The sequence below is a fragment of the Streptomyces sp. NPDC005374 genome, from assembly GCF_042872225.1.
In the GTDB taxonomy this organism is placed as follows: Bacteria; Actinomycetota; Actinomycetes; order Streptomycetales; family Streptomycetaceae; genus Streptomyces.
Genome location: NZ_JBIAKA010000024.1, coordinates 65,919 through 149,038 on the forward strand (window position 1 = coordinate 65,919; position 83,120 = coordinate 149,038).

63 protein-coding genes and 1 pseudogene are annotated in these 83,120 nt (G+C 67.6%); 29 read left to right on the top strand and 35 right to left on the bottom strand.

The window, feature by feature from the left end; genetic code table 11:
• Positions 1–112 precede the first annotated feature (112 nt).
• Positions 113–718, bottom strand: coding sequence for a hypothetical protein (locus tag ACFYRX_RS41980; protein ID WP_389112057.1), 606 nt, complete (start codon positions 716–718; stop codon positions 113–115).
• Between the two features lie 275 nt (positions 719–993).
• Between ACFYRX_RS41980 and purB the strand changes: the two genes are divergently transcribed.
• From purB to ACFYRX_RS42000, 4 genes are all read left to right on the top strand, one after another.
• On the top strand, positions 994–2,280 hold the full coding sequence (gene purB, locus ACFYRX_RS41985; protein WP_389112059.1) for an adenylosuccinate lyase: 1,287 nt from the start codon (positions 994–996) through the stop codon (positions 2,278–2,280).
• Positions 2,264–2,665, top strand: a complete 402-nt coding sequence (locus tag ACFYRX_RS41990) for a GNAT family N-acetyltransferase (protein ID WP_389112061.1) — start codon at positions 2,264–2,266, stop codon at positions 2,663–2,665. Before purB ends, ACFYRX_RS41990 begins: the two co-directional genes overlap by 17 nt.
• On the top strand, positions 2,662–4,062 hold the full coding sequence (locus ACFYRX_RS41995; protein WP_389112063.1) for an amidase: 1,401 nt from the start codon (positions 2,662–2,664) through the stop codon (positions 4,060–4,062). The genes ACFYRX_RS41990 and ACFYRX_RS41995 overlap by 4 nt, the downstream gene beginning before the upstream one ends.
• A gap of 149 nt (positions 4,063–4,211) precedes the next feature.
• Entirely contained in the window at positions 4,212–6,332 is a 2,121-nt protein-coding gene (locus tag ACFYRX_RS42000; RefSeq protein ID WP_389112064.1) for an MMPL family transporter, read from the top strand.
• Positions 6,333–6,439: 107 nt separating this feature from the next.
• Here ACFYRX_RS42000 and ACFYRX_RS42005 read toward each other — a convergent pair whose 3' ends face one another.
• Genes ACFYRX_RS42005 through ACFYRX_RS42030 form a run of 6 tightly spaced genes read right to left on the bottom strand, consistent with a single transcriptional unit; the run spans position 6,440 to position 13,317 of the window.
• A complete protein-coding gene (locus ACFYRX_RS42005) occupies positions 6,440–6,778 on the bottom strand; it encodes a phosphopantetheine-binding protein (protein WP_389112066.1) in 339 nt (112 codons plus the stop codon).
• 6 nt (positions 6,779–6,784) lie between these two features.
• Positions 6,785–8,464 (bottom strand): (2,3-dihydroxybenzoyl)adenylate synthase, encoded by a 1,680-nt coding sequence (locus ACFYRX_RS42010; protein WP_389112068.1) that lies wholly within the window; start codon positions 8,462–8,464, stop codon positions 6,785–6,787.
• 44 nt (positions 8,465–8,508) lie between these two features.
• A complete protein-coding gene (locus ACFYRX_RS42015; RefSeq protein WP_389112070.1) occupies positions 8,509–9,831 on the bottom strand; it encodes a salicylate synthase in 1,323 nt (440 codons plus the stop codon).
• Between the two features lie 14 nt (positions 9,832–9,845).
• Positions 9,846–11,066, bottom strand: coding sequence for a 3-deoxy-7-phosphoheptulonate synthase (locus tag ACFYRX_RS42020; RefSeq protein ID WP_389112072.1), 1,221 nt, complete (start codon positions 11,064–11,066; stop codon positions 9,846–9,848).
• Positions 11,063–12,985 (bottom strand): hypothetical protein, encoded by a 1,923-nt coding sequence (locus tag ACFYRX_RS42025; RefSeq protein ID WP_389112073.1) that lies wholly within the window; start codon positions 12,983–12,985, stop codon positions 11,063–11,065. The genes ACFYRX_RS42020 and ACFYRX_RS42025 overlap by 4 nt, the downstream gene beginning before the upstream one ends.
• Positions 12,985–13,317, bottom strand: a complete 333-nt coding sequence (locus ACFYRX_RS42030; RefSeq protein WP_389112075.1) for a DUF362 domain-containing protein — start codon at positions 13,315–13,317, stop codon at positions 12,985–12,987. The genes ACFYRX_RS42025 and ACFYRX_RS42030 overlap by 1 nt, the downstream gene beginning before the upstream one ends.
• A 361-nt stretch (positions 13,318–13,678) precedes the next feature.
• Here ACFYRX_RS42030 and ACFYRX_RS42035 point away from each other — a divergent pair, with 361 nt between their 5' ends.
• Complete coding sequence (locus ACFYRX_RS42035; protein ID WP_389112077.1) at positions 13,679–14,719, top strand: ParB N-terminal domain-containing protein; 1,041 nt, start codon at positions 13,679–13,681, stop codon at positions 14,717–14,719.
• Between the two features lie 304 nt (positions 14,720–15,023).
• Positions 15,024–16,373: a cytochrome P450 gene (locus ACFYRX_RS42040; protein ID WP_389112078.1), complete on the top strand. Its 1,350-nt coding sequence runs from the start codon at positions 15,024–15,026 to the stop codon at positions 16,371–16,373.
• A 74-nt stretch (positions 16,374–16,447) separates the two neighbouring features.
• Here ACFYRX_RS42040 and ACFYRX_RS42045 read toward each other — a convergent pair whose 3' ends face one another.
• Complete coding sequence (locus ACFYRX_RS42045; protein ID WP_389112080.1) at positions 16,448–17,026, bottom strand: TetR/AcrR family transcriptional regulator; 579 nt, start codon at positions 17,024–17,026, stop codon at positions 16,448–16,450.
• 105 nt (positions 17,027–17,131) lie between these two features.
• On the opposite strand from ACFYRX_RS42045, the gene ACFYRX_RS42050 reads away from it, so the two are divergent.
• Both ACFYRX_RS42050 and ACFYRX_RS42055 read left to right on the top strand, forming a co-directional pair.
• Complete coding sequence (locus ACFYRX_RS42050) at positions 17,132–17,521, top strand: DUF2218 domain-containing protein (RefSeq protein WP_389112081.1); 390 nt, start codon at positions 17,132–17,134, stop codon at positions 17,519–17,521.
• A 185-nt stretch (positions 17,522–17,706) separates the two neighbouring features.
• Complete coding sequence (locus ACFYRX_RS42055; protein ID WP_389112082.1) at positions 17,707–18,189, top strand: DinB family protein; 483 nt, start codon at positions 17,707–17,709, stop codon at positions 18,187–18,189.
• Positions 18,190–18,311: 122 nt separating this feature from the next.
• Here the strand turns inward: ACFYRX_RS42055 and ACFYRX_RS42060 are convergent, their stop codons facing one another.
• The 3 genes from ACFYRX_RS42060 to ACFYRX_RS42070 all read right to left on the bottom strand — a co-directional run bounded on the left by ACFYRX_RS42060 (position 18,312) and on the right by ACFYRX_RS42070 (position 23,640).
• Entirely contained in the window at positions 18,312–20,117 is a 1,806-nt protein-coding gene (locus ACFYRX_RS42060; protein ID WP_389112083.1) for an ABC transporter ATP-binding protein, read from the bottom strand.
• Complete coding sequence (locus ACFYRX_RS42065; RefSeq protein WP_389112085.1) at positions 20,114–21,988, bottom strand: ABC transporter ATP-binding protein; 1,875 nt, start codon at positions 21,986–21,988, stop codon at positions 20,114–20,116. Before ACFYRX_RS42065 ends, ACFYRX_RS42060 begins: the two co-directional genes overlap by 4 nt.
• A 122-nt stretch (positions 21,989–22,110) precedes the next feature.
• Positions 22,111–23,640: a glutamine synthetase family protein gene (locus ACFYRX_RS42070; RefSeq protein WP_389112086.1), complete on the bottom strand. Its 1,530-nt coding sequence runs from the start codon at positions 23,638–23,640 to the stop codon at positions 22,111–22,113.
• A 267-nt stretch (positions 23,641–23,907) separates the two neighbouring features.
• Here ACFYRX_RS42070 and ACFYRX_RS42075 point away from each other — a divergent pair, with 267 nt between their 5' ends.
• Positions 23,908–24,933, top strand: a complete 1,026-nt coding sequence (locus ACFYRX_RS42075; RefSeq protein WP_389112088.1) for a ketoacyl-ACP synthase III family protein — start codon at positions 23,908–23,910, stop codon at positions 24,931–24,933.
• 27 nt (positions 24,934–24,960) lie between these two features.
• On the opposite strand, the gene ACFYRX_RS42080 is transcribed toward ACFYRX_RS42075, so the two are convergent.
• On the bottom strand, positions 24,961–25,578 hold the full coding sequence (locus tag ACFYRX_RS42080; protein ID WP_389112089.1) for a GNAT family N-acetyltransferase: 618 nt from the start codon (positions 25,576–25,578) through the stop codon (positions 24,961–24,963).
• A 348-nt stretch (positions 25,579–25,926) separates the two neighbouring features.
• On the opposite strand from ACFYRX_RS42080, the gene ACFYRX_RS42085 reads away from it, so the two are divergent.
• Entirely contained in the window at positions 25,927–28,581 is a 2,655-nt protein-coding gene (locus ACFYRX_RS42085) for a phosphoenolpyruvate synthase (protein WP_389112091.1), read from the top strand.
• 51 nt (positions 28,582–28,632) lie between these two features.
• Here the strand turns inward: ACFYRX_RS42085 and ACFYRX_RS42090 are convergent, their stop codons facing one another.
• Positions 28,633–29,373: a maleylpyruvate isomerase family mycothiol-dependent enzyme gene (locus tag ACFYRX_RS42090; protein WP_389112093.1), complete on the bottom strand. Its 741-nt coding sequence runs from the start codon at positions 29,371–29,373 to the stop codon at positions 28,633–28,635.
• Between the two features lie 95 nt (positions 29,374–29,468).
• Here ACFYRX_RS42090 and ACFYRX_RS42095 point away from each other — a divergent pair, with 95 nt between their 5' ends.
• The 5 genes from ACFYRX_RS42095 (at position 29,469) to ACFYRX_RS42115 (ending at position 36,079) form a co-directional block, all read left to right on the top strand.
• A complete protein-coding gene (locus tag ACFYRX_RS42095; RefSeq protein ID WP_389112094.1) occupies positions 29,469–30,203 on the top strand; it encodes a PIG-L deacetylase family protein in 735 nt (244 codons plus the stop codon).
• Positions 30,204–30,384: 181 nt separating this feature from the next.
• Complete coding sequence (gene asnB, locus ACFYRX_RS42100) at positions 30,385–32,253, top strand: asparagine synthase (glutamine-hydrolyzing) (protein WP_389112096.1); 1,869 nt, start codon at positions 30,385–30,387, stop codon at positions 32,251–32,253.
• Positions 32,254–32,338: 85 nt separating this feature from the next.
• The gene (locus tag ACFYRX_RS42105; RefSeq protein WP_389112098.1) at positions 32,339–32,866 is read left to right on the top strand and encodes a flavin reductase family protein; all 528 of its coding nucleotides are present in this window, start codon (positions 32,339–32,341) and stop codon (positions 32,864–32,866) included.
• 90 nt (positions 32,867–32,956) lie between these two features.
• On the top strand, positions 32,957–34,594 hold the full coding sequence (locus ACFYRX_RS42110; RefSeq protein WP_389112100.1) for a tryptophan 7-halogenase: 1,638 nt from the start codon (positions 32,957–32,959) through the stop codon (positions 34,592–34,594).
• Positions 34,595–34,693: 99 nt separating this feature from the next.
• A complete protein-coding gene (locus ACFYRX_RS42115; protein ID WP_389112101.1) occupies positions 34,694–36,079 on the top strand; it encodes a cation:proton antiporter in 1,386 nt (461 codons plus the stop codon).
• Between the two features lie 48 nt (positions 36,080–36,127).
• Here the strand turns inward: ACFYRX_RS42115 and ACFYRX_RS42120 are convergent, their stop codons facing one another.
• Positions 36,128–37,054 carry a cation diffusion facilitator family transporter gene (locus ACFYRX_RS42120; protein ID WP_389112164.1) on the bottom strand — a complete coding sequence of 309 codons (927 nt, stop codon included), beginning with the start codon at positions 37,052–37,054 and terminating at the stop codon, positions 36,128–36,130.
• Between the two features lie 498 nt (positions 37,055–37,552).
• Positions 37,553–38,338, bottom strand: a complete 786-nt coding sequence (locus ACFYRX_RS42125) for a DUF3050 domain-containing protein (protein WP_389112103.1) — start codon at positions 38,336–38,338, stop codon at positions 37,553–37,555.
• A 996-nt stretch (positions 38,339–39,334) separates the two neighbouring features.
• Here ACFYRX_RS42125 and ACFYRX_RS42130 point away from each other — a divergent pair.
• The 6 genes and pseudogenes from ACFYRX_RS42130 to ACFYRX_RS42155 all read left to right on the top strand — a co-directional run.
• The gene (locus ACFYRX_RS42130; protein WP_389112105.1) at positions 39,335–41,578 is read left to right on the top strand and encodes an MMPL family transporter; all 2,244 of its coding nucleotides are present in this window, start codon (positions 39,335–39,337) and stop codon (positions 41,576–41,578) included.
• Between the two features lie 617 nt (positions 41,579–42,195).
• Positions 42,196–43,323: an acyl-CoA dehydrogenase gene (locus ACFYRX_RS42135; protein ID WP_389112107.1), complete on the top strand. Its 1,128-nt coding sequence runs from the start codon at positions 42,196–42,198 to the stop codon at positions 43,321–43,323.
• A gap of 11 nt (positions 43,324–43,334) precedes the next feature.
• A complete protein-coding gene (locus ACFYRX_RS42140) occupies positions 43,335–44,381 on the top strand; it encodes an SDR family oxidoreductase (RefSeq protein WP_389112109.1) in 1,047 nt (348 codons plus the stop codon).
• Positions 44,378–45,619 (top strand): aspartate aminotransferase family protein, encoded by a 1,242-nt coding sequence (locus ACFYRX_RS42145; RefSeq protein WP_389112110.1) that lies wholly within the window; start codon positions 44,378–44,380, stop codon positions 45,617–45,619. Before ACFYRX_RS42140 ends, ACFYRX_RS42145 begins: the two co-directional genes overlap by 4 nt.
• Complete coding sequence (locus ACFYRX_RS42150; protein ID WP_389112112.1) at positions 45,616–46,071, top strand: type II toxin-antitoxin system RatA family toxin; 456 nt, start codon at positions 45,616–45,618, stop codon at positions 46,069–46,071. The genes ACFYRX_RS42145 and ACFYRX_RS42150 overlap by 4 nt, the downstream gene beginning before the upstream one ends.
• A 123-nt stretch (positions 46,072–46,194) precedes the next feature.
• Positions 46,195–46,353: pseudogene (locus ACFYRX_RS42155) on the top strand (AAA family ATPase); the annotation flags it as partial.
• Between the two features lie 254 nt (positions 46,354–46,607).
• Here the strand turns inward: ACFYRX_RS42155 and ACFYRX_RS42160 are convergent.
• Together ACFYRX_RS42160 and ACFYRX_RS42165 are read right to left on the bottom strand one after the other, a co-directional pair.
• Entirely contained in the window at positions 46,608–47,456 is an 849-nt protein-coding gene (locus tag ACFYRX_RS42160) for a hypothetical protein (RefSeq protein WP_389112167.1), read from the bottom strand.
• Positions 47,456–48,949: an AAA family ATPase gene (locus ACFYRX_RS42165; RefSeq protein WP_389112114.1), complete on the bottom strand. Its 1,494-nt coding sequence runs from the start codon at positions 48,947–48,949 to the stop codon at positions 47,456–47,458. Before ACFYRX_RS42165 ends, ACFYRX_RS42160 begins: the two co-directional genes overlap by 1 nt.
• 588 nt (positions 48,950–49,537) lie before the next feature.
• Here ACFYRX_RS42165 and ACFYRX_RS42170 point away from each other — a divergent pair.
• From ACFYRX_RS42170 to ACFYRX_RS42180, 3 genes are all read left to right on the top strand, one after another.
• Positions 49,538–54,226: an RHS repeat-associated core domain-containing protein gene (locus ACFYRX_RS42170; RefSeq protein ID WP_389112116.1), complete on the top strand. Its 4,689-nt coding sequence runs from the start codon at positions 49,538–49,540 to the stop codon at positions 54,224–54,226.
• The gene (locus ACFYRX_RS42175; protein WP_389112118.1) at positions 54,223–54,888 is read left to right on the top strand and encodes a histone-like nucleoid-structuring protein Lsr2; all 666 of its coding nucleotides are present in this window, start codon (positions 54,223–54,225) and stop codon (positions 54,886–54,888) included. The genes ACFYRX_RS42170 and ACFYRX_RS42175 overlap by 4 nt, the downstream gene beginning before the upstream one ends.
• A 191-nt stretch (positions 54,889–55,079) precedes the next feature.
• A complete protein-coding gene (locus tag ACFYRX_RS42180; RefSeq protein WP_389112120.1) occupies positions 55,080–55,241 on the top strand; it encodes a hypothetical protein in 162 nt (53 codons plus the stop codon).
• 212 nt (positions 55,242–55,453) lie between these two features.
• Here ACFYRX_RS42180 and ACFYRX_RS42185 read toward each other — a convergent pair whose 3' ends face one another.
• The 3 genes from ACFYRX_RS42185 to ACFYRX_RS42195 all read right to left on the bottom strand — a co-directional run bounded on the left by ACFYRX_RS42185 (position 55,454) and on the right by ACFYRX_RS42195 (position 62,351).
• A complete protein-coding gene (locus tag ACFYRX_RS42185; RefSeq protein ID WP_389112121.1) occupies positions 55,454–59,254 on the bottom strand; it encodes a CHAT domain-containing protein in 3,801 nt (1,266 codons plus the stop codon).
• Between the two features lie 28 nt (positions 59,255–59,282).
• Positions 59,283–61,265: a caspase family protein gene (locus tag ACFYRX_RS42190; RefSeq protein WP_389112123.1), complete on the bottom strand. Its 1,983-nt coding sequence runs from the start codon at positions 61,263–61,265 to the stop codon at positions 59,283–59,285.
• Positions 61,266–61,805: 540 nt separating this feature from the next.
• Positions 61,806–62,351, bottom strand: a complete 546-nt coding sequence (locus ACFYRX_RS42195; RefSeq protein ID WP_389112124.1) for an ATP-binding protein — start codon at positions 62,349–62,351, stop codon at positions 61,806–61,808.
• 248 nt (positions 62,352–62,599) lie between these two features.
• Between ACFYRX_RS42195 and ACFYRX_RS42200 the strand changes: the two genes are divergently transcribed.
• Both ACFYRX_RS42200 and ACFYRX_RS42205 read left to right on the top strand, forming a co-directional pair.
• Positions 62,600–62,791: a DUF397 domain-containing protein gene (locus ACFYRX_RS42200; protein ID WP_389112126.1), complete on the top strand. Its 192-nt coding sequence runs from the start codon at positions 62,600–62,602 to the stop codon at positions 62,789–62,791.
• Positions 62,792–62,880: 89 nt separating this feature from the next.
• The gene (locus ACFYRX_RS42205; protein WP_389112128.1) at positions 62,881–63,783 is read left to right on the top strand and encodes a helix-turn-helix domain-containing protein; all 903 of its coding nucleotides are present in this window, start codon (positions 62,881–62,883) and stop codon (positions 63,781–63,783) included.
• A gap of 29 nt (positions 63,784–63,812) precedes the next feature.
• Here ACFYRX_RS42205 and ACFYRX_RS42210 read toward each other — a convergent pair whose 3' ends face one another.
• The 4 genes from ACFYRX_RS42210 to ACFYRX_RS42225 form a co-directional block, all read right to left on the bottom strand.
• Complete coding sequence (locus tag ACFYRX_RS42210; protein WP_389112165.1) at positions 63,813–64,613, bottom strand: SAM-dependent methyltransferase; 801 nt, start codon at positions 64,611–64,613, stop codon at positions 63,813–63,815.
• A 158-nt stretch (positions 64,614–64,771) separates the two neighbouring features.
• The gene (locus tag ACFYRX_RS42215) at positions 64,772–65,332 is read right to left on the bottom strand and encodes a sigma factor-like helix-turn-helix DNA-binding protein (protein WP_389112130.1); all 561 of its coding nucleotides are present in this window, start codon (positions 65,330–65,332) and stop codon (positions 64,772–64,774) included.
• A 27-nt stretch (positions 65,333–65,359) separates the two neighbouring features.
• Positions 65,360–66,436, bottom strand: coding sequence for a helix-turn-helix domain-containing protein (locus ACFYRX_RS42220; protein WP_389112132.1), 1,077 nt, complete (start codon positions 66,434–66,436; stop codon positions 65,360–65,362).
• A 154-nt stretch (positions 66,437–66,590) separates the two neighbouring features.
• Positions 66,591–66,743 (bottom strand): hypothetical protein, encoded by a 153-nt coding sequence (locus tag ACFYRX_RS42225; RefSeq protein ID WP_389112133.1) that lies wholly within the window; start codon positions 66,741–66,743, stop codon positions 66,591–66,593.
• 514 nt (positions 66,744–67,257) lie between these two features.
• On the opposite strand from ACFYRX_RS42225, the gene ACFYRX_RS42230 reads away from it, so the two are divergent.
• Positions 67,258–67,509 carry a DUF6417 family protein gene (locus ACFYRX_RS42230; protein ID WP_389112135.1) on the top strand — a complete coding sequence of 84 codons (252 nt, stop codon included), beginning with the start codon at positions 67,258–67,260 and terminating at the stop codon, positions 67,507–67,509.
• A gap of 526 nt (positions 67,510–68,035) precedes the next feature.
• Here the strand turns inward: ACFYRX_RS42230 and ACFYRX_RS42235 are convergent.
• The 8 genes from ACFYRX_RS42235 to ACFYRX_RS42270 form a co-directional block, all read right to left on the bottom strand.
• Positions 68,036–70,858: a DUF4365 domain-containing protein gene (locus ACFYRX_RS42235; RefSeq protein ID WP_389112137.1), complete on the bottom strand. Its 2,823-nt coding sequence runs from the start codon at positions 70,856–70,858 to the stop codon at positions 68,036–68,038.
• Between the two features lie 161 nt (positions 70,859–71,019).
• The gene (locus ACFYRX_RS42240; protein ID WP_389112139.1) at positions 71,020–71,724 is read right to left on the bottom strand and encodes a hypothetical protein; all 705 of its coding nucleotides are present in this window, start codon (positions 71,722–71,724) and stop codon (positions 71,020–71,022) included.
• Positions 71,717–72,280, bottom strand: a complete 564-nt coding sequence (locus tag ACFYRX_RS42245; protein ID WP_389112141.1) for an RNA polymerase sigma factor — start codon at positions 72,278–72,280, stop codon at positions 71,717–71,719. Before ACFYRX_RS42245 ends, ACFYRX_RS42240 begins: the two co-directional genes overlap by 8 nt.
• On the bottom strand, positions 72,273–72,497 hold the full coding sequence (locus ACFYRX_RS42250) for a hypothetical protein (RefSeq protein ID WP_389112143.1): 225 nt from the start codon (positions 72,495–72,497) through the stop codon (positions 72,273–72,275). The genes ACFYRX_RS42245 and ACFYRX_RS42250 overlap by 8 nt, the downstream gene beginning before the upstream one ends.
• Before the next feature lie 557 nt (positions 72,498–73,054).
• Positions 73,055–73,255 carry a hypothetical protein gene (locus ACFYRX_RS42255; protein ID WP_389112144.1) on the bottom strand — a complete coding sequence of 67 codons (201 nt, stop codon included), beginning with the start codon at positions 73,253–73,255 and terminating at the stop codon, positions 73,055–73,057.
• Entirely contained in the window at positions 73,255–73,455 is a 201-nt protein-coding gene (locus ACFYRX_RS42260; RefSeq protein ID WP_389112145.1) for a hypothetical protein, read from the bottom strand. Before ACFYRX_RS42260 ends, ACFYRX_RS42255 begins: the two co-directional genes overlap by 1 nt.
• 83 nt (positions 73,456–73,538) lie before the next feature.
• Positions 73,539–73,712, bottom strand: coding sequence for a hypothetical protein (locus ACFYRX_RS42265; protein ID WP_389112147.1), 174 nt, complete (start codon positions 73,710–73,712; stop codon positions 73,539–73,541).
• A 151-nt stretch (positions 73,713–73,863) separates the two neighbouring features.
• On the bottom strand, positions 73,864–77,889 hold the full coding sequence (locus ACFYRX_RS42270) for a CHAT domain-containing protein (protein ID WP_389112148.1): 4,026 nt from the start codon (positions 77,887–77,889) through the stop codon (positions 73,864–73,866).
• Positions 77,890–77,968: 79 nt separating this feature from the next.
• Between ACFYRX_RS42270 and ACFYRX_RS42275 the strand changes: the two genes are divergently transcribed.
• Complete coding sequence (locus ACFYRX_RS42275; RefSeq protein ID WP_389112150.1) at positions 77,969–78,376, top strand: hypothetical protein; 408 nt, start codon at positions 77,969–77,971, stop codon at positions 78,374–78,376.
• Positions 78,373–79,311, top strand: coding sequence for a hypothetical protein (locus ACFYRX_RS42280; RefSeq protein WP_389112152.1), 939 nt, complete (start codon positions 78,373–78,375; stop codon positions 79,309–79,311). Before ACFYRX_RS42275 ends, ACFYRX_RS42280 begins: the two co-directional genes overlap by 4 nt.
• Before the next feature lie 43 nt (positions 79,312–79,354).
• Here the strand turns inward: ACFYRX_RS42280 and ACFYRX_RS42285 are convergent, their stop codons facing one another.
• From ACFYRX_RS42285 to ACFYRX_RS42295, 3 genes are all read right to left on the bottom strand, one after another.
• Positions 79,355–79,639: a hypothetical protein gene (locus ACFYRX_RS42285; RefSeq protein WP_389112154.1), complete on the bottom strand. Its 285-nt coding sequence runs from the start codon at positions 79,637–79,639 to the stop codon at positions 79,355–79,357.
• Between the two features lie 124 nt (positions 79,640–79,763).
• Positions 79,764–82,211, bottom strand: a complete 2,448-nt coding sequence (locus ACFYRX_RS42290; RefSeq protein ID WP_389112166.1) for a Helicase associated domain protein — start codon at positions 82,209–82,211, stop codon at positions 79,764–79,766.
• Between the two features lie 237 nt (positions 82,212–82,448).
• Positions 82,449–82,841: a hypothetical protein gene (locus tag ACFYRX_RS42295; protein WP_389112155.1), complete on the bottom strand. Its 393-nt coding sequence runs from the start codon at positions 82,839–82,841 to the stop codon at positions 82,449–82,451.
• Positions 82,842–83,120: the final 279 nt, after the last annotated feature.

Here is an 83,120-nt window from a genome sequence, read left to right on the forward strand (position 1 = left end):
GGTTGAGCATCTTGTTCCGCCCACTCTCGTTTGTTGGGCTCTCCGGGGCGGGGGGGGGGGGGGGGGGGGGGGGGGCCGGGGCGGGGGGGGGGCCCCCCCCCCCCCGCACCGGCTACCGGTGTGCGCTCTGTGGCGGAGTCGCGTACCAGGCGGCCACGGCCGCGTCGGTGGCGACGGTGCCGCGCGCAACGCCTATGAACGGCTCGTCGCCCTCGACCCCAGTGGCGAGAGCGAAGCGCTCCGCCGCCGCACCCACGACCGCGATCGAGTAGTCACCCGTGAGTGCCACCGCAGTGGTGTTCCCCAGTACCAGCAGGTTCTGCCCCGACTCCGTCGTGATCGGAATCCGCACCGTCACCTGTACGACGGTGACCTTCCCGCCAGGTGCCACGACGACGACCTTGGGGAGCCGGTCAGTGGCCAACTGGTTCTCCGGTGCCTTGTCCGGGATGGCGAGGGCGACCGAGAGCTGCTGACCGGCGGTCATGTGAAGCTGGGCCCCGCGCAGCGAGCCGGGATGGGGGAGCGTACCGAAGAGCATCACGGGATTCTGCCCGTCGAGGATCAACGGGCCCTGCCAGGGGCGGACGGCGGCCGACGTGATCTCGACCGGCGTGTGGGCAGCAGCGGGCACCGTACAGGCGATCAGCGAGGCCGCTGCTACTGCGGCGGCGGTAAACAACCTGTTAGGCGTACGGTTCTTCGTTGTTCCTGTCAAGGAAATCTCCTCCGTCGGCGGCTTCCGCGGCGCGCAATGTCGGCGGCAGTGGAAATGCGGGCATCAGAGTAACCGGGAGCCGAGACGCCATTCGAAAGGTTCAACTGCGGAGACCGCGCAGTCAAACGCTCCGCGGAAATTCCACTGGACAGGGATGATTGTCTTCTGCTGTTCCGCCACGGAAGACTTCACGTCAGAGAGGCCGCCGTGGCGGCGAACGGCCCACGATCACCGCTATTGCACTGACGGTGAACGCCGCCCAGGGAGGAACCGACATGATTCCCCGTTACACACGCCCAGAGATGGCGGAGTTGTGGACGGACCAGGCTCGCTATGAGACCTGGGTGCGCGTGGAGGTCCTCGCGTCGCAGGCGCAGGCGTCACTCGGCGTCGTGCCGGACAGCGCCCTCAAGGACATCATGGCCGCTCCGGTGCCGGACGCGGCGCGTGTCGCGGAGCACGAGCGCCAGCGGGACCACGAAGTACTCTCCTTCCTCGCCGCCTACTGCGAGAGCATGCCCGAGAAGTCCGCGGGCTGGGTGCACCTGGGGATGACGAGTTACGACCTTGTGGACACCGCCGCCGGCCACACGCTGGCGCGCAGTTGTGATCTCCTGATGGGAGCAGTGGCCCGGCTGCGGGACGTTGTTGCGGACCGGGCGGTCGAGCATTGGGGGACCATCTGTATCGGCCGCACCCACGGTGTGCACGCTGAGCCGACGACCTTCGGCCACAAACTCGCCGGATTCGCGTTCGCCGTCGACCGTTCACTCGAGCGGTTGCGCGCGGCCCGGGACGCCGTCGCGGTGGGAACGATCTCCGGCTCAGTGGGCACCTATGCCCTGATCGACCCGTCCGTGGAAGCGTATGTGTGCCGAGAACTGGGCCTCGGCGTGGAGCCTGCGCCCACCCAGGTGGTGGCCCGCGACCGGCATGCGCAACTCGTCCAGGCGGTGGCGACGCTCGGCGCCTGCGTCGAGCAGATCGCCCTGGAACTGCGCCTGCTGCAACGGACCGAGGTCCGCGAGGTCGAGGAGGGCCGCTCCGCGGCCTACCAGGGATCGAGCGCCATGCCGCACAAGCGCAACCCCACCACGAGCGAGCGCCTGTGCGGGCTTGCCCGGCTGCTGCGCGGCTATGCGGGCGCGGCTCTCGAAGACGTGGCGCTGTGGCACGAACGGGACCTCGCCCACCAGTCCGTCGAGCGAGTCGTGCTGCCCGACTGCCTGTCCGTCGCCCACTACCAAGTCACTGAGGCAGCCGAGCTCGTGACATCCCTGCAGGTGTTCCCGGAGCGCATGCGGACTGCCCTTGACCGGACCAGCGGCCTGACACTCAGCTCTGCGGTGCTCGCCGACCTCCTGCAGGCCGGCGTGGAGCGTGAGACTGCCTATCGCGCGGTGCAGCGCGCCGCCGACCGCGTCCTGGCCAGCGGCGGAGATCTCGCGGTGGAGCTCGCCGAGGAGGGGATGTCGGTCGGCACCGTCGGGCCGGAGAGGTTCCTGGTTCATCACGACGTCACCCTCAAGCGATTGGAGGCCCTGCGTGAACGGAAAGATTGAGCGGGTCGACGGAGCCGGTCTGGACATCGACGAAGTCCTGTCCGTCTACCGCTCCTCCGGCCTCGGCGCGCGCCGGCCGATCGGGGACCGGGAGCGGTTCGCGGCGATGCTGCGCAACGCGAACCTCGTCGTGGTCTGCCGTGTCGACGGAGAACTGGCCGGGATCGCCCGTTGCGTCTCGGACTTCTCCTACACGACCTACCTGTCGGACATCGCGGTCTCCGACCGGTGCCAGCGGTCCGGCATCGGACGTGCCCTGATCGACGCCGTCCGGCAGGAGGCTCCCACCGCCAAGATCGTGCTCCTCTCGGCGCCCGCCGCGACGGACTACTACCCGCACATCGGGTTCACCCGTCACGACTCGGCATGGGTCCTCAATCCATGACAGGGGTACCGGGCATCAGGGAAGTGCGCGCCGCGCTACGACACGGCGAACTGTCGGCCACCGACCACGTCCGCGCCGCACTGACCGGTATCGCCGAACGTGACCGGGAGTTAGGCGCGTTCGTCGCGGTCGCCGGCGAACGGGCATTGGCGGAGGCCGAGGCGGCGGACCGGATGATCCGCGCCCTCGGCCCCCAGGCGTGGGAACAGAAGCCGCTGCTCGGCATCACCGTCTCGGTGAAAGACCTCATCCAGACCGCGGATCTGCCGACCACGCGCGGTTCGCTGCTGCCGAACCTACGGGCGTCGGTGGACGCTCCCGCGGTTGGCCGGCTGCGCACGGCCGGTGCGATCGTCATCGGCAAGACGACCACCTCCGAATACGGCTGGTGCGCCAGTACGGTGAGCCGGGTGGCGGCCGCCACCCGTAACCCATGGAGCGCCGGGCGGTCCGCCGGCGGCTCCAGCGGAGGAGCCGCGGTCTCGGTCGCCGGAGGTATGTGCGCGGCGGCGCTCGGCACCGACGGCGCGGGCTCCATCCGGATACCAGCGGCCTTCTGCGGCGTGGTCGGCTTCAAACCCTCGCACGGCCGTGTCCCCTACGTACCGGCCTGCGCCGACCGGCTGGCCCACCTCGGTCCCCTCACCAGGAGTGTGGCGGACGCCCGTGAACTGACCGCTCTGATGGGCGGAGCCCATCCGGACGACCCCGACTCAGGCTTCACCGCCGAGCATTCATACCCAGGCCGGCTGCGGATCGGGTGGATGGAGTTCCCCGGCACCTCGCCGGAGGTTCGCCGGATCACCGAGGACGCTCTGCCCGTTCTCGCCGCTCTGGGCCACCGGGTCGAGCCCATTGAGGTTCCGTTCCCGGACCCTCAGGCAGCCCTGATCGACATCATCGCGGCCGCTGAAGCCGCCGGGACGGCACCCGAGGACGAGTCGCACTGCGATGAGGGGCGGCTGGCGGTCGTGCGCCACGGACGCACCGTCAGCGGCGCGGCGGTCGCGCGGGCCGAGGAGGTGCGCATGGCGCTGCGCATCAGGCTGCACGCGGTGATGCGGCGCTACGACCTCCTCGTGATGGCCACAGTTCCCATCGAACCCTACGCCGTCGACGCGATCGGACCTGACTGGGCCACCGATCCGGCCGACCTGCTCTGGTTGGCCTGGACGCCGGCCACCTACCCCTTCAACCTCACTGGTCAGCCCGCGATCTCATTCCCGGCGGGGACCACTGCCGACGGCTTGCCGGTGGGGCTCCAACTCGTCGGACCCGTCGGCGGCGACGAACTGGTGCTGTCGGTCGCGGCCGCCGCCGAAGCTGCCCTCGGGACGATGCCCGACCCGTTTTCCGGCTCTGCCCGTGAGCCGGTCCTCCCGGTTGCGACCGGCTGATCACAACCAGGCGATGAGTTGGCACCAGCGACTGTCTGATCGTGCGTTCCTGCCCGGGGCCGGGGAATTGAGCCCCACCGTTGCGCTACACAACTATTGGAGCCGTTATGTTGGCCGACTGGGGCCGTCTACTCGTTCGGTTCCGCTGGGTGACGATCGCCGTGGGTGTCATGGTCATCGTGATCGGCGGAGCCTGGGGCGGGGGCGTGTTCACGGCGCTCAAGTCAGGGGGCTTCGAGGACCCGCACAGCGAGTCGTCCCAGGCGTCGGTACGGATCGCCGCCGAGCTCGGCGCGCGGGACGTGGATGTCGTGGTGCTGTACTCCAGCCGCACTGCCGTCGTGGACGACCCCACCTTTGCGAACGCCGTCAACAAGAGAGTCGCGGCCCTGCGGCAACGCCCCGAGATAGCGAACGTGGTCACGTACACCGAGACGAGGTCGCCGTCCCTGATATCGAGGGACCGGCACACCACCGATGTCGCGATCACCCTGACCGGCCAGGACCAGGACCGCAAAGCTCAGCAGTACAAGAACATCGAGTCCGCGCTGTCGGCGGCCGGCCTCACCCAGCAGGTCGGCGGAATCGTGCCGCTCCAAGTGGTCACCGACGACATGGCCAAGAGCGACATCACGCACGGCGAAATGATCGCCTTTCCGGCACTCCTGGTACTGCTGATCGTCATCTTCGGCGGCGTCGTCGCGGCCGGTATGCCGCTGCTTGTCGGCATCCTGGCCATCCTCGGCGCATTGACCGCGACTCGGGTGATCGCCGAGTTCACCCAGGTGTCCACCTTCGCGGCGAACACCATCACCCTGCTCGGCCTCGGCCTGGCCATCGACTACTCGCTGCTTGTCGTCAGCCGCTACCGCAAGGAACTGCTGGAACACGAACCCGCCGAAGCCATCGCCCGCACCATGGCCGGCGCCGGGCGTACCGTCCTGGTGTCCGGGCTCACCGTTGTGCTCGCGCTGTCCAGCCTGTTGATCTTCCCGCTGGTGTTCCTGCGCTCGATCGGACTCGGGGGCATGTCGGCCGTATTCGTGGCCATGGTCAGCGCGCTGACCGTACTGCCCGCCCTGCTCGCGATCCTGGGCCGGCGCATCAACGCCTGGCGTATTCCGCTGCCCGGCCGCCGACGACCGCGGACCGAGCAGACCAGCGAAAGTGGAGGTGCCTGGGCGGCACTGGCGCACACCGTCATGCGTCGGCCGGTGACCTACACCGCTGCAGTCCTTGTGGTGCTCGCAGTGTTCGCCGCTCCCTTCCTGCAGGTGCACTTCGCGGGCAGCGACGAGCGGGTGCTGCCGAAGAGTACCGAGGCGCGGATCGTCTCGGAGAAGATCGCGGCCGACTTCCCCGGCGGCTCCGACGCACCTCTCGACGTCTTCGTCGGGAATGTCTCGGCCGTCCAGGTCAGAGACATCGCCGGCCGGATTGAGGCCGTCCCCGGCATCAGGCAGGTCGCGGTCACCGCGGAGAAGGGCGACTCGGCGATGCTCACCGTCGGCTACGACGGGCCGCGCACCGGCGACACAGCCTACGACGCCGTCCGCGGTATCAGGGCACTGCCGGAACCGGCCGGTGTGCAGGTGTTGGTCGGCGGCCGACCCGCCATGGACGTGGACCGGCTGGCCACGGTGCGGCACGGCCTGCCGTGGATGTTCGCGATCATGGCCGCAGCCACCTTCGTGCTGCTGTTCCTCGCCTTCGGTTCGCTGCTGCTGCCCCTTCTGGCGGTGGTGATGAACCTGGTCTCGATCGGCGCCTCGTTCGGCGTCATCATCTGGATTTTCCAGCAGGGCCATCTGTCCGGCCCGCTGAACTTCACCCCGACCGGCTTCCTCGAACCCACCATCCCGGTCCTCATCCTCGCCACCCTGTACGGCCTGGCCACCGACTACGAACTCTTTCTCGTCTCGGCTGTGCGCGAGGAGTGGCTGGCCGTCGGCGACGCGAATGCCGCGATCGCGGGCGGACTGCAGCGCACCGGCCGGATCATCACGGCTGCGGCGCTGCTGCTGGGCATCGTCGACGCCGGGTTCTCCACCAGCGGCATCGTCTTCACCAAGATGATCGGGGTAGGCATGATCATCGCGCTCATCGTGGACGCCACGCTCGTCCGAGTGGTGCTGATGCCCGCCGTCCTGCGCCTCGTCGGCGCCGCCGCATGGTGGGCGCCCGGCCCGCTTGCTACGCTGCGCAGCCGGATCGGCATCCGAGAGTCCACCGGGCCGGACCTACGGGTAGAGCAGTCCGATCTGGTGTGACCCCTGATACCGACAGTGGTCGGCCCCTTCCCCCCGGGGGGACCGGCCACTGTCCCATGCCGTCCCGGTCAGTCCGGCAGCATCGCGGCTCGGCGGGGCGGGAGCACTCATGCGGGCCGTGTCGGCGGTGTTTCCTCGACGCGGAGCGTACTCACTGCCGGTCGGAGTGCCGACACACGTTCCTCGCTCGCGGCGGCCCGGCGTGAGGACTCCAGGTGCCGCTGCCAGGCGGCCAGGGTCGGTTCGGTGATCAGTACCCGGGAGGAGACCCGGATGCCCTTGCGTCGCCAGCTGTTCACCAGGCGCATGATCCCCAGGGAGTCCAGCCCGAGCAAGAGCAGGTCCGCGTCGTCGGAGACTGACGAGGGCTCGACCTGCAGGAGCGCGGCCACGGCTTCCCGTAGTTCGTCCAGGGTCTGCCGGGAAGCTTCGGAGTCGTTCGTCATGCCGCATCAGTCCTTCGGGTCGCGATCGGTCCTCGGGGCGTCCGCTTCACGGAGAGCCGTGGCCTGTTTGGCCAACAGCGCCTTGTCGACCTTGCCGATACCGGTGAGCGGCAGGTCGGCGGTGAATTCCAGGACGTCGGGAAGCTTGTAGTCGGCGAGTCCGCGCTCGTGCAGTGCCTTCCGGAGCTCCCGCAGGGACGGAGGCCTGCCCGTCGGGCGGACGACGGCACAGACCAGCTCGCCCAGATACGGATCGGGCACGCCTATGACGGCGACCCGGTCCACGCCTGGATGAGTCAGTAGATGCTCTTCGACCTCGGCGGCCGACACCTTGCCGCCGCCTTTGATGATCACGTCCTTGATGCGGCCCTCGATCACCAGCTGCCCGTCCTCGGTCAGCCGCGCGACGTCGCCGGTGCGGTAGAAACCGCCGTCGGTGAAGGCCCGGGCGTTGTGTTCGGAGGCGCGGTAGTAGCCGCGCAGGGTGTAAGGGCCGCGGGTGAGAAGTTCGCCCTGCTGCCCGGGCGCGACCTCGGTACCGGACTCGTCGACGATGCGGATCTCGTCCATGGGTGAGGCAGGACGTCCCTGCGTCTTTGTGACGGTCTCCGCGCTGTCGGAATCCCGGGTGACACTGAGCAGGCCCTCAGCCATCCCGAAGACCTGTTGCAAGCGGCAGCCGAACGCCGGGCCGATACGTTCTGCCACCTCTTGCGGCAGCGGGGCCCCGCCGATCTGGATCGTCCTCAGGCTCGTACCGTCGAACGGGAAGTCCTCGACGGCGTCCAGCCACAGCTGAGCCAGGGACGGTACGAGGGAGGTGAACGTCACCCGCTCGGCGTGGATGAGTTCGAAGCACTCGTCGGGGTCCGGGCCGTCGACTAACACGACCGTCCCGCCGGCGTTGAGCGTCCCCAGCACACCGGGACAGCCCCAGGCGAAGTTGAACTCAACGGGAAGCACCGCAAGGTAGACGTCATCGCCGGTCACGCCGTTGATGCGCGCGGTGGCGCGAAACTGGTAGGCGTAGTCGTCATGCGTTCTCGGAATGAGCTTCGGCAGTGCGGTGGTTCCTCCGGACAGGAGGAAGAACGCGACGTCGGAAGGGTCCGGTAAGCGCTGCGGCACGGGCGCGGGGTCGGCGTCTACTGCGTCGAGGGCGGTAAAGCCAGCGACTGCCCCGCCGTCAGGACCCGGATCGGGCGCGGAGCCGTCCAGGACAAAGACGTGCCGCAACGTCGGCGAGGAGTCCATGACCTTGGCTGCCAGAGCGGTGTAGTCGAAGCCCTGATGCCGGCCCGGTACGACGTATCCGACCGCGCCGGAGATGGAACACAGGTGGCCGATCTCAAGTGACCGATGGGCCAGCAGGGAGAAGACGGGCTTCGCGTCGATGCGGAACAGCGCGAAGCAGACCACGACGAACTCGGGGGTGTTCGGCAGTTGCACGACCACGCGGTCGCCGGCACGGATCCCGCGCGCCAGGAATCCCGCGGCCATCCGGTCCACCCGGTGGTCCAGGTCGTGATAACTGAGCCTGAGGGAGCCGTGGACCAGTGCGCAGCGGCTGCCGAACCGTCGGCACCACTGCCGGAGCAGGTCCGGAAGACTCTCGCCGCGCCAGAAGCCCGCGGCTCGGTAGCGGGTGGCGAACTCCTCCGGCCAAGGCGTGCATCCTTCGAGCACTGGACAAACCTCTTTCGATCAGCGAGGACGGCGGCTGGGGACCGTCAGGCGGAGACCAGGAACCGGGCGACGCTGTCGAGCTTCTCGCAGGTCTCCTCGAACTCCCGGACGGGGCGGGACTGGCTGACGATCCCGGCACCCGCCTGCAGCCAGGCCGTGCCCGCGTGCCGGTAGACCGCGCGCAGGATCAGGGCCGCGTCCAGGAAGCCGTCCTGGTCCACGGTGAGCACCGCACCGCTGTACAGGCCTCGCGCCCGGGATTCGTGGTTGCGGATGGTGGCGTACGCGGCGTCCTTGGGGACGCCCGATGCGGTCACGGCGGGAAAGACGGCGCCGAACGCGTCCCAGGCGCTGTGCCCCTCGGCCAGCTTGCCGGCGATCCTGGAGGCCAGGTGCTGGACGGTGCCGCGCTCGCGGACCGCCATGAACTCCTCCACGGCCATTGAGCCCGGCCGGCAGACTGCCTCGAGTTCGTCGAGGGCGATCCGGACCGAGATGGCGTGTTCGAAGACCTCTTTGGGGTCGGCCAGGAGCTCGCTGCGCAACCGCCGGTTCAGCTCCGGATCTGAGGTGACGGCACGTGTGCCGGCCAGGGGCTGGCTCACCACGCGGCCGTCGCGGCTCACGCTGACGACGATCTCCGGGCTGAAGCCGGCCGCCTCGATCCCGTCGAGACGCAGCAGGAACGAGCGCGCCGGATTGTTGCCCCGTCGCCCGGCCACGTAGGTCCCGACCAAGTCGACGTCATGGCCGAGGGGCAGGACCCGGGACAGGATCACCTTCTGCAGCTTGTGGTCGTGGATCTCCTCGATGGCCAGTGCCACGGCCTGTTGATACTCCTCCGCGCCGGTCTGTCGGACATTCACCGGGTTCGGCCTCCCGGGAGCCGGCGAGGGCCCCGCCAGCGCCGCCACGGTCCTCTCCAGGGCCTTAGGGTCCGTGCAGCGGACCCGTGCCACGCCGTTCTTCAGGCGGACCTCGGTTTCCGGCACGACCAGGTGCAGCAGCCGCTGGTCGCCGACGGTGGTGCGGTCCCCACCCTTGGCGTAGGCCAGTTCGAACGCGGCCCAGCCGTAGGCGCGCCAGTCCGCTACCGCGAGCTCGGCCAGCAGGCTCTGGATCTGGCGCAGGGGTGCTCCGTCCCACGGCAGCAGAGTTTCCCCTTCCGGCCCGCGGATCCGGGCGCCGGAGCGGTCGAGGCAGACCTCGGCCAGCACGCCGCCAGCGAAGGACCACTCACCGTTCCGCTCGTAGAGCACGTAGTCCTCGTGGAGTCCGGACGAGGCGAGCTGTGCGACCGCGGCTAGCGGGTCGGTGGCAAGCGGGACGTCATGTTCGAGGTAAAGCGTGGTGGTTGCTGAAGTCATCACAGGGCTCCGATTCACTGGTGGTGGTTCGTCTCGGTGGCGAAATGGTCGACGACCGCCAGTGCCTGGGCGGGGTTCAGCCGTGGGTCGCACGGTGGTCTCGGCCCGCTGCCCGGAGCAGAGGAAAGGTCTTCGTGGCACTCGGCCACGACATCGGGCGTGACCTCGAGGTGCAGGCCTCCGGGGTGGCATCCGGCTGCGGTGAGGGTCCGGACGAATGCGGAGATCTCAGCGCGGACATCCGGGAGCAGGCGCAGCTTCCGGTCTCCCGACTTGCGGGTGTTGCCGTGCATCGGATCGCACTGCCACAGCAGTGGAGACCCGGTACCGGCGACGGCGCGCGACAGGGCGGTCAGCCGGTCCGCCGCCACGGCGGCCCCCATCCGGGCGATGAGGTTCAGGCGGCCCTGCTCCTGTTCGGGATTGAGGAGCCTGACGAGGTCGACGGCTTCTTGAGTGGTCACCGACGGGCCCAGCTTGACCCCGATCGGGTTGGCAACGGAGGCGGCCCACCGCACATGCCAGTCGGCAGGTCCGCGGGTGCGCTCCCCGACCCAGACAAGGTGGCCGCTGGCGGCGTACCGGAGGAAACCGCCTCGCGTGAACGGCTCTTCGTAGTCGCGTAGCAGGGCCTCGTGCGAGACGAAGACCGGACGGCGACCCGGACCCGCCTGGGCCTGCAACTGCCGCAACGTGTCCTGGGAGCGGTCGTAGGCCGTCAACAGACGCCATGGATCCGCACGTCGGGCGAGGGGGGTCGGCTGGGTACCGTTGACGGCGTCGCCGCGGTACACCGGAAGCACTATGCCGTCGGGCAGGGCTTCGGTAGCTTCGCTGCGCGGTTTGGCGTGCTGGCCGGCCATCCGCGCGACGAGGACGGTCTCGCGTCCGGTGCGGTCGGCCAGCCAGTCCGCCATCTGCTCGTAGAGGGACAGTCGCGCGGCGATGTTGTCGGTATCGGCCATGGCGAACGTCTCGGCGCACTCGCCGACGTGCAGCAGGAAGGCACTGCCGCTCTCCACCCGCGCGAGTGCCCTGCGCAGGGCTCGGATCTCGTCCGGGACGACCAGCGCGGGGAGGTCGGCCAGTTCTGCCCGGATGCATGCCAGATCCGGGTGGTTGGCCCACGGCGGTTGCTGTGCCGCGGGAAGGCGGCTCAACCCCTGCTGCTGCTCGGGCCTGTGCAGCCCTGGGAGCGGGGTGCCGGCGCCGAGCGCGGGCCGACGCACGGTCACCGCTCCTCCGTCTGGTTCCGGTCTCCCGGCATCGGAGCGCCTCCGGTGGTCGTCACCCAGTGCCAGGCGGGATCGAAAGAGGTCACGTCGGCGTTGGCCCCGCGGGCTGCTAGTTCTGCCACCAGGGTCGTCGCCCGCGAGATGAACCCGGACACGCGGTGCGCGGCCAGAAGTTCCTGCTCGTCAAAGGGACGGCCCTCGCAGCGCAGCAGCCGCACATCGACAAACCCGTTGAACGTCCGGTCCAGTACGGTCACCGCCTGAGGACTGCGGATGCTGAAACGCACCCGGGAGGCGATGTGCCCGTGGTGGTGCTGATCCGAGAAGTAGGCGATGTCTGGCATCGTGGGCGGTACGAAGTAGTCGCGGCCGTCCACCTCGTGACCTGGCGGGAGGCCGCCGGGAAGGAAGTGCCAGGAGTTGTACTGCATCCGCGCGGACATGGACCAGGCCACATCGGCCAGCCGGGCGGTCGACCCGCCGAAGTAGCGGATCGCCGCGGGATCGGGCACGACGCAGCAGAAGAACTCCGGCAGATCCCATGACACGATGCGCTGCCAGTCCTGCTCTCGGAGGGCTTTGATCAGCCGGGGGAGTGAGCGCATGCCGCGACTCATGGCGAAGTCCGCTCCGAACACCTCGACGGCTGCGGCCACCGTCGTGTGGATGAGCGATTCCTGGCCTGTGCCGTAGCCGCCGTGCGGCGCGATCAGCCAGTCCGGCGAGTCGGCCAGGCTCTCCCCGAGAGCAGCGAGAGTGCTGCCGGCCACCGGCAGCGAGTCCCGCAACCGGGAGCAGAGTTCTTGGTCGAGAGTCCGGCAGGGCTGCGCCGGGGGTCCTGCGACCCGCTCGATCTTGTGCATCAGCGGCCCGTGAATCTCACGGTAGAGCTGGACACCCGGTCCGAGAGCTGTGCGCCGGGAACGGAGCGCCCCGGCGAGGTCGTTGAGGTGCTCGATGCGCTTGGAGGAGGCCGGTGGGATGCGCTCGGCGGTCTGCGTGCTCTCGTAGTTGCGGCGTGCGCGCTCGAGCAGGTCAGCGATGTGGTCCACGCTCAGCTGGGTCCCGTTGCTCTCCTCGATCCGTCCGAATCCGGCCGAACGAACCAGGAGTATGAGGCACACGACGAGTTCGGCGTCGTTGTCGGACCACAGCTCAAGCGGCAGGCCCTGCAGGCCGGTGAGGGCACAGTCCGGATGCCCAGGCCACAGAGTCTTGCCGGGAAGGTTGTTGCGCTCTCGGAAGTTGGTGTAGCGGCGGTCACCCTGGTAGAGAACGACCGGCGCGGTCCGCAGCGTCGCCTGCTTCAGCACCTCCAACAGCTCGTCGCGGTTGTCGACGGTCTCCAGCCAGCGTCGGCAGTCGGCGACCGCGGTCCGGCGCCGTACCGTCGCACTGTCCAGTTCAGCCTGGTAGTCGGCCACTGCCTTGGCAGGCCAGGGCACCCGTATGATGCCGCCGACGAGGTCCGACGTGTCTGCGAGTGGCGGCTGCGACGGCAAGCGGATGACGATCCGCCCACTGGTCGTCAGCCCGATCGCGCCGTGGAATCCCGGCGTGTCGTCGACCTCGTGAACCGCGGGTCGCTCGTCGGAGTGGCCCTCGCGCCAGGACAGGCCGCACAACACCTTGAGCGCGCATTCCTCGGGCATGCTCAGGGCCCGGAGCTGGATGTCGGACGGCACGTGGCCGCCAAGTGTGAGCAGGGACTGCACCAGCGTGACCAGATCGGGTGCGTGCTCCGCCTGCTCCCACGCACGCTTGAGGAGGCCGGGGAATCCGGCGTCGGGCTCCCTGGCCCGGTCCGGGCCCGTGGCCGAGCCGGCCGGGCTGCCAAGGCGGCTCGGCCGGCGGCTCTGCCGGGCCCTCGCGATGGCCTCGCGCCGGGAGGGCCGGCGGGGCTGGGCCGGCCGGTCCATCACCGGCCTCCGGCCGTCAGGTTCACGAGGCTCCACAGGTCGTGGCCGGTCGGCTCCCAGTCGTCGTCGACGTAGATGCAGTCCATTGGGCAGACGACCACGCACGCCGGGCAGCCCGAGCACAGCTCCGGAATGATGACGACGTCGAGTCCGCGGTCGAAGATCGCGTCGAATTCCGGCGGACAGTGCCTCAGACACGTATCGCAGGTGATGCATTCCGACGCCTCGATACGGCGTGGAGATTTCTTCCATAGCTCGTTGCGGGCCCGCTCGGCGATGCGGTCGGGTCGCCTGGTGCCGATCGGCGCCGACGCACCGTCAATCGTCTCCATTGCGTTCTCCTGGTGATCGTTTAGATGGCTTTCGGACCAGGCTTCTTGCGCATTGCGAGTCGGCTGATGTCTGTTCGTGGAGACCTAAAGATGGTCAATGAAATCAATTTGATGATGGCGGGTCTGGCCATCGTTCTGGAATATTTCATTCCAGGTCAAGTCGAGTCGCGATGGGAAGTCTGTGAGTTGGCAGTGCTCCGCTCCGCGCCGTCCTGACAAGGAAAACACCAGCTCAACAGGGCTTTGCGAGCATTTGAACTTGCATGCAGACACAGTCGTTGACGAGGGCTGACCGCGTTTCCTAGGGTCATAGCCGCGTTCCAACGTCCTGAAATTATTCGGACACGGAGGGGTTGGGAACATGCTGGATCTAGTCCGAAAATCTGACGAGGACTACGGCGGAATCGTTACTCGGCACGAGGAAGCGTCGGCGTCTGATCTGTCGATAGAAAACTATCCGATCCGCATCGTCGAAATCAAACAATTGGTTCTGTTTGGTTCGCCGAGATCGGCCGGAGAAGACCCGGCGCATACTCGCGCTCTCGCCGAGATAATCGACCTTCCGCCGATCATCGTGCACGAGTCGACCATGCAAGTAATCGATGGGATGCATCGCGTTCGCGCGGCTCTGCTCAACGGTCGGGCTGCCATCGCGGCACGCGTGATCGACTGCGATTCGGCCACTGCGTTTGTGCTCGCGGTCAGGGCAAACATCACGCACGGCCTGCCGCTGTCACCGCCGGATCGAAGGGCGGCGGCCGACTGCATCATCACCTCGCACCCGAACTGGTCGGACCGCGCCGTCGCGGCCGCCACCGGGCTGTCGGACAAGACCGTGTCGACGATCCGGGCCAGTTCAACCTCGGACCTTCCGCAGTCGGACGACCGTGTGGGACGGGACGGCCGGGTCCGGCCGCTGAACAGCGCGGCCCGGCGTCGGCAGGCGGCCGAGTTGATCGCTGAGCGTCCGGAAGCGGGACTGCGGGAGATCGCCCGCGCGACCGGCCTGTCGCCCGCCACCGTACGGGACGTGCGGATGAGGACCGGCCGGGGTGAGGACCCGGTTCCCGCCAAGTACCGGGAGACGTCATCGGTGCACCTCGACCCCGAGCCCTGTCCGACGCCGCAGGAAACGCTTCCTGTCCGTCGGCCGGCACCGGGACCCGCCACGGTGGACGGTAAGGCGCTGCTGGCCAAGCTCGTGAGCGATCCCTCGCTGCGGTTCAGCGAGAGCGGCCGGGTGACGCTGCGTTGGTTACACCACCACGCGGTGGATCCAGAAAGCTGTCGCGGCGTGGGGAGCACCATTCCGAACCACTGGTCGCTGCCCATCGCCGAGCTGGCGCGCAGCTGCGCAATGGCGTGGCTCATGCTCGCCGAAGAGCTGGACGAGCGGCGCTGAGACCCAAGGCGGTCTCGGGCGACGCCGGTCGCGCCGGGGTCGGGCCCGCACCGCGACTGCTTCAGTGCCCGGTGACCACCGGTTTACCGGTCAGTGGTCACCGGGCACCGACCGTCGGTGCCCGCGGGCGCCAGTGGTACCGGGTGGCGACTGCCCGAATCGACAGAGCTGCACAGCGCTCGTGGAGGTAATCACGGCGGCCATGACTCGGGCACAATGATTTGACAGCGACAGAGTGTTTCGAAACACTGGGCGAATTCGCAGCAGTGCGTCGTGGCCCCTGCGCGGCCCGGAAGGGATCCCCATGCCCGTCGTCCGCAAACAGGCTGGCCGGCCTGCGCGGCGCCAAGAGCCCTTACGGGGGCCGACCCTGGCCGCATCGCTGGCGCAGGCCTACGGCGGGAGGCGCGGCGAACCGGAAGAGACCCCGCTTGACGGGGCGACGGTGGCCATGGAACTGCTTTCGCCGCAGGGCAGGATCGATCCGTATCCGCTCTACGCGAAGGCCCACCAGCTGGGCCCCATCTCTTCGATCGGTGGCGGCTGGTTCATCGCGCCGGGCTATGCGGTGGTCAATCAGGTGCTGCGCAGCCTTGAATTCGGGGTCACCGGTGCGGAGATCAGCAAGGAGCGCCGTGACGAGCACGCCGCACTGACACTGCTGGCGCCGTCGATCCTGGAGACAAACCCGCCGGAGCACACCCGGATGCGGTCCCTGATCGGATCGGTGTTCACCCAGCGCCGGATCGCGACGCTGGAACCGACGATTGCGGCAGCGGTGGACTCGCTGCTCGACAAGCTGGCCGAGTCAGGCAGTGACGGTACGCCTGTCGACTTCATGGCGGACTTCGCCTTCCAACTGCCGGTCACTGTGATCTGCGAAATGCTGGGTGTGCCACGCTCTGACCGTCACCGGTTCCGCGCACTGGCCGCCGGCTTGACCACGGCGCTGGAGTTCATGCCCGACCCGTCCGGCTTGGAGCCGGCCGACGCGGCGGCGCGCGAACTGGCCCAGTATTTCACGGCGTTGACCGCCGAGCGCCGGGCGGCACGCCGTGACGACCTCGTGAGTGCGCTGGTGGCGGCCCGGGACACGGAGGACGGCCGGCTGTCCGAGGCCGAGCTCCTGGCAAATCTGGCCCTCCTTCTGGTAGCAGGATTCGAAACGACGACGGACCTGCTGGGAAATGGGCTCGGGGTCCTGTTCTCCCGTCCGGAGACCGTTCAATGGCTGCGGTCGGGTCGGGGCGATGTGGCGGCATTCATCGAGGAGGTGCTGCGCTGCGAGTCCCCGGTCCAGCTGACTTCCCGTGTGGCCCTGACCGACGGACTGGAACTGGCCGGCGTCCCGATCCCGAGGGGGTCACGGATCATCCTCATGCTGGGCGCGGCCAATCGCGACCCCGAGCGGTTCCAGGACCCGGACCGCTTCGATCCTGCGAGGACCACCATGAAACCGCTCAGCTTCGGCGTCGGCGCGCATGTCTGCCTGGGCAACGGCCTCGCCCGCCTTGAGGCAGCGGTCGCCTTTCCCCGCCTGCTGTCGCGCTTCCCGGGACTGGCCCCCGCTGCTTCACCGACGCGGCGCGACCGTCTCGTGCTGAGAGGGTACGAGACCTTCCCGGTACGCGTCGCCTCGACGTCACGGAAATAGAAGATGCTTCCCAACGTTCGGGCACCGCTGTGTGCGGTAGGTATGAGCGTGAGGTCCGAGTAGGAACAGCAGGTTCAGGAGGGCGGACGCAGACCCGCCAGGGTCACCTGGACGAGCCGACGGGTCGCCGCTTTCGAATCAAGGCTGCCGGCCGCTGACAGAGCATGCAGGCAGTAGCCGGCGAGTTCGTCCGCCGACACGTCCTTGCGCAGTGCGCCGCCGCGGGCCGCTTCGGCTATCAGATCGCGGATCAGGTCGCGGATCTGATGCTGTGCGTGGCCGACGTGCTCGTCACGGTGCAGGAGCCGAACGAGTTCTGGGTCGTGGTGCCCGCGGGTCTGGTAGGTGATCAGGGCAAAGGCGTTCAAGACCTCTTCCAGCCGGCGCCCAGCGTCGCTGATCTGATCACGGACCTCGAACAACTGGTGCAGGTGCTGGCCGATTTCGCGGGCGTGCCAGGCGTGCAGGATGCTGTCGACGTCCGGGAAGTACTTGTAGAGGGTCGCCCGTCCGATGCCGGTCTCCTCGGCGATCTGGGACATCGTCACCGAACGGAGGCCGCGATCGAAAACCAACGCCGCGGTCGTGGCCAGTACAGCATCCCGAACGTCGCGCCGGTGCGCCTCGATCGTCTCATTCCACAATTTGGGCACAGCTCAACGATACACCACGCTATCTTTTAATACACTGACGCTTGACCATATACATGGTGTCTCGATAAAGTGTCGGTGCAGGTGAAGGCCCCCGGAAGGAGCACGATGCCGAGCATCGAGGCCCATATCGACACCGCACGTGCCGGTCGCTACCTCGTCCAGCTGTGTCGACACGCGGCGGCGATGAGCGAGGCGGAGGGCCACCGGTCCGGGCGGCACGGTGACGCCACGGCTCACGGCCCCGACGGCGGGGGCGACGGCCATGTTCAGGTTCGGTCTGAGTGGTCGGACACCCGCGGTGTCATCGAGTTCGCACCGCACGGCCGCTGTGCCGTCGACGCCACCGGGACAGGGCTGGACGTGCGGATCGACGCCACCGACGAGGGCAGGCTGGTCAGGATCCGGCAGATCATCACCGAGGACCTCGACAGATTCGGCCGTCGGGACGGCCTGGTGGTGAACTGGAGCCGCATCGAGGGTGCGGGGACTGCGTAGCCGGGCTGGACGCGTCTTTCGAAGTCTCTTTCCGTCCTGACAAAGGCCCGTTTCTCGCCGCCTACGCACCGGCAACGCCCCATGACTCATTGCGAACGCCGGACAAGGCGGGCGACTATATGGGGCCCAGGAGAAAGTCGGTCGCAAGGCATCGTTATTCGATGCCTTCGGGAGGAGACAGTGAAATGAGTGAACGCGGTACGGAGTTGATGAGCAAAGCGCTCGCACAACTCGACGAGGCTCGCGGGCTTCTCGCCGAAGCACATGACTCAGATCTCCACCGGCCGTATGTCGACAGGGAAGGCGATCACTCCGCCAACTCGGTGGGCAACGCCGCACTGCATTTTGTCGAGGGATATCAGAAGATCGGCCGGCTCCTGAAAGGGGCGGGTTACGTGTCGGCTTCGCTGACCGGAGAAACTGTGCAGGGCAACGGTCACCGCCACGACCACGACCATGAGGCCGAGATCACGGACGTGCTCAAGGGCCTGGACGCGGCCAAGGTCAGGCTGACACTGCTGGCGGACCTGACCGACGCACAGCTCGACAGCATCCCTCCGATGAAGAACCAGTGGGCGGACGGCGAACGGACCCTCCTCACGGTGCTCGACGTCATCATCGCCCACCAGGCAGGCCACTTGGCGAGCCTGGGGGACGCTCTGGGCTGACGCCTGGCCCGCACACGGCAAGTGGCCGCCCTCACGCGAATCTCGCGGAGGGCGGCCACTTGCCGTGTCGTGCCGTTTCTTGGTCGCGCGCGGGCGGTGTGCGGTCAACGACAGCGCGTCGGCTACCGGTAGGCGCGCGCTTGGAGTGAGTAGAGCTCCGCGTAGAGACCGTCCTTGGCCATCAGTTCCTTGTGGCGTCCTTGCTCCAGGACCTGGCCGTTGCTCAGGACGACGATGAAGTCCGCCATCCGTACCGTCGAGAAACGGTGCGAGATCAGCAGGGTGATGCCGTGCCGGCCGGCGATCCGCTGCTGGGAGTCTGCGATCCGCTCGAACAGGGCGTGCTCGGTCTGCGGGTCCAGCGCCGATGTGGGCTCGTCGTACACCGCGAGCAGGGGACTGCGGCGCATCATCGCGCGGGCCAGTGCGAGCTTCTGCCACTCGCCGCCGGACAGGTCGGTTCCCCCCTCCCACATCGAGCCGAGCTGCGTGAACACGCCGGACGCCAGCCCGTCGACGAAGTCGGCGTTCGCCTCGCCGAGGGCCGTGCGGACCGCGTTCTCGTCACCGAGGGACTTCAGGTCGCCGACGCCGACGGATTCCTGGACCGGGAACTCGAACCGCATGAAGTCCTGAAAGCCCGCGGTGATGCGCTGCCGGTACTCCTCGTAGTCCACGGATGCCAGGTCGGTGTCGTCCAGGAGCACGGTTCCCTCGGTCGGCTCGTACATGCGGCTGAGGAGCTTGACGAGGGTGGTCTTGCCCGCGCCGTTCTCTCCCACGATCGCAACGACCGACCCGGCCGGCAGCATCAGGTCGACGTTCCGCAGCGTTGGCGACTCCTTGCCGGGATAGCAGAAGCTGACCCCCCGCAGCTCGATGCCCCGTTCCAGGGCCGCCGGGACAGGCTGCTTCACTCGGTTCGCCGAGGGATCGGCCATCTGCTCGGCCAGCCAGTAGTAGTCGTCCGAGACGACTGTGGCCCGCTTCAGCAGGCCGATGACCTCCGTCACGCGGACCGCCGCTGCGACCACCGCGGCGGTGATCGACAGCGTCAACGCGACATCACCGGGGCTGATGCGCCCCTGGGCTGCGGCCCGGATCGCCACCACGGCGGCTGCTATGTAGGTCAGGGCGAAGATCAGCCAGCCTGCGAGGCCCACCCAGTACGCCCGGAACGAGGCGGGTTCCGTGGTGCGTTCGACGTCCGAGGACAGATCACGGTGCCGTCCGATCAGTTCGTCCTGGAGGCCGAACGTCCTGATCTCCTTGCCGGAAGCGACGCTGGAGGCGACGGCGGACAGGTGGCCGAGCAGCCTGCGGCCGGGTGCCGCCTGCTGGTCGGCTCTGATGCGCATCTCCTCCGCGCGCTGAGTGAGGGCGGCCGCCGGCACCGCCACCACCGGCAGGGCCGCGAGCAGGAGGTTGACCCGTGCCAGCACGCCTGCGCTGACCAGCAGCTGTACGACGATGAGCGGCAGCACCAGGGCATTCGCCATGCCCATCAACAGGTTGCTGAAATTCCGCTTCAGCATCTGGAGCCGCTCCCAGAAGTCCGCCCGTTCGAGGTGCGCCAGACCCGGAGCACCTGAGGCGGCGACCAGGATCCGGCGCTGCATCACCATGATGGAACGCTGCCGGATGCGGGCGGTAAGCCAGTTCTGTGCCGCCGGCGTGCAGACGACAAGCAGCAGCGCGGCCGAGCAGACGACCGCGCCCACGACCGCAGGTGTGGTCCGGTGCTCGTAGAGACCGTCGACCAACGGACGCAGGCCAAGGGCGAACATCAGCGGACCGAGCGACCCGGCCAGCCCGACGAGCACGAAGCCCAGAAACAGGGCGGGGCCTGTCTCCCAGCCGATGCCCAGCATCAAAGCGCCGGTCCGCAGCCAGCGGCGCGCTCCGCTTGCACCCGGGACCCTCATCATGCCGACACCTCGCCGAACCGTGCCGCCTGCAGCTGGAACATCTCCGCGTAAGCGCTGCCCTGGGCGACCAGCTCGTCATGGGTACCCTGCTCCGCGACACGGCCGTCGGACAGCACGATGATCGACGATGCCTGACGCACGGTGGAGAACCGGTGCGAGATCACGATGGTGGTCAGCCCTTTGGTGAGGGTCAGGAACTGTTTGTAGAGTTCGGCTTCTGCCCGGGCGTCCAGGTTGGCGGCCGGTTCGTCCAGGATCAGGAACCGGGCACCGTGGCGCACCGAGAACAGCGCTCTGGCCAGGGCGACTCGCTGCCATTCGCCGCCCGACAGGTCCGAACCGTCCTTGTGTTGCGATGACAGGACCGTGTCCCAGCCCTTGGCGAGCTGTTCGATCCGGTCGGCGATTCCGGCCTCCGCGGCCGCGCTGCGGATGCCGTCCAGGTCGTCCTGGGCGGCTGGGTGTCCGAGGCCGATGTTGTCGCGGGCCGAGAGCTCGAAGCGCAGGTAGTCCTGGAAGACCGCGGCTACCGACCGCTGCCAGGACACCGGGTCGATGTCCGGCAGGGGAGTGCCGTCGACCCTGATCCGGCCCGCAGTGGGCTCGTACAACCGGCACAGGAGCTTCACCAGGGTCGTCTTGCCTGCGCCGTTCGCGCCGACGATGGCCAGCGACTGTCCGGCGGGGATGGTCAGGTCGAGTCGTTCCAGGACCTTGGGGGAGTCGTCGGAGTAGCGGAAATCGACGTTCTCGAACCGGATCCGGCTGCGCGGCGCCCCCTGCGGAGAAGCGGCGGCGAGCTGCCCGCGTTCGACGGTCGCCTGGGCCACGGGGTCGGCCGCCGCGGCCTGGTCAAGGACGCTCACGGCGGCCTCGAACCTGGCGAACGTCTCCAGGGCGAGGGCCGACTGAGTACGGGCCAGCGAGGTCGCCCCCACCATCGATGCGGTCATGATGATGGCCTGCGCGTAGGCGCTGGCCCAGCCGATGCCCACCGAGCTGTCCAGCGCGCGGCCGGTGAGCCATCCCAGGCCGCCGAGAGTGACCGCCGCGAGCGTCAGCGTCGCCAACAACGATCGCGTCTGCCGCCGTTTGAACAGAAATTTCGCGGACTGCAGCCAACTGTCGGCGAACCGGTCACGCAGGAAGCCTGAGAGGCCGAAGACCCGGACTTCCTTGGCCCCCGCCGGGGTCGCCGCCAGATCGTAGAAGTAGTCCTGGCGCCGGGCGAGTTGGTTGGTTCCGAGGTGGTGCGCAGTCTCCCGCTTGGCCACCTTCTGGATCTCGTACTCCGCCCACAGCGACGCTCCCAGCAGCACAACCGCCATCATCGGGTTGAAGGTGGCGAGCAGGACACAGCCACCGATTTGTCCGACCCGCGCGGTGAACAGCGCGCAGACGCCGCCCACCGCCCTCCCCGGCTTCAGCCACGCACGGAACGTCTCTCCGCCGACCGCAACCAGACTCGCCACGTCGCGCCGTTCGAGGTGTGCGATGCCAACCGGTCGCATGACCGCGGCCATCAGCCTGCGCTGCTGCGCCAGATCCACCCGGTTGCCCAGTGCGGTGGTGACCGTGGTCTGCAGACCGCCGATGACGAACTGGAACGCGAGGAGAAGGCCGGCCACCACCGTCCATACCAGGGCCGAATGCGTGGCGGCCGAATCCGGCCCGCCGCGCGCAGCCGCGGGGATTTTGCCGACGACGATACCGATGACCGCGACATTACCCAGCGGGATGATCGAACCGGCCAAGGCAGTGCAGCCGGTCATGACCGTCAATAGAGGGCCCGTGTCGTAGGCCTGGCGGCAATAACTCGCATAGAGGCGAAAAATTCGTGATCTCCTGGGCGCCACAGTGGCCGAGTCCATTCCATCACGCTATGGCGATATGCGGAGTCGGGTCAACCCGCCGATGCTAATGGAGACTTGGTCCAATAATTGCGCGAAGGAGCGATACAGGCCCAAGTCGGACAGCTGCCGGCCGCAGGTGTTTAGAACACGCCGAAGTATTCCCGCTGCTCCCACTCCGTGACTTCTTCGCCGGAGACACCTTCCACCGCACACCAATCCTCGAACCGGGAGAGTTCGCTCTCCTTCAGTTTTGCCAGGCAGGAGGCGAGCGGTCGGCCCAGCAGGGACTCCGCGTGGCTGCTGTCGCGGAAGGCCTGGAGTGACTCGCGCAGCGACCCGGGGAGCTGAGCGTGCTGGAGGGCCGCGACATGAGCGGCGTCCTCGCCCGGTGCCCCCGGGACAAGAGCGTCACCCGCGAGCCCGTGCAGTCCCGCCGACAACTGCGCAGCCATGGTGAAGTACGGATTGGCGCAGGGCTCGCCGACACGGTTCTCCATGTGCAGCGACGCGCCCTCGCCGAGCACCCGTACCATCACACTGCGATCCTCCGGACTCCAGTTCGCCGACCTCGGCGACAGCGTGAACCGCGGGGACATGCGCCGGTAGCCGTTGACGGTGGGGACCGAGAGCATGCACAGGCTGCGGGCGCGGTCCAGCAGCCCTTCGAGATACCCCTTCCCCTCGGGCGACAGGCTCTGCGGGGCGTCAGCGCCGGCGAAGATGTTCTCGCCGGTCCGGGTGTTCATCACCGACTGGTGCAGGTGCCAACCGCTGGGGTCGAATCCGTCGATCCCCGGGAGCGTCATGAACGAGGCGTGGTAGCTGCGGCGCGCGCAGTACTGCTTGACGACGGTCCGGAACAACAGCATGGCGTCGGCCGCGTCCATGGCGAGCATGGGGGCGAAGGTCGTCTCCATCTGCCCCGGGCCCGACTCGTGCTCCATCGAGCGCAGCGGCATTCCCAGCGATTGGAGCAGCATGGCCAGCGGGTCCACGATGCCTGCGGCCGAGTCGTAGAAGGAGTCGAGGTTGAACTGGTAGCCGGAGTTGATGGCCTCCACCACTGGAGCGTCGCCCTGGAGGCCGAAGCCGTTCCCCTGGTTCCCGGCAGGCCCGCCGAGGCGGCGGGTGAGGTACCACTCGACCTCCAGACCGACGACCGGGGCCAGCTCCTGGGCCGCATACCGCTGGACGATCCGGCGCAGCGTGCGTCGTGCGGAGAGCGGGTGTGGGGTGCCGTCGCGCAGGTACTCGTCTCCGATCACCCAAGCGGTCACCGGCTCGATGTGCGGCAGCACTTGAAAGGTCAGCGGATCGGGAATCAGTACGAAGTCACCCGCGCCTGCGATCTCTGGGACACCTACCTGCGGGTCGTCGCTGAGGAAGTCCACTGCCACCGCATGCCCGGTGTCGAAGAGGAACGGTCCCGGACTGAAGTCCATGCCGTTGCGCAGCACGCTGCGGAACACCTGCGCGGGAACCGTCTTCGACCGGGCCAGCCCGTGGATGTCACAGAAGACGACCCGGACGAACTCGATCCCGTCCAGCCCGGCGTCGATCTGCTCGGCCGCCGCCTTCTTCTGGTCGTCCCAGGAGCCGAATTCTTCGACGAATCCCGGGCGCCCCACGCTGCTGTGTGCAAAGCAGTTCGACCACCGCCGAGTCGACATGGCCACTACTCCTCCGGCTGTTCGATCGGGTACTGGTACACGGGCTCCAGGGGCCGGTGCCCGGCGATGGTCTCACGGTTCAACCACGGAGCACTCGCAGTCGAACATGGGACTGACGAAGCGTCAGTCGCACTCAGGTCCTGCGATGAGCGCCTGGACACAGCGCTCGCCGCGAGGAACAGTCGACGCGGATCCCGCACCGCGGAATCCACGAGTGCGTACGGCAATTGAGCGCGCGAACGATCGCAGGCGGGGGTTGAGGCGCACATGAAGGTCGATGGCATCCATGTCAGCGGAATAGGGACGGCCAGGACGGACATCGTGTCCACCGCGGAGGCGGTCGACAGGGGATGGTGGGACGCTCGGGAATGCGAGGAGAGCGGCCTGGTGTCGATCTCGGTGGCCGGCGCAACTACCGCCCCGGATCTCGCCGTCGAGGCGGCGAGGTCGGCGCTGCTGCACTCTGGACACGTGGCAGAGGAGATCAGCGCCGTCTTCCATACCGATGTGCACCCTCAGGGCCCCGACGGCTGGTCGGCGCCCCATTACATCAACCGGCACACGGTCAACCAGCCCGTCACCTCTCTCGAGGTGCGCAACGGTTGTGTCGGATTCTTCTCGGCACTGCACCTTGCCGTGTGTTTCCTGGACGCTGTTCCGGACCGGTCCGCAGTGCTGATCACCGCGGGGGACAACTTCGGAACGCCTGCCGTCGACCGCTGGCGGGCTTCGAAGCAGTACGTGCTCGCCGACGGCGGAGGCGCCGTGGTGGTGTCCAAACGCCAGGGCTTTGCACGCATCCTGGCGGTGGGCGCGGTGTCCGATCCCGAACTGGAGTTGAAGCACCGCTCGGGAGAGCAGATGTTTCCGCCCGGCCTCACCGTCGGCGCATCCCTGGACTTCCGGTCGCGTATGGCCCACTTCCAGCGGCAGACCGCGCTCGGCGCGGTGCCGCCGCTGGGGGACTTCGGTTCCCTCCTCATCGACGCTGCTGAGCAGACCCTCAAGGACGCCGGTATCACCGTGGACGAAGTCGCGCGCGTGGTCCACGACGGCTTCACCCTGGACGGGATCCGCGACATGCTGCTGGACCCGCTGGGAATCGACCTGGACCGCGGCATCTGGGAGTTCACGCGCCGGGTCGGCCACGCCGGTCCGCTGGACATGATCCGCGGAGTGGAGCACGTGTGGCGCGAGGGTGGTGTCGCGGTGGGGGACAAGGTCCTGCTGGTCGGCTGCGCGCCCGGCATGGAGGCGGCCTGCGTGGTGCTGGAGATCACCGCGACGCCATGAAGGACGCCCTGCAGGTGATGACGGGGGTCAGCCGGTCTGCGCCCCGGCGGGACGCACTTTGGCGTGGTCGAGCAGAGCCTGCTTCACACCGGCCCACTCCTGGCGCAGCACGCTGTAGAAGATCGCGTCACGACGGCGGCCACCGGGCATGTAGTTGTAGCTGCGCAGCACGCCTTCCTCGACGGCACCGATGTTCGACAATGCACGCCGGGCCTGGACGTTGAGCACATCAGTCTTGAACTCGACCCGCTCGGCCTGCAGTTCTTCGAATGCGTGCCGCAGCAGGACGAACTTGGCCCAGCGGTTCAACCCCCGGCCCTGGAACGCGGTGCCGAGCCAGGAACCGCCGATCTCCAGACGCCGCTCGTTTTCTGCGTAATTGCTGAAGCACATGCTGCCGGCCGCGGCGCCACTGGTTTTGTCGGTAACGCAGAAGACCGTTCGGCGGCCTGCCTGCTGCTCGCGCATCATCCCGTCGAACCAGGCGTGGAAGTCGCTATCCGTCTCGATGTTCGTCACGAAGTAACGCCAGATTCGTGGCTCCAGCGCGATTGCATGCAATTGGGCACGGTCCTGCTCTCGCAACGGCCGCAGCAGAACGTGCTCGCATTCCAGTGGCACCGAGGCACGTTCGACCCAGGTCATGGCAGGCTCCTTCAATGCAGTGAATGCTCGGCCAGAGACTACCGGCCGCTTCGCGTCCGATGCAGGGCCCCGCCCGGAACCGGCGCTCACGCCCGAACGCCCACCCACGTCGGTTCAACAGCGGAGAAACCGCAGTCGAACAGTGGCACGGCAGCGCCGGCCGCACGTGGAACCGAGGTGCACAACACTGCGTGACAGGGCATCAGCCGCCGGGGGACATTGGATTCGTCGCTTTGTGCCCGGCGGCACTGCTCGTCCCGTATCGGATTTTTGTGCGGGCTCGGGCCCTGTCGCACTCTTGACGGGATCTGCTCGGTGGCGTCGACGTACATGGAGGATCGATAAAGAATGGTCGGCTATACGATCGCGCTGTCCGAAGTGGACAGAAATTCCGGTCTCCTGGTAGGGGGGAAAGGCGCCAATCTGGGCGAGCTGCACCGGGCCGGTGTCCCGGTACCGGACGGTTTCTGCCTCACCACCGGGGCATTCCGCAGATTCATCGACGCGTCACCCGAAATGGAGAGGTTGTACCTCCGGCTGGAAAAAATCGATGTGGACGACCGGACCGCCGTGAGCGAACTGAGCCGCGAGGTATGCACGCATCTCGGCGAGCTGCCGGTCCCCGACGACGTGCGCTCGGAACTGCTCCACGCATGGCGGCGTTCGGGAACCGACCACGCGTACGCCGTACGGTCCTCGGCCACGGCGGAAGATCTCGCGGGCGCGTCCTTCGCCGGGCAGCACGACACCTTCCTGAACGTAGGCGACGAGACCCACATGCTGGACGCAGTCCGACGGTGCTGGATCTCGCTCTTCGCCGAGCGGGCGATCGTGTACCGCGTGCGGCACGGATTCGATCACCGGCATGTAGACCTGGCGGTCGTCGTGCAGCGCCTGGTCGAACCGGATGTCTCCGGGGTGATGTTCAGCGCCGACCCGATCAGCGGACACCGCGGCGTGGTCGTGGTCAACGCCAGCTACGGACTCGGCGAGGCCATCGTGTCGGGGTTGGTCAACCCCGACCTGTACCGAATCAGCACGGACGGGACTCTCGACCGCACGATCGCGGACAAGGCACTGGCCATCGTGTCGGAGCCGTCCGGCGGCGTCGTGCGGCAGCCGGTTCCCGAGGAACGTCGGCGTGCACAGGCTTTGCCGGACCCGCAGATCATGGAACTGGCAGACCTCGGACGCCGGTTGGAGCGGCACTTCGGCAGCCCGCAGGACATCGAGTGGGCCTGGGACGGCAGTCGCTTCCACGTGTTGCAGTCCCGACCGGTCACCACGCTGTACCCATTGACGGAGCCGCCCGACGACGGGCGCCTGCACGTCTACTTCTCGCTGGGCCACCAGCAGATGATGACGGACGCGATGAAGCCGCTCGCGCTCTCCGTGATCCGCACCTACTTCCCCTTCGGTACCCGCGGCCCCGACGGCCGCACCCGGGCCATGGCCAGTGCGGGCAACCGGCTCTTCATCGACTACACCGACCTGCTGCACACCAGGCTGGGCCGGATGCTGTACGCCCATCCGGCCGGAACCATGGACAGGCGGATGGCCGGCGCCTTCCTGGAGGTGGCACGGCGTCCGGAGTTCAGCACTGGCCACGGCTTCCGGCTCGGCAGCTTCGTGCGGACCAACGTCAACGTTCTGCGCACCCTCGGCAACGTCGCGGCCGACCTGGGCTGGCGAGACTGGAAGACGGCCGAGGCCAAGCGGCAGGCGTTCATCACACGCGAAACCCAGGCCACCCGCGACGCGTTCGACACCGAGGACGGCGCAAACCGGATCGCCCGTATCCAGCAGGACATGAAGAAGTCGATACGGGTGTACTACGAGCTGACCACGACACAGTTCTCCGCCGCTCTGGCTAGAACGCTTATCGAACGCCAGAGCCGCGTGTGGCTCAACGACACGTCGGAACTGGCCTCGCTGGACAAGTCCATGCCGGGCAACGTCACGACACGCATGAGCGTGGAGATCGGCGACCTCGCCGACCTCGTCCGCGAGCAACCCGAACTGCAGCAACTGCTGCAGGCCCCGCCCGAACCCTTCGTCATGCAGTCGCTGGACGCGGTGCCGGGCGGACCCGCGTTCCGGACCGCCTTCGAGGGATTCCTGCAGCGCTACGGGATGCGGTGCCCGGGTGAACTCGACATCACCCGGGAGCGATGGCACAGCCGCCCGGCGCAGCTGTTCGCCGGAATCCTCGCCAATGCCAACACCGGCCGGGCAGGAGAGCACCGGGAGCGTTTCCTGGCAGGCGAGCGCGAAGCGAAGGCGGCCGCAGGGCGCATCCTCACCGCCATCCGATCGACCCCGGCAGGCCGGCCGAAGGCGGCCGTCATGTCCCGGCTGATCCACGTCTACCGCGCCATGATGGGCATGCGAGAGCACCAGAAGTTCCTCACGGTGCACCTCTACGACACCTATCGCCGTGTCCTTCGCGAGGAGGCTGCCGCGCTGGTGAGCGCGGGAACACTGTCGGCGGTGGAGGACGTCGACTACCTGGAACTGCACGAACTGCGGCGGCTCGTGGACGGCGAGCGACTGCCGGGCCTCGATACGTTGATCGCCGAGCGCAAGGGTGAGTACACAGCGGCGCAAGGTCTGACGGTGCCCCGGCTGATGACCAGCGACGGCGAAATCCTGGTGGGGCTGGGGCCCAAGCCGACCGGCGACGGTGTTCTGATCGGCCTGCCGGTCTCCGCCGGAGTGGTGGAGGCTCAGGCCCGCGTAGTGCTGCGACCGGAGGATGCCCAGCTGTCGGAGGGCGCCATCTTGGTCGCGCCCTTCACAGACCCCGCGTGGACCCCGCTGTTCTCCGCGGTCAGTGGCCTGGTAGTGGAGATCGGCGGTCTCATGACGCACGGCGCCGTGGTCGCCCGAGAACTGGGACTTCCCGCGGTCGTCGGCGTCGACAACGCCACCAAGCTGATACCGGACGGCGCTCGCGTGCGCGTGGACGGCTCCCGCGGAACCGTCGAAGTTCTGCCCGACTGAGCGATGGCTGCACCGAAGAGCACGCCGTGCTCTTCGGTGCAGCCACGTACGTCAGGCGACCGATCGCGCGGCGGCGTGGCCGATGAGTGGCAGCTCCCCGGTCGAGCACTCAAGTCGGCCGTCCAGCGCCCGTCCCCCCAGCCAGGCCGCGAGATCGGTCAGTGCACCCCGGACCCGGACGGGCTCACCCCGACCAAGGCTCCAGCGCCGGTCGTCCGGCGTCGACAGTTCCAGGCACATACCCTTCGGCACTCGCCGCGCGAGGTAGTCGAGCAGGTGGCTGCAGAACTCCGCGGACCAGTCGGCCGGTCGCGGGCCCAAGTCGTAGTCGACCATGTGGACCTCGCTCTCCCGCCAGCTGGCGAACAGCACGTCCAGGAGCATCCCGCGGCCGCGGTACCGGGCGGGGCGCGCCCAATCTGCCGGGCCCAGACGTGACCAGGCATCGTCGAGAACCGCGGTGGCCGCACCGACGGCCTGCACGAGATCCTCCGCCGGCAGCGCGGCGTTCGCCTCCACCTCGGCGTCACGGCCCGCCCGGTCGGCTTCGCGCGGGTCGGTTCCACCGCGATAGAACGGCGTCGTCCGTCCGGCCCGCCCGTAATCGATCTGCCGCAGCGCCGCGTGCAGGAAGGTCGGCCGCGCGGCGAGCAGATGCGCGCGCGACCATCCCGGAAGCGGCGAAGGGACCCGTATCTGCTCCTCGGCGAGCGCCCCGATGAGCCGGCGTTCACGGGCATGGGCGTCCCTGACCCGTTCGACGATTTCCTCAGGACTCTCCGGATCGGACATGGAAATCTCCTCCCATTCCTCAAGGTATTGACCGCGGATCCATAGTGTCTTGTTCCTTGTTGGGATCGCACCACCGAGTCGCTAGCATCGAGAACATGGGAGTTGAATTGCAGTTACTTTCCGAGGATTGGTCGGTCGGACTTGCGGTGGTCGCGCATCCGGACGATCTCGAATACGGCGGGGCCGCCGCCATCGCGAGGTGGACCTCGCAGGGAAAAAAGATCGCCTACTGCCTCGCCACGAGCGGCGAGGCAGGTATCGACGGCATGGACCCTGAAGACGCCGGGCCTCTGCGTGAGAAGGAGGAACGTGCATCGGCCTCGGTGGTCGGGGTGCAGGCGGTGGAGTTCCTCGGACACCCGGACGGCACGCTGGAATACGGGCTCGCACTCCGTCGCGACATCGCCCGGGCGATCCGGCGCCACCGGCCTGAGGTCGTGGTCCTGATCAACTGCCGGCCGAAGTTCATCAACGGCACCCTCAACCAGGCCGACCACATAGCGGTCGGTCTCGCCACCATCGACGCCGCTCGCGACGCCGGTAACCGGTGGGTCTTCCGTGAACTGCTGAAGGAAGGGCACGAGCCCTGGAGCGGCGCCCGCACGATCGTCGTCCTCGCCTCGCCCGACTCCACCCACGGCATCGATGTCACCGAACACTTCGCCACTGGCCTGGCCTCACTGAAGGAACACTCCGCCTACCTCGACGGGCTCGGCGAGAGCCAGGGCACGTTCGAGGAGCTCTCCCTGGTACTGCGCTCCAGGACCCGCGCGGCGGGGCGGCAGCTCGGCTGCGAGCTCGCGATCCCCGTCGAAGTGCTCGACCTCTGACCGGGCGGGCACCGGCACCACGTCCGGTCTGGCACGGATGACAATGGCGCATCCGTGGCTGCACACTTTTCCGGAGACCTCCCATCATGGAATTCTGGAGGTTCCGCCTTCTCCCGTTGCCCGCCGGTATTCGGTGCCGCCTTTCGTTGCGGTTCACTCGACGTCTCCATGAGGAGCAGCTATGTGCGGAATCGCAGGAATGGTGTCATTCAATTGTGACCTTTCCGGCCGTCACGATCTCGTGGATCGGATGTCGGAGCCGTTGACCACACGAGGACCGGACCAGGAAGGACGCTGGATCGGTCGGCATGCGGTGATCGCATTCCGCCGGAATGCCGTCATCGACCTGTCCGGCGGACAGCAGCCGATGATTGCGGCAAACGAATCGGGTACCGCCACAGCTGTCCTGGCCTACACCGGTGAAATCTTCAACACCGAGGAGCTGAGGTCCGAACTGTCCACGCGCGGTCACCGGTTTCGCGACCGCAGCGACACCGAGGTCGTGCTCCACGCCTACCTGGAGTGGGGAACGGAATGCGCGGGGCGGCTGCGCGGCATGTTTGCCTTCGCCGTCTGGGACGAGCGCGCCGACTGTCTGGTGATGATCCGGGACAGGTTCGGCATCTACCCGCTCTTCTACACCCAGGTAGCTGACGGACTGCTGTTCGGCTCCGAACCGAAGGCGCTGTTCGCCAGCGGGCTGCGCCGGCCCGAGGTCGACCAGGACGGTCTGCGAGAACTGCTCGGCTTCACACCCACCCCAGGCCTCTCCGTCTTCCGTGACGTCTATGAGGTTGTTCCCGGCGAGGTGGTGACCTACGACGCGCAGGGCCTGCACCGCGCCAAGTACTGGCAGTTGCAGGCACGGGAGCACACCGACGACTACGTGACGACGGTGAAGACCGTACGGGAGCTGCTGGAGGACGCGGTCCGCACCCAACTCGTCTCCGACGTGCCGCTGGGGGTGATGCTCTCCGGCGGTCTGGACTCCAGTGCCATCTGCGCCCTGGCTGCGGCTCTGGGCGGCTCCCAGCTCTCGGCGCACGTGGGCGGGTCACCCGACGACGAACTGCGGACGTACTCGATGGAGTTCGGGTACCACTTCGACAACTTCCGCTCGAACGAGCAGTTCCCCGACACCGACAGCCCGTACGCGCACCTCATGAGCCGGCATCTGCGTACGACACACCGCGAACTCGTACTCAGCGCGGCCGATTCCGCCGACCGCGGACGTCAACTCGCGGTGATCGCGGCGATGGACCGTCCGACGGCCAGACTGGACATGTACGTTGCCGCGCACCGCCTGTCGTCGGCGGTACGGGAGACATCGAAAGTCGCGCTGAGCGGTGATGGCGCCGATGAGTTGTTCGGCGGCTACCGCTGGTTCAAGGAGCCCCGTGCCGAGTCCGGCGCGTTTCCGTGGTTCGGCGCGGGCCACCGCTTCGAGGAGTTCTCCGATCTTCTCGACCGTCGGCTGGTGAAGGAACTGGACCTGCCCGGCTACATCGGTGACCGTTACAAGGACGCGATCGCCGAGGTGCCGCGATTGGACTCGGACTCCAGGCTCGAGCGGCGTATGCGGGAGCTGACGTACCTGCACATGACCCGGTATGTGCGGGTGACGCTCGACCGCAAGGACCGTATGGGGGCTGCCGCGGCTCTCGAGGGCCGCGTGCCGTTCTGTGACCGCGCCCTGGTGGAGTACGTCTTCAACGTGCCGTGGTCCATGAAGGAGGCGGACGGCCGGGAGAAGTCCCTGCTGCGGGATGCGGTCCGGGACCTGATGCCCGCCGAGGTCCTGGACCGCCCCAAGTCACCGTTCCCCAAGCTGCAGGACCCCGCCTACGACGAAGCCTTGCGGGCCCAACTAGGCGAACTCACGCGGGACTCAGCCAGTCCGGTCGCAAACCTGCTGGACAAGTCCCGGGTCGAGGCCGTGCTGTCCGGGGCTCCGGGCGCTGCACAACGGGGCATCAGCCGGGCGAGCGTCGAAATGACGATCGGGCTCGACCTGTGGGTCCGTGAGCAGGGAGTCACCGTCGCTGCCTGAGTGCCGCGCATGCGGGCGCGGACAGGGGCGACCGCAGACCCGAGAAGAACGCTGGTTGTGGCCGACAGGAAGCCGGTGCACGGAAATGATCGACACTCCGACTATCGATCCGCGTACCCTCCGCGGTGTCCTCGGGCGATTCGCCACCGGCGTGGTGGTGGTGACTACCCGCACCGACGACGGACTCGCGATCGGAATGACCGTGAACTCGTTCTGCTCGGTGTCCCTGGAACCGCCCTTGGTGCTCTTCTGCGTCAGCCGGGCCTCTCAGCTCCACCCCCTGTTCACGGGCGCCTCGCACTTCGCGGTCAACGTGCTCAGCGAGGCGCAGCGGAAAGTCTCGCTGTCTTTCGCCCGACCCGGCCGGGACAGGTTCAAGGACCTGACGCCTGACACCGGGCGCCTCGGTGCTCCGGTGCTGCCTGACGCGCTGGCCGTCGTCGAATGCACCAGGGCGTCGATCGTGGAGGCAGGCGACCACGACATCGTGATCGGCCGTGTTGTGGCCATGTCCGCCGACGAGCAGGGACTGCCCGATCCCCTGGTGTTCTACGGCGGCGCCTACCGCCGACTGGACCCGCAGCACGCCGACTGGTGGACCGCGTTCGCCTGACTGAGGACTGTCGTCCGGCGGTCGGGCGGACGGCACGCAGGACGTCACGCCGAACAGATCGCTACACCCACGTTCCAGGGAGGAAAGTCCATGCAAGCTCGCGACGGCGCCTATGACGTGATCGTCCTCGGCTCCGGGATAGCCGGTTCCATCCTGGGTGCCATCCTCGCCCGCAACGGGGCGAAGGTGATGCTCGTCGATTCCGGAGTGCACCCGAGGTTCGCCGTCGGGGAGTCCACCATCCCGCACACCCTCAACACGTTCCGCATCCTCGCCGAGCGCTACGGAGTGCCCGAACTGGAGCTGTTCTGCTCGTTCGAGGACGCGATGCAGCAGATCGCTCCGACCATGGGCCGCAAGCTCCACTTCGGCTTCATGATGCATGAGGAAGGCAAGGAGCCGGACCCGGAGCACACCACACAGCTCGGCACGACCATCCCCAACCTGCACACCAGTCATCTGTTCCGGCAAGACACCGACGCCTACCTCTTTCACACCGCCGTGAAGTACGGCTGCGTCGCCCAGCAGGGCTACCGTGTCGACAACGTCGAGCTGAACGACTCCGAAGTCACCGTCGTCGGGCAGGACGGAAGCCGGCACAGCGCCCGGTATCTCGTCGACGCCAGCGGCTTCCGGTCACCGGTGGCCCAGCAGTTGGGCCTGCGGGCCGGACCCGACGCGCTCAAGCATCATGCGCGCTCGCTGTTCACCCACATGATCGACGTCCGTCCGACCGACGAGTGCCTGAACATGCCGGAATCGGCTCGGCCGCCTCTTCCCTGGGTGAAGGGCACGGTGCACCATGTTTTCGAGCGGGGATGGTTCTGGATCATCCCGTTCAACAACGACCCCGCCTCGATCAACCCTCTGGTGAGCGTCGGCCTGACCTTCGACGAACGCCGCTACCCCAAGCGGGACGATCTCACCCCGGAGCAGGAGTTCGCCCACCACGTCAGCCGGTTCCCGGTCTTGGAGCGGATCTTCGAGAACGCCAAGACGGTCCGTCCCTGGGTGTCCACCGGCCGGTTCCAGTACACCTCGACCAAGACCGTCGGCAACCGCTGGTGCATGATGTCGCATGCTGCGGGCTTCATCGACCCGTTGTACTCCCGCGGCCTGTCCAACACCGGTCAGGTCATCGACGCAGTCGCCTGGCGCCTCCTTGAGGCCCTCAAGGACGATGACTTTTCCGAGGAGCGCTTCTCCTACGTCGAGCGACTCCAGCAGGCCCAGATCACCTACAACGACGACCTCGTCAACTGCTCCTTCATCTCCTGGTCGGACTGGGACCTGTGGAACGCCGTGTACCGCGTGTGGGCCTCCTCGCAGATGCCTGCGAGCATGCGCCTGGCCCGCGCCGTGGAACGCTTCCGTGCCACCCGCGACGAGGGCGTTTTCAAGGAGTTGGAGGACGAGGCGTTCACCGGCTCGCTGTTCCCGAACAAGGCCTACGACGAACTGTTCCTCGAGATGGTCCGGCTCTGCGACGCTGTCGACCACGGCGAACTCGCGTCCGGTGACGCCGGCGCACAGCTGATGCGGCTGGTCCGCTCCTCGCCGGCGGTGCTCCCGATGCAAGGCCTGGACGATCCCCAGTCCCGTTTCGTCGCCAAGACCCAGGACTCGTTCCTGACCCTGGCCCGCTGGCTCGCCGAGGAGGGCCCCGAGGACATGCGCTACCTCGTGGACACCCCGCGGATCAAAGCGGCGCTCAACAGCCGGCGGTAGGAAACGGCAGTCCGCGGCGGCCTCCGCGGGCGATCCCGTCCGCACGGGACGCTGCGGAGGCCGCCGCTCGGGCGCGTCCCGCTTCCGTAGGAGATCGTGATGATGTCCCTCGCGTTGACGTCCCCCGCCTCGCGCGCCGACCTCCAAGTGGCCACAATGCTGGCCGGAATCGCCTGCGTGCTCCTCGTCGGCATGCTGCTGGGAAGAGTCGCACGGCGGCTGGGCCAGCCCGTGGTGATCGGCGAGGTACTTGCTGGTATCGCGCTCGGTCCCAGCGTGCTCGGACTTCTGCCCGGCGATCTGACCGGCAAGCTCTTCCCGGCCGACGTACGGCCGCTGCTGTCCGCGGTCTCCCAGATCGGCCTGACCCTGTTCATGTTCATAGTGGGCTGGGAGTTCGAGAGAAGCCTATTGCGCCCGCACCGCGGGATGACGGTCGCAGTCTCCCTCTCGTCCGTGGCCCTGGCCTTCGGTCTCGGTGTGGCGGTGGCCGTCTTTCTCTATCCGCACCACAGCACGGTGGCGGGCCACCACGTCTCCTTCCTCACCTTCTCCACGTTCATGGGCGCGGCCATGTCGGTGACCGCTTTCCCGGTGCTTGCCCGGATCCTCACCGACAACCGGCTCACCCACACCCGGGTCGGTGCTCTCGCCCTGGCCAGCGCGGCCGTGGACGACATCCTCGCCTGGTGCATGCTGGCCTACGTCTCCGCGCTCGTCACCTCCGGCGGAGGCAGCGACGTGGCGCAGGTCCTTGGGCTGAGCGCGGGCTACGTGCTCCTGATGTTCCTGGTGGTACGGCCGGCGATCGCCAAGGTGGTCGGCCACTTCGCAGCCCGGCAGTGGTGGAAGCAACTGCTCGTGCTGCTCGTGGCCGGAACCTTCCTGTCGGCGTACGCGACGACCTGGATCGGCATCCACAGCATTTTCGGAGCCTTCCTGTTCGGCTTGATCATGCCGCGCGAGTCTGCGGTCGCTCTCACCGAGCCCCTGCACCGTCCGCTGGACAACATCAGCACGGTGCTGCTGCCGGTGTTCTTCATCGTCACCGGCCTCGGCGTCAACCTGAACGGCCTCGGCGCCCGGGAATACCTGGAGCTGCCCGTCATCGTGGCCGTCGCCTGCGCGGGCAAGCTGCTCGGAGCCATGACTCCGGCGCGTCTTCTCGGACTGTCCTGGCGGGAGTCACGAGCCCTCGGGCTGCTGATGAACACCCGCGGGCTGACCGAACTGATCATCCTTAACGCCGCGGTCCAGCTCGGAGTCCTCGACTCCCGGATGTTCACCATGATGGTGGTGATGGCGCTCGTCACCACTGCGCTGGCGAGCCCACTGCTGCCCAGCAGCCGTCAGCTCATGGCCGCCGACGGTTCCGATCCGCATCCGCCGCCGAACACGCCGGACGCGGAGAGGCGGCCGCACAGTGTCCCTACCGCTGCCGCGACCCAGGAGGGACCTGTCGCCACCTCACCACCGAAGCGGTGAACACCGGCCGGGTCACTTCGGCAACCCAGCTTGCCTTTGGGGCCCGGGTCAGGCATCGGCGTGGTGGGCCAGCGCCGAGTGGGGGCCGCTGTGATCGCCAGAGGGGTCTGTGTGCACGGTGGCGGCGGTCAACCGGGGCACAGCATGGATCAGGGCGTGCTCGGCCTCGACCGCCAGCCTGTGGGCGGCGGCCACTGTGAGATCCGGTGCCACGACGATGTCGACCTCCGCGCGCAGGGCGTGTCCGATCCAGCGCATCCGTACCTGGCCGACCTCACGGACACCGTCCACCACCCGCAAGGCGTTCTCGGCGCGGTTGACATACTGAGGGTCGACGGCGTCCATCAGACGCCGATAGACCTCCCGGGCCGCGTCCTTGAGCACCATCAGGATGGCCAAAGTGATCAGCAGGCCCACGATCGGGTCGGCGGCCCGCCAGCCGATCGCCGCGCCACCGGCGCCCAGGAGCACCGCTAGCGACGTGAAACCGTCGGCGCGGGCGTGCAGACCATCGGCGACCAGAGCGGCCGAGCCGATCCGGCGGCCGGTGCGGATGCGGTACCGGGCCACCCATTCGTTGCCGATGAACCCGACCACAGCGGCCGCCGCGACCGCCCACAAATGGCTGACGTCCCGCGGGCTCAGCAGTCTGTCGATCGCCTCGTAGGCGGCCAGGGCGGAGGAGACGGCGATGGTCAGCACGATGGCGATGCCCGCGAGATCCTCGGCGCGGCCGTAGCCGTAGGTGTAACGGCGGTTCGCCGCCCGCCGGCCCACGACGAACGCGATCCCCAGCGGCACGGCGGTCAGCGCATCGGTGCCGTTGTGGATGGTGTCACCCAGCAGCGCCACCGACCCGGACAGCGCCACCACGACTGCCTGGACGACGGTGGTCAGCCCGAGGATGCCCAGCGACAGCCACAGGGTGCGCATCCCTTCCCTGGAGGTTTCCATCGCCGAGTCGACCTTGTCCATCGCCTCGTGATTGTGCGGTGCAACCACGTGCCGGATCCGTGACCACCGCGAACCGCCGTGGTCACGGTGGGTGTGGGACGTCGCGTGATCGTGGTCATGGGGCTGACTCAAGGCGAGTGCCTTCCGAGAAGCGGACGGAGACAACGGAACCCAGGCGCTTGGCCGCCCACCCAACTGCACTTCTGACCGCGTCTTCGGAACTCACACGGCGCCGAGCCGACTGGTGCACGGTCGGGAACGAATCGCGCGTGTGGGCCTGGCTGCGGCGCCGGTCCGGACCGGCGCTGAGATTGTTCCGCTTTGACGGACACCGTTGGTGTGGTGGTCAGGCCGCGAGGACGGTCTCGTAGGCGGCGGGATTCGGTGACCTAGGCGGCTGTGCAGCCTGCGTAGTAACAGCTACCCGTGTGCCCTGGGCGAGCGGACCACGATCCCGATGCATCGCAGCACCTGAACCGGCGCCAACCGGACCCGGCCGGCCTGCGACGCGGTGACCGGTCAGGAGTCCAGCGCCGCCACGATGCCGTCCCACAACGTCAGACGCGCCTGCATGGCGGTGACGATGGTTGTGGCGCACTCGTCCCACTTCTTCACATCGTCACCGCACAGGTCGGCCAGCATCGCCATGGCCATCGGTGTGTGCTCCTCGCCGTCAACCTCGATGTGGCGTTCCAGATAGTCCCGGAACGTCGAGAGAAGGCCCTGCTGATCGTCGATCTTGACGATCTGGTCGAACATCTCCGGGATGAGGTCCTCCCTGCCGAACGCGAAGGCCGCCGCCTGACAGTGCAGTTCCGCCTTCTCGATGAAGCCCCAGGTGGTCTTCACGAAGTCCGCCGCCGCCTGTGGCACTACGGCGTCGGCGAGCGCCGACGGAACAGACACACCCTGGCCTATCCGGGCAAGGAAGTTGTTAATCGGCTTGGTGTCGGCGCCGGCCTGCTCCATGCCGTTCACATAGAGCTCGAAGTGGCTGATGAATCCGTTGCCGAGCGCGTCGCTCTCCTCCACCAGGACGATGTCGTTGATCAGCCGCCTGCTCTCGGAGGAGCCGCGCGGCACCCAGGGCACGTCGACACAGGTGAGGTTGCGCTGCAGGTTCTTGAGCAGCGACATGAAGTCCCACACGGCGAACACGTGGTGCTCGGTGAACGTGTTGACGTCCTGAAGCGTTTTCAGCCGCCCGTAGAGCGGATGCTTCACCACCTGCATGCGTGCAGTGTCGACCACCCTGCGCAAATTATCGACCGCCGGATTTTGCTTGCCCCACTCATAACGCGACATCTGCGGTCCCCTTTGGTCAGCGGTCGGTCTACTTCCGGTGAACTATGAACCTGGCCCTGCGGCACCGCAATAACCGTTCAATTGGACACCAGGTGACTGCTCATGTTCTTGACTACGCCTGAGTGGTGTCCGGGGATTACCTGCGAACAGCTCGCAGAGGACGGCTTTGGGGTTGAGGCCGTGTTTGCATGCAGTGGAGAGGTAGGAGCGGGCGAGGAGTCAACGGTTGGCTCCGTCGAGGATGTGCCAGCTGCCGGATACTGTGCATCTGGATTTTGGTCATGCAAATGTCGTCGCGTTGCCTTCGGCTCGGCTTAGAACTCCCCAAACAGGCACACGAGATCGTCGTACGACGCTTCGCAGATGTTACGAACAGCTCAAGGAACCGATCAGTTGCAGGTCACGCACTCCAATGAGTAGTCACGGCACTAGCGTCGCGTCCCTGCCGACTACATCCGATACGAGAGTCCGCCGGAGCGGACTGTCTGACTGCGGTTGCTCCGATGTTGAACAACGTCGATTGTGCCCAATATCAGCAAGCCCCGGGCAAGTTGCTGCAGCGCCAGCGAAGCAGGTGTATGAAAATCCGTCCCAGGAAGTGTCGTCCCAGCACTGATCCACCGACTGGCGGCAGGCCTATAAATGAAGAAGGGAAGAGGGGCGTCTGCTGACCTGCGATGACGGGAGTACGCCCGACGCTTCCACCGCGTACGACACCGAGGCACCTCTCAGATGCCAATCTACCCACAGACCGGCGGCGGTTTCGGGGGTGTTTGATGACTCGAATCTGATCGCGCGGGCCGGGCTAGTCCCGGTGCGCCATAGTAGTTAAGTTGGATGTCATGTTCGGTTGGCGGATGGTCAGCCGCGCACCGTCGACCTCATGAGACAGCCACGTCCTCTGTCTGGCAGGGCCCTTCAGGACTCTCCGTCGCCTGGGCGCCATTTGGCTCCCGGGCCTGAGCAGAGTCCCACCGCGACTGCGTGAGGATCCTCGTGAACGTCATTGCACAACTGGCCGTCGCCAGAAGGGGCCTGGTCCTCACTCTCACCGTGTTAGTCGCCGCACTGGCGGCGTTTTACGGGGCGGGTGTGCAGCAGCACCTGGCCAACGGTGGCTTTCAGGATCCATCGTCAGAATCAATGCGGGTAGACGACACACTGGCCAGGGACTTCGGTACCGGGGCGCCCAACCTGGTCGTGGTCGTCTCTGGGCGTGGCGGTAAGGCTCTGGAGGATCGCGAGGTCGCCGACGCTGCGAATGGGCTGGTCGAGCGCGTCCGCACCTTCGCCGGTGTGGTTTCGGCGGATTCCTACTGGACCGAGGGCCGGCCCGCGTCGCTCCGCTCCAAGGACGGGGCCAGCGGTCTGCTTTTGGTCCGGCTCAGCGGGGATGAGGGCGCCTACCAGGCCACGGCGAAGAGGATCGTCCCTCAACTCGGTGACGACCGGCTGAACCTGCGGGTGACGGGGATCGCGCAGACCTATGTCGAGGTAGAGCGCGTCTCGGCCGAGGACCTCCTGCGCGCCGAGTTGATCGTTGCCCCGATCACTCTGGTCCTGCTGGTGCTCATCTTCGGCAGCCTCGTTGCCGCTGTCGTGCCTCTGGCGGTCGGAGCGATCTCTGTGGTCTCCACCACCGCTGTGCTTCAACTGCTCACGGAGGTCACTCCGGTGTCGGTCTTCGCACTCAACGTGACCACGGCGCTGGGACTAGGCCTCGCCATCGACTACAGCTTGTTCGTCATCAGCAGGTTCCGGGATGAACTGGCCGCCGGTGCGGACGTCAGCTCGGCTGTTCGGACCACAGTTCGCACAGCGGGCATGACAGTCATGTTCTCGGGCGTCACCGTGGCCCTCTCGCTGTCGGCGCTGCTGGTCTTCCCGATGTACTTCTTCCGCTCGATCGCCTACGGAGGCATCGCGGTAGTGCTGGTGGCGGCCCTCACCTCCGTGGTCGCCCTGCCGGCGTTGCTCGCACTGCTCGGTCATCGGGTGAACCGGCTCGACGTCTTCGTGCGGTTTCGGCGTCCCACGGCGAGCGGGTTCTGGCAGCGTCTGGCGCTGGGTGTGATGCGGCGTCCGATCCCGATCGTGACCGTGATCGTCGGACTCCTGCTGCTGTTGGGAAGCCCGTTCCTGTCAGCCTCGTTCAGCTTGGCCGACGACAGGGTTCTGCCCGCCGCTTCGCCGGCCCGCCAGGCGGCCCAGTACCTCAGGGACAACTTCGACGCTGGGGAGACCAACCCGATTCCCGTTATTGTCCCGGGGGTGGGCGACGCTGACGCTCGGCAGGTGCTCCCGCCGTACGCCGCCAAGCTCTCGACGCTGCCGGGCGTTCGCCGGGTGGACACCGTCACCGGTTCCTACGCCGGCGGACGGTTGGTCGCTCCGCCCACCCCCGCCTCGGACCGGTTCACCGCCAAGGCGGGGAGCTGGCTGTCGGTCGTGTCCCCGTTCGAGCCGTACTCACCCAAAGGCCGCGCACTCGTGGCGGCCGTCCGGGCGGCGGACGGGGCACCTGCCCCGGTTCAGGTCGGCGGCCAGGCAGCGCAATTGGTCGACACCACGCATGCCACCGGCGAAAGGCTGCCAATAGCGCTGCTCATCACCGCGGTGATGACGTTCATCCTGCTCTTTATCTTCACCGGCAGCGTGCTTATTCCGATGAAGGCGATAGTGTTGAATATGCTGAGCCTGACGGCCACATTCGGGTCGATGGTCTATGTTTTTCAGGACGGCCATCTGAAGTGGCTGGTCGGCGAATTCGTAACAACCGGCATGATCGACGCGACAATGCCCGTTCTGATGTTCTGTATTGCTTTCGGACTGTCCATGGACTATGAGGTTTTCCTGCTTTCCAGGATCCGCGAAGAATATCTGCGCAGTGGAGACAACGAACGCTCGGTCGCGCTCGGTCTGGAAAAGACCGGAAGGGTGATGAGCGCGGGTGCGGTGCTGATCGGAACGGTATTCGTCACCTTCGCTTCCTCAGGACTCACTCTGCTCAAACTGCTCGGAGTCGGCCTCACCCTTGCGGTCGTCGTTGATGCGACGCTGGTCCGCGGTCTACTCGTACCCGCCTTTATGCGACTTGCTGGGCGGGCGAATTGGTGGGCGCCTCCGCTGCTGCGCCGACTGCACGACCGGTTCGGCCTCAGTGAGTATTCGGAACCTATGCCCGATGAATCAGACGCACCTGGACTGGGGGCGGAGAATGGTGACGTGGTAAGCCTCTGATTTTTTGACTTTGAATATTTCGAGAGTGCTGTCCCGGGGGAATGCGAAATGGTATGGGATCTGCTCAGAGAACTGCTGGCCAGGGGAATCGACGTGCGGCTCCCGAGCCTGCCGCCGGCCTCGGAGCTGTCGTCGCGTCACGGGCCGGGAAGGAGCCGTCGTACGCGGGGTTCGCCGCCGAGAGCGGCCGGGCCGGCAAGGAGGCCTGGATGACCATCCGGCAGAAAGCGGAGAGCCGGGGGCTCGCTCCGGCCGCCGTGCTGATGACGGCCTACGACTGTGGTCCAAGCGGCCGGCGTGCAGCAGCACGAGCTGCTGATGCGCGTCCACGCTCATAACCTGGCGGCCCTGGGCTCCTACCGAGCGGACAAGTCCGGGGCGCCCACGCTCCTTTTCGTGGCTGGCGCGGCCGACCGCGCCGATCCGATTCCGGCGTGGCGCGACGTCTGCCCGACCTCGAGGTGGAGGTCTGGCCGCGGATCACCACTCGATCATCGCGGGCGACCAAGCATTCGCCCTCGCCAACCGCATCACGAACTGGCTCGAGGGCGCACGCTCAGCGGTAGCCAGTTTTGCCTCTCCATCGGACTGATTCACTGAACGCACAGGGATTCAACATGGAATTTTTGGCAACCGAACGGGCGACGCTTCAGCGGTTCATGCCCGGACTCGACGACGAACTCGCGCAGATTCCGCTCGCGGAGCTCGAAGAGCCGGGCAACCCCGCTCTGGCCCTGTTCAAGGCCGCAGGTGGTCCGGGCCTGCTGATCCCCACCGCGCAGGGCGGTGCGGGCGCCACCCCGCAGGAGGCGATCCAGGTGCAGCGGGCGATCGGCGCCAGGTCGCCCTCGCTCGGAGTCGCCTCGACGATGCACCACTTCTCTGTGGCCAGCCTGGCCGAGGCCAGCCTCGGCGACGGGTGGGAGTGGATGCTGCTGGAGGGAATCGCCAACGGGAAGTTGCTGGTCGCCTCGGGCTTTGCCGAAGGCCGCAGCGGGGCCCCCATCCTGTCCCCTACCCTGCGCGCCGTTCGGCGTGGCGACAATCTGATCGTGACCGGCTCCAAGAAGCCGTGCTCCCTGTCGCACTCCATGGACCTGCTCACCGCTTCGGTGGCGGTCACCGGCGAGGACGGGCGTGATCAGATGGCCGTCGTGGTCATCCCGGTGGACAGCCCCGGCCTGGAGGTCAAGCCGTTCTGGAACAACTTCGTCCTGGCCGGCGCGGAGAGTGACGAGGTGATCCTCAAGGACGTCGAGGTACCCGGGCGCCTCGTCGTCATGACAGAGAGCACCGAGGACCAGCAGCCCGACGAGCTGCAGACGAGCGGTTTCATCTGGTTCGAGCTGCTGGTCACCGCCTCCTACCTCGGTGCGGCAAGTGCCCTGGTGGAAGGCGTGCTGTCCGCGGGCAAGGCAGACGCGGTCGAGCGCGCGGCGCTCGTCATCGAGGCAGAGTCTGCCATGGCCATGCTGGAGGGCGTCGCCCGGGCAAAGGAGGCCGGAGAGCAGGGCCAGGAGATGTTCGCCAAGGTCCTGTGCGTCCGCTACGCCGTACAGGACGCCATCGGCCGGATCAACCGCCGTGCTGTGGAACTGCTCGGAGGGATGTCCTACATCGGTTCGAGCGACGGGGCCTACATGGCAGCCGCCTGCGCCGGCCTGATGTTCCATCCGCCGTCCCGGACCCACATGTCCAACGAGCTCTGCGACCACTTCGCCGGCCAACCGCTGCGCGTCGGCTGAAAAGAATCCACATGTCTATCAATACGAAGCCCGGACCGACCATCCTCCTCACCGGAGCGAGCGGCGTCGTCGGCCAGGCGGTGCTGGGCCAGCTCACCGACCACACCGTCGTGTGCCTCACTCACAACAAGCCGGTCAGCGGCCCTGATGTGGTCAGCGTGCGTGGCGACCTGACTTTCCCACGCTTCGGCCTGGACCGAGCGGCGTACGAGAGCCTGGCCAACCGAGTCGACGTGGTCGTGCACTGTGCCGCGATTACCGCATTCAGCGTCGATGCGAGCCGGACCAACGACCTGAACGTCCGTGGCACCGAGACGATCCTCGCGTTCGCGCAGCGGGCGAAGGCGCCGCTGCACCACGTCAGCACCGCCTTCGTGACCCGCCAGGACCTGACCCGGGAGGGGAAGAGCAGCGCCCGGCCGGAAGTCTATTTGGACAGCAAGCGCCTCGCCGAACAAGCGATCCGGGACTCCGGCGTGGCGGCGAACATCATTCGGCCCTCTGTAGTGATCGGTGACTCTGCCACCGGCCAAATCTCGCAGTTTCAGGGGTTACACGGCATCGCCGGCGCACTTCTCAGGAACGCGCTCCCGATGCTTCCTCTGCAGCCGGACACGAGAATCGACTTCGTTCCGCAAGACCTGCTCGCACGTGTGATCGTCGGCCTGGTGCAGGCCGGGAAGACCGGCGGGGAGTACTGGGTGACCGGCGGCGACGGCGCCCCGTCCGCAGGGCGAATCGTCGAACTGAGTATCGAGCTGGCCAGGAGTTTCGGCCTGAAGCTGGACACGCCGCGCTTTGTCTCCCAGGACATGGTGGACCGGTTGATCCGGCCGGTCTTCATCGACTCGCTGCCCAAGGGACAGCGTCGCCGGTTCGACGACATGCTGGCCATGACCACCCTGTTCCACACTGCTGAGCCGTTCAGCAGCACCTACGACCGTATCCCCGGCGTCGAGCTGCTATCCACCACGGACCTTGAGCACGCCTTCACCGCGTCCATGCGCCATTACGCCACGGTGAAGAACCTGATACGCCTGAGCGAGGTGGCCGCATGACAGTGCGGACCGAGCGACTGGCGCCGGACATACCGGATCTCTACCGCCGTCATCTGAGCAAGGGCCGAGCCAGTCTCGCCGAGCTGATCGGAGGCGACCAGGAGCTTGCCTCACACGCCGCACACGTCTTCGGCGCGGACGGGAGACGCTTCCTCGACTGCGGGGGGTACGGCGTATTCCTCGTCGGACACACGCACCCCGCCGTCGTCAACGCTGTGGTGGCGCAGGCTCGTACGCACCCGATGTCGACGCGGCTGCTGCTTGAGCCTACCGCGGCACTGGCGGCCGCCACCCTGGCCGCCGTCACACCCGCCGGACTCGACCGGGTCCACTTCGTGACCTCCGGCGCCGAGGCAGCCGAGGCTGCCATCAAGTTGGCCCGAACCCACGGCAAGCGGCGGTTGGTCTCGGCCAGGGGAGGATTTCACGGGAAGACCATGGGAGCTCTCTCGCTCACCGCCAAAGAGCTCTACCAGGAGCCGTTCCGCCCGTTGCTGCCGGATGTCACGCACGTGCCGTACGGCGATGCGTCCGCACTGGCCGACATCATCGGCGTCGACACTTGTGTAGTCCTCGAACCCGTCCAGGGGGAAGGGGGCGTGGTCATTCCCCCGGACGGCTACCTCACCGAGGTCCAGCGCCTTTGCCGGGAGCGCGGAGCCTTCCTGGTACTGGATGAGATCCAGACCGGTCTCGGCCGGCTGGGCACGTGGTGGGGCGCCTCCCGTGAAGGGCTCAGCCCCGATGTGCTGCTCGTGGGAAAGGGTTTGAGCGGAGGCGTCGTACCCGTCGCGGCCATGGTGGCCACCGACGCCGCCTATGAGCCGTTCAGCCGCGACCCGTTCCTGCACACGTCGACCTTTGCAGCCTCGCCCATTGCGATGGCCGCCGCCCGCGCCGCCGTCGAGACCATTAAGTCCGAGGGCATGGTCGAGCGTGCCGCCGCCTTGGGCCCCACCCTGCTGGATGCCCTGGCCCGGATCGTCGCCGAGCGGTGTCCGGGACTGGTCACGCAGATCCGCGGCGCCGGACTGCTCATCGGCGTCGAGCTGAAGGACGAGCACACCGCAGGCGCCTTCGTCATGGAGCTGCACGACCGCGGCGTCCTGGTCAATCACAGCCTCAACGCACACCGGGTCATCCGTTTCACCCCGCCCGCCGTACTCACCCAGAGCGACGTCGACTGGCTGCTGACCGCCTTCAACGACGCGGCCACCACTTTGGAAGGAACCCTGTGACGCGACAGGTCACCGTCGAAGCATTCGTCCCCGACGCCGATGCCGATACGGTCTTCGCCCGGCTATCCGACTTCGAGCGCTACCCCGATTTCACCGACGCGGTTCGGGAGGTGCAGGTCACCCACCGCAAGAACGGCGTCATCGACTCGGAGTGGGAGGTCAACTTCCGCAACGGCATTCTCCGCTGGAGCGAGAACGAGATCGTGGACCAGGCCAGTCGCACCATCACCTTCGCCCAGACGACCGGGGACTTCGAGTCCTTCGACGGGAGCTGGCGGGTCGAGCAGGTCGCGGATCAGGTGGTCATCCGGTTCGATGCCGCATTCGACCTGGGCATGGCCAGCCTGGCGGCGATTCTCGATCCGATTGCCGAGCGCGCTCTGATCGAAAATCTCCAGCGCATTCTGTCCGGCCTGAACGGACCATTGACCACCTTCGGTGAGCGGGTATGACGAGACTGCGCGAGCTTCGCGCGCTCGTACAGCCTGCTGGTGGAGGCTCTGGCACGGTCGCGCCGTGTCGGGGTAGCAGAGAACGGCTGGCGATCCTGCAGTCCAGACGCCGTAAGGGGTCGTATGGGCCTGCACATCTCGCGGATTGGGATACGAAACTTCCGCAACTTCCAGCACCTGGTCATCGACGACTTCCCTGCCCACGCGGTGATCGTCAGTGAGAACGGGGTCGGCAAGTCGAACCTGCTGGAGGCGATCCGCCTGGTTCTGGACCCCTCGCTGCCCGACGTACGCCGCCTGCTGCGCGAGGGGGACATCTGGGAAGGCCACCCGGGAGGCCTGAGCGTCAGGGCCGAAGTAACCATCGCGGTGGAGCTGCAGGGGTACGACCACGACGATGACGCCAAGGGCATCCTCTCGACGGCCACCGTCGACTTCGCCCCCTACACCGCGCGACTGACCTACCGGTTCGCCCCGCGTACCGAGATCGAGACCGCTGCCGGTCCCGCGGTCCAGGTCGCCATCCTTGAGCCGATTCAGATGTCCTTCATGCCCCCATTGACGTACCAGTCGGAGTCTGCCAGGGCGTACAGCAGCGCAGTCTCCCAGTCGTTCGGATCGAATGCCGCGCAGCTGTCGGCGTCTTCGATGAGGGTGGCGCGCAGAGCCTCAGGGCCCGAGGAATCGAGTAGGTGCGTGTCCTTCCGGCGGCGGGCCGCTAGACGACGGGACGCTTCGAACTCGTACTTCGTTCCGAGCTTGTGCCTGGTGAAGTGGTGGTTTAAGCGCTGCGCTTTGATCGGCAACCAGTCCCCAGGGGGACGGACGAAGAACTCGACCGCGCCGCCCCCGTCGACATGGCGGACCCCGGCATACAGCCATCGGGCGGATCCGAGGTCGTCGAAGTAGGGGTGGAAGGGTTCCTCGGCCGGGTTGTTGGAGAAGTTTTTGCTCTTGCCCTGGTTACAGGGCACGCAGGCAGGCACCAGGTTCAGGGGCGTCAGCGCCAGAAGCGGGAAGCTGTCTTTCGGAGCATGGTGGTCGAGCGTGGACGCCAGTCCTACCCCGCACATGGTGCAGGCACCGTGTATCGCGGCGGCCTTGATCGCGTTGTATAGCTTGCGTCCACCCCCTCCCACGAACGCCTTGTCGTACGTGGCGTTGAGCCGGTGCTTGTCCGGGTCTTTGCTCTGAGCGTGGACCTCGGAAATCAGCAGGGCGAGCAGTTGCCCTGTATCAGCCGCCGCTCGGTACCGTTCCTGAGTCTCTATGAGCTCCGGGAGCCGGCCCTGGAGGAGTTCGTCCCATTCCTTCTTCGCCAGCCACCCCATACAGGCGTTCAGCACGTGCTGAACGGTGATCCCCGGCCGCGTTGGCCACAGCATCAGCGGTCCCCCCGCGTATGAGCAAACGTCATCGCTCGCAGTAGAGCGCGGGCTTCCGCTCCCAGGCCGCTGAACCGCTGCGTGATCTCCTCATAGCTTCCTCCCTTCTCGACCTCCGCGGCGATCGCTGCGTGAAAGCCGGTCGAGCTGACCTCCAAACCGAACACGTCGTAGGTCAGCTCACCGACGCTCTCGCCGTAGGTCTCCAGGCTTGGGCGGTGAGCAGTGAGCTCATCACCGTGACGGATCATCTTCCACACACAAGACGCGGGCACCTCTTGCAGGACGACGGGGGAGTGAGTCGCAACCACCGCCATGCCGTTTCGGTCGGCCAGCAACGTGGACAACGCACTTGTCAAGGCAGCGAGTAGGGGCGGATGCAGGTGCGTCTCCGGTTCATCGATCAGCACCAGGGTGCGTTCGCCGACCACCTCGATCAGACGAGTCATCATCAGGAGCACCACTGCGTGGCCAGAGCTCAGACTGTCGAAGACCTTGCCAACCCGCGCCTCGAACTTGCGGCTGCTGCCCTCCCTCATCATGGCGTCCAGCACCGTCAAGTGATCGTCGAGGAAGCCGCTCGCCGCGTAGTTCAGCGTTTTGATGGCCTGGCGCCACCGCATGCCTCGCGAACCGATTCTTACAGTGGCGAAACTGTCGACGAACTCCTTCCGCCGCTCATCCCTCGTCTTCAGCCGCTGCTCTTCATGGTGATACAAGCCGATGTACTGGAAGGAGAGCGCGCTGGAGGGCATCGGCCCGTAGGGCTGATCGAAGGGGCTGAACGACACGACGACACAGCCGTTGAAGCTGTTGTCATCATCACCATCGCTCTCCACCGTGATGCGACCCGCCATCGCGTCGACAGCGATGCGGTGCAGCAGCGTCGACTTACCGGCACCGTTGCGGCCGATCAACGCATGAAGGTTGGTGGGAGGGCGACTCCCCGGCTCGGCGTCGAAGGTGAACTCATGTGCTGGCAAGAGACCCTCTCCACCGAGGGTGTACGTCCAGCGGAAGGGAACGACCCGCGCACGCAATCCGTGGGCAATGCGATTCGCATTGAACAGCTGATCTTCGCTGCGGCCACGGAGCACGGACTTATTGAACACCTCAAGGGACCTGAGTGACCGAAGATCCGTATCCCAGCCAAAAGCGACATCGTGCAAGGCCATGAGGATCTCGCGGCCCATGCCTGGGGGCAGTTCCAGCAGCGCCACGTAGTAGTCGTCCTCGTGACCAAGGCTGAAGAAACCGCTCTCCAAAGACGTGAAGCGTCCTGGCAAGATTTCTGCCGTGCTGACGAGCCCATCTCGACTCATCGAGACATGTGCGAGTCGGAGGTAGCCGATGCGCCGCCTAGTCATATCGACCAGACGGAGATGGAGATCGAACGTGGTCACATACCCGTGGTCGTTCCAGCCGTCTTTGATCAAGTATGCACCGACGCGATGAGGTAGTGCTTCCTCGTACTCCAGCAACGTGAACTGCACGGCAATCCTCCCCCTCCTAGGACTGATCGTCCGCAGGTAGAATGCCTGAGCTGGCTCAGGGAAGGCCAACCGCTGAGCCCACCTCGACGAGACCCGGCGCCCGAAGAGAGCTGCACTGGTCACGGTGTATGCCCGACTCCGTCAGCATGCGGGTGGTAACCGGAGGCGGCCGGGCCCGAAATCTGACTGCCCCTGGTCAGCGGACCGAGAGTCCACCTGGTGACGGACATGGATGACTGCAGTGCTCGATATTGACTGCTCCCACGTGGCTGATCTCTGGCATGCCCCGAGCCTGTCAGGGAGGGAGCAGTCATGCAGCAACCCGGGCGGTCACGTTTGAGTCGTTGGCCGCTTCGCGTAAGGGGGAGCATCGTTCGCTCGTGTGCCGCACTGCACCGGTGAGCATTTCCCGACCATTTCTGACGATCTGAGCAGCCGCACCACCCTGGCCGGTTCCTGCAAAACAGACAGCTTCGTGCCGTGTGGTGGGGATGATCTGCAGGCGAGCCCTCCGGTTAGGGTGGTGGGGGTGTGCGCTTCGGGTTGGTGTGCGCGAAGTGGCTGTGGTTTTGAGGGGGTTGACGGGGGATGGGCTACGTCCTGCCTGGCTGGATGGACGAGATCCTGGATTTCATCGGGATCAACTGGCCGAACGTCGACGAGGACGACTACCGTGAAATGGCTGATGCCATGCGGGAGTTCGCCGAGCAGTTCGAGGGGCACGGTGCGGAGGCGCATGCGGCGGTCAGCCGCATCCTGGCCTCCAGCGAGGGTGCCGCGGTCGATGCCCTGCAGGAGCACTGGGACCTGGTGAAGTCCGGGCATCTGGAGAAGGTGCCCGATATCGCCCGGCTGTTCTCGGATGCCTGTGACGTGGTCGCGGACATCATCTATGGGATGAAGACCAAGGCCGAGATCGAACTCGGGGTGATGGCCGCCTCGATCGGCGTCAGCCTGGGTCTCGCGGTCGTCACCGGCGGCCTGTCGGCGATCGTGGGGGCGGCGGAGACCGCCGCGATGCGCCAGCTGATCAAGCGGATCATCGACGAGGCGGCCGACCAGATCGTCGACGAGCTCCTGGCCCGGGTCACCGAGCCGATCACCGGTCGGCTGGAGCAGATGGTCGAGGACACCGTTCTGGACCTCACCGACAACCTGATCAAGCTTCCGCCCGCCGCTGGCGGCGTCGGAGCGGGGGAGGGGGGTCACGGCGTCGGCCACACCGGTATGACCCTCGCTTCCGCAGGCGGGCCCTCGGCAGGCGGCGGTGGGGGAGGGGGTGGCGGCCGGGTCTTCATCGATCATGAGGAGTACGAGAACGGTGCGGGCAAGCTGTCCCGCCACGGCGAGGCCATGCACACCGACTCCCTCGGTTCGCTGGGCCGGGCCAAGGGTGCCTTCGGCCGCACGAGGGGCCGGGACCCGTTCACGCAGGCGTTCGACTCCGTGCTGCACGGTGCGCTCAACGGCGCGGAGAAGGCGCTGAAGAAGGTGGGTAAGCACCTCACGGAGGACGTGCCCGGGGGCCTGCGCGCCACGTCGCGCACCCACCGCCAGAACGACAGCGACATTTCCGACCGGCTCAAGGCACTCACCAAGGGCGATGCGGACACCCCCAAGCTGCCCGGCGCCCGCAGCGGCGGGCGGGACGGCAGGGGCCCGGATCCGCTGAACAGCGCCCGCGACGATGTGCGCCATCATGGTGTGGAGCCGGACAAGCGGGTCTGCCGCACCGACCCGGTCGACGTGGCCAGCGGCCAGATGCTGCTGCAGCAGACCGACTTGGACCTTCCCGGGGTGCTGCCGCTGATCCTCAAGCGCACGCACCTGTCCGACTACACGTTCGGGGTGTGGTTCGGCCGCTCGTGGGCCTCGACGCTGGACGAGCGCATTGAGGTCGACATTCGCAATCAGGCGATGTGGGCGCGCGAGGACGGCACGATCCTTGTCTACGAGCAGCTGCCCGGCCCGCAGACACCCGAGGTGCTGCCGCTGGAGGGTCCCCGTATCCCGCTGCGCCGGGTCTCCGAGGTGGGCGCCCAGGACCTGGAGTTCGCGGCGACTGATCCGCGCAGTGGCTGGACGCGCTTCTTCTCCAAGCCGGACGGCAAGGGCTGGCAGCTGTGGCTGACCGCCATAGAAGACCGCAACGGCAACCAGATCGACATCCACCGCGACGCCACCGGCCGCCCCCTCGACATCACCCACAACGGCGGCTACGACATCAACGTCACCGCCGACCGCGGCCGCGTCACCGTCATCGCTCTCCGCGGCAGGGCCGGCGGCGAGCCTGCTCTACCTGTGGTCGAGTTCGGCTACGACGAAGACGGCGATCTCACCGAGGTCATCAACTCCTCCGCCACGCCGCTGCGCTTCACCTACGACATGCAGGGCCGCATCACGTCGTGGACCGACCGCAACGACTCCACCTACCGCTACGTCTACGACGGGTCCGGCCGCGTCGTGCAGACGGTGGGGCCCTCCGGGATGCTCTCGTCCACGTTCGCCTACGACACGGCGAACCGGATCACCCGGTACACCGACTCGACAGGCGCCACGACCCTCTACCAGCTGGACGATCGGCAGCAGATCGTCGCAGAGACCGACCCGCTGGGCCACACCACCCGCTATGTGTTCGATGCGCGCGACCGGATCCTGGAGCAGACCGACGCGCTGGGCCACACCGTGCGCTTCGAGCGTGACGAGCGGGGCAACCTGGTCGGGTTCGTCGCGCCCGACGGGGTCCGCACGACCGCGGTCTTCAACGAGCTGGACCTTCCGGTGACCATCACCGAACGTGGCGGCCGCCAGCGGCACTTCGCCTACGACACGCGGGGCAACCGCACCGCGGTCATCGATGTCGACGGGGCCCGTACCGAGTACGAGGTCGACGAGAACGGTCACGTCACCGCGGTGCGCAACGCAGCCGGCCAGGTCACCCGGATACGCAACGACGCGGCGGGCCTGCCGGTGGAGATCACGGCACCCGACGGAGCCCGCGTGACCCTCGTCCGTGACCGCTTCGGCCGGGTCACCGAGGTGACGGACGCCCTCGGCCAAACCCTGCGCATGACCTGGACGATCGAGGGCCGGCCGCTGCGGCGGCAGCTGCCCGACGGCACTTGTGAGGAGTGGGCCTGGGACGGCGAGGGCAACCTGCTTGCCCACACCGACCGGGCCGGGCACACCACCACACACGCGGTCACCCACTTCGACCGGCGCACCGCCACCCGCACCGCCGAAGGCGCCGCCTACCAGTTCACCCACGACAGCGAACTGCGCCTGGCCGCGGTCGTGAACGCCCAGGGGCAGCAGTGGCGCTACCAGTACGACGCCGCTGGCCGCCTGACAGCGGAGACGGACTTCGACGGCCGCACCCTGACCTACGAACACGACGCCCTGGGCCGTCTGACCCGCCGCAGCAACGCCGCCGGACAGTCCCTGACCTACGAGCGTGACCTGTTGGGGCGGATCGTGCGGATGCAGCACGACGACGGCACCACTTCCGCCTTCACCTACGACACCGCCGGTCACCTGGTGGAGGTCACCAACCCCCACGCCCAGATCCACCTCGAACGGGACCTGGCCGGGCGGGTCGTGACCGAGAGTGTCAACGGCCGCGCCCTGGCCCGCGCCTACGACGTGCTGGGACGGCGCACCCACCGGCGCACCCCGTCCGGCGCCACCAGCACCCTCACCTACGACCAGCGGGGGCTCGCGGCCTACACCGCGGGCGAGCAGACCTTCCGCTTCGAACGCGACGTGCTCGGCCGGGAAGTCTCCCGCACCCTTAACGGCCAGCTCACCTTCAGCCAGACGTGGGATCCCGTCGGCCGCATCGTGAACCAGGCCTTCACCGGCCCGCACGACACCCTCTTCGAGCGCTCCTTCGCCTACACCCCCAACGGCACCCCGCACACCATCGAGGACAGCCGCACCGGCCGACGCACCTACACGCTGGACGCAGCCAGCCGCATCACCGCCGTCACCGCCGAGGGCTGGAGCGAGCAGTACGCCTACAACACCATGGGCGACCAGATGCATGCCGCGCTGCCGCCGGGCACCCCCGGACAGGACACCGCTGGCCAACGCACCTACTCCGGTAGCCGGATCACCCAGGCCGGCCGCACCCGCTACACCTACGACGCCCAGGGCCGCCTCGCCCAAAAACGCCTCACCACGCTCAGCGGCAAACACCTGACCTGGACGTTCACCTGGGATGCCGAAGACCGCCTCACCCAGGTCCAGACCCCCGGTGACGTGTCCTGGCGCTACTTCTACGACGCGCTGGGCCGCCGCACCGCCAAGCACCAGCTGCGCGCGGACGGCCGCATCGAGGATGTGGCGACCTACTGCTGGGACGGCGGCCAGCTCGCCGAACAGCACACCAACGGTGTCACCCTCATCTGGGACTACACCGGCCTGCACCCCCTCGCGCAACGCGAAGCCAAAACCCAGGCGCAGGGCGAGAGCGACCACCGGTTCTTCGCCATCGTCACCGATCTTGCCGGGGCACCCACCGACCTCATCGCCCCCGACGGCACCATCGCCTGGCACAGCCGCAGCACCGCCTGGGGCGCCACCCAGTCCCACCGCGACGCCACCGCATACACGCCACTGCGCTACCCGGGCCAGTACTTCGATGCGGAAACGGGCCTGCACTACAACCTCAACCGCTACTACGACCCCGAACTCGGCCGCTACACCACACCCGACCCCCTGGGTCTCGCCCCGGCCGTCAACCACTACACCTACGTCCCCAACCCCTTCACCCTCGCCGACCCGCTCGGCCTGGCTGGCTGCACGGCCGATCCGACCTGGGGCGGGCGGGTCACCTTCACCCGCGACGAGCACGGGCGCCCCTACGAGATGAACGCCGTCATCACCAGGGACATGCTCGACGAGGGCACCCACGCGAGGAACTCGCTGGAGCCGCCCGGCTTCCTCGGCGGCGACTACAACCAGGCCCGCGGCCACATGCTGGCCCGGATGCTCGGCGGATCCGGCGACACCCTCGACAACCTCTTCACCATCACCCAGAACCCGATCAACAGCCCCGAGATGCGCGACCACGAGCAGGCCATCTACAACGCCGTCAAGGACAACGGCGAGGTCGTCACCTACAACGTCTACCTCGAATACAGCGACGACCTGCCGGACTCGGTCCCGAAGTACATTCAGCTCGAGGCCCACGGCACCAAGGGCTTCGTCATGGACCAGCCTCTGGATAATCCGGCCCACGAGCAGCAACAGCGACACCGACGAGGACTCCTGTGAGCACCATCGACGACCTGACCCGGCTCTGCCCTCCACCCGCGGCCCCTCCAGCGGTCGACTGGACGGCTGCAGAACGTGCTCTCGGCCGCCCGCTTCCCCGGGACTACAAAGAGCTCGCCGCCGCGTACGGGCCGGGCAGCTTCTGCAACTTCCTGCACGTCTACCACCCGTCCGGCAGCCTCGCCGGGCCCCTGGCATCAAGCGTCCAGGAACAACTCCAGCGCGACCGGGACCAGGGCACCTTCCCCGTGCCCCACGACCCCCGGCACCTCCTCTTCGCGGGAGTGACCGACAACGGCAACTACCTCTTCTGGATCACCGAACCCGCCTCCGAGCCCGATGGGTGGCGCATCGCCATCAACGAAGCCCGCGGCCACGACTGGTACACCTACGACGGCACCCTCACCGACCTCCTCACCGCACTCCTCAGCGGCGAACTCCACATCCCCCTCTTCCCCACGGACGTCCTCCACCAGGGCATCACCTTCACGCCCTCCCGCCGTGACAACGCAGCACCGCTCACGCCCCCCGTGAGCCGGTCGGTCGACACCAACACCATCCGCGAGTGGGCCCGCGCCAACGGCTACGACGTCCCCGACCGCGGCCGCATCCCCGCAGCCATCCGCGACGCCTGGCAGCGCGCCACACAGGGAGGGGAGTGAAGTTCGGTCGTTCTGCAGTTCTGCCACTGAGGAACTCCGCCTTGGTGCGCCGCAGGAGGGCAAGCGCATTCACACCGATTCGTAGCGAGCGGGCCTCATACGCGTGACCTCGACTTCACAAGTGGGCCGCCGAACGTCCCGCACTGGTTGTTCGCTCCCTGGGACGGGCTGTGCTAGCGGAGGGAGATTCCATGAACGCCGCACGCGCCCGCCTCACCCAGCTGGTCACACCGCCCTCTGAACCCCGAGGCACCGACCGGGACGAGCTCCAGGAGCAGCTCGGCGTCCCCCTCCCGAATTTCTCCCGATACCCGCTCACCACACACGAATACCGCCAGCCGAGGGCCGTCTGAGCAGTCGCCCCGCGATACCGTGACTCCAGGTAGCCGTAGGGCAGCGAAGAGCCCCAGACCTCCACTGAGAATGTCCCAAGCGTCAGTGGGCGTAGAGCCACCTGATCGCTGATCCCGCTGGCTGGTGCCCGCTCGCTGCTCGCATGAGCGGCGAAGAGGCACATCAGCCTCACGCTGACCACCGCGACAGGCGTGACAGCGGCCACGACACCCTACCGATCGATATCGCTCAGGAAGCCCGCGGGCATCGGCCCGGGATCGCCCTGGCAGATGAATGCGCCCCAGTAGTAAGGATTGGGCTTGCGGGCACGCATCGCCAACTGGGCCGCGCGGAACGCGGAACCGCGTGGTTCGCCACGCTTGAGACGACCGTAGAAATCTTCCATGAGCTCCTGCGTCTCCCGGTCGGGGACCTGCCACATGCTCATCACCAGGGTCCGTGCGCCAGCGATTCCCACCGACCGGCGCAGCCCGTACACCCCCTGCCCGACGGCGACCAGCCCGCGACCGGTGTCGCAGGCAGACAGCACGACGAGTTCGGTGCCGGACAGGTCCATGGTGGCGAGGTCGGCTGCGGTCAGTAGCCCGTCTTCCGCCTCTTGGGGCAGGTGGCCGCGGCGCAGCCAGGTGTTGGCTCCTGCGAGCGCGAGCCCGGAGTTGAGCAGCGGAGCGGGGAAGGCGCTGAATGCGCGGCGGTCCGCCTGCCGGGTACTGCTTTCCTTCGGCTGGTCGTCGTCGAGGAAGTAGCCGTGCGAGGCGATATGGAGAATGACGGGCGACCGTTGCTGTTTGAGCGGTCCTTCGACGGCATCGGTGCCGAGCCACGCCTGGACACCGAGCAGGTCGGCGACGTGCTGGCCTTCGTCGCGGGTTCCCGGTAGCCGGGCGAAGCGAAGGCCCGCGGCCCGCCGCCCGTCCGGTTCGCCGCCCGGGGGAGCTGGGTCGGTGGTCGTGTTGAGGGCGAGGTCGTAGTCGGGGTCGGCGACGACGACCGGGGGACTGGCTGGCTCGGGGGCGGTTGGGCGGGCAGGGACCAGGTCGCGGCCGGTCGTCAGGTAGGTGATCTCGTGGTCATCGATGACGAGGCGGGCGTCGTCGAGGGGCAGGATCTCGAGGGGCAGTGTGTACAGCTGGGCGTCGGGAGCAAGGAACAACCGCGTCCGGTCGTTGATCTGCAATGGGTCTATAAGGGTCTTGCGTAGTTCGACGGCTGCCTTGCCGGTCGCCCCTGCGGCGTCGTCCGCAGCGGTCTTGTCCAGGTCGATATCGCGTGCCCGGCCGCCACGGCTGACGTAGCGGCGCAGCAGGATGATGTTCGTGTCGATGCTGTCGGCCTTGCCCAGGTCGATCAGGCGGACATCGTCGTCGCGACCAGGCGTGAGGACGAAGGCGTAGTACCGGTCGGGTCCCCACCGGGACTCGCCTTTCGCCCGGACAGCCGTCTCGTCGAGTGTCGGAACGCACAGGAACTCGACGAGCGCCGAACCCTCGGGAAGCCGGGACCGGACGGCTTCCAGGGTGACCCGCTGCAGGACCTCGCCCAGCCATCCGCCGTCAGGAAAGAGGACCCGCAGTTCGGACTCGAGGCGGTCGCGGTTTCCCATGAGGGCCCCCGCCGTGCCGGCGTATTCGGAAAGCCGCTCCAGCCATTCCTCCCGGCTCAGGTCGCCCTGCTCGGGCCATCCGTCCATGAGGTGCGCGTACACCTCTTGGTGTGCCCCCTCGATCTTCGGATACATCCCGTACCGCAGATTGCGCGCGTAGGTGGCGAGCACATCCTCGAGCACATTCTCGATGTCCTGTGGGATCTCGCCGTTCTCGATGCTCTGCAGCACCTCGGCGAGTTTGCTTTGTGCGTCGCCGCCGTCGTGCTCCCTGCTGTGGATTTCCTCGCGCCTGCGGATGAAGTCGGCCTCGGCCACGATTCCCTTGCGCCGCCAGACGACCTCCAACAATTGCGATACCAGGCCGGTGGACTGGAACCGGGGCTGGCCGAGGATGTTCAGCAGCGCGACCGGCTGGTCGACGGAGAGGGACGAGATACCTGCCACTGCGGACTGCCCCAGGACGAGATCGTCCTGGTGCCGCTCGGCAGTCAGAAGGACGTTGATCGCCTCGCGTTCGCGTCCCATCCCGACGAGGGCAGAACCGAGATCCCGCAACAGCTCGATGTACAGCGGTTTCTGTTCCGTGGAGGTGTCCCCGCCCAGTAGCTCGACCGCGTGTCGCAACAGCTTCTCGGCGCCCTCCCAGCGGCCCTTCGCGAGCTGAACAGCTCCGCGCAGGCGGATGGTGGACGCGATGGCTGGAGCATCGTGGCCCACCGCCCCCTCCATCAACTGGAGGCTGGTCTGCAGAAGTTCGTCGGCCTCGTCGTAGCGGTGTTGGGCCATGTGGCACTTCGCCAGGCCAGTGCAGGCGTGCGCGTAGTGCTCGTTGTCGCGGCCGGCCTTCTGCTCGATTAGGTCCATCGCTTGGCGGAGGGTGGTCTCCGCGTCGTCGTGCTGTCCCTCGGCGGAGTCGACTGCAGCCTTACCGGTGAGCAGCATTGCGTGGTCGACGGAGTCCTCGAGGCCAACCGAGCGATGGAGTTCGATCGCCTCCTCTGCGTAGCGGCGGGCGGAACGCGTGTCCCCGACGTCGAGGTGGAGGACGGCGAAGTTGTGCGTGGTGACCGCGAGGTCTGCGCCTGACTGGCGGCTCATGACGTACTGGTAGCCGAGCATCGCCTCCCTGAACCGGCCGGCGAGCTTTTGGGCGAGCGCCAACTGGGCCGCCGTGTCCACGGCGGTGGGGTGGTCGAAGTCCAGCTTCGAGTGCTCGATCACGAGGGCTTCGTGGTATCGGTCGGCGCTGTCGGAATGCCGACCTAACTGGTGGTAGAGGTAGCCGAGCTGCTTGAGGCGCGATGCGTACTCCAGCGAGTCGGCGCCCTTCATACGGCTGACAATCTCTACGATCTCCGTTACTCGGACTTCGGCTGCACTGAGCTTTCCCATGGCGATGTAGACGTTGGTGAGGCCGTCGGCCATGCCGATATACCGCAGGTCGTCGGTGCCGAAGAGGCGGCGCCGAAGATCGAGGGCCTCGCGATAGAGCTGCTCGGCCTCGGTGTGCTTGCCGAGCTCTGCGCACACAAGGGCCAGGTTGCCAAGACACGTCGCATACGACGGGTGGTCGGTTCCGACCGCTCTAGCGAAGGATGGCAGAGCCTGGCGGTGCATTTCCTCGGCGACCTCCCTGTGCCCCTGAGCGTGTTTCGCCTGGGCAAGGTTGTCGAGGTAGGTCGCATAGGCCTCGCTGAACATTCCGTCGAAAACCAGCGCCATCTGAACAGCGGGAACCAGGAGCGGCTCGGCTCGCTGCCAGTCACCAATTGCGGCGTAGGCCATGGCCAACTCGTTCAGGCTGCGGCCCGTCTCGGGATGGAACTTGCCGTGCCAGCCGACGACGAGCGCCAACACGACGTCGGCGATGTGGATCGACTGTTCGTGGTGCCCGTTGGACCAAAGGGCGTGGTAGTAGCCCCGGAGACGGTTGACCTCCGCATCGACATCAGGCGCCGCCTGGCTCCACTCGTCGAGCAGGTCCGTGTCCATCAATGCGAGCTGGGTCTCCATGCACGTGACGTCCAGGTCGAGGCACTCGCGCAGGTGCTGACGTCCGGTTTTCAGGTCGCCGGTGGTGATCAGATGCATCCCGGCATAGCACAGAGCCTGGCACCGCTGAAGAGTATCGTCCGCTTCGGCGATGACCGACGCCAGCTCTCGCCGGCCCAGCGTGACGTCGAGGAGGGCAGACTCCCACGGGCCGCCGACGAGCTCGCGCAGGTTCTGCCCGATCGCGTCGTCGGCGGCTGACATCCCCATCCGGCGCATGCTGATGAGGAAGATCTGCGCTATCCCCAGGCTGACGCCGCCTGTTCGCAGGATGTTCATCGCGATCGCGGATACGGCGGGGTAGTCGCGTCGCACGAACGCCCACAGGCACTGCTCGAACGGTTTATGGTCCACCTGATCTCCCCGTTGCTTGCCAATGCGCCTACTGGGTGCGCGGGTCCTGGTCAAGATCGCCAGGGCGGCCCGGTACCCGTGTGATGACCTCGACGGTTTTGACCGCCCAGTCCAACGCGACATGCGGCGCCGTCTCGGCATCGCGCTCCACCGCGAGCAGACCGAGCTGGCCCAAGACCCCGGTGACGCCGCGCCCGCCTCGGGCGGACGGCCGGGGAGCCTGCCTAAGCCGGGGCAACGTGAACGGCGCCGAGCTGAACGGCTCCTCCGCGATCAGCAGCACCAGCCAGTCGGTGACTGAGGCGCCCGGCTCAACCGGCTGGTCGGGGGGCAGGGACAGCGTGACGGCCGCACCGTTACCAGCCTCCGCTGTCCAGCGTCCCGCCACGTACTCCCCGGGGAACAGGTCCGCATGCATGCGGTGCCGGTCAGTCAGATCGAGCAGCACGCAGAACAGCTTCCGGTCTGTGGTGTTGCGCAGCCGCACAAAGACCGAGGGCGGCACCCAGCCGGTGCCTGTCCAGGTGTAGGTGAAGTTGAGGTCCTTCACCGGGGCTGGCACGCTGTCGCGGGGCGGACGCTGCTGACCCGGCAGCGCCAGGACACACTCGAGCTGGATTGCCTCCTCAAGCGCAGGGGAGGCACTTTCCAGGTTGCGTACCTGAAGCCAGCGCGCAATGTGCTCCAGGTCGTGGACGGTCTGCTGGATGCCACGATCATCGACGGGGACCGGGGGCGCCAGAGGCCTACCGTCCAAGCCGGTGACCTGAATCGTGCGGCCGCTGTCGCCTTGGCACACCCGCATACGGAGCTGGAACACGGACTCATCACTGGTCGGAACGATGCGAATGTGCGGCGACGGGCCGCCACCGGGACCGGCGGCCCGGACGGCCCCGGTCAAGCGATGGACGATGTCAGGGTCTGCTTGGACCGACACCGCCACAGGAGGCAGCGGTACATCGGTCAGAACCATGTCGTACTGCTGTTCCTCGTGGGGCGCCCACCCAACTGGCTCGACGATGCTGCGTTGGGTATCCACTTCGGCAACGTCCACCTCCCGGAACGGCGAGGAGCGGTGCACTGCGAACCGAGAGCCCGTGACGACGCCGTGGATGGCCCCCGCGTCCACCTCCCACTGGCCCCGCAGGTATCGCATGGTGACCCGGGCCATACGCGGCCGCAGAACCCCGCCGAAGATTTCCCGGTCGGCGAGACCGCCGGTGGCTTCCAGGTGGGGAATCTGCCGCATGAGCCGGCCCTCGACACGGCATCGTGCGTAACTGAGCACTTGGCGATAGGTGGCGCCGTGGCCGAGCCGGGCCAGCGTATGACCGAGCGCCTCGGTGAACACGCCATGCCAGCCGTCCGGGAAGTGCCGCTCGTTGGCCAGTCCCCACTCGTCGCACGCAGAGAACGCCACATGCCTGGGCAACTGCGCGCCGGGGACCGGTACGGACGAATCCGCAGCACCAGCAACCAACTCGGGCAGCAGATCGCGCAGTTGAGGCGGTGCTTCCAGCCCGGGTGCCAGCCGCGGGTGCAGGTCGGGCGGCAGGCCCTCACGCATCGCGCTGCGGGAATGGCACGCATCCATGATCGTCACAAGGGTGGCGCCGGTACTGACCACCTCGTGCGCCAGGACAGCGAGCTCCTTGTCGTACAGGTCCGCAACGTCGGCACGGCTGTCGTGGCACACCACCGTCTGGCACATGCCGGCGCTTTCGGCGTACCAGATCCCTTCCGGCAACGGCCCCGTCGAGCCGTGACCGCTGTACCAGAACAGCGCGATGTCATCGACGCCGAGACCACCGAGATGGCTGCGGAACGCCTCGACAATGCCGGCCCGGGTGGCCTGCTCGTCGCAGAGCTTCTCGATGACCAAGTCCGTCGGCACGATCCGCTCGCGCAACAGCTGCTCGGCCAGCCTGACGTCGTTCACACAGCCGCGCAGGTTCAGGTGCGGCAGCCGGTACATGTCAATTCCGACCAGCAGGGCGTGGACCTTGGGCATCGATGTAGCTCCTGTCCGTGCGGTCTGGCGGCCATGGACGGATGCGCGCGAACGTACGCCTACGTGGGGGCCGCCCGATACGACTCCCACCCGGAGAACGGAGTGGTGCAGCCCGCAGTTGTCGGCATGCAGCACACTGGCGGACGTTAAGGCGCGATGGACGCCCGAAGTGACCCGTGCCGACTCCCCAGTTCAACGCCCCGCCCTTCGCCGTACGACACACGCCCGCTCGACGTGCTGCTACTCAATTGCACGAGCGCCCATCACGATCCGTTCCCGACCGCTCGGGGCGCACAGACGCACGTCTACGGCGCACACCGTCGCTATCTGAGCGCCTCTACTAACGGTTTGACAACAGGCCAAACACACCTCCTACGGCGCGCGCTACCTGACATCCCACGGACCGCACCTCATGTGCGTCACGTCAATGAGGTGCGGTCCGTGGGACGTTGCTCTTGCTTAAACGGCTGCGTTCACACTCGAGCTGGCCGCCCACACTCGCAGGGCAGTTACAAAGCAGCACAGGCAACCGAGTGGGTGTCAGCGGTCGGGTGTGGAGATGCGGGCCCAGACGGCTTTTCCGTTGGATGGGGTGGGGGCGTAGCCCCATTGGCTGGTGAGGGCGTTCACGATGAGTAGCCCTCGGCCGGCTTCGGCCAGGGACTCTGGATGGTGGTAGGCCGGGGGAGTGGGGCTGGGGTCGGTCACGGCGCATACCACTGTGTTTCCGGTGCGGGCGATGCCAAGCCAGGCCGTGCTGCGTGACCCGCTGGATGGCGTCAGTGCGTGCTGTACGGCGTTGGTGGTGAGCTCGTTGACGACGGTGATCAGGTCGTCGGCGAAAGGGCTCAGCCCCCACTGGGTGATGGTTTCGCGGATGAAGCGGCGAATGGTTTTGAGACTGTCCGGGTCGGGGGTGAAGGCCCGGGCAGCGAAGTCGGCGGTGCTGATACCTAGTGCGAGTCCCCAGTCCGGTGTGAGGGATGAGGCCGCAGGGGCGCGTTCGGGCGGGGCCGAGGCGACGGGTGCGAACGCGTTATCAACTTCTGCGTCCCGGTCTGGTGCTGCTATGACGCGTGGTGCCACTGTTCATCCCCCCGGAAAGACGCCCAGCTCACGGACGCGAATATGCGGCCCGGCTGGTTAGTATCCGCCCCGGTCCGCTCCGGATGCAATTGCATCCGTGACTTGCATCCGAACGAGACAGGACGGGAACGCTTGTACTCGGCAAAGAGAACGGCACGGACCAGAGATGAGTGACATTCAGACAGGCCTGAAAGAAAGCGGACATCATGCGGATCGTCAACGGGGTTCCGGCGGATTCCTTGCACAACGTGACGTGGCAGAAAAGCCGTCACAGTACGGCGGACGGCAACTGCGTCGAAGTCGCCTTACTGGCCGGGGGTGAGGTGGCGGTACGCAACTCCCGGGACCCGCATGGTCCCGCGCTGGTGTACACCCAGGCCGAGATCGCGGCCTTCATCGCGGGGGTGAAGGAGGGCGAGTTCGATCTGATCGCCACCTAACGCCAGGCAGAAACAGCCCAATTGACCCTCCTGCTGGGCGGCATCCTGGAAGACTGACGCTCGTCGTCCGCCCAGTACAGGAGACCCTTATGCCCGCCTCCGCCCCTCCGGTCGATGCCCCGACCCTGGAGTACTACCTCGCCGCCTCGGCGCGCAGCCCGATCGCGGTGCGCCTGGTCCTGGGGCACCTGCTGCGCAGCCTGCGCAAGTCAGCCGGGATCGACGCGGAAGCGGCGGGCCGCTCCATCCGCGCTTCGGAAGCCAAGATCTCCCGGATGGAACGCGCCCAGGTCGCCTGCAAGATGGTCGACGTGATGGATCTGCTCACCCTCTACGGCGTCCACGATGTCCCCACCCGGGCGGGCTTCGAGGAGATGGTGCGCGTCGCCCGCGAGCCCGGCTGGTGGCACCGCTTCGACGGGATCCTGCCGGACTGGGCCGGCAAGCTGATCGGCCTGCAGGAGGCGGCCTCCGTCATCCGCACCTACGAGGTGCAGTTGGTGCCCGGTCTGCTCCAGACACCCGCCTACACCGAGGCGGTCGTGCGTCAGGCCTATCCGCTGGCCTCCCCGGAGGAGGTCGAGGCTCGGCTCGACCTGCGCAGGACTCGCCAGCTGGTGCTCGCCCGCGATGAAGCGCCCCACCTGTGGGCGGTCCTCGACGAGGCCGTGCTGCGCCGCCCCATGGGCGGCGAGCAGGTTATGCGCGACCAGCTGCGGCACGTCATGGAGATGGCGCAGCTCAACCATGTCACGGTGCAGATCGCCCCGTTCAACCGTCCCGGCTGCATCGCGGGAGGCTTCCCCATCACGCACCTGCGCTTCGACCTGCCCGCCCTGCCCGACGTCGTCTATCTCGAGCAGCTGCAGGACGCCGAATACCTGGACAAGCCCGAATCCACCCAGCACTACCGCCAGGTCCTGGACAGCCTGGCCCAGTCCGCCCTGTCCCCGCGGGACAGCCTCGAACTGCTGGCCGACTTCCTGGACTGAACTCCCTCAGCACCCCTGCAGGGTCCAGGTCAGCGCACCATGGCCACGGCGCCGTATTCCGCCCACGCACGGCTGCCCCGGCCCGCGGTGCGGTCGCTGCCCGGCCGCCACTGCGCGACATCGACCAGCCCCGGCGCGAGCAGCGGCAGCGCACCGAAGAACGGCTCGATCTCGGCCCGTGGACGTACCTGCCCCCACCGTCCGCCGGCCGCCTCCAGCAGCACCGCGTCGGCCTGCCGCCGCACCCAGGCGTCCTCACTGACCAGATGGCTGGCCACGATGAAACTGCCCGGTGCCAGCAGACCGGCCGTCCGCTCCAGCAGCCCGGGCGGATCGGCGGGGTCGGGGATCCGGTGCAGGACGGACACCATCAGCACCGCCACCGGCAGACGGGCGTCCACCAGCCGGTGTACCGCCGGATCGGACAGCAGCGATGCCGTCTGCAGCGGATCTGCCTGCACCACCACGGTGCGCCGCCGGTCCTCCCGCAGCGCCCGTCCGTGAGCGAGGGCGAGCAGGTCGTCATCGGCATAAACGACCTTTGAGCGTGTGTCGATGCTCTGGGCGATCTGATGCACCTCCACCGGGGTGGGCAGCCCGGCTCCGAAGACCACGAACTGGCGGACCTTGTACTCCCGGGCCAGGTGACTGGTCACCCGCAGCAGAAAACGGTGCGCGCCCTCGGCGACCGACCGGGCGCCCGGGGCGATGGCCAGCAGCCGCTCGCAGGCCTCCCGGTCGGCGGGATAGTGGTCTTTGCCGCCCAGCAGATAGTTGTTCATCCGGGCAACATTCGGCGACGTGACGTCAACGACGTCCCATAGCGGCACCCGCCCGCGCTCCAATGCGGCCCCCCACCCGGTTCTGGCACCCGCAGCACGCTGCAGACACCTCATGGTAGGAATGCCGGGCTGGGCCCGGGTTAGTTCTCCATAGAATTACCCCCCCGCGGTGTGAAGTGCGCTAGCAGCGCCTTGCCGAACGTTATTTACCGGCGTACGCGGCCCTTCCCCGGCTGCGCCCCCGCCCATCCGGCGGGCGCCGCCGTCAGCTCCCCGGGCAGCGCTCGCTGCGCCATCCGCAGCTGCGAGGCGACCGTCGGCGCTTCGACGCCCATCAGCTCGGCGGCCTGCACCTCGCTCAGGCGCAGCCGGCAGCGCAGGATCACCGCATCCGCCTGCCCCGGCGGCAGCATCCGGTGCACTGCATCCACCGGCCGCGCGGGCTGGGCCGTGCCGCGCAGCGCCGAGGCGATCAGAGCATCCAGCAGCCGCCACGCCACCGCCGCCGGGCGCGGACTGCTGATGACCGTCGGCCAGAGCGTGGCGAGGTTCCCCAAGGCCGCCTCCACCACCTGCCGGCTCATCCAGGCATCCTGCACCCGCTCCCGCGTGTATCGCAGATAGCGTTCCTGGTGCAGCAGGCAAAACGCCGTGTACTCCAGCGGCAGGACCAGCTTGATCACCGGCTGTGCGTTCTTGGGTGCAGCCGGGTCGGGGCGGGACGCCCGCGTCGGCAGGTCACCGCGGCGGCGCAAGGACATGAACATGGCACCTCATCTCCGGGTGAGGAAGCATCAGTTGGTCTCGGGATGCGCGGCGGACAGCTGCCGGGGCCCCTCCTCGGGGTCCGTGCAGAGCAGGAACGTGTAGTGCACGGCCTCCCACAGCGGCCGCACATCCGCAGGCCAGCCGCCCAGCGCGGTCACCAGTGCCGCCGTCTGCTCCCAGCCCGGGACCATCACGCCGGCCAGGATCTCGCCGATCGCCTGCGTGCTGAGCGTCCCGTGCGAGGCCTTGCGGATCACCCCGGACTGCGGCAGGCCCGCCGCCAGGTGCAGCCCCCGCAGCGCCGCCTGTAGACGGGCCACCGCATCGGGGATCGCATGCCGCGCGGGAGCCATCAGCCCATGCGCGCTCTCGAACAGCACCCTCAGCTCGTCCGGCTCTCCGCCGAACAGCTCGGCCAGCGTGGACACCACCGGCCACTGAGGGGTGCGCTCGCCCGAGAGGATGCGCGAGATGTAGGACGGCGACAGCGAGGTCTGCCCGGCCACCTCCCGGATCGTCAGGTCGCTGGCGCGGTGCAGATGAGACAGCGCCGAGGCCAGCTTGGCCGACGCCCGCTCGGCCGCCTGCGAGCTCGGCCCTCCCTCCGCCATATCCGGGCCTTCCATCAGTGGAGCGGCGGGCTGCCGCAGCACGGCACGCTCCGCGGCCCGCCGTTTCAGCCGCTCCTTCACCCGGACCTCGGGCCACCGGGTGCGCGCCGTCGTGGCACTCAACTGGGCGGCCTCGGCCACCTGTTCCCAGCTCGTGCCCTGGTTGCGGGCATCCTGCACTGCCGCGGCCGTGTAATGGTCCACCTCGCGCGTCACTTCGCGCGCGTGGCCCAGCAGCTCCTTCAAAGGCCGTGCGTCGTACTCGGCCTCCAGCAACGCCGCCGCCAACGCCTGCAGATCCTCGGCGATCCGCCGACCCAGCGGCAGCGCCGTGCGAGCGTGCTGTTGCCCCAGCCGGCCGTCCCGTTCACGCTGGGCCTTGCGCCGGCACTCGAGGCCGCAGTACTCCTTCTTCCGCCCCGGACCACTGGTCTGGGCAAACCGCTCTTGGCAGTAGCGGCAGATGTCATAGCGGGGAGCAATGCCCGCCATCGTCCCTCCCACGTGCTCTGGCAGTTTCTCCCCCAAGTGCGCGCGTTCCAGCGCGCCCGGAAGAGGAACTCGCAATTCCCAAAGCCCCAACAGGGGCTGCCGCCCGGCGGCCCGGCGACGCACCCGCAGGCACGCCGCCAGGCGCCAAGGCAGCTCAGCTCAGCCGAAGACGCTGGTAGTGGCAGCGCGACTGGCGCATTGCCACCATCAGCCCGGCCACCAGCGCCGTGGTGGCGGGCGCCGCCCACCAGCCGCGGATCAGGATCACGGGCAGGACGAAGACGGCCAGGAAGACGCTCGCCTGCACCGTGACAGCCCAGGCACTGGCGCTACGGGTTTCAGGTCGGGGAAGACGCGGAATGCTAGCGTCGTCGCGAGTTGCCGCCCAATGGGCCGCAACGGAAAACGGGTCAAGCACAGGGCACTCATCTGCCTTTCTTGGTCTTGTGGATGAGGGGACCCCGGAGTCGGTAGCGAGCCTGCCCGGGGTCACCTCGCGTCAACGGACGGTAGTGCCTCCGTCACACCCGGCGCTATATAAACGGTTCATCGCGCAAAGTTCGAATGTCACAGCGGTGACAAATTGCCAGGCGGTACCGACGCGAACACCTGAACGCTTCCATTCCTGACCGACACTGAACGAAGTCGACCGGAACAGGAAAAGTCCGCGCCCCTCCTGCATAAATACGGGGCAGTAGCCAGGATTTACCGGAACCGGCCACTCCGAACGCGCCCCGCGCACACCCTGCCGCCGAGCAGTAGTCGACCGGGCTGCACCGTCAGCATCAGAAGCTCCAAGAGTTCGCGCAAATTTGCAAGCGATGGGTTCCCGTCAGCGTGACGAAACGGCCTCGCAGCCCGTTTCCCAGACCATGGACGACTACGCAGCAATCGACGACATCGACTTCGCGCCCCTCCCGGACACCGTCGAGCGGCTGCCCGTACTGAGCCTGGACGAAGCGCACGAACTGCTTGACCTGCTCCGAGAAGTAGCCCGGGAAGACGGCCCCCTGGCCGGACGAGCTGACCGGATGGGCCGCGAGATCTCCGCCCGTGTCCCCTCGCAGGAATAGCCCCATCGTCCTTGCACTGGCTGGCAACCAGATCAGCTGCGCGGCCCATAGGTGAGATGGACGGCCGGGCAACCTTCCCGCACTCGGCGAGACTGATCCGGTTATCCACCTACTCCCGCGCGCTCACGGCTCCTCGTGCTGGAAGGCCGGGTATGGTGATGAGTGGCAAGCCCCGGTGGACCGCTGATCTTCAAGATCATGTCGCCGGGGCTAAGACGTTTCCAGCCCGGTGCGCATCGCCTGACATGCCCAGTCTCCGTCCGGGGCCTGCACGTGGTCGGCGCAGGAGCGGTCCGGTGGGCGAGGGCCGGCGGTCCCACGATTGACGACGCCGTTCAGGATCCCGGGTCTCTCGCTGGCTCTCCGTCGGCGGCCGCTGCTTCCGTCACGGCCGTCGGCGGCGCGGACAGTCGATGGGCCTGCACCTTCTGATGCGGCCCACCGACTTCTTCCTACCGCGTCACTGGCGCTGATGCCTCCAGAAGATCCAGCAAAGGGCGGCGGATACTCCGGTGCTGCGGGTGTGTCATGGTGGGTTGGCGGCGGCGCGGACCCGGGCCGAGAGGTGGTGGGCGAGGACATCGTGCAGTTGCAGGCGCAGGTCCTCATTTGCGCAGGTGTTGGCAAGTGCGCTGGCCACGGCGTGGGGGGTGTGGCATCCCGCATCGTGGGCTGCGGCCCAAACGGCTTCTTCGCAGGCAGTGTTGGTGGACTTGGCCAGGGAGCGAGTGAGGGCGGCGGCTGCTACAGCTCTGATGCGGTAGTACGGGTCGCTGGCGAGCGACAGGATTATGCCTTGCAGCAGCAGATCATCGCAGCGGCGGTAGGCGAGCGCGCTCAGCCGCGCAGCTGACAGCCGCTGCGGCGCTCCACCGCCCAGCCACTGGCGGACGCGGACAAGGGCGGCGCGGGTGTCAAGCACACCGAGGCTCAGCCCGAGAGAAAAAGCTGCTTCCTGCAGTCTCTCAGAGGGTGCGATCGCGGCGACGCCGGTGAGCTGGTCTGGTTGGACTGCCGCGGACTGTCGTAGCTGCTCGACCACCGTTGGCGGCAGTTCGTCGGCGCGGCGCGCCAGAAGGTCCATGGCGCCCAGCTTGTGCTCGTTGGCCACTCTCGGGTGGGTGACGAGCTCCAGCACGAGGGGCCAGTCGGCGTGTCCGGGAAATGTAAGACCGCACCAGACCAGCCAGCGGCCGTGATCGATGCCGCCGAGGCCCCAGGCGTTGTTCTGAGCCTCCGCGACCTGTATGCGGCACTGGTCGGCGAAGAAGGCCGTCAGCCGGGCGCCAGCTGCATCTGTCAGATGTACCTGGGGAAGTACATCGAGGGCGTCGAGGTCGCCGTTTTGTGCACGGTGGGTGAGAACATCCTGGGCCGCGTGGTCGCCGGAGCTTGCCAGCTGGCCGAGCATCGCGGCGGACAGCCCCGGATGCGATTGACCCAGAGCGGCGCTTCGCCACTCGGAGGCAGTAGATGCCACGGCCGAAGGATGCAAGTGGTGGGTGAGTCGCTCAAGGTCTTCTACGACGCTGTCGCCCTGTTCGAGAGCGCGCAGGAGGTAGGAGACCGTTTCCGTGTGGAGGGCGTCCCCGGCGGCCGAGAGGATGCGCCCCAGGGCCAGGTGCGTGTAGTGGTCGCTGACGAACGTGGGGTGCACCTGCTGCTCGAAGGCAGGCAGGTCGTCCAGAATGCGCAGACATTCGGTGGCCGCGGCATCGGCCTGCTCGGCCGGCAGCAGGTCACCGGCCAGTTCCCACAGCAGCAGCTTCGTTCCTGCAGTGGTGTGCCGCCAGGGGGCTTCCAGGCTTCGCCCTAAGGGCGGGGACAGACAGACGGCCGGCCCGGAGGCCCACAAGCGTCGTACGGCGCCGGTGAGTTCTTTGGTATGCCCGTAGCGGCGCAGCATGTCGACCCCACCCGCCAAGGCGGTGACGGCGGCATCGGGAACGACAGCAGGTGGCACACTCCGCCAGCGCGCCTCGTGATGCATCAGCGCGTGGCAGGCGCGCTGGGCCATGGGACGGGCAGCGGCACGTCGGGCGCCGCTGAAACAGGCCTGCAGCCACACTCCTTGGAGTCTTTCCTCTGCCCAGTCCACCAGCTTTGTGCCGGGTTCTTCGCATACACCCCAGGAGAGGAAGACCTGCCTGTCGTGGTCTGTCAGCGCCCAGGCGACAGACTGGGAGCGCCACCACGATGAGGCTGTGTCCCCGATGGTGAGGGTCTCTTTGAGGTCCCGGATGTCCCAGCGGGAGGATTCAAACAGAAAGGCGGCTGCTGCCGCCGCGATCGCCCGGGCGGTGATGTCGTCGCTGTCCAGGATCACCGTCCGCTGGCACTCGGCTGCCAGCGTTCTCGCCCGGGCCACTTCGCCGCGCTCCCCGGCCAGCAGCGCCCGGTGCACCAAGACCCAGGCGTGGTCGACGGGCGGCAGGTCATCTCCCGCAACCTCGAGTACCGCCTCGGCCTCCTGCCAGCGCTCGGCATCGGCTAGAAACACGGCGCATGCCACCGCTGCAGCAGCACGCCGGTAAGGGTGCTTGTGATGCCGCGTAGTCTGGTCCGCAGCCAATTCCAGCAGCGGCGTGACATCTTCGTCCTCAAGTGCGCGCAGGCAGGCATGCAGGAACCGCCAGCGCCAGCCAGTCTGTTGCCCAAGCGTGGCCAAGGCCGGATTCGCATCAAGGTAGAACTGAAATTCGTCGGCCCGGCCCTGGGACACCAGGGCGATCGCCTCTTCCGGTTCCAGTACCCGGTCGCGGCCGGTGTTGGGATGGGGAGCGATCAGCCGCGGGGCAATCAGCGCATGGCGTACTGCCCGGCCCGGGGCTACCGCTTTGGCACCGGCGCTCCAGGCACTGCCCTCCAGCGACCATGCGGTCTTGGCTGAGGCCGCGACATCGAGCAGCCCAGGCAGCTGCGCGCGTTCGACACGCTGGCTCGAGGGCACGAGCACCTTGAATCCCTCACCACTGGGCTCGATGCTGTCCTTGGTGACCTGCGCCCAGTACGACAGTCTCTGCTCGAGGTCGTGCAGGACCAGCAGATGCGGCAGGCCGTGCTGGACCCAGTCCTCAAAGCGGCGGGCATCCGATTCGGCGTACCACCAACCGATCACGTTGCCCGCTGCATCGTGCTGCGGACTTTCAAAGTAGCTGGGGCCGGCTTTGACCTGTGCCGTCATCAGGACCGTGCGGTCGAAACGCCGTTCGTCCCGTACCTGAAGGAAGAGATCGATGCCCAGGTCGTGCTGGCTGTTCTCCACAGGTCCCCAGCCGAGGTCCTCGAAGTCCGCCATCACACGGTGTGCTCCGGCCGAACCGGAGCCCTCCTGCGGGCTGCTGCGCATTCCCACGCCTAGTCCTTTCTGTCCGACCGTCTGCCGGCGAGGCCAAGGAAAACATGCCCCCTGGCCGATTCACGGAGCTGTGCCCAACGTGGCACGGTCCCAGGGGCATTGGTGAAACGGTCGTGGTCCATCGACGAGTGCGTCATCAGGGCGTCGGTGGCTCAGGCGGGGAGAGGCTGGCCGAGGTCTTCTCCGATCTGATCGAGGAGGTGATCGAGGATGTGGTGTGCCTGGGTGAGGCGTTTCGTGGCGTTGTCGAGAGCGTCGAGGGCGTCGTCGAGAAGCACGGAGTGAAGGTCGGCGGCGGGGCTTTCCAGTGTCTGTGCGACGGTGGTCCAGGCTTCGTTGACACAATCGTGGATGCTGTTGAAGGCTGCGGTGTTCTGCGTCCTCGTGAGCGTCCTGTCTTGTGCTTTGGCGATGAGCCGCGAGATGGCCAGCTGAGCGTGGCTCAGTTTGGATCGTGCGGTTTCCAGGGAAGACGGGCCGTCGTCCGTCATGCTCACAAGGTCGTGGAACTGGTTGCTGGTGTGCTGCAGGAGGTTGAGAGCTTCTTGTAGTTGCTGGTTGTCGTCGGCGCGGGTGCGTTCGCGGGGACGCTCGGTGACGTGTCGGCTCGAAGGCGGCACGGCATCCCCATCCGGGCCGCCTGTCGGTTGGGATGGAGTGGGGCAGGCAGGGAGAGAAGCGAGTTGCTGAAGACCGTCCGTGAGATCGAGGGCGTCGTCGAGGCACTGGGACAGTTCTTCGTCGGCGGCTGCAAGGAGCTGATCCAGACGTGTATCTGCGGCTGTGGGACGGCCCTCTCCCGAGACGGTGTCAATCTCAAAGACCGTTGTCTCCCGGGGCATGGTGTGCTCATTCATCGCGGCCCCCTGTCTGCTCAACGAGAGTTTGCTGCAGTCGAAGCCGGGCGCGGCTCCGGTTCTTCCTCACGGCGGCCTCCTGCATATCAAGAGCTTGGGCGATCTCCCGGTCGGTGAAGCCGTCCTGGGCCCACGCCATGACGTGTCGCTGCAGCGGCGGCAGCTGGGCCAGCGCTTTTAGGACCCGCTGGTTTCCCTCTTTAAGGGTCACGTGGGCGATGGGACAGGTACCGCCCGGTCGATCGGGCAACGGGTCGTACGGGGTGTCCCGTTGGCCTGTCTGACGCAGATAGCAGCGGTGAGCGACCTTGCGCAGCCATGCTCGCGGTTCCCGGATGCTGTCCCATTTCTCGATGGCTACTGTGAACGCCTCATGAGCGGCGTCGGCAGCCTCATAGGGGGTCGCGCCTACACGGACCAAGAATCGTGTCAGCTGCGGCATCTCGACGCGGTAGAGGTCCTCGAGGCTGCTGGCCGTTAACGCGGGTGACGCCCCGTCGGTGTGTGAAGGCGCTTGTACCGTCTTCTTCGCCACGGGCGAGGCCGACTCAGCCACGGTGGGCTCCCGCTGGCTGCGTTCCCGTCACAACCTCGACGCAGCCGTGCCGTTCCAGCAGACGGCTGCCAGGCGGCAGGTGCCGCACCCGCTCGCTGAGGCCTTGCTGCTGCATCTCGGTTCTGCGTAGTTCGATACGGCTGGTCACCCATACGTGCAGCAACCGAAACAGCCAGCCACACAACGTCAGCAGCCCTCCCCCGAGCACCGGATCCATCACAGTCCGCCTTCCTCGGCGGTGACCTGTTCACCTGCCGACACTATGGAGTGCACGCACCCCCGCCTTTTGTGACCTCGCCGTCCGTGACGTACCTCGCGGACTCGTCAGCCGAACACTCTCAGGGCCTTGCCCGCCGTGAAAGAGAACTCCGCCATGGATCGACAGGCCGGGACCACTGGCACGCTACTTCGCGGGCAAAGTGGTGCTATATGGCGTGGCACTCTTCGAGATACAGGACGGCTCGGTGGCCGGTCGCTCGAGATCGTGCTGTCTGCCTTACTGCCGTACGGCGTCGAGGTAGCAGACAGTGGGGGAGAGCGAGTGCCCTCGTAACACACGCGGCGCGCTGCCGGGGCGATGGCGCGGTGTCGACCAAGTCCGGCATCCCCGGAGACAACCCTCCGCACCCTCTGCCGCGCCTGCCCGTGACGCAGGGCAATGGGCTGTTTCAGTCCTGGACGGACTCCACGACGCCTTCGTCTCATTGGCCTGCGGCCTCGCCTGCTGGAGGCGACGGAAGAAGCGCCGGTCGTGATCGTGTCATGAGCCTTCAGCTACAACTCACACCACTCACCCAGGGGGCCGGCCGCCCGCGTCTGGGTGAAGTCGTGCACCAGGTCCCACGCCCGATCGGTGTCCCGGACAAAGTCGCCGCTGAACGCGGCGAGGCCGTCCATGATCGGGATTTCGACCTCGGCGTCCGAGGGCACGGTGCCGTCTCCTGCGAGCAGAGACATCCGCTCGGCGTCACTCATCAGATGGCGACCGCGTGATCACCTCGGAAGGCCAGGATCAGCATCGGGAACTCCCTGTTCGGCGACCGAACCTGCACGTACCCCTGGCCGCAGGACCGCAGGTCGTTGAAGCGGTCTGACAGGTCCTTCACCTCTGAACGTCTCTCAACTGGATGGAACAGCCCGGATTCCGGCGACGTCGCCGCCCACGTCACGCTCATCCAGCCACTCTTCCTCACATAGACCGTCGCTCGCGATCCAGGGCAAGGGCCGACGGTGCGGAGGGCATCTGCCGTAGCAGACGTCATACCGCTGGCTCGGGCAGCTGGCCCGGCTCGGTCTCGACGCCCTGGACGTCGCTGCAGCCAACGTCTTCCAGGACCTGCTTGCGTCTGACGGCACTCGGCTTGTCGTAGGCGACGGCGGAGGAGCGCGGGACGTCATCCAGGTCGGTCCAGGTGAGCGCGAAGTTCTGCATCGTGATCGTCTTGCAGTCATCATCGCCACCAGCACTGACAATGCGCTACTCACAGCATCTGCGTCACAGCTGAGGAGCCAGGCAAACACGACATCTCGTTGAAAGGGAAGCTGTCGGATCGCGCGCTCGTCTCCTGACTCACCGAACGCGCTCAAGGACCGATGTGGATGTACGGCGCCCAGACGACGGGTGAGTGCCTGGTGGCGGCGTCGCGCAGCCGCTGGACGGCGCGGTGCAGCAGTACCCCGGTCTGTGAGGTCTCCGCACCGGCTGCCAGCGCCGTGTAGACGTCCTGGCTGACCTGCGGGGCCACAGCGTCGTAGATCGGCCAGAGTGTGCCGAGGACATGACGGAAACCCGCCGTCCGCAGGGAGGCGGCAAGGTGGATCGCCTCGTCGGGTAGTGCCGCGCCGCCCGACGCGGTGCGGCAGGCGGACAGGAAGGCCAACTCGGCGTCGGCCGACCGCAGTCGCGCCACATCGAGGACCTCCAGCGGCTCGTCGTGGAGCATGAGCGCGTTACGGGATGGCTCGGCGAGGTCTTGTCGGCCGTGACAGGCGAAGTGCACCCACGGGTGAACTCCCAGCCGGTCCAGGACTCGCTGCCGGGTGGCGTCCGGGCCGGTGAGCAGAGTGGCCCGGGTGCCGAACAGCTTCCGCAGCGTGTCGGTCTCGGGCTCGACGGCGAGGTCCGGCGCGCCCGGGGTGCGAGGCATGGACACCACGAGCAGCCGCGGGTCGCTCGGCGCACTGCCGCGCCGGGCGGTGATCAAGTCGCGCAGGGTGGGGGTGTAGGAGGAGACGACCAAGTCCAGGGCGCACTCGCCGCTGCCCGGGCGGAGCGCGGCGTGCAGCGGCAGGAAGGCCAGTAGCCCGGTCGGGCACCACCACATCCGGGGCACCGGGCCGACGGCGTCGAGCACGGGACCGGTCACCGAGGTCCACAGCCATTCCAGCAGGCCGGTCACGGTGAGATGGGCGCGGACGACGGAGGCGAGGGAGGACGGCGGCTCCTCGAACGTGGCGAAGACATCGTCGAGGTACTCGACGAGCCGTTCCGCGTCGAGGCCGGGCAGGGGCACCACGCGCACGGCGCCGTCGCGCACGACCAGGGCGTCGCTGCGCAGCACGCTGAAGTTCACCAGCACGACGGGACCTGCCACAGCCGCCTCGGCGAGCTCGGAGAAGGAGCGCGGCCGCAGGAAGCCTTGGAAACCGGGCAATTCCCGCACCTCGGCGACGAGTTGGTCCCATCGGCGGGCCAGGACCGTGCGATCCGCAGGCGGTTCCAACCCGGTGACGTCGTAGTCCGCCTGCGTGTCGAGCGCGGTGCGGATCTCGCCGAGCCGCTCGGCGAGATCCGGCCGCACGGCAGTGAGCGCCGTGAGGTCCTCCCGGGTGTCCAGGAGCTGCGCCCACATGACGGACCGTCCCTGCTCCAGCAGTTCCACGGCGAGTTCGGCGCGGCCCGCGGCCACCGCGAACGCCGCCGCCTCCGAGGCGAGTCCGGCCGGCAGCGACAGCCGCCGCTCCTGGTCGGCGCGCGGGATGCCGCGCCAGGCCAGCAGCGGCAGCAGACCCACCGCCTGCCGCGCCGCCGACAGGGCTGCCTCGACGTCGCCGTGCTCCCAGGCCAGAGCACTCGCCCGGCGCGCGGCCCGGACGCGCACGTCGGCCGCCGACACGGCGGCGCCGGCTGCGGCCCGGGACACCTCTACCGCTTCGGCACGGTCCTGCTCACGGCCGGTGAGCCGGTACCGGTCCTCCAGAGCGACGCCCAGGTTGAGGCAGTAGCCACCGCGCCGGGGATCCGACGAGGCCGAGGCCTTCACTGCGGCGCGCAGCAGGCCGACCGCCTCGTCGAGGTCAGCCCGCGTACGCGTCCTCTCCCACCGGTCGGTCAGCACTGTGCCGTACGCCGAGAGGTAGTGAGGGCGGCGGGCGTGACCGGGGGGCAGGGTGGCGAGGGCGTCGCGCAGCGCGTCGGCCGCCTCGTCCAGGTCGCCGACGCTCCCGTCGACCGCGCACCGCAGGGCCAGGGCCTTCGCGAGGTTGATTAGCACCATGCGGCGCTTGGGCGGGGTGGGGTCAGTGGCCTGCGCCTGCCTCAAGAACGCGACGGCGTCCGCCAGATCGCCGGGCACACCGGTAGACCGGTAGCGCTGTTCGAGGGCGTTGCCCAGATTGAGCAGGGCGTCCACGGCATGCGTGCTGCCCGGTGCCGCGGCGGCACGGGCCCGGTGGAACGCGTCGATCGCGCGGTCCAGGTCGGCCCCGGACCCGGTGAGGCCGGCGCGGTCGAGCAGTACGATGCCCAGGTTGTTGAGGGCGCGCGCGGTCACCGGCACGGCGGCGTCCGCCGGGCCGGGCACCTCGGCCAGCCGCACCGCCTCGTCGAGGTCCGCCGGATCGCCGTAGCGGCCGTGCCGCAACCGCAGGGCGTTGCTCAACAGGGTCGTGGAATTGTCCCTGCCCTGTGTGCCGGGCAGGGAGGAGGCGACCGACTCGCCTGAGGCGGCGATGGCCTCCTCAAGGTCGTCGGCCGCGTTCCCGGCCGTGTAGCGCTCCATCAGCGCGTCGCCGAGGATGCCCAGCATCCGCTCCCGGTCGGCGTGGCCCACCGGAGTCAGTTCGGCCGCTGTGCGCATCAACTCCACGGCTTCGTCGAGCACTTCGGGGGCATCGAAGTGCTTGTGCCACAGCAGCAGCACGGTGGCGAGGTTGCCCAGCCAGTCCGGGCGCCCCGGTTCGTCCGGCGTCATCACGTCAACCGCAGCGCGCGCATGGCGCACGCCCGCCTCCAGGTCGGCGACGTCGCCGGTCATGTCGTAGCGCAGATAGTGGCAGATGCCGAGCACGGAAAGGGTGCGGGCCTCGTCACCCGGGCCGGGCCGTGCGGCTGCCAGGGACAGCGCCTCGATGGCCTCGTCCAGGTCGGTGCGGGCCTGCGTGACCTCGTGCCGGGCGTATAGCGCCGAGCCCACGGACGTCAGGTAGGAACCCCGCTCGGGATCGTCCGCCGGCATCAGGCCCAGCGCGTGCCGGGCTGCCCGCACGGCCTCGGTGGCCGAGGCGGGATCGCCGGTCAGGATCAGCCGCTGATCCAGGAACTGGCTCAACAGCAGGTGTGGGAGGGCGCGTTTGGCGGGCACCGACTCCTGCGTGTCCAGGCCGGCCAGTTCTCGCACGGTGGCGATCGCCTCGGTGTTGTCCGGTAGCGACTGCCGCGCGGCGGCCCGCTGGTGCAGGGAGACGGTCAGCAAGTACAGCGCGCCGTACCGTTCCGGATGGTCGCCGGGCCGGGCGGCAGCGCTGAGTCGGGCATAGGCGACCTGCTCGTCCAGGTCCCGGGCCGCGGCCGGGTTCAGCTGGAGGCGTTCGCCCGCGAGGACGACGGCGAGGTCGGCGGTGGCCGCGAACTCATGGCTTTCTAGGGGAAGTTCGGCCAGGGCCGCAGTGGCAGCCTTGGCGAAGGCGATGCCGGTGGCTGGGGTGTCCTCGACGTCTACCGCATTCGCTAGCGCGCCGGTCAGGAACACATGGATCACCGCACGCAGTCTGCGGTCGGAGCCTGAGTGCTCCAGTGTCTGCTGCAGCAGGGCCGAGGCATCCGTCAACTGCGCCACGTCCCGCGCCCGGTGGCCGCGCAGCGACAGGAACCGGCCGAGCAGCGCCGTGACGAAAGCCCGCAGGGTGTCGTCCTCGCGCAGCAGGGACCGGGCGATGTCCGCCGCGGCGATGGCTCGGTCGAGGGAGCCGGGATCGTCCTCCTCGCTGTCCCAGACCTTGGTGAGCTGGAAGAACAGATGGGCGTACCAGTCGCGCCACTCGTCGTCCTCGGGTGGTTCGAGGGCGGCCGACCCCTCGGCGACGACAAAGTCCACCGTGTCGAGGACGGTGGCCAGGTCGGGCGGCAGGGCCTCGGGGTCCCGGCCGCGCAGGAGTTCCGCCGCGCGCACGGCGTCCGGGAGCGACTCGGCCGACCCGGCCTCGTAGCTGTACCAGTGGAAGTGCGTGAGGACGCCGAGGACTTCGGTGTCGTCGGGGGCGGCATCGGACACCAACTGCCACAGTTCACCGGCTGCCCGCACGGCGTCGGGTGCGCCGAGCGCAGCCTCGTCGCCGTCTTCGTACGCCCGGATCGCCCTGCCGAGCACGTCGACCGGCCCCTTGCCCATACACGCCTCCCCGCCGCGATGCGCGCACTCAATGTACAGCTCTGGACGCGCAGCGTGGTGGCCTGATACCTCAAGTGCCATGACCGACGCCCCCTTCAGCATCCTCCTCGACGCGTCGAGAGCCGCCGACCACGTCCCGGACCGGACTCCGGTGCTCGACCTCCCGCCGGGCTTCGGCGCCGTCGAAGCGGCGGACGCCCTGGAGTCCCTCTTCGTCACGGACCGCGAACTGCACGAGGTCGCCCTCGGCGTGGGCGGCGAGATCGTCGGCGTCACGACCCGGACCTACCTCGACAGCCTCGGCAGGGCGGTCCTGCGCTCCCTCGGCGACGGGGACGGCGCGACCCTGCCCGGAGAGTCGCTGCGCTACGAGATCCTGCGCTACCGCTGCTCCACCTGCGGCGCCGAGGAGCGCCGTATCCACGTCGACGAGCGGTCGGCGCCGGTCTGCCCGAACGGCCACGGCGCGCTGGAACCCACCCCGTGAAGCTCGACGCCGCCGTCCGACCCGGCCTGGACGGCGCCCGGTTCTTCCTGGTCGACTACCTGCCCACCTACACAGGGGCGATCTTCGTGCTCGTCCTGATCTGGGCCGGAGCGCCTGGCAACGCCCCGGACTTCAGCGACGCCTGGCGCACCATCGCCGACCTCGGAACGGGCGAGGTCCTGGCCATCGTGCTCGCCGTCACCCTGGGCACCGTCCTCGGCCATCCGCTGCAACTGGCGCTAATGCGCGTGTTGGAGGGCGACTGGCCTCGCTCCGTGGTACGGGTCACACGCCACGCCGAACGGTGGCGCCGAGCGCGGCTGGCCTCACGGACGCGGTTGCCGCAGGGCGACACGGAGCCCACCGAGGCGCAGATCCAGGAGAGCGGCCGCGCCGGCACGCGCCTGCGCCGGTCCTTCCCGCCCGAGGGTTTGGTCCGCCCGACTGCCCTCGGCAACGTCCTGGCCGCGATGGAGTGGGAGGCCGGCGAGCCGTACGGACTGGACGCAGTGGTCGCCTGGCCCCGGCTGTATCCGGCCCTCGGCAGCAACACCCGCCTCATCGTCGACGACCGGCGCAACACGCTCGACGGGGCCGCCCGCCTGGCCGCGACGATGACCGTCACCGCCATCGTCGCCGCCAGCCTGCTGTTGCCCCACGGAGGCTGGTGGACCTTCCTCGCCCTGGTGCCGCTCGCCATCGCCCGGCTCGCCTACGTAGGAGCCGTACGGGCGGCCCTCGCCTACGGCGAATGCGTGCGCACGGCCTTCGACCTGCACCGTTTCGACATGCTCAGGGCGCTGCACCAGCCCCTGCCACAGGATCCCGAGGCCGAACGCGCCCTGAACCGGGCTCTGTCGCGGTCCTGGCGTCAGGGCACCGGGCTGACGACGCCCTACGATCACCCCGTCACAGGGTCCGAGGAGGCTTCGTAACGGTTTCATCAACGTCGGAGTCGCCCTGAGAGCGAGCGCACGCTCATCGGCCACCGTTATCACCGTTGTTGAGGAACGGCAGCAACACGCGTATTACCTTGCCCAGGTCGCGTACGCCACGCACGTCGATCTTCAGCCGGGTCGCTGCGGAGAACCTGACGCCGATCACCTGACCCGTCAGGACGGGTTTATGTTCTCCGACGACCCCGGGGACTGGATCGAGTACGACAAGCGGCAATTCCGGCAGATCCTCGGCCGGCTCGCCCCGGCGATCACGGACACGTTCGATCCGCACCTGGCCCGCTATCTCGACGACGAAAGGGTTCACCTCCGAGACCGAGCTACTTGTGTCGGTAGCAGCGCTACCCCTGCGACAGCAGGGTCGCAAGGGGCCGTTCACAAGCATCCAAGCATGTGCCAAGAAGGACCACCGGGCGGAACGCGGACCTCATTCACTGCCAGCGCATGCCGAGAACCGACAGTTCCTCAATCCGCTCCGCCGCGAGCTTGCCTTTACGCGTACGGGAGTTAGCGATGAACACACCGAGCGCAAGCGCAGACCCGTCAACGGTTTCGATGTGCGATCGGGGTACGTTCAGGTGCCCCTCCCGAGTGCGGTACTGGCGGGCCGCCGCCAGGTTCGCCTCCCACTTCTGCGCTCTGCTGCGCCGAGAGGCAACCGCCGCCACAGCCAGCTCTTCCGCACGGGGTTCGATCCCCAATACCTCGCCGAGCAACCACTGCTGCACACTGCTCAGCGCATCCCACTCCAGTCGCTGCACCTGCACCCAGCGCCCGATGTCCTCACCCTGCACCAGCAACACGCCCTCTCGCTCCGGCAGTGAACCTCCGCTCTGGCGGTGCATGCGGGCGAGATGAAAGCAGCGCTGCCACGCCACCGGCCACGCCGGACACCATGCGGGATCAATCTCCTCCAGCGCCCGGCGCCGCTCCCGGCTCAACCCACCCGACCCAGAGCCTGCCTGCGGCCCCTCCGCCAGGTGGTCCTGAGCGCGCCGGGCAGCGGCACGCTGGTTCTTCAACCAGATCCCGACCGGATAGTTCTCCCAGGTGGCCTCGGTGGGGGCCAGCAGGTGGCCGTGCTCGGCGGCCCAGCCGCGGGCCGCGGCCAGGCCCTCGTCGAAGGCGACCGTGAAGTGGGACCACACCATGCCGAGCTCGTCCAATTGCGCGACCCGCTCCGGGCTGAGACTGCCCTGGCGGTTCAGGCGCCGCTGGTTGGAGATCCACACCCCCAGCGGGAACCCGTCAGGCGCCGTGTGCCCGTAGAGGACGCGCAGATGCCTATGGTCACTGTGAAACGCGAGCGCCGCCTGCAGGCCCCGCCGCCAGAACTCGCCCTCCGGCCGCAGCACCCGCGCACTAATGAACGCCGCCAACTGGGCCGGATCCCGCCGCGATGAGAACGACAAAAGTCCCTGCGCCGCAGCGCCTGCTCCGCCTCCCACGCTCGAGCCGCCAGAGGCGGCCTCCGACCGGCTGGCGGCCTGCGGGACAGCGAGCTGCTCGACCGCCTCCGCGTCGTGCGCCCGCAGCGCGGTTAGCAGCTTCGCCAGATCCTCATACGCCTTCGAGGCAAGCATCTCGTCCGGCTCCTCGCCCGGCCCAAGGAACACCGGTACCACCAAAGAGGCGATCTTGCCCTCACCCGGCTGCATCCGCAGCGCACGCCCCACCGCCTGGACCACATCGGGCACCGAACCCCGCACGTCCGCGAAGACCACCGCGTCACAACCCGGAGTATCCACCCCCTCACCCAGCACCCGCACCGAGGACAGCACACACCGCTCCCACACCGCACCGTCAACCGCGCACCCCGACGAGAACTCCTCCAACACCTCCCGCCGGTACGCCACCTTGTGCTCTCCACAAAGCCACTGCGCCCACACCGCCCCCGGCTCCGGATAGCCCCCCTCGCCGCTCTCCCACAGGGCCTTCGCCACCGCGCCCAGCCCACTCGCGAAAGCCTCCGCCTCACTCGTACGCGAGTGGAACGTCAACAACCGCCTCAACTTCTGCTCGACCGCCGTCTTCAGCACCGCCGTCTGCAACGCGCCCAGCCGTAACCCCCGCACCGCATCACTGCGCGCATCCGACCCCACTAACTGCAGCGCCTGCACCTGCGGATCAGTGATGTCCACACACACCACCTGATACCGCGCGACCAACCCCCGCTCGATCGCCTCCGACAGCGACAACCGGTACACCACCGGCCCAAACACACTCTCGTCATCCATCGACGCCACCAGCGCAGCCGACCCGCCCTCACCCCCCGACGAGGCATCCCACAACCGCGGCGTCGCCGTCATGTACAAACGCCGCCCCGCCGGCACCTTCTCCTGGTCATGCACCGCCGCCCACGGCCTACCCAACACCCCCGACGTCCGGTGTGCCTCATCCACCACGACCAAATCCCACCGGCCCAGACCACCCGCATGCGCCCGCTCCAACACCCCCAACCCCAGCGCCGCATACGTAGCGAACACCGTCACTCGCTCACGGCCGACCAGCCACGCCACCAACTGCCCGGCATCGGTCGTGCACGGCACCTCCAACGCCCCACCCTCGCGCGGCGAGCACACCCCGAACATCGACCCCGCACGCCCGGCCGCACGCCACACCCCCACCATCTGCCCCAGTAGGTCGAGCGTGGGCACCAAGATCAGCACGCGCCCTGTACGCAGCTCCAGCGCCGCGTGCACCCCCACCAGACTCTTGCCCGCCCCCGTGGCAGCAACTACCTGAGCCCGCAGTCCCCTCTCAGGCCACACGCCATCCGGCGGCTGAGCCAACGCCCGTACAACCGCATCCACGGCCTCGATCTGATGGGGACGAAGCCGATGCCGACCCGACACGATCTTCCGCCTTCCACGCCGCACCAACGGGGGCAGTAGCCCCTCACTACAGACTCTATCCCGAGTCATTTTGATTCAATCGCCCTGTCGGGCGACAGCAGCGGCACACTCGCGAGGGCCGCACTCATCACCGTCCCACCCAGACTGCACCCCTCGCTGGAACTGCCCGGCCCCCGCGTGCGGGCGGGTGCGGGATGGGACAATGCCCCGCACCCGCCCGCACTGCAATCGTCCTCAATCAGCAAAGAGACTGAAGGATCATCAGGACGGGGGAGAGGGAGGTGACTCCGGAAGCTTCTCCACCCCGAGCTTCGCCAGACGCGACCGGATCGCGCTCGGCTGCCGAGCAAACCGCTCGGCCAGCTCGTCAACACCATTCCCAGAAGCGTTGAGCCGCAGCAACAGCTGGTCATCCTCCGGCGCCCACCGCTCGTAAGCCTTCGGATACTGCTTGCGCACCTCATCCACCGAGTACACGTGTGAGGCCGGCTCCGACCTCACCGGCAGCTCCACCCCGCTCAACACGGAAGTGGGGAAACTGCACACCTCAACACCCTGCAAAGAGAAGGTGATTGAGCCACCCTCGAACGTCAGCAGATCCGCCTCAACCTCCAACACCCGCCGCATGACATCTGCATCCGAAGGATCAACCACGAACTCCGAGAAACGTAATCGGATCTTCCCCTAAGGAACAGCACCAGACATGCCAACCACCCTGCCCAACACAGCTTCTCAGCAAGCCGGGCAACCGCTCCTTGTAGCCAGCTAGGCCCGCAACGCGGGCCTAGGGCAGGGGAGCGAAGCGGACCTGCCCACGAGCCGCGGAGCGGATCGCTCCCGGGCGTTCACGCCCGGGCTTTTTTTGTGGGTCCGCGCAACGCGCGGGCCCGAGCCGCAACGCGGCTCGGTTTTCACTTGGGGGGTGCGCAGCAC

What these genes read in the sequence shown, in the direction of transcription:
- purB (WP_389112059.1), top strand. Translation starts at nt 994, where the DNA reads ATGATTCCCCGTTACACACGCCCAGAGATGGCGGAGTTGTGGACGGAC.
- ACFYRX_RS41995 (WP_389112063.1), top strand. Translation starts at nt 2,662, where the DNA reads ATGACAGGGGTACCGGGCATCAGGGAAGTGCGCGCCGCGCTACGACAC.
- ACFYRX_RS42005 (WP_389112066.1), bottom strand. Translation starts at nt 6,778, where the DNA reads ATGACGAACGACTCCGAAGCTTCCCGGCAGACCCTGGACGAACTACGG.
- ACFYRX_RS42015 (WP_389112070.1), bottom strand. Translation starts at nt 9,831, where the DNA reads ATGACTTCAGCAACCACCACGCTTTACCTCGAACATGACGTCCCGCTT.
- ACFYRX_RS42025 (WP_389112073.1), bottom strand. Translation starts at nt 12,985, where the DNA reads ATGGACCGGCCGGCCCAGCCCCGCCGGCCCTCCCGGCGCGAGGCCATC.
- ACFYRX_RS42030 (WP_389112075.1), bottom strand. Translation starts at nt 13,317, where the DNA reads ATGGAGACGATTGACGGTGCGTCGGCGCCGATCGGCACCAGGCGACCC.
- ACFYRX_RS42035 (WP_389112077.1), top strand. Translation starts at nt 13,679, where the DNA reads ATGCTGGATCTAGTCCGAAAATCTGACGAGGACTACGGCGGAATCGTT.
- ACFYRX_RS42040 (WP_389112078.1), top strand. Translation starts at nt 15,024, where the DNA reads ATGCCCGTCGTCCGCAAACAGGCTGGCCGGCCTGCGCGGCGCCAAGAG.
- ACFYRX_RS42050 (WP_389112081.1), top strand. Translation starts at nt 17,132, where the DNA reads ATGCCGAGCATCGAGGCCCATATCGACACCGCACGTGCCGGTCGCTAC.
- ACFYRX_RS42055 (WP_389112082.1), top strand. Translation starts at nt 17,707, where the DNA reads ATGAGTGAACGCGGTACGGAGTTGATGAGCAAAGCGCTCGCACAACTC.
- ACFYRX_RS42060 (WP_389112083.1), bottom strand. Translation starts at nt 20,117, where the DNA reads ATGATGAGGGTCCCGGGTGCAAGCGGAGCGCGCCGCTGGCTGCGGACC.
- ACFYRX_RS42065 (WP_389112085.1), bottom strand. Translation starts at nt 21,988, where the DNA reads ATGGACTCGGCCACTGTGGCGCCCAGGAGATCACGAATTTTTCGCCTC.
- ACFYRX_RS42070 (WP_389112086.1), bottom strand. Translation starts at nt 23,640, where the DNA reads ATGTCGACTCGGCGGTGGTCGAACTGCTTTGCACACAGCAGCGTGGGG.
- ACFYRX_RS42075 (WP_389112088.1), top strand. Translation starts at nt 23,908, where the DNA reads ATGAAGGTCGATGGCATCCATGTCAGCGGAATAGGGACGGCCAGGACG.
- ACFYRX_RS42080 (WP_389112089.1), bottom strand. Translation starts at nt 25,578, where the DNA reads ATGACCTGGGTCGAACGTGCCTCGGTGCCACTGGAATGCGAGCACGTT.
- ACFYRX_RS42085 (WP_389112091.1), top strand. Translation starts at nt 25,927, where the DNA reads ATGGTCGGCTATACGATCGCGCTGTCCGAAGTGGACAGAAATTCCGGT.
- ACFYRX_RS42090 (WP_389112093.1), bottom strand. Translation starts at nt 29,373, where the DNA reads ATGTCCGATCCGGAGAGTCCTGAGGAAATCGTCGAACGGGTCAGGGAC.
- ACFYRX_RS42095 (WP_389112094.1), top strand. Translation starts at nt 29,469, where the DNA reads ATGGGAGTTGAATTGCAGTTACTTTCCGAGGATTGGTCGGTCGGACTT.
- asnB (WP_389112096.1), top strand. Translation starts at nt 30,385, where the DNA reads ATGTGCGGAATCGCAGGAATGGTGTCATTCAATTGTGACCTTTCCGGC.
- ACFYRX_RS42105 (WP_389112098.1), top strand. Translation starts at nt 32,339, where the DNA reads ATGATCGACACTCCGACTATCGATCCGCGTACCCTCCGCGGTGTCCTC.
- ACFYRX_RS42110 (WP_389112100.1), top strand. Translation starts at nt 32,957, where the DNA reads ATGCAAGCTCGCGACGGCGCCTATGACGTGATCGTCCTCGGCTCCGGG.
- ACFYRX_RS42115 (WP_389112101.1), top strand. Translation starts at nt 34,694, where the DNA reads ATGATGTCCCTCGCGTTGACGTCCCCCGCCTCGCGCGCCGACCTCCAA.
- ACFYRX_RS42120 (WP_389112164.1), bottom strand. Translation starts at nt 37,054, where the DNA reads ATGGACAAGGTCGACTCGGCGATGGAAACCTCCAGGGAAGGGATGCGC.
- ACFYRX_RS42125 (WP_389112103.1), bottom strand. Translation starts at nt 38,338, where the DNA reads ATGTCGCGTTATGAGTGGGGCAAGCAAAATCCGGCGGTCGATAATTTG.
- ACFYRX_RS42135 (WP_389112107.1), top strand. Translation starts at nt 42,196, where the DNA reads ATGGAATTTTTGGCAACCGAACGGGCGACGCTTCAGCGGTTCATGCCC.
- ACFYRX_RS42140 (WP_389112109.1), top strand. Translation starts at nt 43,335, where the DNA reads ATGTCTATCAATACGAAGCCCGGACCGACCATCCTCCTCACCGGAGCG.
- ACFYRX_RS42145 (WP_389112110.1), top strand. Translation starts at nt 44,378, where the DNA reads ATGACAGTGCGGACCGAGCGACTGGCGCCGGACATACCGGATCTCTAC.
- ACFYRX_RS42160 (WP_389112167.1), bottom strand. Translation starts at nt 47,456, where the DNA reads ATGCTGTGGCCAACGCGGCCGGGGATCACCGTTCAGCACGTGCTGAAC.
- ACFYRX_RS42170 (WP_389112116.1), top strand. Translation starts at nt 49,538, where the DNA reads ATGGGCTACGTCCTGCCTGGCTGGATGGACGAGATCCTGGATTTCATC.
- ACFYRX_RS42180 (WP_389112120.1), top strand. Translation starts at nt 55,080, where the DNA reads ATGAACGCCGCACGCGCCCGCCTCACCCAGCTGGTCACACCGCCCTCT.
- ACFYRX_RS42190 (WP_389112123.1), bottom strand. Translation starts at nt 61,265, where the DNA reads ATGCCCAAGGTCCACGCCCTGCTGGTCGGAATTGACATGTACCGGCTG.
- ACFYRX_RS42205 (WP_389112128.1), top strand. Translation starts at nt 62,881, where the DNA reads ATGCCCGCCTCCGCCCCTCCGGTCGATGCCCCGACCCTGGAGTACTAC.
- ACFYRX_RS42215 (WP_389112130.1), bottom strand. Translation starts at nt 65,332, where the DNA reads ATGTTCATGTCCTTGCGCCGCCGCGGTGACCTGCCGACGCGGGCGTCC.
- ACFYRX_RS42220 (WP_389112132.1), bottom strand. Translation starts at nt 66,436, where the DNA reads ATGGCGGGCATTGCTCCCCGCTATGACATCTGCCGCTACTGCCAAGAG.
- ACFYRX_RS42230 (WP_389112135.1), top strand. Translation starts at nt 67,258, where the DNA reads ATGGGTTCCCGTCAGCGTGACGAAACGGCCTCGCAGCCCGTTTCCCAG.
- ACFYRX_RS42235 (WP_389112137.1), bottom strand. Translation starts at nt 70,858, where the DNA reads ATGCGCAGCAGCCCGCAGGAGGGCTCCGGTTCGGCCGGAGCACACCGT.
- ACFYRX_RS42240 (WP_389112139.1), bottom strand. Translation starts at nt 71,724, where the DNA reads ATGAATGAGCACACCATGCCCCGGGAGACAACGGTCTTTGAGATTGAC.
- ACFYRX_RS42250 (WP_389112143.1), bottom strand. Translation starts at nt 72,497, where the DNA reads ATGGATCCGGTGCTCGGGGGAGGGCTGCTGACGTTGTGTGGCTGGCTG.
- ACFYRX_RS42255 (WP_389112144.1), bottom strand. Translation starts at nt 73,255, where the DNA reads ATGAGTGACGCCGAGCGGATGTCTCTGCTCGCAGGAGACGGCACCGTG.
- ACFYRX_RS42260 (WP_389112145.1), bottom strand. Translation starts at nt 73,455, where the DNA reads ATGAGCGTGACGTGGGCGGCGACGTCGCCGGAATCCGGGCTGTTCCAT.
- ACFYRX_RS42265 (WP_389112147.1), bottom strand. Translation starts at nt 73,712, where the DNA reads ATGCAGAACTTCGCGCTCACCTGGACCGACCTGGATGACGTCCCGCGC.
- ACFYRX_RS42270 (WP_389112148.1), bottom strand. Translation starts at nt 77,889, where the DNA reads ATGGGCAAGGGGCCGGTCGACGTGCTCGGCAGGGCGATCCGGGCGTAC.
- ACFYRX_RS42275 (WP_389112150.1), top strand. Translation starts at nt 77,969, where the DNA reads ATGACCGACGCCCCCTTCAGCATCCTCCTCGACGCGTCGAGAGCCGCC.